General features: G+C 63.1%; 81 protein-coding genes, 4 tRNA genes and 1 riboswitch (1 of these 86 running past the window's edge). Of the genes, 26 read left to right on the top strand and 59 right to left on the bottom strand.

Features of this window, described 5'->3' with window-relative positions; genetic code table 11:
• Positions 1-128: 128 nt before the first annotated feature.
• From H7E91_RS03800 to rpoB, 15 genes are all read right to left on the bottom strand, one after another.
• Positions 129-1,370, bottom strand: a complete 1,242-nt coding sequence (locus tag H7E91_RS03800; protein ID WP_182353776.1) for an NAD(P)/FAD-dependent oxidoreductase — start codon at positions 1,368-1,370, stop codon at positions 129-131.
• A gap of 1 nt (position 1,371) precedes the next feature.
• On the bottom strand, positions 1,372-2,751 hold the full coding sequence (locus tag H7E91_RS03795; RefSeq protein ID WP_182353775.1) for an NAD(P)/FAD-dependent oxidoreductase: 1,380 nt from the start codon (positions 2,749-2,751) through the stop codon (positions 1,372-1,374).
• A gap of 16 nt (positions 2,752-2,767) precedes the next feature.
• The gene (locus H7E91_RS03790) at positions 2,768-4,183 is read right to left on the bottom strand and encodes an FGGY family carbohydrate kinase (RefSeq protein WP_182353774.1); all 1,416 of its coding nucleotides are present in this window, start codon (positions 4,181-4,183) and stop codon (positions 2,768-2,770) included.
• 36 nt (positions 4,184-4,219) lie between these two features.
• Positions 4,220-4,978: a DeoR family transcriptional regulator gene (locus H7E91_RS03785; RefSeq protein WP_182353773.1), complete on the bottom strand. Its 759-nt coding sequence runs from the start codon at positions 4,976-4,978 to the stop codon at positions 4,220-4,222.
• A gap of 179 nt (positions 4,979-5,157) precedes the next feature.
• The gene (locus H7E91_RS03780) at positions 5,158-5,988 is read right to left on the bottom strand and encodes a MetQ/NlpA family ABC transporter substrate-binding protein (protein ID WP_182353772.1); all 831 of its coding nucleotides are present in this window, start codon (positions 5,986-5,988) and stop codon (positions 5,158-5,160) included.
• Positions 5,989-6,053: 65 nt separating this feature from the next.
• Positions 6,054-6,731, bottom strand: coding sequence for a methionine ABC transporter permease (locus H7E91_RS03775; protein ID WP_182353771.1), 678 nt, complete (start codon positions 6,729-6,731; stop codon positions 6,054-6,056).
• Positions 6,728-7,702 (bottom strand): methionine ABC transporter ATP-binding protein, encoded by a 975-nt coding sequence (locus H7E91_RS03770; protein WP_182353770.1) that lies wholly within the window; start codon positions 7,700-7,702, stop codon positions 6,728-6,730. The genes H7E91_RS03775 and H7E91_RS03770 overlap by 4 nt, the downstream gene beginning before the upstream one ends.
• 6 nt (positions 7,703-7,708) lie before the next feature.
• Positions 7,709-7,795: riboswitch (SAM riboswitch) on the bottom strand.
• Between the two features lie 280 nt (positions 7,796-8,075).
• Positions 8,076-8,885: an aldo/keto reductase gene (locus H7E91_RS03765; RefSeq protein WP_206680340.1), complete on the bottom strand. Its 810-nt coding sequence runs from the start codon at positions 8,883-8,885 to the stop codon at positions 8,076-8,078.
• A 70-nt stretch (positions 8,886-8,955) separates the two neighbouring features.
• Positions 8,956-9,636 (bottom strand): hypothetical protein, encoded by a 681-nt coding sequence (locus H7E91_RS03760; protein WP_182353768.1) that lies wholly within the window; start codon positions 9,634-9,636, stop codon positions 8,956-8,958.
• 478 nt (positions 9,637-10,114) lie between these two features.
• Positions 10,115-11,308: an elongation factor Tu gene (gene tuf, locus H7E91_RS03755; protein ID WP_182353767.1), complete on the bottom strand. Its 1,194-nt coding sequence runs from the start codon at positions 11,306-11,308 to the stop codon at positions 10,115-10,117.
• Positions 11,309-11,417: 109 nt separating this feature from the next.
• Positions 11,418-13,538 carry an elongation factor G gene (gene fusA, locus H7E91_RS03750; RefSeq protein ID WP_182353766.1) on the bottom strand — a complete coding sequence of 707 codons (2,121 nt, stop codon included), beginning with the start codon at positions 13,536-13,538 and terminating at the stop codon, positions 11,418-11,420.
• 39 nt (positions 13,539-13,577) lie between these two features.
• Positions 13,578-14,048: a 30S ribosomal protein S7 gene (rpsG, locus tag H7E91_RS03745; protein WP_182353765.1), complete on the bottom strand. Its 471-nt coding sequence runs from the start codon at positions 14,046-14,048 to the stop codon at positions 13,578-13,580.
• The gene (gene rpsL, locus H7E91_RS03740) at positions 14,048-14,422 is read right to left on the bottom strand and encodes a 30S ribosomal protein S12 (protein WP_126042100.1); all 375 of its coding nucleotides are present in this window, start codon (positions 14,420-14,422) and stop codon (positions 14,048-14,050) included. The genes rpsG and rpsL overlap by 1 nt, the downstream gene beginning before the upstream one ends.
• Before the next feature lie 254 nt (positions 14,423-14,676).
• Entirely contained in the window at positions 14,677-18,567 is a 3,891-nt protein-coding gene (locus H7E91_RS03735) for a DNA-directed RNA polymerase subunit beta' (RefSeq protein WP_182353785.1), read from the bottom strand.
• A 75-nt stretch (positions 18,568-18,642) separates the two neighbouring features.
• Positions 18,643-22,092, bottom strand: coding sequence for a DNA-directed RNA polymerase subunit beta (gene rpoB, locus H7E91_RS03730; protein ID WP_182353764.1), 3,450 nt, complete (start codon positions 22,090-22,092; stop codon positions 18,643-18,645).
• A gap of 494 nt (positions 22,093-22,586) precedes the next feature.
• On the opposite strand from rpoB, the gene H7E91_RS03725 reads away from it, so the two are divergent.
• The 3 genes from H7E91_RS03725 to H7E91_RS03715 are packed head-to-tail and all read left to right on the top strand — an operon-like array spanning position 22,587 to position 26,388.
• Complete coding sequence (locus H7E91_RS03725) at positions 22,587-24,023, top strand: SLC13 family permease (RefSeq protein ID WP_182353763.1); 1,437 nt, start codon at positions 22,587-22,589, stop codon at positions 24,021-24,023.
• A complete protein-coding gene (locus H7E91_RS03720; protein ID WP_182353762.1) occupies positions 24,020-25,903 on the top strand; it encodes an ATP-binding protein in 1,884 nt (627 codons plus the stop codon). Before H7E91_RS03725 ends, H7E91_RS03720 begins: the two co-directional genes overlap by 4 nt.
• On the top strand, positions 25,900-26,388 hold the full coding sequence (locus H7E91_RS03715) for a response regulator (RefSeq protein ID WP_182353761.1): 489 nt from the start codon (positions 25,900-25,902) through the stop codon (positions 26,386-26,388). Before H7E91_RS03720 ends, H7E91_RS03715 begins: the two co-directional genes overlap by 4 nt.
• Positions 26,389-26,948: 560 nt before the next feature.
• Here the strand turns inward: H7E91_RS03715 and rplL are convergent.
• Complete coding sequence (rplL, locus tag H7E91_RS03710; protein ID WP_182353760.1) at positions 26,949-27,338, bottom strand: 50S ribosomal protein L7/L12; 390 nt, start codon at positions 27,336-27,338, stop codon at positions 26,949-26,951.
• 51 nt (positions 27,339-27,389) lie between these two features.
• Entirely contained in the window at positions 27,390-27,911 is a 522-nt protein-coding gene (gene rplJ / locus H7E91_RS03705; RefSeq protein WP_182353759.1) for a 50S ribosomal protein L10, read from the bottom strand.
• 365 nt (positions 27,912-28,276) lie between these two features.
• On the opposite strand from rplJ, the gene H7E91_RS03700 reads away from it, so the two are divergent.
• The 5 genes from H7E91_RS03700 to H7E91_RS03680 are packed head-to-tail and all read left to right on the top strand — an operon-like array spanning position 28,277 to position 31,309.
• Positions 28,277-28,606, top strand: a complete 330-nt coding sequence (locus H7E91_RS03700) for a PadR family transcriptional regulator (RefSeq protein WP_182353758.1) — start codon at positions 28,277-28,279, stop codon at positions 28,604-28,606.
• On the top strand, positions 28,603-29,370 hold the full coding sequence (locus H7E91_RS03695) for a DUF5808 domain-containing protein (protein ID WP_182353757.1): 768 nt from the start codon (positions 28,603-28,605) through the stop codon (positions 29,368-29,370). The genes H7E91_RS03700 and H7E91_RS03695 overlap by 4 nt, the downstream gene beginning before the upstream one ends.
• Entirely contained in the window at positions 29,363-29,656 is a 294-nt protein-coding gene (locus H7E91_RS03690; protein WP_182353756.1) for a hypothetical protein, read from the top strand. The genes H7E91_RS03695 and H7E91_RS03690 overlap by 8 nt, the downstream gene beginning before the upstream one ends.
• Complete coding sequence (locus H7E91_RS03685; protein ID WP_182353755.1) at positions 29,649-30,560, top strand: ABC transporter ATP-binding protein; 912 nt, start codon at positions 29,649-29,651, stop codon at positions 30,558-30,560. The genes H7E91_RS03690 and H7E91_RS03685 overlap by 8 nt, the downstream gene beginning before the upstream one ends.
• Positions 30,560-31,309 (top strand): ABC transporter permease, encoded by a 750-nt coding sequence (locus H7E91_RS03680; RefSeq protein ID WP_182353754.1) that lies wholly within the window; start codon positions 30,560-30,562, stop codon positions 31,307-31,309. Before H7E91_RS03685 ends, H7E91_RS03680 begins: the two co-directional genes overlap by 1 nt.
• 51 nt (positions 31,310-31,360) lie before the next feature.
• Here the strand turns inward: H7E91_RS03680 and H7E91_RS03675 are convergent, their stop codons facing one another.
• From H7E91_RS03675 to H7E91_RS03650, 6 genes are all read right to left on the bottom strand, one after another.
• Positions 31,361-32,674: a glycosyltransferase family 39 protein gene (locus tag H7E91_RS03675; protein ID WP_182353753.1), complete on the bottom strand. Its 1,314-nt coding sequence runs from the start codon at positions 32,672-32,674 to the stop codon at positions 31,361-31,363.
• Positions 32,675-32,727: 53 nt separating this feature from the next.
• A complete protein-coding gene (gene rplA / locus H7E91_RS03670) occupies positions 32,728-33,435 on the bottom strand; it encodes a 50S ribosomal protein L1 (protein WP_182353752.1) in 708 nt (235 codons plus the stop codon).
• A 91-nt stretch (positions 33,436-33,526) separates the two neighbouring features.
• Positions 33,527-33,955, bottom strand: a complete 429-nt coding sequence (gene rplK / locus H7E91_RS03665) for a 50S ribosomal protein L11 (RefSeq protein WP_182353751.1) — start codon at positions 33,953-33,955, stop codon at positions 33,527-33,529.
• 65 nt (positions 33,956-34,020) lie between these two features.
• Entirely contained in the window at positions 34,021-34,776 is a 756-nt protein-coding gene (gene nusG, locus H7E91_RS03660; protein ID WP_338401719.1) for a transcription termination/antitermination protein NusG, read from the bottom strand.
• 13 nt (positions 34,777-34,789) lie between these two features.
• On the bottom strand, positions 34,790-35,041 hold the full coding sequence (secE, locus tag H7E91_RS03655) for a preprotein translocase subunit SecE (RefSeq protein ID WP_182353750.1): 252 nt from the start codon (positions 35,039-35,041) through the stop codon (positions 34,790-34,792).
• Positions 35,042-35,094: 53 nt separating this feature from the next.
• Positions 35,095-35,170, bottom strand: a tRNA-Trp gene (locus H7E91_RS03650).
• 202 nt (positions 35,171-35,372) lie between these two features.
• Here H7E91_RS03650 and H7E91_RS03645 point away from each other — a divergent pair.
• Complete coding sequence (locus H7E91_RS03645) at positions 35,373-36,593, top strand: pyridoxal phosphate-dependent aminotransferase (protein WP_182353749.1); 1,221 nt, start codon at positions 35,373-35,375, stop codon at positions 36,591-36,593.
• Between the two features lie 158 nt (positions 36,594-36,751).
• Positions 36,752-38,869: an SGNH hydrolase domain-containing protein gene (locus H7E91_RS03640; RefSeq protein ID WP_182353748.1), complete on the top strand. Its 2,118-nt coding sequence runs from the start codon at positions 36,752-36,754 to the stop codon at positions 38,867-38,869.
• Here the strand turns inward: H7E91_RS03640 and H7E91_RS03635 are convergent.
• Complete coding sequence (locus tag H7E91_RS03635) at positions 38,866-40,116, bottom strand: phosphotransferase family protein (RefSeq protein ID WP_182353747.1); 1,251 nt, start codon at positions 40,114-40,116, stop codon at positions 38,866-38,868. The genes H7E91_RS03640 and H7E91_RS03635 overlap by 4 nt on opposite strands.
• Before the next feature lie 68 nt (positions 40,117-40,184).
• Between H7E91_RS03635 and H7E91_RS03630 the strand changes: the two genes are divergently transcribed.
• Complete coding sequence (locus H7E91_RS03630; protein ID WP_182353746.1) at positions 40,185-41,198, top strand: adenosine deaminase; 1,014 nt, start codon at positions 40,185-40,187, stop codon at positions 41,196-41,198.
• 134 nt (positions 41,199-41,332) lie between these two features.
• Here the strand turns inward: H7E91_RS03630 and H7E91_RS03625 are convergent, their stop codons facing one another.
• Complete coding sequence (locus H7E91_RS03625) at positions 41,333-42,451, bottom strand: UDP-N-acetylmuramate dehydrogenase (RefSeq protein WP_182353745.1); 1,119 nt, start codon at positions 42,449-42,451, stop codon at positions 41,333-41,335.
• 100 nt (positions 42,452-42,551) lie between these two features.
• A complete protein-coding gene (locus H7E91_RS03620; RefSeq protein ID WP_182353744.1) occupies positions 42,552-43,016 on the bottom strand; it encodes a SixA phosphatase family protein in 465 nt (154 codons plus the stop codon).
• Between the two features lie 97 nt (positions 43,017-43,113).
• Between H7E91_RS03620 and H7E91_RS03615 the strand changes: the two genes are divergently transcribed.
• Positions 43,114-43,857: an META domain-containing protein gene (locus tag H7E91_RS03615; protein ID WP_182353743.1), complete on the top strand. Its 744-nt coding sequence runs from the start codon at positions 43,114-43,116 to the stop codon at positions 43,855-43,857.
• Here H7E91_RS03615 and H7E91_RS03610 read toward each other — a convergent pair.
• The 7 genes from H7E91_RS03610 to H7E91_RS03580 all read right to left on the bottom strand — a co-directional run bounded on the left by H7E91_RS03610 (position 43,854) and on the right by H7E91_RS03580 (position 46,997).
• The gene (locus tag H7E91_RS03610; RefSeq protein ID WP_182353742.1) at positions 43,854-44,873 is read right to left on the bottom strand and encodes a hypothetical protein; all 1,020 of its coding nucleotides are present in this window, start codon (positions 44,871-44,873) and stop codon (positions 43,854-43,856) included. The two genes, H7E91_RS03615 and H7E91_RS03610, sit on opposite strands and share 4 nt — an antisense overlap.
• Positions 44,874-45,041: 168 nt before the next feature.
• A complete protein-coding gene (locus tag H7E91_RS03605) occupies positions 45,042-45,248 on the bottom strand; it encodes a cold-shock protein (protein WP_182353741.1) in 207 nt (68 codons plus the stop codon).
• Positions 45,249-45,478: 230 nt separating this feature from the next.
• Positions 45,479-46,324, bottom strand: coding sequence for a phosphotransferase family protein (locus H7E91_RS03600; RefSeq protein WP_182353740.1), 846 nt, complete (start codon positions 46,322-46,324; stop codon positions 45,479-45,481).
• A gap of 89 nt (positions 46,325-46,413) precedes the next feature.
• Positions 46,414-46,584 (bottom strand): 50S ribosomal protein L33, encoded by a 171-nt coding sequence (rpmG, locus tag H7E91_RS03595; protein ID WP_054953237.1) that lies wholly within the window; start codon positions 46,582-46,584, stop codon positions 46,414-46,416.
• 54 nt (positions 46,585-46,638) lie between these two features.
• Positions 46,639-46,712: transfer RNA gene (locus H7E91_RS03590), tRNA-Met, on the bottom strand.
• Positions 46,713-46,741: 29 nt separating this feature from the next.
• Positions 46,742-46,817, bottom strand: a tRNA-Thr gene (locus H7E91_RS03585).
• A 99-nt stretch (positions 46,818-46,916) separates the two neighbouring features.
• Positions 46,917-46,997: transfer RNA gene (locus H7E91_RS03580), tRNA-Tyr, on the bottom strand.
• 138 nt (positions 46,998-47,135) lie between these two features.
• Here H7E91_RS03580 and H7E91_RS03575 point away from each other — a divergent pair.
• A complete protein-coding gene (locus H7E91_RS03575) occupies positions 47,136-47,630 on the top strand; it encodes a YajQ family cyclic di-GMP-binding protein (protein ID WP_182353739.1) in 495 nt (164 codons plus the stop codon).
• 47 nt (positions 47,631-47,677) lie between these two features.
• On the opposite strand, the gene htpX is transcribed toward H7E91_RS03575, so the two are convergent.
• From htpX to mtrA, 8 genes are all read right to left on the bottom strand, one after another.
• On the bottom strand, positions 47,678-48,550 hold the full coding sequence (htpX, locus tag H7E91_RS03570; RefSeq protein ID WP_182353738.1) for a zinc metalloprotease HtpX: 873 nt from the start codon (positions 48,548-48,550) through the stop codon (positions 47,678-47,680).
• 48 nt (positions 48,551-48,598) lie between these two features.
• Complete coding sequence (locus H7E91_RS03565) at positions 48,599-49,648, bottom strand: lipoate-protein ligase LplAB (protein ID WP_182353737.1); 1,050 nt, start codon at positions 49,646-49,648, stop codon at positions 48,599-48,601.
• A complete protein-coding gene (locus H7E91_RS03560) occupies positions 49,648-51,033 on the bottom strand; it encodes an FAD-dependent oxidoreductase (RefSeq protein ID WP_182353736.1) in 1,386 nt (461 codons plus the stop codon). The genes H7E91_RS03565 and H7E91_RS03560 overlap by 1 nt, the downstream gene beginning before the upstream one ends.
• Before the next feature lie 100 nt (positions 51,034-51,133).
• Positions 51,134-51,775: a ribosome hibernation-promoting factor, HPF/YfiA family gene (hpf, locus tag H7E91_RS03555; RefSeq protein WP_182353735.1), complete on the bottom strand. Its 642-nt coding sequence runs from the start codon at positions 51,773-51,775 to the stop codon at positions 51,134-51,136.
• Between the two features lie 118 nt (positions 51,776-51,893).
• Positions 51,894-52,616 carry a ComF family protein gene (locus tag H7E91_RS03550; protein ID WP_182353734.1) on the bottom strand — a complete coding sequence of 241 codons (723 nt, stop codon included), beginning with the start codon at positions 52,614-52,616 and terminating at the stop codon, positions 51,894-51,896.
• Between the two features lie 54 nt (positions 52,617-52,670).
• Positions 52,671-54,329, bottom strand: coding sequence for an LpqB family beta-propeller domain-containing protein (locus tag H7E91_RS03545; protein WP_182353733.1), 1,659 nt, complete (start codon positions 54,327-54,329; stop codon positions 52,671-52,673).
• A complete protein-coding gene (mtrB, locus tag H7E91_RS03540; protein ID WP_182353732.1) occupies positions 54,326-55,957 on the bottom strand; it encodes an MtrAB system histidine kinase MtrB in 1,632 nt (543 codons plus the stop codon). Before mtrB ends, H7E91_RS03545 begins: the two co-directional genes overlap by 4 nt.
• Positions 55,954-56,634 carry an MtrAB system response regulator MtrA gene (gene mtrA / locus H7E91_RS03535; protein WP_182353731.1) on the bottom strand — a complete coding sequence of 227 codons (681 nt, stop codon included), beginning with the start codon at positions 56,632-56,634 and terminating at the stop codon, positions 55,954-55,956. The genes mtrB and mtrA overlap by 4 nt, the downstream gene beginning before the upstream one ends.
• Positions 56,635-56,874: 240 nt before the next feature.
• On the opposite strand from mtrA, the gene H7E91_RS03530 reads away from it, so the two are divergent.
• Genes H7E91_RS03530 through H7E91_RS03510 form a run of 5 tightly spaced genes read left to right on the top strand, consistent with a single transcriptional unit; the run spans position 56,875 to position 61,978 of the window.
• Positions 56,875-58,005: a glycerophosphoryl diester phosphodiesterase membrane domain-containing protein gene (locus H7E91_RS03530; RefSeq protein WP_182353730.1), complete on the top strand. Its 1,131-nt coding sequence runs from the start codon at positions 56,875-56,877 to the stop codon at positions 58,003-58,005.
• The gene (locus H7E91_RS03525) at positions 58,002-58,616 is read left to right on the top strand and encodes a DUF4129 domain-containing protein (protein ID WP_182353729.1); all 615 of its coding nucleotides are present in this window, start codon (positions 58,002-58,004) and stop codon (positions 58,614-58,616) included. Before H7E91_RS03530 ends, H7E91_RS03525 begins: the two co-directional genes overlap by 4 nt.
• Positions 58,613-59,710 (top strand): DUF4350 domain-containing protein, encoded by a 1,098-nt coding sequence (locus H7E91_RS03520; protein WP_182353728.1) that lies wholly within the window; start codon positions 58,613-58,615, stop codon positions 59,708-59,710. The genes H7E91_RS03525 and H7E91_RS03520 overlap by 4 nt, the downstream gene beginning before the upstream one ends.
• The gene (locus tag H7E91_RS03515; protein WP_182353727.1) at positions 59,703-60,695 is read left to right on the top strand and encodes an AAA family ATPase; all 993 of its coding nucleotides are present in this window, start codon (positions 59,703-59,705) and stop codon (positions 60,693-60,695) included. The genes H7E91_RS03520 and H7E91_RS03515 overlap by 8 nt, the downstream gene beginning before the upstream one ends.
• Positions 60,695-61,978, top strand: a complete 1,284-nt coding sequence (locus tag H7E91_RS03510) for a DUF58 domain-containing protein (protein WP_182353726.1) — start codon at positions 60,695-60,697, stop codon at positions 61,976-61,978. Before H7E91_RS03515 ends, H7E91_RS03510 begins: the two co-directional genes overlap by 1 nt.
• 45 nt (positions 61,979-62,023) lie before the next feature.
• On the opposite strand, the gene H7E91_RS03505 is transcribed toward H7E91_RS03510, so the two are convergent.
• Positions 62,024-63,016, bottom strand: coding sequence for a stage II sporulation protein M (locus tag H7E91_RS03505; RefSeq protein WP_182353725.1), 993 nt, complete (start codon positions 63,014-63,016; stop codon positions 62,024-62,026).
• A 57-nt stretch (positions 63,017-63,073) separates the two neighbouring features.
• Between H7E91_RS03505 and H7E91_RS03500 the strand changes: the two genes are divergently transcribed.
• The gene (locus tag H7E91_RS03500; protein WP_182353724.1) at positions 63,074-63,985 is read left to right on the top strand and encodes an RDD family protein; all 912 of its coding nucleotides are present in this window, start codon (positions 63,074-63,076) and stop codon (positions 63,983-63,985) included.
• A gap of 111 nt (positions 63,986-64,096) precedes the next feature.
• Here H7E91_RS03500 and H7E91_RS03495 read toward each other — a convergent pair whose 3' ends face one another.
• Together H7E91_RS03495 and H7E91_RS03490 are read right to left on the bottom strand one after the other, a co-directional pair.
• Positions 64,097-64,261, bottom strand: a complete 165-nt coding sequence (locus tag H7E91_RS03495; protein ID WP_182353723.1) for a Trm112 family protein — start codon at positions 64,259-64,261, stop codon at positions 64,097-64,099.
• Complete coding sequence (locus H7E91_RS03490) at positions 64,254-64,631, bottom strand: DUF3499 domain-containing protein (RefSeq protein WP_338401718.1); 378 nt, start codon at positions 64,629-64,631, stop codon at positions 64,254-64,256. Before H7E91_RS03490 ends, H7E91_RS03495 begins: the two co-directional genes overlap by 8 nt.
• A gap of 39 nt (positions 64,632-64,670) precedes the next feature.
• Here H7E91_RS03490 and H7E91_RS12080 point away from each other — a divergent pair, with 39 nt between their 5' ends.
• Positions 64,671-65,120 carry a metallopeptidase family protein gene (locus H7E91_RS12080; RefSeq protein ID WP_338401717.1) on the top strand — a complete coding sequence of 150 codons (450 nt, stop codon included), beginning with the start codon at positions 64,671-64,673 and terminating at the stop codon, positions 65,118-65,120.
• Positions 65,121-65,173: 53 nt separating this feature from the next.
• Here the strand turns inward: H7E91_RS12080 and H7E91_RS03480 are convergent, their stop codons facing one another.
• Genes H7E91_RS03480 through H7E91_RS03470 form a run of 3 tightly spaced genes read right to left on the bottom strand, consistent with a single transcriptional unit; the run spans position 65,174 to position 69,810 of the window.
• Positions 65,174-66,553 carry a DUF5719 family protein gene (locus tag H7E91_RS03480; RefSeq protein ID WP_182353722.1) on the bottom strand — a complete coding sequence of 460 codons (1,380 nt, stop codon included), beginning with the start codon at positions 66,551-66,553 and terminating at the stop codon, positions 65,174-65,176.
• Entirely contained in the window at positions 66,550-69,435 is a 2,886-nt protein-coding gene (locus H7E91_RS03475; RefSeq protein ID WP_182353721.1) for a glycosyltransferase, read from the bottom strand. The genes H7E91_RS03480 and H7E91_RS03475 overlap by 4 nt, the downstream gene beginning before the upstream one ends.
• 9 nt (positions 69,436-69,444) lie before the next feature.
• Positions 69,445-69,810, bottom strand: a complete 366-nt coding sequence (locus H7E91_RS03470; RefSeq protein WP_182353720.1) for a WhiB family transcriptional regulator — start codon at positions 69,808-69,810, stop codon at positions 69,445-69,447.
• 197 nt (positions 69,811-70,007) lie between these two features.
• On the opposite strand from H7E91_RS03470, the gene H7E91_RS03465 reads away from it, so the two are divergent.
• The 3 genes from H7E91_RS03465 (at position 70,008) to rfbA (ending at position 72,445) form a co-directional block, all read left to right on the top strand.
• Entirely contained in the window at positions 70,008-70,844 is an 837-nt protein-coding gene (locus tag H7E91_RS03465; protein ID WP_182353719.1) for an inositol monophosphatase family protein, read from the top strand.
• Positions 70,841-71,464, top strand: coding sequence for a TIGR03089 family protein (locus H7E91_RS03460; protein ID WP_182353718.1), 624 nt, complete (start codon positions 70,841-70,843; stop codon positions 71,462-71,464). Before H7E91_RS03465 ends, H7E91_RS03460 begins: the two co-directional genes overlap by 4 nt.
• Positions 71,465-71,575: 111 nt before the next feature.
• On the top strand, positions 71,576-72,445 hold the full coding sequence (gene rfbA / locus H7E91_RS03455) for a glucose-1-phosphate thymidylyltransferase RfbA (protein WP_182353717.1): 870 nt from the start codon (positions 71,576-71,578) through the stop codon (positions 72,443-72,445).
• A gap of 84 nt (positions 72,446-72,529) precedes the next feature.
• Here rfbA and rfbD read toward each other — a convergent pair whose 3' ends face one another.
• Entirely contained in the window at positions 72,530-73,381 is an 852-nt protein-coding gene (rfbD, locus tag H7E91_RS03450; RefSeq protein WP_182353716.1) for a dTDP-4-dehydrorhamnose reductase, read from the bottom strand.
• A 112-nt stretch (positions 73,382-73,493) separates the two neighbouring features.
• Here rfbD and H7E91_RS03445 point away from each other — a divergent pair, with 112 nt between their 5' ends.
• A complete protein-coding gene (locus H7E91_RS03445; RefSeq protein ID WP_182353715.1) occupies positions 73,494-74,108 on the top strand; it encodes a dTDP-4-dehydrorhamnose 3,5-epimerase family protein in 615 nt (204 codons plus the stop codon).
• 182 nt (positions 74,109-74,290) lie between these two features.
• On the opposite strand, the gene H7E91_RS03440 is transcribed toward H7E91_RS03445, so the two are convergent.
• From H7E91_RS03440 to H7E91_RS03390, 11 genes are all read right to left on the bottom strand, one after another.
• Complete coding sequence (locus tag H7E91_RS03440; RefSeq protein ID WP_182353714.1) at positions 74,291-75,928, bottom strand: DUF2142 domain-containing protein; 1,638 nt, start codon at positions 75,926-75,928, stop codon at positions 74,291-74,293.
• Between the two features lie 10 nt (positions 75,929-75,938).
• A complete protein-coding gene (locus tag H7E91_RS03435; protein ID WP_182353713.1) occupies positions 75,939-76,805 on the bottom strand; it encodes a rhamnosyltransferase in 867 nt (288 codons plus the stop codon).
• Positions 76,802-78,448 carry a DUF2142 domain-containing protein gene (locus H7E91_RS03430; protein ID WP_182353712.1) on the bottom strand — a complete coding sequence of 549 codons (1,647 nt, stop codon included), beginning with the start codon at positions 78,446-78,448 and terminating at the stop codon, positions 76,802-76,804. Before H7E91_RS03430 ends, H7E91_RS03435 begins: the two co-directional genes overlap by 4 nt.
• Entirely contained in the window at positions 78,445-79,374 is a 930-nt protein-coding gene (locus H7E91_RS03425; protein WP_182353711.1) for a lysylphosphatidylglycerol synthase domain-containing protein, read from the bottom strand. Before H7E91_RS03425 ends, H7E91_RS03430 begins: the two co-directional genes overlap by 4 nt.
• Positions 79,371-80,474, bottom strand: a complete 1,104-nt coding sequence (locus H7E91_RS03420; protein WP_182353710.1) for a glycosyltransferase — start codon at positions 80,472-80,474, stop codon at positions 79,371-79,373. Before H7E91_RS03420 ends, H7E91_RS03425 begins: the two co-directional genes overlap by 4 nt.
• Positions 80,450-81,301: an NAD-dependent epimerase/dehydratase family protein gene (locus tag H7E91_RS03415; protein WP_182353709.1), complete on the bottom strand. Its 852-nt coding sequence runs from the start codon at positions 81,299-81,301 to the stop codon at positions 80,450-80,452. Before H7E91_RS03415 ends, H7E91_RS03420 begins: the two co-directional genes overlap by 25 nt.
• Entirely contained in the window at positions 81,298-82,464 is a 1,167-nt protein-coding gene (locus tag H7E91_RS03410) for a glycosyltransferase (RefSeq protein WP_182353708.1), read from the bottom strand. The genes H7E91_RS03415 and H7E91_RS03410 overlap by 4 nt, the downstream gene beginning before the upstream one ends.
• Positions 82,461-83,534 (bottom strand): glycosyltransferase family 2 protein, encoded by a 1,074-nt coding sequence (locus H7E91_RS03405; protein WP_182353707.1) that lies wholly within the window; start codon positions 83,532-83,534, stop codon positions 82,461-82,463. The genes H7E91_RS03410 and H7E91_RS03405 overlap by 4 nt, the downstream gene beginning before the upstream one ends.
• A gap of 196 nt (positions 83,535-83,730) precedes the next feature.
• A complete protein-coding gene (locus H7E91_RS03400; RefSeq protein WP_182353706.1) occupies positions 83,731-85,362 on the bottom strand; it encodes a DUF2142 domain-containing protein in 1,632 nt (543 codons plus the stop codon).
• 40 nt (positions 85,363-85,402) lie between these two features.
• Entirely contained in the window at positions 85,403-87,388 is a 1,986-nt protein-coding gene (locus tag H7E91_RS03395; protein ID WP_182353705.1) for an alpha/beta hydrolase family protein, read from the bottom strand.
• Complete coding sequence (locus H7E91_RS03390; protein ID WP_182353704.1) at positions 87,385-87,549, bottom strand: hypothetical protein; 165 nt, start codon at positions 87,547-87,549, stop codon at positions 87,385-87,387. Before H7E91_RS03390 ends, H7E91_RS03395 begins: the two co-directional genes overlap by 4 nt.
• Here H7E91_RS03390 and H7E91_RS03385 point away from each other — a divergent pair, their 5' ends adjacent.
• Positions 87,550-88,866: a glycosyltransferase family protein gene (locus H7E91_RS03385; RefSeq protein ID WP_182353703.1), complete on the top strand. Its 1,317-nt coding sequence runs from the start codon at positions 87,550-87,552 to the stop codon at positions 88,864-88,866.
• Positions 88,863-89,382, top strand: the beginning of a protein-coding gene (locus tag H7E91_RS03380; RefSeq protein WP_182353702.1) for a hypothetical protein. Its footprint extends 830 nt past the window's final position; only the first 520 of its 1,350 coding nucleotides appear in the window; the start codon lies at positions 88,863-88,865; its stop codon lies off the right edge, out of view. The genes H7E91_RS03385 and H7E91_RS03380 overlap by 4 nt, the downstream gene beginning before the upstream one ends.

The raw sequence follows: 89,382 nt of genomic DNA, 5'->3' as shown, positions 1-89,382 counted from the left end.
TAGCGTGGACCATGAAGGCCTCCTGGTATGTGAAGCGGTTTCTTAGACAGCTCCACTTCACAACAGGAGGCCTTCGCCCTTCAACAGATCACACAGGATTCCCATAACAACGTCCCTGGACATCACACCTAGGCGTTCCGGATTGAGATAGTCACGGGTCCTGCGGAGTAGTCGACGCGATTGAGGATGCTCGCCGGCACTCGGAACACGCGCCCCGGGGCGGCTGGCCAGATCATCCTTATCGACCCGATGAGGCGTCCCGCCTGACGGACCTCGACGACGGGCAGGGGCACATACTTATCGGTCCAGAACAGGAGCTTGCCCCGCGCGGGGCGAACATCGCGCGGTCGGATAATGTTCGGGCTCACCCAGCGCAGCGGCGCATCGACGGTGAGGCCGACTCCGGCGGGGTGCTCGGTGATCCCGCCGAGGTAGGCGAGCACCTGGTCGACAACGTGCTCGCCGTCAAGTGCCGCGACGTCGGCGGTGTCGACCGGGTGAAGCAGGTTACCGATCGCAAAGACTCCGGGTTTCGAGGTGCGCAGACCGCTGTCGACCATTGGGGATTTTGCCACCGGATCCATGTCCAACCCCGCCATCCGTGCGAGCTCATGGTCGGGAACCCAGTCACCGGTGAAGACAACGATGTCAGCGTCGATCACGCTCCGCTCCCCCGTCCTGCTGTTCTCGATTTCGACGCCCGAGACAGTCCGCTTGCCGATAACGCGAGTGACAGCCGAGTTCGTCACGACTCGAGTGCCGAAGAGGAACCGGCCGGGACCGCGGAAGATTCGATACGACTCGCTCTTGGGGTAGTGGGAAATGAGTGCGACCGGTTTCGCACCAGCCTCCCTCAGTGTCAGGGCTGCCGACCAGGAGACAAGCTCACCGCCGACGATGACGGCACGGCCGTGCAGCTTCTCCCCGTGGAGGTGAACCATGTTCTGGAGTTGCCCTGTTGTGAGGACTCCGGAGGGGCGGTCTCCGGGAATGCGGCGCGCCATCCGTGGGCGTTCGCGAGCGCCTGTTGCGAGGATCGTGACCGAGGGCGCGATCGCGAACCGGCCCTGCGGGCTCGTCACAACAAGCGTTCCGTCTGCTTGGAATTCTGTCACCTGGGTGTGAGTCATGATCTCGGCGCCAGCCTGCTTCGCTTTCTCAAGGAGAATCGCGGCGTAAGCAGGCCCGGACATGAACCGCGTCATATCTCTCATCCCGTAACCGAGATGCTTGGAGTGGCGCGGGATACCACCGGCTTCTGATTCTCGTTCGACGACGAGGACATCGACCGTCCTGGCGAGGCCCGCGGCGGCCGCGAGGCCAGCGGGTCCGGCCCCGACGATGAGAACAGTAGGAGTCAGAGTTTTCATATCACATTCCTCGTTCCTTGAACTGCGCGGTGATCTCTGCGCCGCAGAAAAAGCCCTGGCACCGCCCGTTCATCGCTCTCGTCCGTCGTCGCAGACCGTTGATCGTTGTCGGTGGAATCGTCGAGTTCATGGCGTCTCTGATCTCGCCTCGCGTCACCCGTTCGCAGAAGCAGATGATCTCCCCGTAAGCGGGATCAGAGTCGATAAGTTCCTCGTTCGCGAACGGTCGTACCTGATGTTCGCCCAGCGGCGGCATGGTCGGCGGATCCGGAAGCCCCTCGCGTTCGCTCAGTTCCAATCCTTGGCCGGCGAGCATGTTCATGACGTATCTGCTGACCGCCATCGCGGATGTCAGTCCGGTCGAGCGGATCCCGGCAGCAATGAGGTACCGCTGAGCCGCATCCACCTCGATGAGATAGTCGGCGAGATCGTGGGCCGCCCTCAACCCCGCGTACGAGCTTGTCACCTCTTCCTCGAGTAACTGAGGAAAGATGTGGGCACCCTTCTGCATAAGAAAGTCAAAACCGTCCTCTGTCGTCGACGTGTCGAGCCGGTCCGTCCCATCGTCAGCGGTGGGGCCGAGCATGACGTTGCCGTAGACGGTCGGGCTGACGAGGACGCCCTTGCCTTTCGTTGACGGGACGGCGAGAACGATCTTGTCGACAAGCTCAGCGGACAGCTTGTCGTAGACGAAGAGCTCGCCCTTGCGTGGATGGATATGGATCCTGTCGTACCCGAACCGCTGATCGAGAATGTCGCCGCCGAGTCCAGCGGCGTTGATGACCCACCGAGCCTCAATATCGCCCCGGTTCGTCCCGAGAATCGTTGTGTCCTCGCGAACTGTCACGGCAGTGACCTCGTGCTCGAGGAGGAGGTCTGCTCCCCTTGTCACCGCCTCGGTCGCGAACGCGAGCGGCAACGACCACGCATCGATGATTGACTCATCCGGCACGGTCAAGCCGCCACGGACCCCCACGCCCAGGTGCGGGAGCATGTCATAAACCTGCTCGGCGTCGATAATTTCCGACGCCACATATCCGTTCTTGACAGCCTTCTCCTGAAGAGAGGCGAGTGTCGCCTCTTCTTCCTCATCCCAGGCGACAAGCACGGCGCCACAACGCTTCACAGCAACGCCCGTCTGCTCACAGTAGTCCTGCGTCAGAAAAAAACCTTCGCGGACGAGGTCGGCCTCGAGGGTGCCCGGTGAGGCGTCGAAACCGGTGTGCAGAATCGCCGTGTTTGCCTTCGACGTCCCCTCACACACATCCTCTCGAACGTCGAGAAGAGCGACGGTCCCTGTCGCCGCGAGGTCGCGGGCGACCGCGGAGCCGATGACTCCGGCTCCGACTACCGCAAAGTCATAAATCTTCTTCGCTTTCATCGCGGACTCCTTCGTCTTAAAGGTCAAGGTTCGCTTCGACTGCCGCCACCCAGCGCCTGCGGAACTCGAGGGCGTCCTCGGCGGAGATTGACGGCTCGTACGTCGCTTCTGGCTCCCACGCGTACGGTGCTTCCTCGACCGTCATATCCGGGTTGAGTGCGAGTCTCATCGCTGCCGCTACACCGAGTGCAGTCGCATGAGCCGAAGGGTAGGTGTCGATCGGCACCTGGAGCAGGTCGGATTGGATTTGCATGAGCACCTTCGACTTCGTCAGCCCGCCGTCCACCTTGAGTCTGGCGATGGGGGCGCTACCCTCATCAGCGATAAGAGCGGCAAGTTCGGCCACCTGTGCGCTGATACCCTCGAGGACAGCGCGAGTGACTTCGGCGCGGCCGGTCGACAGTCTCATTCCCGTGAGAAAAGCACCGGCGTCAGAGCGCCACCACGGCGCTGCGAGCCCCGCGAAGGACGGCCCGCACAGAACGCCGCCCGAATTGTCTGCCGCGATCTCGTCGAGCTCCTTCGCGTCGGAGATGATGCCCATGTCCTTCATCCATCGCACCGCGGTCGCCGCCGTGTACACCTGTCCGTCGACGCAATACGACGTCTGGCCACGCAGTGTCCATGCAACTGATGTCGTTAGGCCGGTGTCGAACCGGTGGGCGTCACTGCCGGTGTTGACGAAGAGGAACGCGCCGGACCCGTACGTGCATTTGCTGTCTCCTCGCTCCAGGCAACTCTCGGCGAGTAGCGCAGCCTGCTGATCGACCATGAGTCCGCCGACGGGAATCTCCCCGCCAAACACATTCGTCATCCCAACAATTGCATCTGACCCGACGAGGCGCGGCATCGGCTCATCCTGCAGCCCAAATATCTCGCGAAGCTCATCGCTCCATTCGACCGTGTCGATATCGAGGAGAAGCGAACGGGACGCTGTCGACGTGTCGGAGACGAACTCGCCCGTGAGCCGGTAGGCCAGCCACGCGTCCGTCATCGTCACGACGCCCTCTCGTGTGAGATTTTCTCGGACCCATGCGAGCTTTGGTGCCGCAAAATAGGTGTCGAGAACAAGCGCTGTCAGCTCGTGAATGCGGTCCTTCTTGTCGGCAAGCCGATCGACAATCCCCTGAGAACGCTTGTCCATCCAGTTGATGCAAGGGGTGAGAGGCTCACCGGTCTCCGGGTCCCACGCGAGAACGGTCTCGCCGACGTTCGCCAGAGCAACACCCTCAATTGGCTTCCCCGCTTGGGCCATGGCTTCCCGTCCCGCGTCGACGACCGAGCGGTAGAGTTCTTCCGGATCCTGTTCGACAGCATCTGGCGACGGGTGCGTGAGTGTCACCGGCTTTTCAACAATCGCGTGAATGCCATCGTCATCGACGACGATGGCTTTCGAGCCGGACGTTCCCTGGTCGAGTGCGAGGATGGCCATGGTTTTCTCTCTTTCGGTCGTCATTGACCCGTTGGCTCAGGCGAGGAGCAGGTGTGCTCCGCTCTCCTGAAGTGTCGTCATGTGGTCGGCAGGTAGACCTGCGTTGGTGGCGATATAGGACGGCGCTTCGACGCCGCACAGTCGGTAGGGTGCGATGCGGCCGATCTTCGATGAGTCGGCAACGATGATCGACATCGTTGAGTTGGCCAGAACAGCTTTTTTCACGTGCATCTCATCGAAATCGAAGTCAGTAACACCCGCGCGGGCGTCGATTGCACCGGTGGAGATAATGGCGATCTCGGGATAGAGGGAATCGAGGAACGATGTCGCCATGCTGCCCGACAGCGAAAGCTCTGACTTTCGTAGCTTTCCACCTGAAACAATGATGTCGGCGTGAGGCAGATGGGCGAGGGTCGCGACTGCCCTCAGAGATGCGGTGATGATCGTTCCGGAAAATGTTCGCGGAATGGCTCTGGCAAGAGCCTCGACCGTCGTGCCGAGATCGAGGAATACGGTCGAATCGTCCGGTATGAGGGTGACGACTCTGTCAGCTATTCGGAGCTTCTCTGATGCGGCGACATTCTCGCGTTCGGAATGCGGAGGCTCCGTCGAGGCCGAAACTCTCACTGCTCCCCCGTACACCCGTTTGAGGAGAGAACGCTTTTCAAGTTCGAGGAGATCTCGACGTACGGTCTCGACAGACACCCCGTACCTCTTCGCGATCTCGTCCGTCTCAATCCCGCCCCACACGCGCAGATCCTCGAGTATGAGACCTCTGCGTTCTTGGGCAAGCACAATTCCTCCTCGAATGTGTCTCTTGAACCATAACCTGATCCACAGAATCGGGCAACAATCCACAGCAAGGTGGCATGAACGTCGTCCCGGCCCGGTTGGATGTCCTCCCTCACGACCTGTTCTAGCCCGGCAACGCAAAGGGGCGGCCAGCATAGCCGACCGCCCCTCACTCTTCCCGTCTAGAAGGCGGGGATGACCTCGCCGTTGGGGTAGGTCTCGGTGATGAAGTCAGCGACTTCCTGCGAGTGCAGCAGTTCCTCGAGAGTGGCGATCGCGTCAGCCTTCTCAGAATTAACGCGCCACGCGAGGACGTTGGCGTAGGGGTTGTCCTCGCCCGACTCGATGGCGATTGCATCCTCGGAGGGGATAAGGCCACCCTCGAGCGCAAAGTTGCCGTTGATGATGGAAATCGCGACCTGGTCGAGGGTACGGGGCAGGTTCGGTGCCTCAACTTCGACGAACTCAAGGTTCTTCGGGTTGTCGGTGACGTCATAGATGGTCGGGTTCTCGACCGAGGAGTCGACCGTGACGATGCCGTTGTCCTCGAGGAGCCAGAGGGCGCGGGCCTGGTTCGACGGATCGTTAACGAGCGACACCTTTGCGCCATCCGTCAGCTCGTCAAGGGACTCGAGCGACTCGGAGTACACACCGTAGGGCTCGATGTGAACGCCCTTGCCGTGCTCGAAATCGAAGCCATTCTCTTCGACCTGAACGTCGAAGTAGGGCACGTGCTGGAAGAAGTTCGCGTCGAGATCGCCCGCGTCAAGATTGCGGTTGGGCAGGACGTAATCGGAGTATTCAACGATCTCAATAGCGATGCCCGCCTCTTCGGCGAGATTCTCGTTGATAAAGGCGAGGATGTCGGCATGCGGCACCGGAGAGGCACCCACGGTCAAGGTTACGAGCTCGCCATCGGCAGCGGTGGTCTCCTCGGGGGTCTCCTCATCAGAGGAGCAGGCGGTCAGGGTGAGTGCAGCAACGGCTGCGAGCGCGATGAATGTGCGGCGCATAGTTTCGGTTCCTTTGTTATGTGATGACGGGATGTGCGAGTTCATGCGTCCCGGTACGCGGAGACTCAGCGGTGGTCCACGTACCGGCTGAGCATGTCGCCAAGCGTCTGGACGATCTGAACGATAACGATGATGACGACGATCGTGATGACAAGAACGTCGAGGAAGTAGCGTTGGTAGCCGTAGTTGTATGCCAGCGCACCGAGGCCGCCGCCGCCGACCGTGCCGCCCATCGCCGAGAATCCGATGATCATGATGATGAGAACCGTGATCGACTGGATGATGCCGGGCAGGGCCTCGCGCAGGATGACGTCAGCCATGATCCGTGTCCGCGTCGCGCCCATCATCTGGGCAGCCTCGATCTTGCCGGAATCAACGGCGAGAAGATTCGTCTCGACAAGCCGTGCGAAGAACGGGATCGATCCGATCGCAAGCGGAAACACCATTCCCCGCCACCCGATGTTCGTCTGCATAACCCAGTCCGTGACCGGAAGCAGAATGATGAGAAGAATGATGAACGGGATCGACCTGCCAATGTTGACGATCGCTGACAAGATGAGATTGAGAATTGGCGCTGGCCTGATGCCATTCTTCGCGCTCGTCACAAGCAGGATGCCGAGCGGTAGCCCGAACACGACGGTTGCGAGGGTCGACCATCCGACCATGAGGAGGGTCTCCGCCGTCGCGTCCCATAGCGAGTTCTGGATAACGGGCTGGTCGAACCACAGCATCTCTGTCCTCATGCTGCACGCTCCTCCGCGTCGATCCCCTGCGCGAGCAGAGTCGCCACGGTCTGGGCCGATGTCTCGGGATCGGTCGCAATGACAAGGCGGGCAATCTGGTTCTCGCCGTGCGTCTCAAACGTTCCTGCCGTCACATCCCCGCCCAGCTCTGCGATGACACCGAGCACATGCGAGCTCGAGGGCTCTCCTGGCCGAGACGTGAAAGCGACGTCGATGAGAACCTTCCCCTCTGGCGGGTCGTCGACCCGCGGCGGCGGCACAATGGCACGCCCGAGGCGCGAGGACGTATCAGCGACAATCTCGCCGACATCTCCGGACTGGACGACGCGGCCTTCTTCGAGAAGGGTGACACTGTCACACGTATCCCGAACGACTGACATCTCGTGCGTGATGATGACGACGGTGACGCCGGTCTGGTCTCGGACATCCTTGATCAGCGTGAGGATCTGCTCCGTTGTCTGGGTGTCGAGCGCCGATGTGGGCTCGTCGCACAGCAAGACCGCGGGACGTGCCGCTAGTGCGCGCGCGATGGCGATGCGTTGACGCTGCCCGCCAGACAGCTGCGACGGGTAAGAGTTACCTCGATCTCCGAGACCGACGAGGTCGAGAAGCTCCTGGACGCGCTCACGCTTATGGCCGCGGTCGAGGCCAGCGACCTTCAGCGGATAGGCAATGTTCTGGCCCGCTGTGCGAGCATCGAGCAGATTTCCGCCCTGAAACACCATTCCGATGGAGCGGCGTGCGATCCGGAGCTCTTTCGGGCTCAGCGCAGACAGGTCCTGTCCATCGACCCAAATGTGGCCCTCGGTTGGCTTCTCGAGAGCTGTGAGACAGCGGATCAGCGTGGACTTGCCGGCGCCCGATTGTCCGACGATGCCGTGGATCTCTCCCGGAGGGATCGTGAGATCGATACCGTCAAGGGCAACAACGGGCCCGGGGTAGAGCTTCCGCACTCCATCCAACGTGATCATGTATCTCCTCCATCGGTCCTGGCGGTAGCACCGAACAGTCTTCGGTTGCTGCAGCGTCGTCGAGCCAGGTCTCTCGGCTGCTCTTGATGGTCACCCCATTAGACACACACCCCGGTAGGGCACGTGCGGACGTCTCACATGACGAAACGGCCGGTGCGCCATATCGAGGCTACCCCGTCTTCGATGGGCCCAGATTCCGTGCCACCGCAGGGCTCAGGGCTGTGAGGTGAGACGGCAGGCGCCACTCTGCGTGGATGAGGGCACTCCGTTGGTACCCGCCTCCCGCGCTCCGACGCTCAGGGAAGGTGCTCCGCTCGCCTGATCGGACGCAAATCGGCCCGTGTGGGAGGCCGACCGAGTGGTGGCGCGGAGTTTATCTCTCGTCGCGAGTGGCGGGGTCCCAGTCCCCGAGGGGGCGCTGGGGTAGCGCGAGGATCGCACTCACCTCGGCGTCAGTCAATTCCACCTGGACTGCCTCGAGGTTGAGTCGTCTGCGTTTCTCGCTTGTCGAGCGGACGATGGGGATCGTGCCAATGGTGCGATGCCAGGCGAGGATTGCCTGGGCTGGTGTGATCCCGTGCGCGTGCGCGGCTGCGACGATCGGTTTCTTTTCGAGGAGGTCCGCGCCCTTCGACAGCGGCGACCAGGCCTGGATGGCGATACCGCGCCGTTCGAGCTCGTGCCTCAACTCGGCTTGATGGATGCCGGGGTCGACGTGGATTTGGTTCACTGCGGGAACGAGACCGGTTTCCTTCCTTATCGTGTCGAGGTGCTCCGGAAGGAAGTTAGAGACGCCGATTGTGCGCACGAGGCCGGCGTCCTGTGCCTTCGCCATCTCCTCGAACGCACTCGCGTACAGGCCGAGCATTGGGAGCGGCCAGTGGATCATCCACACGTCAATGTAGTCAACGCCGAGCTCAGACAGGCTTTCCTCGAGTGCCTCCCGCACCCTGCCATGATCGTTGCCCCGTAGCTTCGTTTGGATGATGACATCCTCGCGGGCGATGCCGCTGGCCCTGATGCCCTCGCCGACGGCACGCTCGTTCTCGTACCTCGTCGCGGTGTCAATGAGGATGTACCCGGCTTCAATGGAAGCAGCGACAGCGCTTGCCGCCTCACGACCTTTGAGCGGTGACGTCCCAAAACCAATATCGATGGACTCGAAATCAACCTGTGTGTTCACGGTCACAGGCTATCAATGGCTCAGGGCGCAGGCGAGAGGTCACAGCGTGCTGCCCGAGTTGGCACACATCCTACGTTCGAGAGAGCACATCGTCGCTGAGAAGAATGACAAACTCGTGATCCTCGGTGAGAACGTTGAGATATCCTGCATCGACGCTGAGGACGTATCCGGTGACCGTGCCGTCGGTGGTCTCGATCTCTTCCTTCGGAACCCAGGGTGTCTGGACGAACGCTGCGATGAGGAGCGCCGCCAGCCCTGCGGTTAATCCCGCCCGGGCGAGGGCCGTCGAGACCGAACGGCGTAGCCGGTTGGTCGAAGGCAGTCGGTGGATAAGGAATAGTGTTGCGAGCACGGCGGCCACTGCCGCCGGAAGCCACCATAGGTTGTAGCTCGTCGTGAGCGCGATGAGGACGAGCAGATTGAGGATGGCGAGCAGGATCATGCCTTGCCGGTGCTTGCCGGTCCCCCACAACGAGCCAGCAATGAATGGTGGCAGGACGCATACTAAAAGGATGGCCGTCGCCACGTAGCTTGCCATGAGCGATCCGAAGACGAGAGCTAGCCCATCGTCGAATCCGAGGGTGGTGCTGACCAAGAACGCGGTGTTCCAGTCGTAGTCAGAAACGGCGAAGACTCGTAGTAACAAAAAGGCGAACGCCCACGCGGTCACCTGGGCGACCCCAGAACCCTCCCGATCGCCCGCAACGGACTTCGGTGCCTCCACGTTCTGCTCATTGGAGCTGGCTGTCATGTGCAGACGTTACCACCTACGGGGAAAATTCAAAGCCCCTGAGGCAAGGTAAACCGGGCGGATGCTTGCAAAATAATGTTTCGGAGCGAGGCCTGTGGTCTCGTTGTTTCCCGATTGACGGGGCACGGTTGCCGAGCAGAATCGCCGTTGCACGGAGTTTTCAACGGTCTCGTCAGCGTCGGCGATGTGGAGGGCGAGCCATGTTGCCGACCAGCACATCACGCGGGCTTCCGCAGCTACTGCAGAGGCTTCGGCCTCGTCTAATCGAACGGATCAACAGCCGACTGTGGGGCGTCGTGTCAATTGCTCGCCCCGGTGATCACCTTGGTAGCGCCCTCCTGCGGATTGGCGCACAAGCAACACACCTGTGTCGGTGGCGCCCTTTCCGTCGCAAACTCGGTCGAGTACGGACGCCGGAAATCTCGACATACACGTATGCCCCGGCCTGGGCCGGGGCATACGAATGAGATCTCAGCGATCAGGCGAGGATCTTCGTGACCTTGCCTGAGCCAACGGTGTGGCCACCCTCGCGGATGGCGAAACCGAGGCCCTCTTCCATCGCGATGGGCTGGATGAGCTCAACGGTCATCTCAGTGTTGTCGCCGGGCATAACCATCTCGGTGCCCTCGGGCAGCGTGATGACGCCGGTGACGTCCGTCGTACGGAAGTAGAACTGCGGGCGGTAGTTGGAGAAGAACGGGTTGTGACGGCCGCCCTCTTCCTTCTTCAGCACGTAGGTCTGCGCCTCGAACTTGGTGTGCGGGGTGATGGTGCCCGGCTTGCAGACGACCTGGCCGCGCTCGACCTCTTCGCGCTTGATACCGCGGATGAGGAGACCACAGTTCTCGCCAGCGTCCGCGTGATCCATCTGCTTGTGGAACATCTCGATACCGGTGACGGTGGTCGTCATCGGCTTCTCCTTGATGCCGAGAATCTCGACATCGGAGTTGATCTGGAGCTGACCGCGCTCGACACGGCCGGTGACGACGGTGCCGCGACCGGTGATCGTGAAGACGTCCTCAATCGGCATGAGGAAGGGCTTGTCGAGCTCGCGGACGGGATCCACGAAGTAGGTGTCGACCTGCTCCATGAGATCCTCAATGGACTTGACCCACTTCTCATCGCCCTCGAGGGCCTTGAGAGCCGAGATCTGCATGACGGGCGCGTCATCGCCGTCGAAGCCCTGCGAGGAGAGAAGGTCGCGGACCTCCATCTCGACGAGCTCGAGGATCTCTTCATCGTCGACCATGTCCGACTTGTTCAGCGCAACAATAAGCTGCGGAACGCCAACCTGGCGGGCGAGGAGAACGTGCTCACGCGTCTGCGCCATGGGGCCGTCCGTGGCAGCGACAACGAGGATCGCGCCGTCCATCTGAGCCGCGCCGGTAATCATGTTCTTGATGTAGTCGGCGTGACCGGGGGCGTCAACGTGTGCATAGTGACGCTTCTCGGTCTGGTACTCGACGTGCGAGACGTTAATCGTGATGCCGCGCTGACGCTCCTCGGGAGCGTTGTCGACCTGGTCGAACGGGGTGAACTCGTTCAGGTCCGGGAACTTGTCCGCAAGAACCTTCGAGATGGCAGCGGTGGTCGTCGTCTTGCCGTGGTCGACGTGACCGATTGTGCCGATGTTCATATGCGGCTTGGACTTATCGTACTTGGCCTTGGCCACTGGTCCTCCTGGGGGACTCGGGTAGTTTCACTGCGTTTCAAAGGATACAGGAGCATCCTCGGGGCGAAGCGATCTACTGTCGGTTAATTTCCTTACAAACGACCTAGGCTCACTCGCCCCGGGTCTTCTTGATGATTTCCTCGGAGACGTTCCTCGGAACCTCCGCGTACGTCGCGAACTGCATGGAGTACACCGCGCGTCCCTGCGTCTTCGAGCGCAGGTCACCGACGTAGCCGAACATTTCAGACAGCGGAACTTGGGCGCGCACAATCTTGATGCCGGTCGCGTCCTCCATGGACTGGATCATGCCGCGGCGGGAGTTCAAATCGCCAATGACATCGCCCATGTACTCTTCGGGAGTGCGAACCTCAACATCCATGATCGGCTCGAGCAGGACCGGGTCGGCCTGCTTGATGCCCTCGCGGAACACACCCTGGCCGGCGATCTTGAACGCCATTTCAGAGGAGTCGACGTCGTGGTACGCGCCGTCAAGGAGCGTCGCCTTCACACCCACCATCGGGTAGCCGGCGAGGATACCGTTCTCCATCGCAGCCTGGATGCCCTGATCGACCGACGGGATGTACTCGCGAGGAACGCGGCCGCCTGTGACAGCGTCGACGAACTCGTACATCGGGCCGTCTTCAATCTGCGGCAGCGGCTCGAACGCCACCTGGACCTTCGCGAACTGGCCGGAGCCGCCCGTCTGCTTCTTGTGCGTGTAGTCGATCTTGTCGACCTTGCGGCGGATCGTCTCTCGGTACGCAACCTGGGGTGCGCCGACGTTCGCGTCGACCTTGAACTCGCGCTTCATGCGGGTCACAAGAATGTCGAGATGGAGCTCGCCCATACCGCCAATGACGGTCTGGCCGGTTTCTTCGTCCAGGCGCACCGAGAAGGTTGGATCTTCTTCGGCGAGACGCTGAATCGCGGTGCCGAGCTTCTCCTGGTCGCCCTTCGACTTCGGCTCAATGGCAACGTGGATGACGGGCTCGGGGAACGTCATCGACTCGAGGATGACCTGCTTCTGCGGGTCGCAGAGGGTGTCGCCCGTCGTCGTGTTCTTGAGCCCGATAACAGCGTAAATGTGGCCCGCGTGAGCGACATCTACCGGGTTCTCCTTGTTTGAGTGCATCTGGAAGATGCGGGAGATCCGCTCCTTCTGGCTCTTCGTCGAGTTCTGGATCTGTGAACCGGCCTCGAGCCTGCCCGAGTACACGCGGATGTACGTGAGCTTGCCGAAGAACGGGTGGACAGCAACCTTGAACGCGAGGGCCGCGAACGGCTCGTCTTCGGAGGCCTTCCGGACGATGACCTCATCCTCGTTGTTGACGGCGTAGCCCTCGATGGCAGGCACGTCGAGCGGGGACGGCAGGTAGTCGATGACTCCGTCGAGCATCGGCTGGACGCCGATGTTCTTGTAGGCGGAGCCGCAGAACACCGGGTATGCGTCACCGGCGATCGTCAGCTTGCGGATGGCGCCCTTGATCTCATCGATCGTGAGCTCTTCACCGCCGAGGTACTTGTCGAGCAGATCCTCGTCGGTCTCGGCGACCGACTCAAGGAGTTCCGCGCGAGCAGCTTCGACCGCGTCGAGCATGTCGGACGGGATCTCCTCTTCGACGACGACCGTGCCGTACGTCTTCTCGCCATTCTCGTCCTCGGTCGGGAAGCGGTACGCAACCTGACGGATGACGTCGACGACACCCGAGAGCTCGTTCTCGGCGCCGATGGGGAGCGTGACGACGAGCGGAGTCGCCTTGAGGCGATCGCGGATCGTGCCGACCGTGAACTCGAAGCTGGCGCCCAGCTTGTCCATCTTGTTGACGAAGCAGATGCGGGGCACGTTGTACTTGTCCGCCTGACGCCACACGGTCTCCGACTGAGGTTCGACGCCCTCCTTGCCATCGAAGACGGCGACGGCGCCATCGAGGACGCGCAGCGAGCGCTCGACCTCGACCGTGAAGTCGACGTGACCGGGGGTATCGATGACGTTGATCTGGTTGTTCTTCCAGAACGCGGTCACCGCAGCCGACGTGATCGTGATGCCGCGGTTCTTTTCGTCTTCCATCCAGTCGGTGGTCGACGCGCCATCATGGGTCTCGCCCATCTTGTAGTTGATGCCGGTGTAGAAAAGAATACGCTCGGTCGTTGTCGTCTTGCCGGCATCGATGTGGGCCATGATGCCGATATTGCGGACCTTCGTAAGGTCGGAAAGCACTTCCTGTGCCACTGTTCAGCTCTCTTCGGTTCGAGTTGGTCGGACGGCCGCTTACCAGCGGTAGTGGGCGAAGGCCTTGTTAGCCTCGGCCATGCGGTGGGTGTCTTCGCGGCGCTTAACTGCGGCGCCAAGACCATTCGAGGCGTCGAGAATCTCGTTCATGAGGCGATCGGTCATCGAGTTCTCGCGACGCTGCCTGGAGTAATCGACAAGCCAGCGGAGAGCCAGCGTGGTGGAGCGCCCGGGCTTGACCTCGACAGGCACCTGATAGGTGGCGCCGCCGACGCGGCGGGAGCGGACCTCGAGAGATGGCTTGATGTTGTCCATCGCGCGCTTGAGAACCTCGACGGGATCCTGTCCCGACTTCTCGCCGACGCCCGAAAGGGCACCGTACACGATGGCCTGGGCGACAGACTTCTTGCCGTCCCGCAGCACGCGGTTGACGAGCTGGGTGACGACTTCCTGGCCGTAAACGGGATCGACGACGATCGGGCGCTTCGGAGCGGGGCCTTTACGGGGCATTACTTCTTCTCCTTCTTGGCGCCGTAGCGGGAGCGTGCCTGCTGGCGGCTCTTGACACCCTGGGTGTCGAGGGAGCCGCGAACGATCTTGTAGCGGACACCGGGGAGGTCCTTCACACGACCGCCGCGGACGAGCACGATCGAGTGCTCCTGAAGGTTGTGACCTTCGCCGGGGATGTACGCGGTGACCTCAATGCCGGTCGACAGACGAACGCGGGCGACCTTGCGAAGAGCCGAGTTCGGCTTCTTGGGGGTAGTTGTGTAAACGCGGGTGCACACCCCACGACGCTGCGGGCTACCCTGGAGGGCCGGCGTCTTGGAGGCGCCTGGCTTCGTTGACCGGCCCTTGCGGACCAGCTGCTGAATAGTGGGCACTCTATCTCCTGCTCAGTAAACATGGTGGATGAAGGACTGACCTGTCCCATGACGATCCGGTCTATCGCAGCAACGCCGAGCCGTCTCCTTGCTTACGGGTGCAACTCCCGCGCGCGAGGAACGTTCGTCAAAACGAACGCCGTATATCAGATTAGCCGGATGTCTTAGCCAAGGTCAAAGGAATGGCCTGCATCGAGCGGTGGTGCTCGACACAGGCCAAACCCTTAGGTGGTTAGCGCACGGCGCTGCCGGAGTCAGTTGCCGGTGAACGCCGGGCCGTAACCCGAGTACCCGGTGCCGTACAGACCGGAACCGAAGTCGAGACCGTCGTAGGGGTCGAGATCCTGACGGATGAAGCCCGTCATCTTCTCAAACTCTAGACGTGCCTCGGTCGTCGGCTCCGCGGTGACGGTGCGCAGCTTCTCCAGACCGGTGCCGGCCGGGATGAGCTTACCGAGGATGACGTTCTCCTTGAGTCCGTTGAGCGGATCACGCTTCGCGCTGAGCGCGGCCTCGGTGAGAACCTTCGTCGTCTCCTGGAACGATGCAGCCGACAGCCACGAATCGGTCGCGAGCGACGCCTTCGTGATGCCCATGAGCTCGGGACGCGCCGTCGCAGGCTTGCCGCCGCGGGCTACAGCCTCGCGGTTTGCGGACTCATAATCCTTGACGTCGGCCAGCTCGCCTGGCAGCAGGTTCGTGTCGCCGGACTCGATGACCGTGACGCGGCGAAGCATCTGCCGGACGATGACCTCGATGTGCTTGTCGTGGATCTCCACGCCCTGCGAGCGGTAGACGGCCTGGACCTGGTCGACCAAGTAGAGCTGTGCCCTGCGACGAGTCGAGATGCGGAGCACCTTCTTCGGGTCGACTGAACCCTCGGTGAGCTGCTCGCCCACGGCGACATGCTGGCCATCCTCGACGAGGAGCTTGACCGAGCGAGAGACCTGATAGGACAGATCATCGCCGCCATCGTCACGCGTGATGACGATCTGACGAGACCGCTCGCCGTCCTCAATCGCGACGGTACCAGCCGCCTCCGTGATCGGCGCCTCACCCTTCGGGGTGCGGGCCTCGAACAGCTCCTGAACGCGGGGCAGGCCCTGCGTGATGTCGTCAGCCGAGGCGACGCCACCCGTGTGGAACGTCCGCATTGTCAGCTGCGTGCCGGGCTCACCGATCGACTGTGCCGAAACGATACCGATCGCTTCGCCAATGTCGACAAGAAGGCCCGTCGCGAGCGAGCGGCCGTAGCACATGGCGCAGGCGCCGGTGCGGGAGTTACACGTGAGGACCGAGCGGACCATGACCTCGTCAAGACCCGCGCAGAACAGGCGCTCGATCTCAACGTCGCCGAGATCGGTGCCTGCCGCGACGATGACATTGCCATCGGCGTCCGTCACGTCCTGGGCAAGCGTACGAGCATAAACCGACGTCGGGACGGTCGAGTCGAGGCGGCGAACGCCCGTCTCGTCCACGTGGGCGATCCGGTTCGTCAGACCCCTCGTGACACCGCAGTCGTGCTCCCGGATGATGACATCCTGAGCGACGTCAACAAGGCGACGGGTGAGGTAGCCCGAGTCGGCCGTGCGCAGAGCAGTATCGGCGGTTCCCTTGCGGGCGCCGTGTGTTGCCGAGAAGTACTCGAGAACCGACAGTCCTTCGAAGTAGTTCGACTTGATCGGGCGGGAGATAATCTCGCCCTTCGGGTTGGCGACGAGACCTCGCATGCCAGCAAGCTGACGGACCTGGGTCCAGTTGCCGCGCGCACCGGACGTCACCATCCGGTTAACCGAGTTGTCCTTCGAGAAGTTGTTCCTCATTTCCTGAGCAACGTTCTCCGTCACCTCCGACCACAGGTCTGACAGGTCGCGACGGCGATCCGCATCCTCGATCATGCCGTTCTCGAACAGCTCTTCGATCTTCGCGGCCTGCTCCTCAGCCTCTTCGAGGATGCCAGCCTTGGACTCGGGAACTTCGATATCGGCAAGCGAGATCGACACGCCGGAACGTCCTGCCCAGTAGAATCCAGTCGACTTCAGCGCATCGAGCGAGGCGCCGACATCGACCTTGTGGTAGCGCTCGGCGAGCTCGTTGACGATCGCTCCGAGACGCTTCTTGTCCACCGTCTCGTTGACGTACGGGAACTGGACCGGAAGGGCGTCGTTGAAGAGCGCACGGCCGAGCGTCGTCTCGAGAAGGATCGGATCTTCATCCGACCAGCCCTCGGGAGCAACCCAGCCGCGGGGCGGCACAAGCTTCGGGAAACGAATGAGGACGGTGTCGTTGAGACCGACCTCGCCGTTGTCGAACGCCATGATGGCTTCGCCGACCGAAGAGAACCTGCGGCGGTCATCGCCCGTCACTTCGGTCTCACTCGTCAGGTGGAACAGTCCGATGATCATGTCCTGAGAAGGCATGGTGACCGGCCGGCCATCCGACGGCTTGAGGATGTTGTTGGCCGACAGCATGAGGATGCGGGCCTCAGCCTGCGCCTCTGCCGACAGCGGCAGGTGGACCGCCATCTGGTCACCGTCAAAGTCCGCATTGAAGGCCGCACAGACGAGCGGGTGTAGCTGGATGGCCTTACCCTCAACAAGCTGCGGCTCGAATGCCTGGATGCCGAGACGGTGAAGCGTCGGTGCGCGGTTGAGGAGAACCGGGTGGTCGGTGATGACCTCTTCGAGGATGTCCCACACCTCGGAGCGCTGACGCTCAATGAGGCGCTTCGCAGCCTTGATGTTCTTCGCGACCTGCTGGTCGACGAGACGCTTCTGCACGAACGGCTTGAACAGCTCGAGCGCCATGGCCTTCGGCAAACCACACTGGTGAAGCTTGAGTGTGGGGCCAACGACGATGACCGAACGGCCCGAGTAGTCGACACGCTTACCGAGAAGGTTCTGGCGGAACCGGCCCTGCTTGCCCTTGAGCATGTCCGACAGCGACTTGAGCGGACGGTTGCCGGCGCCCTGGACGGGGCGACCGCGGCGGCCATTGTCGAACAGTGCGTCAACGGCCTCCTGAAGCATCCGCTTCTCGTTGTTGACCATGATCTCTGGCGCATCAAGGTCGATCATGCGCTTGAGACGGTTGTTGCGGTTGATGACGCGACGGTACAGATCGTTGAGATCCGATGTCGCGAACCGGCCGCCGTCGAGCTGGACCATGGGACGCAAGTCCGGCGGAATGACCGGGAGCACGTCGAGGACCATCGACTCCGGCTTCGTGCCGGTCGTGCGGAACGCATTGACGACCTTGAGCCGCTTGAGCGCGCGAGTCTTTCGCTGCGCCGTGCCGGTCTTGATCGTCTCCTGGAGGATCTCAGCCTCAGCTTCGAGATCGAAGGTACGCAGGCGGGCCTGGATGGCCTCGGCGCCACGGGACGCCTCGAAGTACATGCCCCAACGGCCGTACATTTCGCGGTAAATGTCCTCATCGCCCTCAAGGTCGCCGACCTTGAGCTTCATGAAGCGGTCCCACACCTCTTCGAGGTGATCACGCTCCGCCTCGGCGGCCTTCCGGAGCTGACCCTGCTCCTTCTCGCCCGCCTCCTGGATCGACTTGCGCTCCTTGGCTGTCGCGTCGGAGGCTTCGGCCTCTTCAAGTTCCTGCTCCATCCGCTGCGCAACATTCTCGATGTCGACGTTCATCTGGTTCTCAATTTCCTTGAGTTCCAGGTCGACTTCGCCGCGCAACTCTGGCATCGACTCCGAGCGGCCCTCCTCATCGACGTCCGTCACCATGTAGGCGGCAAAGTAGATGACCTTCTCGAGGTCCTTCGGAGCGATGTCGAGCAGGTACCCGAGACGGGAGGGGACACCCTTGAAGTACCAGATATGGGTGACGGGCGCTGCGAGCTCAATGTGGCCCATGCGTTCGCGACGGACCTTCGCGCGGGTGACTTCCACACCGCAACGCTCGCATTCGATTCCCTTGTAGCGGGGACGCTTGTACTTACCGCACGCACACTCCCAGTCCCTCGTGGGACCGAAAATGCGCTCGCAGAACAGGCCGTCCTTCTCGGCCTTCAGCGTGCGGTAGTTGATTGTTTCAGGCTTCTTCACCTCGCCGTGCGACCACGAATGCACGTCCTGTGCGGTCGCAAGCGAAATATGGAGTTCATCAAAAAGGTTGACGTCGAGCAAGATTCCTACTTCTTCCTTCTGCACCCTGCCGCGGAGAGGGCTGGGTGGGCGCACAGCCCAGCCCTTGCTCCGAGATCAGAATTCCATTGCACCGAAGTCTTCGAGGCCGGTGGAGAGCCTGGGCGTCTCGCGGGGCCTGAAGTCGTCTTCGGTATCCTGCAGGTTAATGGTGTTGCCGCTGGCGTCGAGCGCCTCGACGTTCAGGCACAGAGAGCGCATCTCTTGGATGAGAACGCGGAACGACTCTGGGATCCCCGGCTCGGGGATGTTATCGCCCTTGACGATCGCCTCGTAGACCTTCACGCGGCCGACCGTGTCATCCGACTTGATGGTGAGCATCTCCTGGAGGGTGTGCGCGGCCCCATAGGCCTCGAGCGCCCACACCTCCATCTCGCCCAGTCGCTGGCCGCCGAACTGGGCCTTACCGCCGAGCGGCTGCTGGGTCACCATCGAGTACGGACCAGTTGAACGTGCATGAATCTTGTCATCGACAAGGTGGTGCAGCTTGAGCATGTACATGTAGCCGACCGAGATCTCCTCGGGGAACGGCTCGCCGGAGCGACCATCGAACAGCTTCGCCTTGCCGTCACTACCGACCATATGCATGCCATCGCGGTTGGGTAGTGTCGCGCCGAGTAGACCCTCAATCTCATCCGGCTCGACACCGTCGAAAACGGGAGTCGCCACGGTCTGTCCGGGGGCGCCGGTGATCGCAGCTTCGGGTAGGCGTAGTGCCCACTCCTCGCCGTCCTCACGCGCCTGCGTCGCATCCCAGCCGTTCGCGGCAATCCACCCGAGGTGAAGTTCGAAGACCTGACCGAGGTTCATACGGCCCGGAACACCGAGGGGGTTGAGGATGATGTCGACCGGGGTACCGTCCGGCATGAACGGCATGTCCTCGACGGGGAGGATGCGGGAGATAACGCCCTTGTTGCCGTGACGTCCAGCCATCTTGTCGCCGATCGTGATCTTGCGACGGGTCGCAACGTAGACGCGGACGGTCTGACGGACATCAGCCGCCAGCTCATCATCGTTCTCAGCCGAGAACTCGCGGACGCCGATGACGATGCCGGACTCGCCGTGCGGAACTCGCAGCGACGTGTCGCGAACCTCTTTGGCCTTCTCGCCGAAGATGGCGCGCAGGAGGCGCTCTTCGCTCGTCAGCTCGGTCTCACCCTTCGGGGTGATCTTGCCGACGAGGATGTCGCCTGCGTTAACCTCTGCGCCGATGCGGATGATGCCGCGCTCGTCAAGGTTGCCGAGAACCTCCTCAGAGACGTTCGGGATGTCCCGCGTGATCTCTTCGGGACCGAGCTTCGTGTCACGAGCATCAACTTCGTGTTCCTCGATATGAATCGAGGTCAGCGAGTCATCGGTCACGACCCGCTGGGACAGGATAATCGCGTCCTCGAAGTTAAAGCCTTCCCACGCCATGAAGGCGACAAGGAGGTTACGGCCGAGCGCGAGCTCTCCGTTCTCGGTCGCCGGACCGTCGGCAAGGATCGTGCCAACCTCGACACGATCACCTTCCGAGACGACAACCTTCTGGTTGTAACAGTTGCCCTGGTTAGAGCGCTCAAACTTCGTGATCCGGTAGGAGCGGTAGTCGCCGTCGTCAGTCGCGATGCGGACAAGGTCTGCCGACGCTTCGACGACCGAGCCGGCAACGTCTGACACGAGAACCTCTCCTGCGTCAGCGGCGGCGCGTGCCTCCATGCCGGTTCCCACGAGCGGGGCGTCGGTGCGGAGGAGCGGAACAGCCTGGCGCTGCATGTTTGCACCCATGAGGGCGCGGTGAGCATCGTCGTGCTCAAGGAACGGAATCATGGCCGTACCAACTGACACCATCTGGCGTGCCGAGACGTCCATGTAGTCGATGTCGTCGATCGCGAGGAGAGCGGGCTCGCCGCCAGCCTCACGACAGAGCGCTTCCTCGTCCATGAACGTGCCGTCATCGTTGAGACGGTCGGTTGCCTGGGCGATGCGGGCGCGGTCCTCATCGTCGGCAGTAAGGTACACAATCTCGTCTGTCACAACACCACCGACGACCTTGCGGTACGGGGTCTCGAGGAAACCGAACGAGTTGACACGGGCGAATGTTGCGAGCGATCCGATGAGGCCGATGTTCGGGCCCTCCGGTGTCTCGATCGGACACATGCGTCCGTAGTGGGACGAGTGAACGTCACGGACTTCCATGCCCGCACGGTCACGGGCGAGACCGCCCGGGCCGAGCGCTGACAAGCGACGCTTGTGCGTGAGCCCGGACAGCGGGTTGTTCTGGTCCATGAACTGCGACAGCTGAGAGGTTCCGAAGAACTCCTTGATCGCGGCCACGATTGGACGGATGTTGATAAGCGAGGACGGCGTGATCGCCGCGGCCTCCTGCGTCGTCATCCGTTCGCGGACCATACGGTCGAGTCGCGACAGGCCGGTGCGGACCTGGTTCTGGATAAGCTCTCCGACGGCCCGAATACGACGGTTGCCGAAGTGGTCGATATCGTCGAACTCGATTGCAACATCGTGCGGACCACCGCAGTTCGCCTCCGCGCGGTCGGCGTGCAGAGCAAGGATGTAGTGGATCGCACCGACGATGTCCTCGAGCGTGAGCTGACGGCTCTTGTTCTCGTGGTCGAGGCCGAGCTTCTTGTTGATCTTGTAGCGACCAACCTTCGCAAGGTCGTAGCGCTTGTCCGACAGGTAAAGGTTGGTCAGGAGGTTTTCACCGGCGCGTGCGGTCGGCGGCTCGCCCGGACGCAGCTTGCGGTACACATCCGTCAGCGCCTCTTCCTTCGTCTGGACCGTGTCCTTCTCGAGGGTGTCGATGAGGATCGGGTAGTCGGCGAACTCCTCGCGGATCTCCTCGTCGGTCATTCCCCAGGCCTTGAGGAAGTGGGTGACGGACTGCTTGCGCTTGCGGTCGACGCGGACACCGACGGCATCGCGCTTGTCAATCTCGAACTCGAGCCAGGCACCGCGGGAGGGGATGAACTTTGCTGTGTAGATGAGCTTGTCCGACGTCTTGTCGCGCTCGTTCTCGAAGTACACGCCAGGGGAACGAACAAGCTGCGAGACAACGACACGCTCGGTGCCGTTGATGATGAAGGTGCCGCCCGGGGTCATGAGCGGGAAGTCGCCGAGGAACGTGGTCTGGGACTTGATTTCGCCCGTCTCACGGAAGTAGAAATCCGCCTTGACGTACAGCGGGGCGGAGTAGGTAAGGTCCTTCTCCTTGCACATCTCTACCGTGTACTTCGGAGGTTCGAGCTCAGGCTCGTAGAATGACAGAGTCATCGTGTTTGCCGAGTTGACAATCGGAGAGACCTCTTCGAAGACCTCTTCCAGACCGGACTTCTCGGATGGATCAGCATTCGCTCGCCATTCTGGTGAGCCGATAAGCCAGTTGAAGCTGTCGGTTTGCAGACCGAGCAGATCAGGCGCCTGCATAGGCTCCTTGATCTTGGCGAAAGAAACGCGAGCCTTCCGGCTACGCGAAGCGGATGCTGTCGAATTAGGCGAAGCAGCCAAGTGGGATCCCTTCCCTGGAGATGGTAAGGCGTGACTCACGCGTGCAGGGCTGGATCGGCGTCGCTTTCGCTCGGATCTCCCGAAGATATACGTCACCCCACACAAGTGAGCGCAAATAATAAATGTACACCGTCAACGCAGGACGGTCCAGCCCCTGCGCCTGTGCAAGGGGTCACGGGTGAGCAGGATACCGGGCCTGCTCTCGTTATGCCAATGCGTGCTGCTCGATCTTGTCCGTGTGGGCGGAGCCGTCGTGCCACTATCTGGAAGGTACACGGAATTCTCCGCTTTTTCCAGCGTACCCCGCCGCGAGAGACAAGCAGTTGAGATAGGACACCGGTCGGTCGCACGTTGCTCCCGCGCAGCCCCCTGTCGCTAGCCGATTATTCCTCCTCTGGCGCGTGATCGCGCCACTTTGGAACACCATCCGCGAGCGCCGTCCGCAGTCCTAGGTCCCACGATGGCGCGAGGGCCACATCTACGATGGGGTCATTATGAGCAAGCCAGTCAATGAAGCCCCGGCTCGAACGCGGCGCAGGAAAGAAAGCTCCCTCTCCCGGACCCAACTCGTTGGACTGGTCACGGGACTTATTGCCTTCACGTTCCCCCTCGTTATCGACATCCCCGGCCTTGAGGAACCCGGCGAGCGAATGCTCGCCATCTTCTTCCTCGCGATCGTCTTTTGGATCACCGAAGCGATCCCCCTGGTCGCAACGGCGGTCCTCGTCATCTTCCTCCAGGTCCTCATGGTGTCAAGCGGCGCCATCATCGACCCTGGCGGGACCGTCGACGCGTTACCAGCCTCCGATTATTTCGCCGCGCTAGCAAACCCGGTCATCATCCTGTTCCTTGGCGGGTTCATGATTGCCGAGGGCGCGGAGAAGTACCGTCTCGATCGCAACATCGCCGCCGTCCTTCTCAAACCCTTCGCCGGTTCCATCAGGATCACGATCCTCGGGCTCATGATCATCACGGCTCTGCTGTCGATGTTCATGTCGAACACGGCGACGACGGCGACGATGTTCGCAGTCATCATGCCGATCATCGCGAGCCTGAAGGACGCCAAATCGAAGGCCGGTCTCGCGCTGTCGATCCCGCTCGCGGCGAATGTTGGCGGCATCGGCACGCCGGTCGGCACTCCCCCGAACGCGATCGCGCTCGGCGCTCTTGAGGAGCGCGGCATCCACGTCTCCTTCGTCGAGTGGATGATCATGGCGCTCCCGCTTGTGCTTGTCGTCCTCTTCGCGTCGTGGTTCCTGCTCAGCGCACTCTTCCTGCCGAAGGAGGGGAAGATCGAGGTCGAGCTCGGAAAGAACTGGGAAACGTCCCGCAATGCGAAGCTGTTTTACGTCATTACGGGCCTCACAATCTTCCTGTGGATGACAGAGCCGTTCCACGGTGTCTCGTCGAATACCGTCGGCTTCTTCCCCGTTGTCGCACTGCTGTCTCTGCGAGTCATGGAAGGCGCGGACGTCAAAAAACTCGACTGGCCCGTCCTCTGGCTCGTCTCGGGTGGCATCGCCCTCGGCACCGGCGTTGGAGCGACCGGCCTCGACGTGTGGATGGTCGACTCGATCCCATGGGAGACCTTCTCCCCCACCCTCCTTCTCTTTGTTTTCGGAATGATCGGTCTCGGCCTCGCCAATGTCATTTCCCACTCGGCGGCCGCCAACCTCCTCGTCCCCCTCGCGGTGACGCTCGCGGTCTCGCTCGACAGTATCGGGGTCATCGTCGTCGCTGTCGTCGTCGCGGTTGCGACATCCTTCGGCATGTCCTTGCCGATCTCAACACCACCGAATGCGATCGCCTACTCGACGGGCCAAGTGTCGGTCAAGAACATGGCGATCGTCGGCGTCATCGTCGGCCTCGCAGCAACTCTTCTCCTCATTTTCGCCATGCCGCCACTATGGGAGCTCATGGGGCTCGTATGACGTCGTGGGGTCTCATCATTGGGAGCAGCCAGAACGCCCATCGTGCGGTGTCCCGGCTCCTCTCCCACCCCTGCAGGTGCACTGTCGTCCATCTGCCGACCGCAGCCGCCGCCGAGGAGTGGCTCGACGGGCTTGCCCCCGATGATCTCCTTGTCTACGTGTGCGCAAGTTTTCCGTCCTCAGAGGGCAATCCAGACGCGGTGCTCGTCCCCATTGTCGATCGCTTTCCGACCGTCCGTGTCGTCCTTCTGTCAAGCTCACCGAGCGTCGATGGTGTTGCACGACTCGCCGACCGAGGGAAGCTCGACCTCATCGTTCATACAGACAACCTCGACTCTGAGCTCTTTCTCCAGGACATGGCCGATCAGGTGCGACGCTTCGCGGAGAGTAGCAGCCTCGACACCGTCCGCCATGCGCCGACGAAAGAGACGTTCATTTTCTCCACTCCCCTGTCGGACGATGAGGTCATGGCGCAGATCGTCGCCGGCATCGACGATTGCCTTGGCTATCAGCCGCGAGTGACCGTCCCTCCCGGGGTCCGGCTCACCATCGAGGGCACAGCCGTCGAGGAGGCCATGCTCAGCTTGGCGGGCGAAGTTGCGCTCGAACGGGAATCTCACGACGGCAACCTCCTCATGCACCACGCCAGCACAGGCCGAATCATCGGACTGCTCTCCCTCACCGATCGGCGCGAGGCGTTCTTCACGTCGAGAACGACAACCGAGGTTACCGGGGTCAGACTCACGTTCGAACAGCTCAACAGGGTCATCAGAACCCGGCCGGAAACGGCGCTCCTTATCGCCGTCCTCCTCATCCGCTCCCTTGACAGGCGGCTTCGCCGAGCAGAAGACATCCAGGTCGAGAAGGTCGAGCTCATGGCTCAGCTCAGACGCGAACAGGAGGAGCTGCAAGAGACCTACAAACACCTCGAAGACGCTCGCGCCGAGCTCATGGGCCAGGCGCGGTTTGCGACGCTTGGTGAGTTGGCTTCGGGCGTCGCTCACGAGTTGAACAACCCGATCGCGGCGATTATGAGAAGCGTCGATCACCTCGTCGAGGACGTCACACTCGCTGTCGAGAGGGGAGAGTCCGAGGACCTTCAAGCGGCCAGTACTGCGCTTCACGCGTCCCTTCACTCCACGCCTCTCTCGACGAGAGAGGTACGCGAGGAGCGTCGGCAATTGACCGATCTAACAGGCGATGCTCTACTCGCACAGCGGCTCAGCCTCGCCGGAGTAACCGCGGCAATGTTGGAGAGCGTCATGCCGACGAGGATGCCAGCCGGCCGCCGCTCCCAACTCATCGAAGAGGTCGAGCGTGCGTCGTCGATCGGCACAGGACTGCGCAACCTTAGGTCAGCGTCGACAAGGATCAATTCTCTCGTCGATTCGTTGCGCTCGTACGCGCGCCCCGATGGTGATTCTCTGACCGAAATCAAGGTTCGAGAGACAATCGAGGATACGATCAGGCTCCTCTCCCACAGGCTTCGCGGGATCGACGTGGAGCGGGAGTATGCGGACCTTCCGCCCATTTTCTGCCACCCCGCCCAGCTGTCACAGGTGTGGACCAATCTCATCGTTAACGCGGCCGATGCGCTCGCGGATGCCGACAATCCCCTCCTCACGGTCACGACGAGCTCGCCGCGGCCAGGCTGGGTGAGAGTCCGGGTCACGGACAACGGCCCCGGCATCGACCCCGCTACTCTGGAACATATCTTCGAACCGCGATTCACAACGAAAGCCGGGCGCGTTCAGTACGGCATGGGGCTCGGCCTGACGATCAGCAGATCAATCGTCGAACGACACGGCGGCACGATTACTCTCGATTCTCATCCGGGCGGCACTGTCGCCACGGTCGATTTACCTCTGGAGGGACCATGACACTCGCACTACTTATCCTCGACGACGAGCCGGAAGTTCGCGACGCGCTCGAACGCGACCTCATCGACCTGACTGGTGTCATCCGCATCGAGGTCGCCGAGGATGTCGAGGACGCCTGGGGCGTTATCGATGACATCGACCGTGATGGCGATGAGCTCGCCGTCGCCCTCTGCGACCACCGCATGCCAGGGACGACCGGCGTCGAGTTCCTTATCGAGATGATGGGCGACGAGAGGACAGTCCGCACCCGAAAAGTCCTTGTTACCGGCCAAGCCGACCTCGCGGACACGATCAAGGCGGTCAACGACGCTCATCTCGACTACTATCTCGCCAAGCCGTGGACCGCCGAGGAGCTGCGAGAGGTCGTATCCCACTGCATGACGGACTATGTCGAGGACACAGGCATCGATCCCCTCCCGTATATGTCAATCCTCGACCGGGTGCGGGCCATGATGATCATTCGTGACCGCGGTGACCTGTCCTGATCATCCCCAGATACAGGTCTGAGCCCGCGGGCGACGGCCGCGGCGCAAGGCAAGGACGACGAAGCGTGAGTCCGTCAACCGAGTCACCGGACAACTGACTTCACGATTGAGTCGTCAGGATTCCGCGGTATCTCGACTAGCCGCAAAGAGCGCAACCTCGCCTAAGGTCACCGTGCCGACTTTCGTCGTGCACGTAATCCGAGCCGCGTGAAGTTTCGTCAGCACGGACACAGAGGCGCCGAGTGTCTCGAAAAACGGCTACGGAGCTGTGGTGGCACGCATCCCTCGAGCGGGTCACGCCCCGATCCACATGGCGACCAAGCGCGTGACCAATGAGCATACGTCCCTGCCTGTGGGGCCCAACAGTTTTGCCCCGATCTGCTGGGCTCAATTGAGCGGGCGGGGGTGGACACCCCGAAGGTGGATGAGAGAACAGTGCCGCAGTGCCGAGTCGAATCCATCGGCATCCCGATCGGTACGGACTGACTTGCAGAGCACAAAAAAGGGGATGGACTCCGGAAAACCCGGAATCCATCCCCTCAATCAGCTCGTTAGAGCTGTTACTTGAGCTCGACGGTGGCGCCGGCGCCCTCGAGGGCCTCCTTGGCCTTGTCGGCGGTCTCCTTGTCGACACCCTCAAGGACAGCCTTGGGAGCGGAGTCGACGAGGTCCTTGGCTTCCTTCAGTCCGAGCGACGTGAGGGCGCGGACCTCCTTGATGACCTGGACCTTCTTGTCACCGATCGCGGCGAGGACGACGTCGAACTCCGACTTCTCCTCCTCAGCGGCGGCCTCACCGGCGGCGGGGGCGCCAGCAGCTGCAACAGCGGCAACCGGAGCGGCAGCGGTGACTTCGAATTCCTCTTCAAACTTCTTGACGAAGTCGTTGAGCTCGACGAGGGTGAGCTCCTTGAAAGCTTCGATGAGCTCTTCGGGGGTGAGCTTAGCCATGGTTGGCATCCTTCCTTACTGCTACGCGAGCAGAATTTACTAGTGCCGCCCTCAGGCAGCGTTTTCCTGCTTCTCGCGCAGGGCATCGACGGTGCGCACGGTCTTGGTGACCGGCGCCTGGAGAACGTAAGCAGCCTTGAACAGGGATGCCTTGAGGGCACCCGCCGCCTTGGCGAGCAGAACTTCGCGCGACTCGAGATCCGCAAGCTTCGCGACATCTTCGGCGGGCATGAGAGCCCCTTCGAGGACACCGGACTTGATGATCAGCTTGTCATTGCCCTTGGCGAAGTCGCGGAGCGACTTTGCCACGGTGGCAACATCGCCCTTGACGAAAGCGATAGCGGTGGGGCCGACGAGTTCATCGTCAAGTCCTTCAACGCCGGCTTCCTTCGCGGCAATCTTCGCAAGAGTGTTCTTCGCAACCTTGTACTCGGCGTTGTCACCCATTGCGCGGCGAAGATCCTTCAGCTGCTCAACGGTGAGACCGCGGTACTCGGTCAGAAGAGCGCCGCTCGACTCGCGGAACAGGTCCACAAGTTCAGCGATTGCTTCGCTCTTATTCGGCCTTGCCATAGGGCCTCCTTCCACTTATTGCCGCCTAGCCACGAAACGACAAAACCCCGTGCAGGCGGCACGGGGCTTGAAAGCTCTATACTCACCTGCGCTGGCTTCTCTCGAATTTCACCCCGTCTGGCTCACGGGTGACCGGCGGTCTTCGGCATCCTCCAGACTACGAGATCGCTAGCGCGCTGCCAAGCAGAGGATGAGAAGTGTGCGGGACAACTCACGAAGTCACGCGAGGCGCCGGACGCTCGACACCGAACAACTTTATGCGCCCCCACATCGATCGACTTCCTCGAAAGGTCGCGCCTCCTCTGGACAGACTATTCTCCACCTACTACTATGCATAACAAGGTACTAGGTGAAGGAGAGGACTCATGGCGAAGAAGGTCTCTCAGCTCCGACGCGGGGTGCTCGAGCTCGCAATCCTCGCGCTGCTCGGACACGGCGAGAAATATGGCGGCGAAGTCGTCGATGATCTGGCGCGTCGCGACGGGCTTGAGGCAGGCCCGGGAACGGTCTATCCGCTTCTCACCAGGCTTGGCACGGCCGGTTACGTCGATACGTTTTGGGAGGAGTCGCCCAGCGGACCTCCCCGCAAGTACTACCGGCTAACACGTGCTGGCACAGCACAACTCTCGGACCAGCGCGACACGTGGCGAAGCCTCGTGTCGTCCATGGATGAATTGATGGAGGGAACAGCATGACATCCGACAACTTCTACAGTGCAGTGCGCGAACATCTGCGCGGTCGCAATCCTCAAGCTCTCGCCGACCTGCTCGATCTTCTCGACAGCGGTGTCGACCCCGAGGATCTGGGAGACCCTGCCGAATATGCGGAGATGGTGTTGGACAGCGACTCTGCCCAGCCGGTCTCGTACGGGCGTGTGTGGGATCCGGCGAACCCAAGCATCTTCGTCCGGCGGGTTATTGGCTGGGGGTGGGACGTCAATCTTGCCGCGGTCGCCGTCAAGCTCGGCTGGATGAGGCCGGATGATCTCGACGGCGACGTTCTCAGCGCCGTGCCCGAGCGAGCCATGGAGGTGACGCGGGCGCTTCCTCTCGCGGGGGCGGCCCTCACCATCGCCGTGAGCACCGCCGCAGCGGTGCGCTCCGATGGCCGCCTGCCGAGCGGCTGGGATATCGCCTTCCGACCGAACCGCTTCTCGGGCCGCTTCGGTGCGCTCGCGCCGGGGATCGTCATCTCGGCCGGAGCCGCCGCATGGGCGGCACGTGCGAGAGATCGCGGAGACCAGCTCGCCCGGGGCGTCCACGCCTCCTCGCTCGCCTTCCTCGGCGCCGGAGTCTCGGTCCTCGCCCTTCGGTCGACGAGTCTCGGCAATCGTCCACAACCACTTGCCGGCATCGCTTCCCTCATCGTCGGTCCCGCCGCGGCGGGCCTGGCCGCTGGCCTCATCCCCGTCCGCGCGGGTCTGCGGGCCGCCTGGAAGGAGGCCGGTCTCCATGGCTGAGCTCGCTGACCTGTCCACTCCCGCTCTTATCGCGCTCGGCATCCTCGCTGCGGTGTCGCTCAGCCTCATGGTCGCGGGTATCATCGCCGTCTCTCGCACGGACCGCGAGCATCTGCCCGGCGGACTCCCCCGCGTCGTGTGGTTCCTCGTCTGTCTCGTCCAGTTCGTTGGCCCGCTCACTTTCTTCATTCTCCGCCGACGGGAGCGGAGGATGGCGGAGGAGTCTCCTCAGCGCCAGTCTTCGACGCCCGGCGATGACGGCATCATCGACACGCTCTATGGCTGAGCGCGCGCTGGCCGTGGCCGGGCTGACAAAGCTCTACGGCGACAAGAGGGCACTCGACGATCTGACTGTCGCGCTGGAGGATGGGGTTGCCTGCGCCCTCGTCGGTCCGAACGGGGCAGGCAAAACCACCCTTATCAGCATTCTCCTCGGCCTCATCGGGGCCGACGCGGGAACTGCCGATATCTATGGTGACCCGGCGGGTAGCATCGCCGCCCGCCGCCACATCGGCTACCTGCCCGACGTGCCGTCGTTCCCGGGGTGGATGAGAGCCGATGAGGTGCTCGAGCTCGCATTGAGCCTCTCGAGGATCGACAGCACGTCGGTCATTGAGCCGCTCCTGCGAGCCGTGGGACTCGAAGACAACAGGCGGCCGGTGCGCATGTTCTCCCGAGGCATGAAGCAGCGTCTCGGGCTCGCGCAGTCCCTCGTCGGCTCGCCCCGCCTCCTCATCCTCGATGAGCCGACCTCGGCCCTCGATCCGGCGGGGCAGCGACTCTTCCACGACCTCGTCCGCTCCCTGCGCGGCCGAGCAACCGTGCTCTACTCGACCCACTCCCTCGACGAGGCGGAGCGAGTCTGCGATTCCGCGATCATCATCAACGAGGGCCGGCTCGTGCGCCAGTCGTCGATGGACGACCTTGTCCGTGAGGGGCAAGGGCTGTCCCTCGATGTCTCGGGCCCCATCGACCGGCTCGTCGATGACCTGCGAGCATTGCCGTGGGTTCGCAGCATCAACCGGGCGGGGAACGGTCCTCGCGAGACGCTCGGTATGAGGGTCACCGACCTCGAGACTGCCCAGCGGGAGTTACCGGGGATCATCGCGGCGACCGGGGCGGCCCTCCACTCGCTCAATCCCCGCGGTCTTGCCGATATCTTCCTCGACCTAACAGGAGGCGCCCGATAATGTTCCGGATTCTCATCCGCCACGAACTGCGCGGCATGCTCCGCACCTGGCGCGCCCCGGTCCTCGCGGGTGTCGTCATCTTCCTCGCCCTCATCGGCCCGGTCATCACGAAGCTCATGCCGCAGATCATCTCTCTTGTGGGGGGCGGCCTCGAGATCCTCGGGGGCGATCCGACGTCGGTGAACGCGTATGCCCAGTGGGCAAGCGACCTCTCCCAGGTCATCCCCCTGCTCACCGTCATGGTCGCCGCCTACTCGATCGCCCAGCCGCTGTCGAGCGGTAGCGCCGCCCTCCTCCTCGCCCGTCCGGTGCCGAGAAGCGCCCTGCTTCTCGCCCCGGCGGTCGCGAATGCTCTCATCACCGCAGTGGCGGTCATCATCGGCGCCCTTGGCAACAGCGTCATGACAGCGATCCTGTTCGGTGAGGGCGAGCTCGGCACGCCGATGGCGATGGCGCTGCGCTGGCTCGTTCTCATGGCGGTCCTCATCGCCGCCGCTGCCCTGGGGGCGGCGTTGCGGGGATCGATGGCTGGGGCCGCGGGAGTCGGGCTCGGCGTCTATTTCGCCCTCGCACTGCTCTCTGCAGTTCCCGGTGTCCGCGACTACTCGCCAGCCGGCCTCTTTTCTCTCGAGGGCGGGGAAACCTGGGGGTGGGCGGCACTGACTGCGGTGCCTCTCATTGCCCTCATGGGAGTGGCGGCTACTCGGGCTTTCGACCGGCTCCCTCTCGCGAGCAGTCCCCACAGCTGACGGCACGAGGGCTTCCCTGCCCGCGCGCGGATGGTGCGCGGCCAGAGGAGTTCAGACGAAGGGGGACAGCAGGAGTGCAGAGAATCCCGCTGTGCCGACGCCGAGCAGTAGCCAGCTACGGAGCGTCTCACCGTGGCGCTCGAACAGGACCCCAAGGAAGGCCGCGTACAGCGGAACTGCGGTGATGGAGTACCTGCCGGAGATCGCCCGGAAGTGCGCGTCATTGGACAGGATTTCGCGAGCCTGGACGATAAGGGCGGTGAAGGCAGGTAGGACGAGAACGAGGATGGCGAGGTGCCGGATGGGGCTTTGGCTCGTCATCGCGATGTAGAAGGCGACGGGAAGCAGGATGAGGAAGACCGCGTAGAGGACCCAGCTCCAGACCGTCAGCAGTCCAGAGTCCAGATCGGGGTGGAGATACCAGTCCCCCGCCGGCGAAGTCAGCCCCCAGGGCGCCCCACCCCCGATGATCGAGTTGAGCACGGTCGGCACTGACCCGGCATCGAACGGCTCGGTCGACAGTCCGGTGATCGCGGGGACGTAGTCCTCCGGCCGACGAGAGTTCTGAAACGCTGTCCACAGCACGTACGGCACCATGGTGCCGGCAGCGATGGCGAGCGAAGGCTTGACCCGCCTCCAGCGCTCGTCTCCTCGAAGCGCAATGGCAAAGGCGAGGACGCCAACCGCGAGGATCGCGACGACCGACATCGTTCTCGTCGACGAGATGAGGGCTGTGATGATGAGCGGCAATAACCATCCGAACCTGCCGTCCTTAAATATCCTCGTAGCGATCCAGACAGCGGCTGCTCCTGCAAGCATGCTGATCGCGTCATTGTGGACGATCGCGGCTGATTGAGCGAGCGCTGGGGCGCTCATCGCGACGAGCGTCGCCCCGGCCGAGTTCCGCCGCCCCACTCCCCACTGGCGCACAGCGAGGTACAGTGCGGCGGCGCCCGCCGTTGCGAGGATGGCGGACGCGGTGCGAGCTCCATCGGTGAAGTCGGCGCCCGCGTCGTCGAAGGCCTGCCCGATCAGTCCCGCAAAAGCGAAGTAGAGGGGCGGGTGGAAGGCGTTGTAGTTCTCGCCCTCAAACGGCCAGTCCTCCGCGGGCCGGTCGCCCGCCTCGTTACACGGGGGTGGGATGACGCCCCGGATGTCCCCCTCCATGCCCCGGCAACTCCACGCCTGCCTCGCAAACTCCGCGAGCTCGTCGCCCTGGGTAGGGATCTCGCCTTGGGAAATGCGAAACGCATAATCGATGTACGTCCACTCGTCGTAGCGAGAAAGGCCCGGCGACGAGGAGATGGCGATGGCCGACCAGACGAGCGAGGCGAGCGCCAGGATGAGCGCAACTGCCCAGTCCAAACGGGCGCCCCCGACCGGATGGTCGGGGGCGGGAGCCGTTGGGCTGTACAGGGTCAGTCCTCGAGCAGGTCGCGAGTCTTCGAGGCGTCGAGCGGGATGCCCGGGCCCATCGTTGTCGAGACCGTGGCCTTCGTGATGTAGCGGCCCTTCGAGGCGGACGGCTTGAGGCGGAGGATCTCCTCCTGCGCCGCGGCGTAGTTCTCGACGAGTTGCTCGACCGAGAACGAGGTCTTGCCGACGATGAAACCGAGGTTGCCGTGCTTGTCAACGCGGAACTCGATGCGGCCACCCTTGATGTCGGAGACGGCCTTCGCGACGTCCATCGTCACCGTACCGGTCTTCGGGTTGGGCATGAGACCACGGGGGCCGAGGACACGGCCAAGCCGGCCGACCTTGCCCATGAGGTCCGGGGTTGCGACAGCCGCATCGAAGTCGGTCCAGCCGCCAGCGACCTTCTCGATGAGCTCGTCGCCGCCGACCTCGTCAGCGCCAGCGTCGATCGCCTGCTGAGCGCGGTCACCGGTCGCGAAGACGATGACGCGAGCAGTCTTGCCGGTGCCGTGGGGCAGGTTGACCGTGCCGCGGACCATCTGGTCGGCCTTGCGGGGATCAACACCGAGACGGAACATGACCTCAACGGTCGCGTCGAACTTGACGGTCGACGTCTCCTTCGCCAGCTCCATCGCCTTCCGAGGGGCGTAGACTTCGCCAGCGTGGATCTTCTCCGCCGACTTCCTGTAGTTCTTTGAGCGCTTTGCCATTTCTGCTTTTCTCCTTAGCAGTTGTGGTTGACGGACCTGCGCAGGCCCTTCCACATGCCGCCGGGGCGGCGTTTACAGTGAGGTGCCGAGATTACTCGACAGTGATGCCCATCGAACGGGCGGTGCCAGCGATGATGGCCTCGGCGGCCTCGATGTCGTTGGCGTTGAGGTCAGGCATCTTGGTCTGGGCGATTTCGCGAACCTGGTCCTTGCTGAGCTTGCCGACCTTGACGGTGTGCGGGGTAGCAGACGCCTTCTTCACACCGGCGGCCTTCTTGATGAGCTCGGCTGCGGGCGGGGTCTTCGTGATGAACGTGAACGAGCGATCCTCGTACACGGTGATCTCAACGGGGATGACATTCCCACGCTGGGACTCTGTCGCGGCGTTGTAGGCCTTGCAGAACTCCATGATGTTGACGCCGTGCTGACCGAGGGCCGGGCCAATGGGCGGGGCCGGGGTCGCAGCGCCAGCCTGAATCTGGAGCTTGATCAGGCCAGCAACCTTCTTCTTGGGAGGCATGATGATCCTTATTTTTCTTGAAGTTGGCGACATCCAATGGCAGAGGGTGCCGCCCTGGTGTCCTTCTAGTCGGCCTTCTTGACCTGGCTGAAGGAAAGGTCGACCGGGGTCTCCTGGCCGACAAGTGTCATGAGCACCGTGAGGCGCTGGTTGGCCGCGTCGACAGCGTCGATGGTGGCCGGCATGCCGACCCACGGCTCAAGCGTGAGAATAACGTTCTCGCCGACCTCGAACTCGGCAGTGACAACAGCGGGCTCGATACCGGGGCGGGACTTGCCCTGTGCACGGAGCTCCTTGGCGACCTCGAGCTCGACCACGGGGGTCAGCATCTTGATGACTTCGGGCTCGGTGAGCGGAACCGGGTCGCGACCGTTACCGACGAAGCCGGTCACGCCCTGGGTCTCCTGGACCGTCCGCCACGCCTCGTCCTCCATGTCCATGCGCACAAGCGCATATCCGGGCATGCGGACACGGTTGACGAGCTTGCGTTCGCCACGCTTGACCTCGAAGACCTCTTCCATGGGGACTTCCACCTGGAAGATGTAGTCCTCCATGTTCATCGACTTCATGCGGATTTCGAGGTTCTGCTTGACGCGCTTCTCATATCCGGCGTACGTGTGGAGCACGTACCAGCGGCCGGGAAGGCCCTTGAGACGCTTCCTGATGGCCTCGGGCGAGGTCGGATCCTCCGCAGGTCGCGGAGTTGCGGCCTCAACGTCCTCGTCGGCCGCCACGTCCTCGACGACGTCCGGGGTCTCCTCGGTCGGCGTCTGCTCGATCTCGGCACCCTCGTTCATCTGAGTGGACTCGTCTTGCGACACGATTTCCTACTTTCTAGCCGAAGATCAAGAAGGCCAGCTCACCGAACATGACGTCCAGCAGAGCGACAATGGCCATGATGATCGCAACGAAGACGAGGACCGTAACGAACAGGTTCCACAGCTCCTTGCGGGTGGGGCGAACGACTTTACGGAGCTCGCCGATGATCTGGCGGAAGAACAGCTTGATACGCGCCCACAGGCTCTTGTTGGTCTGAGCCTTGGGCGTGCGCGAGCCGTCTCCGGCTGTGGTTGGTGCGTCGCTCACGCGCGTGTCCTTCCTGATAGATAAAGAAAGCGGTTCCGAAGAACCGCCCTCTCTGGCAGGGCAGGCGGGACTCGAACCCACAACCGTCGGTTTTGGAGACCGATGCGCTACCAATTGCGCCACTGCCCTACGACTGAGAAAGCCTTGTCTATTATGCCCATCTAAGGACTAATTAGCCAGTGAACGTTCTCACGCCTCGACTAACATTAATACCGATCGTCCCCTAAGTCGAACTAGCGGGTCGCACCGTGGCGGGAGTCACCTACCCCGCACCCGGTCAACCTGACCACTATAGGAAACAGATCCCGAAAGATCGCACCAACGTGGAAAGATGAACATCGTGAGCACTACAACACCCGCACGCCGCGTCTCGAAACGACTTGGCGCACTCCAGGAATCAGCAACCCTCGCCGTCGATGCGAAAGCCAAGGCCCTCAAGGCGGAGGGACGCCCCGTCATCGGCTTCGGCGCTGGCGAGCCAGACTTCCCCACACCCGACCATATCGTCGAGGCCGCCATCGTGGCCGCCCGCGATCCGAAGAACCACCGCTACTCCCCCGCGAAGGGCCAGCCCGCACTCCGTGCCGCCATCGCTAAGAAGACGAAGGAGGATTCGGGCGTCGAGGTCGACCCGAACAATATCCTCGTCACCAACGGCGGCAAGCAGGCCGTCTACCAGGCGTTCGCCGCCCTGCTCGATGACGGCGACGAAGTTCTCCTGCCCGCCCCGTACTGGACGACGTACCCGGAGGCGATCCGCCTATCTGGCGGCGTGCCCGTTGAGGTCTTCGCCGGCGCCGATCAGGGTTACACGGTGACGGTCGAGCAGCTCGAAGCGGCGCGCACAGATCGCACGAAGGTCTTCCTGTTCTGCTCTCCCTCAAACCCGACAGGTGCCGTCTACTCGCAGGAGCAGACTCGGGCGATCGGGGAATGGGCTCTCGAGCACGGCATCTGGATCATTACCGACGAGATTTACGAACACCTCACGTACGACGGTGTCCCGAACTCCTACATTCTCGCCGAGGTTCCCGAACTTGCCGATCAGACGATCGTCCTTAACGGTGTCGCGAAGACGTATGCGATGACGGGTTGGCGGGTCGGCTGGATGTACGGTCCCGCTGACATCATCAAGGCCGCAACAAACATGCAGTCACACCTCACCTCGAATGTGGCCAACGTGTGTCAGGCCGCTGCCCTCGAGGCGTTGACCGGCGACCAGTCATCGGTTGCCGAGTTCCGCGAGGCATTCGATCGACGCCGGAAGCTCATCGTCGCTGAGCTACGGAAGATCAACGGCTTCGAGGTCCCCACCCCGGAGGGCGCGTTCTACGTTTACCCGTCGGTCGAGGGCGTCCTTGGCCGTAGCATTAACGGTCGCGTCGCGAACACGTCTAGCGAGCTCGCCGCGATCATCCTCGATGAAGCCGAGGTCGCAGTCGTTCCCGGTGAAGCATTCGGCCCGTCGGGCTACCTGCGACTGTCGTACGCGATGTCGGAAGATGACATTGTTGAGGGCGTCGGCAGAATTCAGAAGCTCCTGAACGGCTAGTTCGGGTTCACTGCGAGGAGGCGGGCGGCATCAGCTGCCCGTCTCCTCAATCTTTGCAACGAGCCTCGAGCGGCCGGCACACTCGTGGCTACCTGCTAGAACGCACCGGCGGTGAGTGAACTGCCTAGCCAGACCGGGTGTCTGGCTATAGTAGGAGCGTGCCACACCTGCTCCCTCCGCCGCTGCGACCGCTGCGCGACGGACGTCGCTTCCGCCCCGAACTACACGGAGTTCGGGGCCTCGCCATCCTCCTCGTCGTCACCTTCCACATCTTCGCTGGCGGTCGGGTATCGGGAGGTATCGATGTCTTCCTCGCGATCACCGGCTTCCTTGCACTACCGAGTCTCCTGGGCCGGACGCGGGGCCAGTGGCGCATCGATCTCGTCGCCCGCTTTTCGGACCTTATTCGCCGGCTTGTCATCCCACTCCTGCCCGTTCTCGTTGCAGTTGCGATTGCGGGAGCGATTCTCGTCCCTCTTTCTGAGCAACCGCAGGTGTTCTCCGAGATGAAGGCATCAATCTTCTTCTACGAGAACTGGCAACTCATCGCCTCACAGCTGAGCTATGACGCAGCGGGACCCGGCACGTCGCCGCTCCAACACATATGGTCGACGTCGATCCAGGGTCAATTCCATGTCATCATGACGTTCTTTGTCATGGCGGTTGCCTGGGCGGCGGGGATAGTGCGGGCCGAAAAGCGCAACGTTCTTCTCGTCGCACTCGGGGTTGTCACGGCCGCCTCGCTCTGGTGGGCGGTGGAGGCGACGGCGACGTATCAGGAGGCCGCCTACTTCTCGACATTCACGCGCGCATGGGAGCTCACCCTGCCCGGAATGCTTGGCCTTGTCGTAGCCGGGATCAGACTCAGCCCCGTCGCCCGCGGCCTCCTGTCGTGGATCGGGATCAGCCTCATTGTTTCCTGTGGTTTCGTCCTTGACGGGGCGGCTCTCTTCCCCGGGCCTGCGGCGCTATGGCCGGTGGTGGGCGTGTGCCTCGTGCTCGCGGCTGGCAACACTCACACCCGCTGGGGTGCGGACCGGATTCTCGTCGCTCGCCCCTTCCAGAGGCTGGGCGACATCTCCTATTCCCTCTACCTGTGGCACTGGCCGATCCTCATCTTCGCCCTCATCATGACTGGTCAGGAGCAGGCAGATCCGGCGACAGCCGCGATCGTCCTCGCCGTCTCCCTCGTCGCGGGTACGGCGGGAAAAATCCTCTTCGAGGACCGTGCGGCGAATTGGAGACCCGCGTTCCTCAATCCCGCGCGTGCCCTAGCGACGGGCGCGACGACGACGGTTCTTGCTTTCATCGCCGCTTCCGGGGCGCTCGCCTATTCGGCTGATCGGTTTGAAGCGGAGACCGCGGCGTTTGAGGCGATGGTGGTCGAGACGGATTATCCAGGCGCCGGCGCTATGGTCGCGCCCGAGTCGATCACGATCGCCGCGCTCGACCCTCTGCCGTCACGCGATATTCTGCGGGCCGACGCGGGCTGGTATGCGGCACTCAACAAGTCCGAGCCCTGCATCCAGCGGCACCTCGGTAGCGAAACGACGTCATGCCAGCATCCGGAGGCCGACACGGGCCCGCTCGTCCTCATGGTCGGTAGCTCCCACACGGGTCAGTGGTCGGAACCACTGGCAGCGATGGCACTCGATTACGGCTGGGACCTCGAGGTGTATGAGAAGGCTGGTTGCCTGTTGACAACGGACGGTGAGCGCAACACGTCAGGTCTACCGCTCGATGCCTCGTGCGTCGCGTGGAATGAGAACATGCAGGACGTCATCGCCGAGCGCCAACCGGAGCTTGTCGTCACAACCGGCACAACACGGCTTGCGAGCGAGCCTGAGACCGCCACGCCTGGCATGGTCGATGCGGTTCGACGGATAACCGACGCTGGGATCCCGGTGTTTCTCTTCCGTGAAAACCCACATCGGACCGAGGAATGGCTCGAGTGCCTCGCCGCCGATTCGGACTCTCACACCCGGTGCGAAGCTCCACGCGAGGCCTTCTACAGCGCTGAGATCGATAGGACGGGATTGCCGCAAGTATCCGGCTCCGCCCGAGCCTTCGACACGTCTCGATATCTGTGCGACGAGGAGTCGTGCTACGGACAGGTCGGCAATGTCCGCGTGCTACGGGACGACAACCATGTGACCGCAACATTCGCGTCCTCGGCCCGCGCCTTCATCGAGTCCGACATCCGCGCTCTCGTTCCGCACGTGTTTGAAACCCCGACGACGGCGCTGTCCGCCGAGTCAGGAGACGTCGGTCGTTAAGACCTCGCCGCCCGCGTTCGGCGTGCCAAGTGGCTGTAGCCACGGGCCAGCCACAGCTCGGCAGCTGCGAGTCGGCCCTCAGCATCGCTCAGCCACTCCCCGGAACCTTCGCGGCGGGCGCCAGCGATGAGGGACAGGGTGACCCCTGCGCAACGGGCCATGAGGGCGACCGAGTCGACCGTCGCCTCGAGCCGCTTCGTCCAGGCATCGAGCTCATCGGGCACGTACGGGTAGGAGTTCGGGGCGAGGTGAGGCAAGACGGAAATGTGTCCGAGCAGGCACCCAAGGTCGTCGACACGATAACCGGGGCCAAGGGAGTCGACGTCGATGAGTGCCGACACCTCGGTTGTGCCGGGGTTCATGAGAATATTTGCCTCATAAAAGTCACCGTGAGTGGGCACGAGCGGACCGGGATCAGAATTCGCCATGAGGTGCCTGACACCGTGAGCGAGTAGCTCGAGTCGGGCCCGGTGTTGCGGAAGGACAGTCGTCGCCGCATTAGCGTAGTGGTCGGCCCGGTCGGACCAGGAGGGTCGCCTCGTCAGGTCGAGGGCCCCGTCAGGGAGCACATCGAGCAGCGACGTTAAGCTGTCGAGCACATCGTGAGCGCGATCGCCCATCCCTCTTGACAGCATGTTGGCGAGCGGCTCGCCTTCGCCAGCGCTGATGAGAACGAGCCCATCCTCGGTGTGCTTGAGAACGCGGGGGGCAGGCACCCCGGCTTCGACAAGCATCCTGTGCCTCCTGACGAGAGGCTGGGCGTGACCCGGCCGCACGACCTTAGCGAATGCCTTCGAGCCGTCCCGGTGGCTGACGCGCAGGACTCCCCGCCGGGTCGGCCGGTAGGAAAGGAGCTCAAGTTTCACGCGCCGACCGACGAGTCTGCTCATCGCTCCCGAATCGCAGGCGGTCTTGAGAGCAGGCAGTTCCGGATCATGGGGGTGTAGCCACACGTGGACGGCACGCCCATCGGGGCGGTCGATGCGAGTGAGTGTGTCAGAGGGTTCTTGGGATAGGCGCCCGGTCGTCGCGCACACGTAGTGATCGGCAGCGCCACCGGGCCCGTCAATGCGCACGCTGTAGCCGACTGTGACGCCAGCCCCGGGGCGATGGTGGATGGAATGGACCTTCCACGTCCGCACAGTGCCCGTGGGGGCGAGCGCGGCGCTGAGCATGTCACCTGCATCGGAGCCGGTCAGTAGCTCGACCTCACGCGTCTCACGTTGCGCCTGATCCGTCATGCTCATACGGCTCTCGTCCCCTCCGTCCACGGCTTCTGTTTGCGCGGCATGCAAACATTTGGCAGATTGACAGTGTGCGCGACCTGGATAATCTACCGAAAGTGCACCTGCACCTCCACTTTACCGGCTCGATGAGAGTTTCAACGTTGCGGGAGCTGGGCCAGGAGCAGGGCATTCGACTGCCCCACAATCTTGTCGACAACGTTGCCCTTTCTGTGCCGGCGAACGAGCGCGGCTGGTTCCGATTTCAACGTTCCTACGATGCGGCTAGGAAGGTTGTGTCACACGAGGGGGCGATGCGCCGGATCATCCGCGAAGCGGCGGAGGATGACGCTCGGGAGGGCTCTCGCAGGCTCGAGATCCAGGTCGACCCGACATCCTATGCCCCCCATGTCGGTGGTCTCACCCCGGCGCTCGAGATCATCGTCGATGAGGCTCGTGAAGCGTCAAAGGCGACCGGAGTCGAGGTCGGCGTCATCGTCGCCGCCTCCCGCATGAAGCATCCTTTCGACGCACGGACGCTCGCCAGGCTCGCGGTGTCAATGGCGGGTGACGAACCCGGCGACGTCATCGGGTTCGGCCTGTCGAATGATGAGCGGCGGGGAACGACATCGGAATGGGCGGCCGCTTTCAACATTGCCCGGCGCGGCGGTTTGGCGGCCGTGCCGCATGGCGGCGAGTTGCTTGGACCCGACCATCTTCGCGAGGTTGTCGCCCACCTCAAGCCGACGAGGATCGGCCACGGCGTCCGCTCAACGGAGGACCCAGACCTGCTGAAAATGATCGTCGATGCTGGCATCGCCCTCGAAGTGTGTCCCGCGTCGAACGTCGCCCTCGGCGTCTATCCCGACGAATCTGCAGTACCTCTCCAGCAGCTTTTCGACTCCGGTGCTCAGATTGCGCTGTCCGCCGACGATCCTCTCCTCTTCCTGTCGAGGCTGACCGACCAATACGACATCGCCCGCGACCTCGGGGCAACAGATCGGCAACTCGCGCAAATGGCGATCTCGTCAATCGACGCTTCCCTCGCCTCTGAGGCGAAGAAGCGGCACTGGCGCCGCGAGGTCGATGACTGGCTCGCAACCTGACGTAGCCGCCAGCCCCTGCGTCTCGTGGCTGGCACTGTCACGACCTTCGGGCTCAGGCCCGCCGACAGTACCTGGAGTTTGGCAGAAGCCCACGGGGCACGACCCCTGTGGCTCGTGCCCTAAGAGACGTCGCGCTAGAGTGTCTCGCCGAGCAGGAACGGCTCGTTGACGAGCGTGATCCCGAATGTCTCCGCCACGGCCGCGCGCACGCGGCGGGCGACTGTGAGCACGTCCGCCGTCGTCGCCTCCCGCCTGTTGGTGATGGCGAGGGTGTGCTTCGTCGAGAGGGAAGCCCGGCCGTCGGTCAGATCAGCGCCGAAACCCTTTCTGCACCCTGCATTGTCAATGAGCCATGCCGCCGAGGTCTTCATCATGTCCCCGTACGGATATCGGGGGGCGCCTTCAGGAAGTTCAGATTCCGAGACAATCGGGTTCGTGAAGAAGGAACCAAGCGAGTACGTATCCCGGTCAGCATCGTCGAGGACCATCCCCTTGGAGCGGCGCAGGTCGAGAACAGCCTCGCGCAGGCGGACAGACGGCACGCGGGCACCCACATCGACACCGAGGGCGGCTGCGAGCTGACCGTAGGCGATCGGCGTCGAGTGAGTGGCAAGCCCGAGCTGGTATGTGACGGACAGGACGACCCAGCGGCCCGTCGCACCCCACTCCCGCGTCGACTCCTTGAGCTTCGAACTGCGGTACGACAGTCCGAGCTCAGCGGGGGCGAGGTCTGTTCGCTTCTTCGTTTGCCTGTCATAGACGCGGACCGAGTAAAGCGTGTCAGCGATTTCCTGACCATAGGCGCCGACGTTCTGCACGGGAGAAGCGCCGAGCGAGCCCGGTATTCCGGACAGAGCCTCAATGCCGTTCCAGCCGTGAGAGATCGCGACGTTGACGAACTCGTCCCACGGTGTGCCAGCGGTGCCACGAAGGATCGCTCCCCCGCACCCAGAGATGTGGATCTGGTCGATGCTGTTCCTCGTGTCAACGACAACCCTGCCCGGGAAACCCTCGTCTGATACGAGGAGGTTCGAGCCGCCACCGAGCACGAGAACGGCGATGCCGTTCTCGTCAGCGTCCCGCACAGCGTCGACGATCTCCTCTTCACGTGTGGCACGCACGAACTCGCCGACCCGGCCGCCGGTCGCGATCGTCGTGAGCTCAGCGAACGTGTCGTTGCCGGTTCGGCGTGTTGAGGGGACAGGTGGACCGACCTCGACGTGATCGTTCGGCTCGATGATGGAACAACTCATGAATCCAGCTTAGACCCGCCGTCGGACTCGCACAGGACCGCGACAAGCCCCGACCAGTGACGAGGACAACGGTCCATGCGGACTCACGCGCCGCGCCCCGTCAGTCCCGTCCCGGCGCGACGAACCGTATCAGCGTGCCACTTGCGCGACCCACGTTGGCCCAGGGAACTGTCATATCGAGCGCCGCGATCCCACTTGTCACAAAATCGAGTTCGCCGCTTCTCGGGTCGAGTAGCCCCACGAGCATCGGGACCGCAGAATAGTGGCCAAGCAGCAGCACGGCCTGCTCGTCGCTCAGTCCGCAAAGGAGGTGCAGAGCATCCTCCGGTGCCGACTCGTACAGCTCACGATGAAATGTGACTGTGCCGATATTGACGCCGACAGCCTGGACGCGCTCCAACGTCTCGCGTGTCCGAGTCGATGTCGAGCAGAGCACCCTGTCGATCCTCGGGTAGTGCTCGCTGAGCCACCGGCCAGCCGCCAGCCCCTGGCGTCGCCCGCGGCCGTTAAGCGGCCGCTCATGGTCGAGGTGGCCGGTGCTCCACGACGATTTGGCGTGCCTCATGACAAGGAGTGTGGGCATGCCCCAGGGTAACAGCCGGGTGCAATCGGGCACACGATTGAGGTGCCCGTGTACTCTCGTTTCATCAAGGAGGTGCGCAATGAGGCGCGTGGTTATCAGTGCGGTCCTCGTCGCTTTCGCGGCGGGTTGTAGCAGTTCGGGGGATGTCATGCTCGACGGAACGGTGTGGACCGCTAGCGAGGTCAACGGTCGCGTCGTTGACGGGGCCGAGGTTACTGCAATTTTTGACGACGGTCGGATGAGTGGAACGTCCGGATGCAATCGCTACGGCGCAGACTATGAAACCTCGGGTTCTGACTTCGCGCTCACGGGACCGATCATGTCTACCCTCATGGCGTGCGAGGAGCCGGTCATGGACCTGGAGCAGCGCTACCTTCGTGCGCTCGAGTCCGTTTCACGACTTGCTCAGGACAATTCGACGCTCAACCTCATGGACGAGGATAGCGAGACTCTCGTCAGCTTCACCGCAGTTAGCCAAGAACTGGCACACACCTCGTGGGAGATCATGAGTTACGCAGATACTAGCGGGAGCGTGTCAACCCTCCCAGGCACGGAAACGTCTGTGTCTTTTGATGCTCAGGCTCTGACGGCGAACGCAGGGTGTAACACGATGAGCGCGGAATATGAGGCAGCTGAAGGCGAGCTCACCGTCAGCGACGTCGCGGCGACCGAGATGTTTTGCGACGAACCTCCGGGCGTCATGGACCAGGAGCAGGGCGTCGCCGATGCTCTTCGGGCGGCGCAGAAATACCGGATCGAGGGCCGGACGCTAACGATATGGGATGAGGACGGTCGTCTCGTTCTTGACCTCGCTCGTAACTAGTCTCGCTCCTCCATGCGTAGCGCCTCTCGTCTGCCGTGGGTGAGCTGCTTGATGTCGTCATCGCTGTCGAAGTTCGAGCCAAGAGCGCCAGCGACCGTGCCCATCGACGCGGCCAGCCAGGCGATATCGAGATAGTGGCGGAAGGTCGCTTTCTCGCCGAGCACATCCGAGAGATAGCCGGCTTCGATGATGATGAGGCCTGCCAGGAGTACGCCGATGAAGAGCGCGAGGTAGAGAAGCACAACCGACATGAGGATCGTCACGACAACAGCGGCGTTGTACATCGCGCCCTCGGCGATGCTTCCGTAGCGCCGTCCACGATTCCACAGGCGGTTTGAGCTGATGAGCCAGCCCGCCATGAGAACGATGACGGTGAGGGCGATCGCTGCGAGCCGAGCGGTTGGAAGAGCATCCGCCATTTGCCAGATCGAGCCATAAAAAATGCCGAACGCGCTTGTCGCCGCTGCGGCCGCGAGTGCGCTCGTCAGCTTCGGCAGAGTCTTGATCGGCTCGTTCATCTTCACCATGCCGAGAACAAGGAGGAATCTGCCCGGAACGACCCGGGGTGCGTGGACGAAGATCCGTGTTTCGCTCTTCGACCTGCCATAGCCGACCCGGTAGGGCCACAGAGCTGACTTGTGTTCGCCTGTCAGCTGGCCGCGTCGGTAGATGCTGATCGTCGTGGCGATGACCTTCTCAAGCTTGTGTTGGACGTTGACAACGCCGAGGGCGGGGAGGGAAATGATAGCGAGTCCCTCGTCAACGTAGATACCGGCGATCTTCGGGCGCGGTCCGGTGCGGCGCGGCGTCTCGGTGACGACGATGAGCAAATCTGCTCGATCTTCCGCCGCCCACTGCATGACGCCATCCAAGTCAAGTTCCCCGTTGGGTCTGAGGGGAAGCTGCCTGTGCACCTGCCGCACTCCCTCAAAATCGGATTCTTTGAGGATTTTGGAGACCGTCCGCTCGGGCGGCCCGTAATCCGCCACGACATCGACTTTCAACCTGCCGCTCACTATCCGTTCCCTCGTCTGTTCTCTGTGTCCAACCGTTCCACCATCGACCGACTCTAGTCGGCGCTCCTTCGCGGCCCAATCGCTGGCGGCTACCCCGCCCCCGGGTTTCGCGTCGAGCATACGAAAGAGCCGCTGTCCGAAGACAGCGGCTCTTTCTCAATCGGAGTATCAGCCGATCACTGTGAGATTCGAGGCCTGCGGACCCTTGGGGCCCTGCTCCACGTCGTACTCGACCTTCGCGCCCTCATCGAGAGTGCGGAAGCCCTTGGACTGGATGGCGGAGTAGTGAACGAAGACGTCAGCGGACTGATCGTCAGCCTCGATGAAGCCGAAGCCCTTGTCTCCTTTGAACCATTTGACAATACCTGTAGCCATGACACATTTCCCTTCTGGCTGGGAGAGAGCGACTGTCGATCTCTCCGGTGGTGCTAGTTCGTCACTCAGTGCAGAAGGAACAATGTTCCGAGGATCTGTCGTGAATACCGTACAACACCTTCTGTGCGGTCGAGTCCGACTGTACGCGGATGCCTCGTACTGCGCCAGTCCTGACCCGGCGATGATGCTCACAGTGAAACACCCCCACATGCCGCTGGCTCGATGACATGTCATTCGAGCTCCGCGAGTGCGACATCGATAAAGCGCAGGCCCTGCTCTTCAAACGCGCGATCCCCGACCTTGTGCGCCCAGCCCGTTGTCGCCACGGCCTCGCGCAAGACGTCGACCCACCAGCGGTAGCCTTCTGCTTCTCCGGCTTCGCCGTAGCCGTCAAAAAACCACTCTCTCTCGGCTGGATGGTCGTGCCAGCGGCGGACGTACAGGCGCAGGAAGTCCTGCCGCGCGGGACGATAACCGAATCTGCCAAAGTCGATGACGACAAGCTTGTCCGAACGGATCCAATTCCGGCCGCTGTAATCCCCGTGGCTCGGAACAACGGTCGCGGGGCCTGCCTCGTACGCCTCAAGCACGCTCCGTGCTATCGCAGCTGTCCGCGGCAGTATCCGATTCGGCTTGTCGAGCCAGCGCAGGGCTGCACGAACGAGGCCGTTCTCAATCGTGTCATCGACCGTCTTCGCCATACCATGCAGGGTTGACAGGATGTCACCGGCCTGGCGCACAGTGTCGCGATCACTTTCGAGCGGGCCCTCATCGATGAGGGCGCCGGGAATATGGGGGAGAACGAGAATGCGGGCCGACCGGTCGCCGTGGAGCATCCTCGGTGCATGTCCGCGGGCGGCGAGTGCGGGCACGACGGTCTCATACGCAGTTATTTCGCGGGAGATATGGCTGTTGTGCGGGCCTCCCGCTTTAAGGATGAACTCCTCGCCGCGAGATGCCACGTGAAGCACGGTCGAGTCCGTGAGGCCCCACGACAGATTTGCCATGAGGGCCGCGTCCGGTAGCCAGGTCGCGGCGAGCATGGCCTGGCGGTCGTCCAGTCCAGGGAGAGTCATGCACCCACTGTAGGCGGCTGCTCGTCACACGCGAACATACAGAAACCCGCCTGGCATGCCAGGCGGGTTTTCGCTGTCTCGCAGTGAAACTAGCGGGTCTCGCGGTGCGTCGTCGATGCGTTGCAACGCGCGCAGTACTTCTTCATTTCAAGACGGTCGGGGTTATTGCGACGGTTCTTCTTCGTGATGTAGTTGCGCTCCTTGCACACCTCGCAGGCGAGGGTGATCTTGGGGCGTACGTCGGCAGACTTCGATGCCACGGTGTCCTCACTTCGTTCTGCGAGATCGGGCGGTTCCGCAATCTCTCTGATTAGTAGCGGGGGCGGGGCTTGAACCCGCGACCTCACGATTATGAGTCGTGCGCTCTGACCAGCTGAGCTACCCCGCCGCAACATCCTACGGATTTGCTCCGCAAAATGGAGCCCCGACAGGGAATTGAACCCTGGACCTTCTCCTTACCATGGAGACGCTCTGCCGTCTGAGCTATCGGGGCGACGCGTAAGAGTTTATCAGCGCCCCGAGCGCTCAACCAACAGGCTGGGGGCTGGGAGGCGGTGAGCATACTCACGCGCTTGCACGACGAATCATGCTGTGGCGGGTGAGGGATTCGAACCCCCGTAGCTTTCGCGTCTGATTTACAGTCAGATACCATTGGCCGCTCGGTCAACCCGCCTCGCACTCCCGAAGGGTGCAATGGGAGATTACCAAGTGACCGCCGGGTCGTGTCAAACTGGTTGGGGTACCAGTGCTCGACGTCTCATTCGGGGCACTCTCACGCCCCGGACGGGGCATTCTCGTGAAAGGAAAGGCCATGGCAGATTCGTCATTCGATGTCGTGTCCACATACGACCGGCAGGAGGTCGACAACGCGGTCAACCAGACCGTCAAGGAGATCAACCAGCGCTACGACTTTAAGGGCGTTGATGCGTCCATTGAGCTCAAGGGCGAGACGATCATCATGAAGGCCAACTCCGAGGAGCGCTGCCTGGCCGTCTATGACGTCCTTCAGACAAAGCTCGTCCGACGCGGAGTTTCGCTCAAGTCAGTCGACGTCGGTGAGGGCGTCCCCGTCCAGTCCGGTAAGGAGTACCGCCTCGTCGGCACCCTCAAGGAGGGCATCTCCCAGGAGAACGCCAAGAAGATCACGAAGCTCATCAGGGATGAAGGACCGAAGTCGGCCAAGACCCAAATCCAGGGCGACGAGGTCCGTGTCACCTCGAAGTCGCGCGATGATCTTCAAGCAGTGATCGCGCTCCTCAAGGGCGCCAATTTCGACTTCGCGGTCTCGTTCCAGAACTACCGCTGACACGTGCATGAGGGTGGGCGGACTGAACAGTCCGCCCACCACCGCGTTTACCTGTAGCCCGCCATCTCCTCGAGGCGGCGGATTCGGTCCTCCATGGGCGGGTGGGTTGAGAACAGCGCTTTCCCCTTGCCCGCAAAGGGATTCGCAATCATCATGTGTGACACGCTGTCCATCGCAGGGGTTTCCCGCATCGGGGTCCGAGCGGTGCCGCCCGAGATCTTATTGAGGGCGGATGCGAGCGCGAGCGGGTCCCCCGTCAGCTCAGCCCCATCATGATCCGCATCGTATTCACGGGTGCGTGAGACGGCCAGCTGGATTAGGGCTGCCGCCAACGGCGCGAGGAGCGCGGTCACGAGAACGCCAACAAGGGCAAGCGGATTGTTGTCGCTCCTGCCCCTCATTCCGAAGAAGAGGAAAAACTGGGAGATCGAGGAGATGATGCCGGCCAGGCCAGCAGCGATCGAGGATGTGAGGATGTCCCTGTTGTACACGTGCATGAGCTCGTGACCGAGCACGGCGCGGAGCTCGCGCTTGTCGAGCAGGTCAAGAATCCCGTCCGTCACACACACGGCCGCGTTATCGGGGTTGCGCCCCGTCGCGAACGCGTTCGGAGAGGGTGATGGCGCGACATAGAGGCGTGGCATAGGCTGGCCGGCCCTGTTCGCCAGCTCACGGACGGTCTCGTAGTACCAGGGGAACTGCGCCTCACTCACGGCCTGGGCGTTCATCGCCCGGATGGCGAGCTTGTCCGAGTTCCAATACGAATAGGCGGTACTGGCGACGCCGATGAAGGCGAAGATGATGATGAAGCTCGAGCTACCAGACCCATAGGCGAGCATCCCGCCGATGCCGAGGAGGATCGCCCAGAGCACGCCAATGAGAGCGGCTGTCTTGACCCCGTTGAGTGTCGGGCGGTTCATCTTATCCTTTCGGTATCTGTTCGCGGGCGCCAGGCGTCCACCGATGTTCTACGGGAGGCGGAACGTCCACTCCTCGGTGTCAAACTTCGTTTCACACCGCTCGTTAGCCGTGTCGATGTCGGACTCGGTGATCTCACCCTTGCTCGCACCATACTTCGTCGCGAAGTGGTCGAGGAAGACCTCAATAATGTCCTCGCGCGCCATTCCGGTCTGCGACTTCATCGGGTCGACCCTCTTGACCGACGAGCGCAAACCCTTGTCGCGAACCTTTTCTTTGCCGATGCGGATGCAGTCGAGCATTTTCTGTGCGTCGATGTCGTACGACATTGTCACGTGGTGGACCATGACGCCGCTCGCGAAGTGCTTCTGGGCTGCACCGCCGATCTTGCCTTTGTCCGACGTGATGTCGTTGAGCGGAACATAGTGGGCTTTGACACCGACCTTGTCGAGCGCCTCCATGACCCACTCGTCAAGAAAAGGATAGGAGTCCTTAAAACTCATACCGTCGACAAGGGCCGTGGGAACAACAAGGGAGTAGGTGATGCAGTTGCCAGCCTCCATGAACATCGCGCCGCCGCCCGTTACCCGTCGGCAGAGGGTGACACCGTGCTTGTTCATTCCGTCCCAATCGATCTCGTTCGACACTGATTGGAACGATCCGATGACGACGCAGGGCGAGTCCCATTCCCAGATCCTCATGAAGGGCTTGCGCCGGCCCGCCGCGACATCCTCGACGAGCGTCTCGTCCATGGCGACGTTCATCATCGGGGATACGACCGGGCCGCGGATAACCTCGAAGTCGATGTCGCCCCAGTCGATCGAATGTCCGAGTGCCCGGCGCACAGCGGTCGCAACACCCCGGGGACTAATCCCGAACAACTCATCAGTCGGCTTCAGCACCTCGGTGATGGCCTGGGCGACGTCGGCTGCATGGGAGTCTGCTGGCAGGCCCTCGATCGCCTCCGTCATACGAGTCAGGGCGCTATCCGGCTCCAGAAAGAAGTCGCCCGCGATCTGCACATCGAACAGCTGGCCGTCCTTCACCTCGAGGTCAACGACGACAAGCTTATGGCCCGGCTCTTTGTACTCTCCGTGCATCAGTACAGCTTCCCTTCGTGGGTTTCCCCGCGCGAGATCGCGGTCATCGTTTCCCGTTCGACGACCTTGACGCGTTCGCGACCGTGGGGCTCGCCGAGCGCCATCTCGTACTGCTCGAGAACTTCCCAGCCCTGCCACGTCGTGTACCTGATGCCGCGTTCCTCAAGCATCGCCATCATCGCGTCCCCGCCCGTCGCGAAGTCATCGGAGCGATGAAGCTTATTGGCTTTCGCGTCCTCGACGAGATGCGTGATCGTCTCCCGAGCATCCGACTTGGTCGAGCCAATAAGCCCGATGGGGCCGCGCTTGATCCAGCCAGTGGCATAAACGCCAGGAAGATGGTCGCCCCCGGGCAAGATAACCCGGCCCTCGATGTTGGGAACAACACCGCGGATGTTATCGAAGGGCAGGCCGAGCACCGGGGACGAGAAGTAGCCGACGGCGCGATAGACAGCCTGGACTGGATAGTCGATGAACTGACCGGTGCCCGTGACGGAGCCGTCGCCGGTCAGCTCCGTGCGCTCCATGCGCACACCCTCGACCCTGTCGGTGCCGAGAATCTCGACCGGTGACTGCATCATGTGCAGGTGGATTCGGCGGGAGGCGGTGAACTCCTCTTCCCTCATCACCCAGTCTGTCAGGGTTGTCACGACCTGCTTCGTCTGGTTGGAGCTGTTGATCGCCTCTTGGGAGGCGTCATCGAAGTCGAAGTCTTCCTCGTAGACGATGACGTCGACATCGGGGACCTTGCCGAGCTCGCGTAGCTCAAGGGGGGTGAATTTCACCTGCGCCGGACCGCGACGACCGAAGACGTGGACATCGGTCACCTGGTTCTCTCGGAGGCCTTTCTCGACATTCTCGGGAATCTCCGTGACCATGAGATCGTCCGGGTGCTTGGCGAGCATGCGGGCCACGTCAAGGGCGACGTTACCGGCGCCGATGACGGCGACCTCCTTCGCGTCAAGCGGCCACTCACGCGGATAGTCCGGGTGCCCGTCGTACCAGGACACGAAGTCTGCAGCACCGTAGCACCCCTCGAGATCGACTCCAGGGATGTCGAGAGGGGCATCGCGGTCAGCGCCAGTCGCGACAATGATCGCGTCGTAATGCTCCTGCATCTCCTCGATCGTGATGTCGTCGCCGACGGTGACGTTGCCGATAAGACGGATGTCGCCGCGTTGAAGAATCTTGTACAGGGCAACAATGATTTGCTTGATCCGCGGATGGTCGGGGGCGACCCCGTAGCGGACGAGCCCGAAGGGGGCTGGAAGCCGTTCATAGAGGTCGATCGACGTATGAATGTCGGACTTCGACAGGATGTCGGCGGCATAGATGCCCGCAGGTCCGGCGCCGATGACAGCAACTGACAGTGGACGATCGCTCACGTGCACCTCGATATTGGAAGCTGATTAACCTCTGCTATCTTACCGTCGGCCAGGCAAAGCGAAAACCCGCGAGAATCTCGCGGGTTTTCGGTTCTTCAGGTCAGTCAGCGACCTGGGTATCAAGCCTGATGACGCCGTACGTCCATCCGTGACGATGGTAGACGACGCATGGTTGCTTCGTGGCTTCATCGATGAACAGGAAGAAGGGGTGCCCGACGAGCTCCATCTCATACAGAGCCTGGTCCACGCTCATCGGCTCCGCCTGATGTAGCTTCTGCCGGACAATAACCGGAGAATCTCCAAGTTGCTGCTCGACGGCTTGCCCGGGAGCACTTGGCACGCTTTCCTCGACTTTCGCCTCGGTCTTTAGCTCGGCGTTGAGCGCGTCGAGGTCGATATCGAGCTCCGATGGGGTCCGCTCGCTGGGGGCCCTGCGCCGGCGGTCCTTCTTGCGGTCGTGAACGCGCCGCAGCCTCTCGATGAGCTTGGTTGTCGCAAGGTCAAGGGCAGCGCCGCGATCAGATGCGGACGCCTCCGCCCTGATGACAGGGCCCTTGTCGACGACGGTAATCTCAACCTTCTCCATCACATCTGGCTGAGCCAGATGTGCCTCGTGGGTGACCTCAACTTCCACGCGCTGGGCGCGCGGAGCGAATTGCTCCACCTTCGAGAGCTTGTCGGAAACGTGGTCCTTAAACCGATCCGAAATCTCTGCATTACGTCCTTGTACGATGATTTCCACGATTGTCTCCTCATGAAAGATCTGGGACTAATCCCATAGAAATAGCAGACTCGCCGAAGTGGCGACTGTTCGAAACCACCTCCTTCGAGTTCGCGATTCCGCGTGGATATCGCTTACCTCACTTTACGTCACGCTCACCGCTCCCGGACGCATGCCGGTGGAATTCAGCCGGTGGAATAACAGCCGCAACGCACACGGCCCCGAGGATGATGTGCGACCCCTCAACCGCTCGCCAGCATGCGTCGAGCGTCGCTCCCGTCGTCGCCACATCGTCGACAAGAACGATGGCACGCGGATCGATATCGGCAATGAGGCGGATAGGCGCCCTCATTCGACGTCCGCGTCTCGTACGCCCGCGCTGACGGCCGACTCGCGGAGCGAACAGCGTCCTCGACGTGACAGCGCACGACCAATCGATCGCTGATGCGAACCCCCGGGCAACACTGTCGGCCAACGTCCCCGCAACATACGTGTCGTCCCGGTACCTGCTCGGGCGGGACGGAGCTGGAACGAAGTCGATCTCCCGTGGCCGCCATCGAAGGAGCTCGGGAAGGAACTCCGCAGCACGCTCGGCACGGTATCCGATGGCGCGATCCAGGTCAGTCGACGGTCTCGCTTTCCACGCCTGAAGTAGCCGCCCGGTTTCCTCATACGAGGACATGGCCCACACCGGAAAGAGCGGAGCATCGCCGCCATCTGAGCCCACCCTTGACAGTTGCGGGAGATCGCGAGAGACATCGACCAATCCCGCGATCTGTTCTAGGCAGGCGTCGCAGGCAGGCGTATCCCAGTGCCCACATCCCGGGCACTGGACGGGAAAAACAAGGTCAAAAAGACTCATGCCGCCATTGTCATGGCTCTTGCCCAACCGGAGGGGCGGGCTGTGGATGGGGACTCACCCCGGTAGAGCGGGTGAGCTCCCATCGGTCAACAGTAAACGCCACCCGCCGCCGGAGCGCTCGAGCACCTGGCCGTTTTCAGTCGCGAGGATGAGGGACCTCTCCCCCGCCCCCGCTGTAATCGAGACTGCGCCATTGACTTCCGTGATCGCAGAGATTGGTCCCCCAATCGGCACGGAATAGATACCTGCGCTCGTGCCACCAGGCAATGTCGCGAGGGCGGCGACCGTCGTCTCGTCAATCCACGCCACATCGAGAATCTGTTCGAGACCGGCACCGATGTCGATCAGCTCGCCGATGTCGACTGGCGCGCCGTCACCACCGCGATTGATCGCGGCTACCGACATGTGGGTCGTGGCATCTGAGCGCCACACGAAGACTGCTCGAGCGCCCTCGCGTGAGATGTGGATGGACTCGATGATGCCTCCCTTTGGCAGGGACACAGACAGATCAACCCTCTGCTCATTAGCCAGAGCGGTGACGGTGCCGGCACGGTCTGCAGATGCCGTCCACACCCAGTCATAGATGTCGACCGACGGTGCGGCGAGGTCGGTCCCTTCAAGAAGCGTGACCGGTGAACCGCCCCTGTTCGTCAGCCCGACCAGGGAGTTCCCTGAAATCCCGACTGCCGGAGCGTTCTCTCCGTAGCCGACCGCGAGTGCGTCGAGATCGGTCGGCACCTCGCTCATCCGCAACGACACCGCCGATCCGTCCCGGTAAAAGGAAGGCCGACCCGCAACATTGACAATGAGCTCCGGGTCGACGAGCGGGTAAGGGGACAGCGCCGCTGTCTGACCCACCGACCACGGAGTACCTTCAACGAGTAGCTCGACGGTCTGAACGTTGGGGAGGACGGCGAGTGTCTCCTCCACCTGTGCGCTGAAGAGAGCCCGTTGATAGCCGGTCACAGACAGCACCTCGTCGTTGAGGGAGACCGTCGCACTGCCACCGCTGATCGTGATGCCGCGGTTGCCGAGAGCTGTGCCTGGTGGGATCGCGGTACGCACAGCGTCGGCCAGCCAGGTCACGGGGCCGTCAAAGAGCTGGGTTGTCGCGAGAGTCGCGTACGTGTTCTGTGGGAACCAGCGCAGGTCGGGAACAAGATACTGCGAGTCGGCCGTCAGGAAGTGGAGGACCGCCCGCGAATACCGAGATGTGAAGAGCGTGGAGGAGATGAGCAGACCGTTGTCGAGGTCGATGATGCGCCATTCACCCTCAGCATTGCGTGCAAGCGAGAACTCTGTTGTGATGACGGCATCAGGACTAGAGGGCTCGAACCGGCCATCTTGCTGGAGCGACCCTTCCGAGCCGAGGTTGAGCCGAACTGCCTCGGTGTCCGTGCGGGTCGTGACTGGCGGCCGCGAATCCGAATAGATGCGCACGACTTCAAGCGGCCGCCACAGCTCTGATGCCGTCGACGACAGATATTGGCGTGCAACTTCGAAATCGTCGGACAAGCCGGCGGCGGATGCGGTGAGGAAACCTTGGACGATCTCCTCGGGAGTCGACCCCTCACGGGGTTCGGCAGCATGGAAACCGACCGCCTGGTCGGTCCCGGTCGGTGCACGCGTCGCGTTGACGGGGCCCTCGGTAGGAAGAGATGTGCACGCCGCGAGGAGTGTCAGCAGTGCGAGGAGAGCGAGTAACCTTCTCACGACATCTCCTCCTCGAGCGTGAGCTCCTCAAAGTCCACCTCGACGTCGAGCGGTGCCGTGTAGGGCGCGCCGGGTTCTCTCGGCAGGATGAGAAGGAAACTCGAGCCTTCCCCGAGAACACCCCAGACGCGGATCTCCCCGCCGTGCAGGATGGCGTCTTCGCGGGCGATTGTCAGCCCGAGGCCTGTTCCGCCCGCCTTGCGTACGCGCGCCGCGTCGGCGCGCCAGAACCGGTCGAAGACATGGTCAGCCTGCTCTTGGCTCATACCGATGCCGTTGTCGACGACGCGCACACCGACGGCGGTCTCGTTACCGACAACGTCGACGCGGACCGCGCGGTCGCCCGCATGCTCGATGGCGTTGACGACGAGGTTGCGCACAATACGCTCGATGCGCCGTTGCTCGACAACGGCGTAGGTGTCGCCGATTGCGTCGATTGTCACCCGGACCTCGTATTCGCGGGCGAGGGGGGCAGCCATGTCAACCACGCTTTCCACCACCTCTGCGAGGTCAACGTTCTGGGCGTTGAGAGCCATCGCGCCAGCGTCGAATCGCGAGATCTCGAGCAGGTCGGCGAGCATCGCGTCGAGGTTGACGAGCTGACGTTGCATGAGTTCGGCAGAGCGCTGAAGTGAGGGCGGTAGGTCGGCGCGCTTGTCGTAAATGAGCTGGCCCGCCATCCGGATCGTCGTCACCGGGGAACGTAGCTCGTGCGACACCGCGGAAACGAAATCCTGCTGCACTTTCGACAGCTTCTGTAGCCGCGTGAATTGTTCGTCGAGGGAAGACGCCATCTGGTTGAACGACTGCGCGAGATGCGCCAGCTCGTCATCGCCGCGCACGTCCATCCGCACCTCGAATGCGCCGTCCGCAATCTTTCGGGCGTTGCGAGATGCTTCTCGGATGGGAACGAGGACCATGCGCACAAGGACAACGGAGAGTGCGACGAGCAGGGCAAGAAGAAGGACCGCAGCGGACACCTGGACGGTCGTGACGAGGCTGAGGAGCCGCTGCTCGTTTTCAAGTGAATAGAAGGAATAGAGCTCGTAGTCCCCCGCTCCAGGAACCGTGACAGAGATGCCGAACACAACTCCTGGAACATGCCCGCCGGTGCCGTTCGGAATGGCGACAGGCTGCCAGTGAAGTGCTTCAGAGTTCGCTGTCTGCGCCCTCATCTCGTCCGTGATGCTCTCGCGGAGCACCGTCGGGCCATTGCTCGGCTCAAGGATCTGAATGCTGCTGGCGGGCTGGTCCGCGCTCCTCATGAGCATGACGCCGACAACGGAGGAGGACGGGTCGTACATCGAGTTAACGATCGTCTTGACCGTCTCTTGGACATTGCCCGGGTTGGTGCCGATAGTTGCAGCAAAACGCTGGTCAGCCGCCCGCGCGTCAGCGCCAAACTCTTCAACGATCGCGTCAATCCGGTCCTCGTATACCTGGTCCTTGATTCGCCACAGGGCGATACCGAAGGTGAGGGCGACCGAGACGGCCACGATTGTGATGAGGATGCCGGTGACGCGGACTTCGAGCCGTTGGCTGATGTAGCGCCAGAGCTCGCCAAGCCGGTCGGCGAGGAGCCGGCCCCTGCTGGGTTCGGTTCGCTCCTCTATCGCCTGATCGGTCACTCGCGCGCCGCACCCGCCCGATAGCCGACTCCGCGGACGGTTAGGACAACTTCCGGATTATCCGGATCCTTCTCGACCTTGGCGCGTAGCCGCTGGACATGAACATTGACGAGTCGCGTATCCGCACTGTGGCGGTAGCCCCAGACAAGCTCCAGAAGCTCTTCACGTGAGAACACCTGGCGGGGCTTGCGGGCGAGGGCCACGAGGAGGTCGAACTCCAGGGGCGTGAGCGCGAGCGTTTCGTCGCCACGCGTGACGGAGTGCCCGGTGATGTCGATCGTCAGGTCGGCGACCTTGAGGATTTCGGGCTCAAGCTCCTGTCTGCGCATGCGAGCCTTGATGCGGGCCATGAGGACGGAGTTCTCGAATGGCTTCGTCACATAGTCGTCCGCCCCCGCCTCGAGCCCTGCAATGACATCCACCGAGTCTGTCAGCGCGCTCATCATAATAATCGGCACGTCCGACTCTTCGCGTAGCGCAGTGCAGACCTGAACGCCGTTGAGGCCTGGGAGCATAACGTCCAGGAGGACGAGGTCGGGCCTCTCGGCGCGGTACAGCGGTAGCACGGACAGACCGTCGGCGCAGACGGTCACCTCGTAGCCCTCCGACTCGAGGAGGATGGCAACCATCTCCGAAATCGACGGATCGTCATCGACGACAAGAATGCGGGAGTTCATGCCACCAGTTTCACATGAACGGCAGGAAATTTTCGACACACTGGCCGCCTGTATCGATATGACCTGCCGAACAGCACGCGCTGCCCGATCCGACTCCTATCGTCCCAGCAGGTGAAACGGTCAACCTGCCATGGGTGAAGAACCTCGGGTCTGCGCCGCGCCGCGGAGAAACCGCGACGCCCGTAGGCGTATAGGTCACCCTGTGTAAAGATGGTCCTGTAGCAGACGAAGGAGAAAAATATGTCGAATGATGACCAGCGCTGGCATCCGCACAACGACGACGACCGAAGCCCTCAGCCGCATGATGGCTGGGACCAGCAGTCGGACGGTCAAGGCTGGAAAGGCGAGGCACCGAACCAGAACGGTCAGAGCCCCGAGAACAATCCGCAGACGTTCGGCTATTTCAATCGCCCAACGGATCAGCCATCGTACGGCGAGTACTCCTCATATGGGCAGTTCGGACAGGGTTCGAACGACTATCAGCCCGCCCCCTACGGCGGGCTCAACGGCGCACCCTTCCCCCTTCATCCGCTCACGCCCCTCGAACAGATCGATGCAGCGATCCGTCTCGTGCGCTACAACCCGAAGGTCCTCGTTCTTCTGCCCCTCATCGTTTATCTCGTCGCAGGGTTGCTGTCGACAGTCCTTCTCCTCACCACCGGTGAGACCTCGCTGACGACTATCGATCCATTAGAGATTGACAATCTCGCGCTGACGACCGGATTCGCCGTCGTCAGCATCCTCTCAACCCTTATCTCGTTTATCGCCGCCCTCTTCATCTACACAACCGCAGTCAATGCGGCGATGAGCGCGGTGTATGGCCGGAAGATCTCGATCGGCCAGGCGCTGTCAATGTCCACCCGAGATTCGGGCAGGCTTGCTCTCGCCTACTTCCTCTACACTTTCCTCGCGATCGTCGCCCTTACACTTGTCGCCCTCCTCTTGTTTCCGCTGGCCGACGCGGGCGATGGCGCCATCGTCATCTTCTTCCTCGTCCTCATGGTCGCCATGTTCTACTTTGGGGTGCGGCTCTCCTGCGCGGTGCCCGTGCTCGTCGCCGAGCAGCGTGGGCCGATCGATGCGATCGTCCGCTCCTTCCAGCTGACACGTGGGCGGTTCTGGTCGGTCTTCGCCACGCTCGCCGCCGCGTTCGTCCTCATGATCGTCATTTCGATCGTCTTGTCGATCATCGTCGCTCTCTTCTCCTTCCTCGGGTTTGGCACAACAACCGGTGCCGTCATCTACTCGACGATCACAGGTGCCCTTATTTCGGCGGTCGTCATCGCGGTCACGCAGGCGGTCGCAAACGTCATTTACATCAACCTTCGGATGGTCCGGGAGAACTTCCACTACGACGTCCGCAGGCAATGATCCTCCACCCCGCCCTGGGGGCCGACCTCAGCCCCGAAGGGGATGAGGCTCGGCGATGGGCTGAGGACGAGCTGCGGCAGGCGAAGTATTCTGAGCCCGGCATGTCCCTCATCGAGCGGCTAGGTCTCTGGGTCCTCGACATCCTTGAGAAGCTCAATGTGTCGTTCGGCGCGGACGCGGCCTGGACTGGCTCGATCACCCTCATCATCCTTGTCGTCATCATCGCCGCGTCCACCATCATCTACGGCAGGCTCCGCTCCCGTACCAGCGCGAACGCAGACCGTGACATCGTCCTCGACGACGATCGCAGCGCAGAGCGCCTCCTACGCGACGCAAAGAGGGCGCATAGCGCGGGTGACTACAGCAGTGCGAGCGTCGACTACTACCGAGCCTGCATCCGCATCCTCGACCGCCGCGGCCTCATCGTCGCCACCCCCGGCGTAACTGCGCGTGAGTCGGCAGTCCAGGGCACGGCCGCGACCGGACTCCCCCTCGCTCCGGGCGCACACATCTTCGATGCCGTGCTTTACGGCGGGGAAAAGGCGGATGCGGAGGATGCGGACATGTTGGCCGGGCTTGTCGACCAGTGCAGGGCAGGGGCACCGGTATGAGCACCGACGCCCGCTTCGCCGTCCTGCCGCGCACACGCCCGCTATGGTTGCGGTTTCTCCTCGGTTTTCTCGCCGCATTCATCATCGCCACTCTCGCGATCGCGATATCGTCGCTGTCGGGCCGCAACAACCAGCAGACGATGCACCCGGACTCCGTCTCACCGGACGGGGCGGGAGCGCTGGGTGCCATCCTGTCCGACCGTGGGATCGCGACAACAGTCGTCCACACAGCGTCAGACGCTCTCGATGCTGGCGGTACCATCCTCGTCTGGGACCCGCATCTGCTCCTGTCGGACACCGATCGGGAGCAGCTGCTCACTGAACGGCTCATCATTGTCTCCGAGAGCGGCCAGGACACGCAGGAGTGGCTCGGCAAGAGCCTGGGGACCTTCGCCGGATCGCCAGATGACATTGTCCCGCCCTCGTGTGGGCAGGGGTGGTTGAACGGAATCGACGGTGCGCAGGGGATGACGGTCGGTGTGGGCGCCGCCGGCTGCTTCCCGATCGACGGCGGCCGTCACATCCTCATTCGCGACCGTGTCATGTACGTCGCCTCACCTGAACTCTTCATCAACGCAAACCTCGCCCAAGCCGACAACGCGGCGATCGCACTGCGGGCGCTCGGGCAGTCGGATTCAGTCGCGTGGCTCATGCCCGCAACAGAGCGAGTCGACCAACCAAGCACCGTTCCGCCTGCCCTGACGGGTGCCCTCATCGGTTTCGTCCTCGTCGCCCTCTGGTACGGCATCCTCGTGCGCCGCCCGTTCGGCCCACTGATCTCCGAACAGTTGCCCGTAGTCGTTCCCTCGGCAGAAGCGGCGCGGGGCAGGGCGCGACTGTACGAGCGCGGTCGGGCCACCTCCCATGCCGGTGCCGCGCTACGTGCGGGGACCATCGCCCGTCACACTGGCCGCCTCGGACTGCCTCCCGACTCCACCCCTGACATGGTGGTCGAGCGGGTGTCGGACCTCAGCGGCCGCTCTCCACACGACGTCCGCCATCTTCTTTACGGACCAGACCCCGCCACCGACTCGGAGCTAGCCGCGCTGGCCAACGCCCTCACCGACCTCTCAAAGGAGCTCACCGATGAATGACCGGTCATACCGCCCCCGCCTCGCCGTTCCAGAGCCAGAGGACAGTGCGACCTCGACCCAGCGTGCCTTCGGGGCTCTCGCGGGCGAAACCCGCAAGGCCGTCATTGGCCAGGAGGAAGCCCTCGCGGGCCTTGTCGTCGGGCTACTGTCGGGCGGTCATGTCCTCCTCGAGGGCGTGCCGGGTACCGCGAAAACCCTGCTCGTCCGAGCACTCGCGGCAGGCCTCGACCTGCAAGAGAAGAGGGTGCAATTCACTCCCGATCTCATGCCTGGCGATCTCACGGGCTCACTCATCTTCCGAGATGGGACATTCGATTTCCGTCCGGGGCCAGTGTTCACACAGCTACTCCTGGCCGATGAGATCAACCGGACCCCGCCAAAAACGCAGGCGGCACTGCTTGAAGCGATGGCGGAGCACCGGGTAACGGTCGATGGCGAGCCGCGGGATCTACCGGACCCGTTCATGGTCATCGCTACCCAGAACCCGATCGAATACGAGGGAACATATCCTCTTCCGGAGGCACAGCTCGACCGGTTCCTTCTCAAAATCACTGTCCCGCTACCGGAGCGCGATGCGGAGCTTGAGGTTGTTCGACGCCACGCCGCAGGCTTCGACCCGAACAATCTTGCCCTCATCAGTCCCGCCGCCGGCGAGGCCGAGATCCTCGCGGCACGTCAGGAAATCGCGGGTATCCACGTTCATCCAGCCATCCAGGCCTACATCGTCGACCTCGTCCGGTCGACGCGAAGCGCCCCCGCGGTCGAGATCGGGGTCTCCCCCCGAGGCGCGACCGCACTGCTACGGACGTCACAGGCGTGGGCGTGGCTGTCAGGCCGCACGTATGCGACCCCGGACGATGTCAAGGCAATGACGCTGACGGCGCTCACGCATCGGGTCAGGCTACGGCCCGAGGCTGAGCTCGACGGCATGTCGACCGAGCGCGTCATCGATCACGTCCTCGCACAGGTCCCGGTGCCACGCTGATGCATGTCACGACCAGGTCGGCGGTCCTCTCCAGCCTCGCGGTACCAGCTGGGCTTGTGAGTGGCGACTGGCTGTGGCCCGTCATTGTCATCGTAGCCGTTGCGGCCCTCAGCGGTCTCGACTGGCTCCTTGCGGGACGCCCCAACGACATCTCCAGTGACCGGCCCGACGTCACGACGAGACTCGGGACCGCCGCAGAGTCGACAGTTACGCTGACGAATGGGGGGCGACGGCCGCTCGTGGGCGCGGCGCGAAACGGGTGGCCACCCTCGGTGGGTGTTTCTCCCGCAACCGTCGACTTCGGCCTCGAACCGGGCGCCTCAATCACCCTGACGTCCCGGCTTGTGCCCTCCCGCCGAGGCAAGATCTCAGCTGGTCCCCTCGTTATCCGTACCCGCGGCCCCCTCGGTCTCGCCGGCCGCCAGCTCAGCAAACCCGACGAGTCGACCCTCACTGTCCTCCCCCAGTTCCGCGCGCGACGATTCCTGCCGAGCAGGATCGCTCGGCTACGGGAAATGGAGGGGCGGAGCCTTCTCCTCGTCTCTGGCGAGGGCACCGAGTTCGACTCCCTGCGAGAGTACGTCCGTGGAGACGATGTTCGCGCCATCGACTGGCGCTCAAGCGCGCGCCGCGGCGAGACACTTGTGAGGACGTGGCGGCCCGAACGGGACCGCCGCATCATCTCACTCCTCGATTGTGGCAGGTCAGCCTCGATCCGGATCGGTGACGAGCCGAGGCTCGATTCCGGCATCGATACGACGCTTCTTCTCGCGGCTCTCGCGGAACGATCCGGGGACCGGCTACACGTGCTTGCCCACGATGATCGGCTGCGGGTGCGTGTCGATCCCGGGCGGCGGGAGACCATCCACGCCCTCGCTACTGCTCTTGCCGACGTCCATCCGAGCCTTGCTCAAACAGACTGGGTCGGCGCCGCTGGCGCCGTGACGAAAACCGTGTCCAACCGCGCTCTTGTTGTCATCACAACCGCACTCGACTCTGGTGTTGTCCCGGGCGGCCTCCTCGAGGCGATTCCACTCCTGCGCCGACACACCGTGCTCATTGCTGTCGCCGAAGACCCCGCGCTTGCGCACATGACAGAGATCGACGGCACCGCCGCCTCAGCTTATGAGGCAGCGGCAGCGCACCGGGCACTCCTCGAAGAGAGAGCCCTTGCCGACCATCTCACTCGCCTCGGAGCACACGTCGTCTTCGCCCCACCGGCCCACCTGCCAGCCACGGTCGCCGACACCTATCTCGACCTCAAAGAAGCAGGGAAACTCTGACGGGCGAGGCTTATCCAGCAGTGAGCCGTCCTCCGGCTTAAAACGTCATGCGACCGGGACGGAGTAACCCGCATCTTCCTCGCTGAGGTCCGCGGACCCACCATGTGCGAGCGCCCACCTGCCGCCCCAGATCGTGTAGACCCAGTAGGCCGCGAGCGCGATTGTGCCGATGAGGATCTTAACGACCCACGGCAGGTCTGAGGGTGTGACAAATCCTTCGATCGCGCCGGAAACGGCGAGGATGAGGACAAGACCGACGGCGACGATGACGGTGGTTCGTCCTTCCTGTGCGAGAGCCTGTGCCCGTGTGCGCGAGCCCGGCGAAACCATCGCCCAGAACAGGGACAACCCGGCACCGGCGGCGATGAAGATCGCGGTGAGCTCCAGTTGCCCGTGCGGGAGGATGAGCTGGAAGAACACGCCGAGGCCGTCCTGATCGTGCATGATCGCGGCCGAAGCGCCGATGGCGGCCGCGTTCTCGTAGAGAACGAAGGCGGGGACGACTCCGGTGATGCCACCGGCGATGGCCTGGACGGCAATGCGGGCGTTGTTCGTCCACACCTGCCCTGCGAAGTCTGCCGACGGGAATTCGGAATAGTAGGCGGCAAACGCCTCGTTCGCGTACTGACTCAATTCCTGCTCACCGCCGAGCATCCCGAGGACCTGCGGGATTGTCGCCGTATATATCGCGGTCGTTGTCGCGATGAGGAGGAACGCAACCATGACCCCGACCGTCCACCACCTCACCCGGTAGAACGCGAGCGGAAGGGTCATACGGAAAAACGTGGCGACTGCGCTACGAGTGAGGACGCGCTCACCGCTGAGTTCGGCACGTGCCGCGGATAGGAGCTGTGAGAGCCTCAAGACAAGGTTTGGATCCGGACTACTCGTCCTGATCGTCGCGAGATGGGTTGCCGTGCGCTGGTAGAGACGGATGAATTCGTCAGTTTCGGGGCCGCTGAGAGACCGCCGCTTCGTCAGGTGGCGGAGCCTGTCCCATTCATGCTGGTGTGCGAGGGCGAAGGCATTGGCATCCATTGCCCCAGTCTCGCATGTACGCGGCCTCCCGGGCGCGGGAGTCGCTACTGTGGTGTCATGACGAAAGAGACAGCCGATGTTCGCTACCGCGAAGCGGGCAGCACATCGGCGCCGGTCGATGAGCGGACGGACATCATCACGGGCGAGGGTGTCGGCCTTGTCCTGCCGACCGTCGCGCTCGGCACGAGAATCATGTCCGCCCTCGTCGACTACACGGTCTACCTCGTCATCGGCGGAATCGTGTGGTACGTGGCACAGCGCGTGTGGGAGCCGGAGAATGTGGCGCAGGCGCTGACGTGGATTACGACAATCCTCATGGTGTGGGCAGTCGGCTTGCCGTTCCTCGCCCAATGGCTGACGCACGGCTCGTCGCTTGGCCGGCTCCTGACGAGCACACGCACGGTCCGGTATGACGGCGGCACGATCACGATGAGGCATGCACTCACGCGTGCCGTTGCGGGACTCTTCGACATTTATCTCACCCTCGGCGCGCTCGGATCCTTCGCCATCGCCTCCACGGCCCGGTCTCAGCGCACCGGCGACCTGCTCGCTGGCACCATCGTTGTGACGTGGCCGCGCCGCTATCGCGGTCCCCAACCGCTCCGCGTCCATCCTGACCTTGATCGGTGGGCACGGGTGGCGATTGTCAGCCCCCTGCCCGGTCAGCTGTCGATAGCCGCACGTGATTACCTGCGCAATGCGAAGGCGATGACGCCGGAGCGTCGGCAGGAGCGCGGGCGTGATCTCGCCGCCGCCCTCGAACCGTTCACGGCGCCAGCACCGCCTATCGGAACCGACCCGAACGCCTTCATCACCACCACCCTCGCGCTACGAGAGGCAGCAGATTTCCAGGCGGCAGCGGAGACGATGCGGAGGCAGATGAGAACGGAGGAGCGGCTCACCGTTCTCCCGTTCTCGGTTGGTCAGCAAAGACAGGTGACCGACCAACGCGGTATGGAACAGGGGTAGTACATCATGAGCCTTACGTGCCGCACGGTCCGTCGGTACTCTGGCTTATCGGGCTCGCGCTGGTAGCTCCATGAGCCGGGTGAACGACAACGGTCACCGGCTGTGTCGCTCTCAGGCGGGAACTTCTTCTGCCTCTGTCGGCAGGAGGATGGGAACCTCGTTCTCGATCCTGTACCGCCATGCGGGAGTGGAGGATGAAATGTACCAGTCACCTTCGCGTCGCAATTCAGTGCCGGTCTTCGGGCAGCGCAACGCGCTGCGGATCCAGTCAGTCATCGCTCTCTCCTGGGTTTGGAACCGCTCGTAGGGCGGGTGTTGTCGGGCCTGGAACATCGGATCTGCGGCGTACCTGGCGTTCGGCTGGCTTCGGCTCCGGGGCGCGGCGGCGACTCGCCTCTTTGATCGCGTTCGCAAGCGCCATGAGGTCATTGTCTGAGGGCGGTGCCGGCTCATATTCCGTGACGAGCCTGACCATCGTCCATCCCCTCGGCACGGTGACGGACTGCGCATGGTTCTCACACAGGTCGAGAGCGCCCTTTTGGGCAACGGGTGACAGCGGTCCGACAACAGCGGTCGCTTCGCCATAGTTGTACGTCATCGTCACGACGGCGCGTTCCGCGCATTGTGTCCTCGAGCATTGCCTCACCACAGCTCCCAACCGTAGCACGCGCGGTACCCTGGTCGGGTGAGCGCCTACCCGTACGACAAGTTTCCGAAGCCCGCCCAATCGCTACGTCGAGACCGGCACGGGCGGGGCCTGCGCGGCCCAATCATGCCGCCCACCGTCCCCGCCTGGCGGACGCGATCGGAACGCTTCGACGACATCGTGTCGATGGAAGTCGCGATGTACCGCAAGCATCTTGGTGACGTCGTCGACCGACTCGACTACACGGTGCTCGACGTGCCCGAATCGGACCCGACCCCGTGGGAGGACGGCATTCCCCAGGCCCGTTTCTTCCCCATGGATCGCAACACGGGCCTCGAAGGCCGCATTGTTCTCTACCGGCGCCCCATGGAGCAGATGGCGCCGACGGAGGGCACGTTGTCCGTCCTTGTCCATATGGTTATCACCCAGCAGCTCGCATCGTTTCTCGGCCGCTCGCCCGAAGAGATCGACTACCACAACCACCATTGAGGCTGCGCAGTAGGCGTTCAGCAGTTCGCCCGGCGGTCGTCGTCTGGGCGAGCTCAGCTCACGATGTCAATGAGGAGTTCGCCTGACGTGGACGGAGGCGGGGTCGCGACAAGGCCGGAGATTCCGGTAATCGAGCCGATCTCCCGCACCGACAGGATGCCGACATGGACGGGAGAGTCGGCATCGATGACAACGTGTGAGGCGCGGTCGGGGCTCGTGATCGAGGCAAGGCGGTCGACCGTCACCTCCACCGTGTCAAGCTCGCCACCCTCGTGATCGAAGAACGTCACTGCCGCCTCCGTCGGCTCATCCGCATAGAGCGTGACCTGGGAGGTCGAGTCGGGGATCACTGCCGCGCTCCGATGGCCGGCCTCGCTTGAAGCGAGCCATGCATAATCATCGTCAAGGTCGATCCGGACGCCGGCGAGAACCGGCACATCGGATTCGACAACGAGGGCGGACCAGTCTCCCCGCAACCCGTCCATCGACAAATCGAGGACCGTGCCTGGCGACAGTGCGACCTCCTGGGCTCCCGGGACCTCCTCGATGCCGTCCGCGGTGATCGAGGAGACGGACATGGTGGCACGCTCCTCCCCCGGATTCACCACTCGCAGAGCGACCGTCCCATGCTCGCCCGTGAGGTCCGCACCGGGGATGACGACGGTCGTCCCCGGCTCCGCGCCTGCCGTGACAGATCCGATGCCGGCCCCGGAAATGCCGTCGACCTCATGGAGAAGCAGGTGGGCTGCCACCTGCCCACCGGTCGACGTTATTTCGAACGCGAGGCGCGGATCGCGCACTCCTGCCTCGACGAGAATCGTCTGGGACGACTGTGCATCGACTGTTGTCGATGAGATGACAGACGGCCCCGCCGTGCCGGTTGACGTGTATGCGGTAACCGCGACCGTGGCCGGACTACCGGAGACATTGGTGAGAACAAGTTGGGCTGACGCGGACGCGGCCGTCGAACCGCCGACAAGGTACTGGGTCGTCGCGGGAGCGACACAGGGGGCGAGTGCCATTCCCGCAAGTTCTCCCAGCTCCTGGTAGCGCTGGGTTGTCGCTGCCGCGAGGACGGGTTCTTCGCCCTGCTCGACTGTGAGCTCGCCGGGGAAGGCACCCGACTCGTAGAAGGTGCGCACACCACCGGAGCCGAGATCGGACGAGCCGAGGGCGGCGTCGCCGCCGCCGACAACGATCGAGCGGGAACGTACCAGAGTGTCGGAATCCTCTCCGCCGATTCCTGCCGTCATCGCGCCCATCGTCTTCTCGAAATCAGGCGGGCAGGCGAGCGAGACAGCGCGGGCTGCGCCCTCAACGCGGACGGGGTCGACGCCCGCGGGCTCTGCCACTGGAACGGTGATGGCAACGGCAATGCCACCCGCACCAATGGCGAGGGCGGCGAGGCTGGATGCGATGCGGGGTCTTCTCATCGGGCCCTCCACGGCAGGCTGACAGTGATATTTCCGGCAATGAGAAGGATGCGGATCAGGGTGACCCACCATTGGGCAAAACCGCCGTCGTGGCTGATGTGAACCGTGCCGGGCTTCTCAACCTGCCATGCAGCACGCCACGGATCATCGGCCCGTTCGAGCTCGACTCCGTCCTGAACGGCTGTCCACCCCGGGTCGTCCCGCTCTGCCAGTGTCAGGACGCCCGGCTCGGCCGTCACGGTCGCATCGACGACATGAGACTCGAGAACGTTCTCGCCCTGCATGACCCGCCCCGAGGGCACATCGACACGCCAGAACGTGCCGATCTCGGACTTCGTGATCCTCGTGATCGAATCAGATGCGTCAAGAAGCGTGCCGAGCTCGTCAGCGTCCGAGCCCGGGACGAGGACGACGGTGACAGCGTGACGGGCCACAAGCTCCGCAAAGTCGTCTTCACCGAGCCGTGCGAGAGCGCCCGCGAGGACGTCACCACCGACCTGACCACGGGCCGTGAGTTGCGGACCATCCCCTCGCCACAGCTCAGCGCGGTACCCCCCTTCGGTCTCACTGAGAACGAGAGTACGGCCCCGTGCGGGGTCGGTTGCGCTTTTGGCAGCGACCGCGGGGATCATCGTCGCAGGAGCGTCGCCGACGAGGGTGGTTCCGTCCCCATGAACGGCGATGAGCCAGGCCGCGCTACCGGCAACCGGAATTCCCACGACACCAAGCGTGCACGCTCCGACGAGCAGGTGGCGGACAGACAGACCGGACGCGGATAGGTCTGCCCGCAGGCCGTGGGCGCCGCCGGCGACAGCGACGACGAGACCGAGCCACATGAGGCTAAGGCCGGGCCCGGGCCACGCCGGTGCCTCGGCGAGGGTTGACTGGTCGACGCCGTCAGTTTGTGTGAGGGCGAAGCCCGTGAGCACCCCACCGGCACCGACGAGAAGCCAGCCGATGCGGACCGCGCGGGCTCTGCGGACACGAACGAGGGAGAGGATCGCGGTGACGACGACAAGTGCGGCCGCAGCGAGGAGGACAGGTTGAGCTGTCTCCACCCCCATCGGCCATCCCGCGAGGACCTCCCACCGCTCGGCTAGCGTCCACTCGAACGGCGCACCCGGTAGTCGAACGAGCGACTCGGGCAGGGATTTTGTCATCGACCACAGGGCGGGGCCCGCAAGCGCCGTGCCTGGGATCGGGACCCATAGCCACGTGAATCGTCGCTGACTGAGCGCGGCGATGATCGCGAATATCGCGACACCGACAATCGCTGCCGGATAGGCAGCACCGGCGACGAGTGTCCACCACGCGGCTGAGCCGAGGTGGGACGATGCTCGTGTTGTCACTGCTCGGACGAAGCTCATCGCCAGCAGCGGCAGGACGATGTGGAAGAGCACGGCACCGGCGGACCCGGCAGACAGGGAGGAGAGGAACGGTGGGGCTGCGGCCCAGACCGCGCCGAGAATGAACCGCAGCGTCGGCGAGGTGGCAACGCTGCCCGATGCGCGGAATGCGGACAGGCCCGCGAGCATGGGGGCGGCGATGAAGAAGAGATAGATCGCCTCGGTCAGGGTGCCTCCGGCGTAGCCCGCCAGCCATGTGAACGGGATCGCGAGAATCCACAGTGGCTCGAGATGTCCGGCGTGCCCATCCCCCGCGGGAACCCACGTTCTTGTCGCGGCCTGAAGGAGGTCGCCCGCGCTCGAATCATCCGGCAGGAGGCCGCCGCCGCTCAGCCCGAAAGCTGACAGGTTGGGCGCGAAACCGGCGATCCCCAGAGCGAGAGTGATGACCGCGAGCGCTGACGCGCTCGCCCTCGTTCGGGCACGCCGCTCCGCTACCTCACGCCGCACGTGGGCCGGTGGCAAATTCCGTAGCTTCTCCGCTTCCCGCCGTGCCTTGCGAATATCGGACCGGCCCTCGATAACGTCCCGATGGGTCGCTTCGAGGCTGCGGTACGCACGGGTGACGGTCGCCCGAGAGAGCCGTCTCCGAGCTGCGTGGAGGGCAGACGCACGCCGGAGTAGCTCGACAGCCGCCCAGAGCTCCCCCCGGGCACGGACCGTGTCTTTGAGCGCAATCCGCGCGAGCGCCCGAACTGGGCTGAGGACCATGTAGAGGAGGAAGAGAACCGGTGCAACGAGGAGCGGTGCGCGTTGCAGAGCCGTGTACATCTGGGCCCCTCGGCGGCGACCGAACGAGTGCGGGGTATCCGCAAAGGATTCTCTCGCGTGCCGAATAGCGGCGCTTGGGACGACAACAACACGGTGGCCCGCGGCTCGAAGGCGGCGGGAGAGCTCAAGCCCATCTCCAAATGGGCCGAGAGCGGGGTCAAAACCGCCTGCGGCATCGAGCGCTGCCGTGCGTAACAGCATCCCCGCTGTTCCGACGGCAAGGACGTCGTCACGGGTGTCGAACTGTCCCTGATCCTTCTCCCCCGGATCGAGCTCGGGTACGCGGCGTCCGGATCGGGTGGCTCTGATGCCGACCTCGAGTAGCTCGGTTGGGTCATCCCAGCCGACCTGCTTGGGACCGGCTGCCGCGATCATCTTTGACGATTCGCAGACGCGGTGGAGCTCGGCGAGGCAGGTGGGAGCCGGGGCGGAATCGGCGTGCAGTAGCCACGTCCATTCGCTTTCGTCAACGCCAGCCGCATACGCCTCACCGGAGGTCTGAGCGTCCGACCGGATGATGGTGACGGCAATCCCACGCGTCTCAAGAGCACTCGTGTCGACGTCGCCTCCATCAAGGAGGACGAGGCTAAGCCGATCGGGTGCGCGGGTCCCATCGGCGACGGCACGGAGTGTGACCGGTAGATGCTCGGACGTGGACGAGCCGACGACAACCGCGTGGATGCCGTCGGCAGGGGGGTTCGTCATCACTCAGTGTCAGCGCTCTCCAGCGGCTCGCCTGCGCTGACGGGACGCACGCCGCCGATCGTTGTCGGACATGCCGCCCCAAATGCCGTGCCGGATGTCATTCTCGAGAGCGTACTCAAGGCAGTCCATGCGGACGTCGCAGTTCTGGCACACGCTTGTGGCCGGGGCGGTGGAACCGCCCTTTTCGGGGAAGAAGATATCGGGGTCCGTTTCAGCACAGAGGGCACGATCGAGCCATCCCAGGCCACCCTCGTCATAGCCCAGCCCCCACAGTGAATGAAACAGTGTCGGTCGGCTGGTGGGGAGGGATGTCACGGTCGCTCCCCGATCCTCAGGACGCCTGCTTGGCGCCTGGTCGCCGGTCAGATTCCACATCTGATCGAACCCCCTTCTCAATCGGTCACTTGGTAAATTACAACCATGTAAGCCCCGAAAGGTCAAGGTGAAAAGGTCAAATTATCTCCCCACGTGCCGAGAAAGTGCGCGAGACACGCCGATATATCCCTATTCGGGGTAGATTCGCCTCACATGCGGGATTGGCGTGTTGCGAATCGGCGTGTCAGCATTGACACGTGTCTGAAACCAATTCTGCTGAGATTCGTTCGTTCCTCCTCGACCTTGTCGCGAAGCTGGGCCCTGGCGTGCTCGCCGCGAGCCGCGAGCGCGGTGATTTGACCTCGAAGACGAGTTTCCACGACGTTGTCACCGTCCACGACGAGGCGACGGAGGTGGCGATCCGCGAGGCGATCTTCACCCGGTTCCCGGATTCTCATGTGCTCGGGGAGGAGAGCGGCTGGTCGACAGCGAGTGGTCCGTCAGACGGCCCCGGTGACGATGATCTGTATTGGCTCGTCGATCCGATCGATGGGACATCGAACTTCGCTGCGGGCTGGGACTACTGGTGCATCTCCATTGCAGCTGTCCGTTCTGGCGAATTGCGCGCCTCCGCCGTCCACCAGCCACGCACGAGCCGCACATGGTCAGCTGACGATGATGGTGCCTACCTCGACGAGCCTGGCCAGCCCACTCGCGTTCTTCAGGTTGACCCGACCGTTGAACCGCAGGACGGACTCTGCATGACCGAGTACCCCTCGATCCGCGTCGCGCGGGACGACAGCTCTCTCCTGCGTTGGCGCGAGGCTGCCGCGCAGTTCCGGTCGATGAGGCGGACGGGGTCGACCGCTCTCGATCTCTGCTTTGTCGCCGACGGCTCCGGCATCGCCTCGTTCTCAACTGGCACGAACTCGTGGGACGTCGCTGCCGGGATCCACATTTTGCAACGGGCTGGCGCCATCTACGAGTCGTATACCGACGCTGTCCCGACCCACCCGGTGTGGGACGGGCCGGAGTACATTGCCGCCGCATCCCACGCCTGCCTCCAGGTGGGGCGGGAGACGATGGGGCTGTGACTGCACTCACCATCTACCGCAAGCTCGTTGAGCGGGGCGCTTCTCCCGTTCTCACGCTCTACGGGAGCGCAGCAGGGGCGCCTCGCCTTGAGCTGTCGGGCAGAGTCGTCGCGAACCACGCAGCGAAGGCCGCGAATCTGCTTGCTGGGGATCTCATGATCGAACCGGGCGCGCCGCTTCGGCTCGACCTGCCAACGCATTGGCGGCTCCTCACGTGGGGGCTCGGCGGATTACTGGCTGGTGCCGAGCTGTCGTCAGAGGGCGACACCGTCGTCACGACCGACCCCGAGGCGGATGGCGATGATGTCATCGTCGTCGCACTCGGCGCTCTTGACATGTCGTGGCCGGGAGAGCTTCCCGCCGGTGTCATCGATGGCAACGCTGAGGTGCTCGGCCAGGCCGACATTCTCCTCGACGAATCCCTCGCGGCGCCCGTGTTGCCGCGCCCTATCGACGGGGCACCGGGCCGCCTGCTCGTGGTCGACCCGAACCCGATGGAGCTTCTTGACGCGTTCGTCGCCGCAGTCGCTACCGGTAGCACGCTCGTCGTGTCGGATGCCGCCAGTGCAGCGAAGGCTATGCAGGCAGAGTCGGCGCGACCGCTCGTCTTCGCGGGCTGAAAGTGGTGTGCCGCTGGCTCGCAGGATCGGTACGTCACGGCCGGGGTGAGTGCGGGGTGTCGTGATCCGGGGAATAATGGCGGAAAGACGTCCCCTCACGGAAGGTTAGCGATGCGCGGCATTATTCTGGCCGGCGGTTCAGGCACGAGGCTCCACCCGATCACTCTCGGCATCTCCAAGCAGCTTGTCCCTGTCTACGACAAGCCGATGATCTACTACCCGATGACAACCCTCATGCTCGCCGGCATCCAGGACATCCTCATCATCACGACCCCGCACGACGCTGAGTCCTTCCACCGCCTGCTCGGCGACGGCTCCCAGCTGGGAGTCAACCTCTCCTACACCGTTCAGGAGGTTCCGAACGGTCTCGCGCAGGCCTTCGTCCTCGGCGAGCAGTTCATTGGTTCCGACGCCGCCGCCCTCGTCCTTGGTGACAACATCTTCTACGGCCAGGGCATGGGCACAAAGCTACGCAGGCACATCAACCTTGACGGCGGCGCCGTGTTTGCGTACCACGTCAATGACCCGGAGCGCTATGGCGTCGTCGAGTTTGACGAGAACAATAAGGCGATCTCGATTGAGGAGAAGCCGACGAAGCCGAAATCGAACTACGCCGTGCCAGGCCTGTACTTCTATGACAATGACGTTGTTGCGATCGCAAAGGACCTCGAGCCTTCGCCACGCGGCGAGTATGAGATCACGGACGTCAACGCCCACTACCTCCGCGAGGGCAAGCTCTCCGTCGAGGTGCTTCCCCGCGGTACCGCCTGGCTCGACACGGGAACATTCGATTCACTCGCCGACGCGACGAGCTTTGTTCGCACGGTCGAGGCGCGCCAGGGCCTGAAGGTTGGTGCTCCCGAGGAGGTTGCGTGGCGCATGGGCTTCCTCAGCGACGACGAGCTCGCCGAGCGCGCCCAGCCCCTCATGAAGTCCGGTTATGGAGAATATCTCCTGTCTCTCATCGAGCGTGGCCGGTAGCGCGTCGACCCAATTGTCGCCTGCCCGTCAATTCGGGCAGGCGACAATGATGGGAACGCGGCCGACAACGCCAGGCCGCGCTGCTCAGTAATCCGCAAGCACCGTCTCAGCAGCAGCGTTCCAGCGCTCCAGCCAGTTGCCGATCGGCTTCACGCCAGCGGCGACGAGTTGATTATGGCCGAGCACCGAGAACGAGGGCCTGGGAGCGGGACGGTTGAAGGCTGCCGCGGTCGTCTCTTTGACAATCGCTGGGTCCTTGCCAAGGGATGTCATGATCGCCTGTGTGAAGGAGTACCAGTTTGTCCGGCCCGAGGACGTTCCATGGTAGATCCCGGACGGCACCTCGGCCTCGACAAGGCGGACGATGAGGTCCGCAAGATCTGCAGTCCACGTCGGTTGGCCGACTTCGTCGGTGACGACAGAAAGTGTGCCGTTCTTCTCTGACAGCGCCGCCATCGTCTTCGGGAAACACGAGCCATGAGCGCCGTAGAGCCATGCTGTGCGGACGATGACGTAGTCGTCCGTGTTCGCCCTGACAGCCCACTCCCCGGCAGCCTTCGTGCGGCCATAGGCGCCTGCGGGGGATGCGGCGCCGTTCTCCTGATAGGGCGATGAGCTCGACCCGTTGAAGACGTAGTCGGTAGAAATGTGGACGAGGCGGGCGCCGATTTTCCGGCACCGGCGGGCCAAATGCTGAGGTCCGACAGCGTTGACGAGAAAGGCCGCGGCCTCCTCCTCTTCTGCCCGATCGACCGCCGTGTACGCCGCAACGTTGACGACGACGTCAACGCCGCCGACAGTGTGGTTGACCGAACCCTCGTTCGTGATGTCGAGTTCATCCTTGTCCACGGCGAGCACATCGTGCCCGGCCTCGACGAGCTTCGACACGAGGTCAGTGCCCAGCATGCCCTTCGCGCCCACAACCATCCACCGCATCGGCAGTCCTTTCGTCCGCATCATAATGGTCCAAGACTAGCGTGCCGGTCCGCGCGACCATGCTAGGTGCTAACCTTGACGCAGTATGTGGAACCGGCGTCTGGAGGCTCAGTTGGATATCACGCCCCTTGCAATAAGCGGTGCTTGGCGGATCACCCCCCGCCAGTTCCCGGACAGCCGGGGCACGTTCCTCGAAGCGTTCAAGCAGCCCGCCTTCAAGGAGGCGATCGGCAGGTCTCTCCGCGTCGAACAGGTCAACACCTCCGTCTCCGGTGCGGGCGTTATCCGCGGCATCCACTTCGCTGACGTGCCGCCGTCGCAGGCGAAGTACGTGTTCTGCCCTAAAGGGGCGATCCTCGACTTCGTCATCGACATCCGCATCGATTCGCCGACGTTTGGGCAGTATGATTCGGTCCTCCTTGATGACAAGGAGCGCAACGCGATCTTCATTTCCGAGGGCCTCGGCCATGCCTTCATGTCGCTCGAGGATGATTCGGTCGCCACGTATCTCTGTTCGACAACGTACTCCCCCACGCGCGAGCACGGCATCAACCCGCTGTGTCAGACGATCGGCATCGACTGGCCCACTGAAGACCGCCACGGCAACCCAATCGCGCCCATCCTCTCCGACAAGGATAGGGACGCGCCCGGGCTCTTGAAGGCCGCGGAGATGGGACTGCTACCTACTCTCGCCCTCGCGCACGGTTTCGTCAGCCGGCAAAAGTAGAGTGATGTCAGTCCGCCGGGTTGCACATGCGGTCCGGCGGCTTCCTCTTCCACGCCCGTCTGTCAGTCGTGCCGGGAGCCCGATGGGGAGTGTTCCCTGCTAGCCGCCGCGTGGGCAAGACCGCTCCCCTTCGAAGCGCCGATGCCGGTGCATCTCAACCGCTACGGTCCGCCAGCGTGTTTTCACCCATGCCCTGCCCCGCTCGGCCGAGTCGGCTCGACGGCGTGGACAATGGCGAGGTCGGTAGCAGACAACGTGAGCCGGGATTCTCGAATGCCGGTCAGGCCGGCGAGAGCGAAGGCACCGATGAAGGCGGCGACAAGAATTTCGAGGATGATGGTCAGGGCAACGTGGCTGATTCCGACAACGTGGGCGTATCTCGGGAAGTCAATCCACGGATATCCGGGGTAGGCGCTATTGAGGAAGAAGACGAAGCCATAGGCGCCAATGGCGAGGCAGGTCGAGGCGAAGATGACGATTGTCTTGCCCCGTAGGTGCCTCAAACCGAGCACGGTCCCGCCGAGGACGGCAAGTAGAGGATAGAAATAGCGTCCCTGGACACCCGCGATCGTGCCGTACGTCGTGTAGGCACTCCACGATTCGGCGAGGAGCAGCGGTAACGTGCCGAGAGCTGGCGCGAGCAAGGCGATAAAGGTGGCGCGGTGCGGCCCTGCAGCGACGACCGACCACACGATGAGGGCGGTGAGTGACAGCGTGAGGAGGGTCGTGAAGGTCGGATGGAAGTCGGCGTCGAGCCAACCGAAGGCGGAGAAGAACGAGGTCGTGATTGAGTCCCAGGCGAAGCTGAAAAACTCCGACACGTCCGCCATCGACTCATCCCAGGAATCCGGCACGTAGCGAACAAAACCCGACGGCTGGATAACGCCGTAGCGGATGATGTTGTGGATCCACCACCAGCCTATGAGGAGAGAACCCGCGCCGGATGCGGCGATAGCGGTCAACCTGGCCCGCCACGTCTCCTGACGCTTGAGGGCGAAGACGAGGATCAGAGCGAGCCCGAACGCGAGCAGAAGGCCTTTCGTCCACAGGGCCGCGCCGAGAGACACCGCGACAAGGGTGACAGTGAGCGGCCGGATACGTTCAACACCAGCCTTCGCAAGAGCGGCAACGACGACCGCACCTGCGCCGATAGCGAGGGTATCGTTCGTTACTCCTGCGGTAATCGCGAAGTATTGCGGGATGCCAAAGGGAAGGAATCCGGCCGCGACGGCCCACGTGCGACGTGCTCCGAGCTTCCTCGCCGTGTACACGATGGCGGGGATGAGGGGAAGGGTGAGGAGGATTCCGTACACCCTCAGACCAAGTAGCATTCGATCCCACGGCAGCTCGTCGAGGCTGAAAGCTCTCGTGACAAGCGCCCCACCGGCGTAGTAGACGGGCGGGTGCTGGGTCATCTGATCGACTTCGACGCTGGCCGGATCGGCCTGCGCAACGGTGCCAATGACGGAGCGTTTCTCGTGAGGGACGACCTCTCGGTCACGGAAGTACGTTGGGAACGGTGGCTCCGTGCGTGGCTCAACTCGGTCGTTGTTGAGCTTTGTTCGATTGAGCCCGACGAACCCCTGGGCGCCGGATGTGAGTGTGCCCGATTCGCGTGCGGCGCCGATGACGGAACTGTCGACACGCGCCTCGCCCGGCGGCGGCCATCCCCCACCCGAGGCTAGCCGGAGAATGGAGTTGACGTGATGCGGCTCGTCCGGTCCCCGGAAACCGGGGAGCGTCACGGCCCACACGACCTGAATGATGAGGACGAGAAGTGTCAACACCGCCGCTGACGTGACAAATGCACGCTTCCCCATGTCGGTCACACTACCTGCCGTACCTGCCCATGCGGCCCGTCACCCCGTCGATAAAGCCACGGACGACGTATCGGGCACGCTCCCTCCGGTCGGCGTTGATGAGGACGTTGAAGATCGAAAAACGCGTGATCCAGTAGACGTAGCGAACGCGCCACTGCCGCGGCAGCAGATCGGTCTTGATAAGGGCGAGCGTGTTGCGGATGAGGTAGTAGTTTCGGATCGGGCTGTGAATGTGAACGACCTGATCCCGGCCCGGAACCTTGACGACGCTGTCACCGAGGCTGTGCTCGAGAACGGCTGTCGGGATGGCGATGAGTCGGTACCCGGCCCGCCGCGCCCTCATTCCCCACTCCAGATCGACGTGATCGATGAAGAGCGCCGCATTCATCAACCCGACGTCCTCGAGGACCGTCCTCTCAATGAGACACCCGGAGGCAAGAAGGAAGGACACCTCAATCTCCTGGGCCCCGGCAGGGAGCGGGGCACGCTTCGGGCCCCAGCGGTGGTCCGTATACACGAGCTCGTCCGTGCCTTCGACCGGAACAGGACCAACCGCTCCAACGCCGCGATCAAGATGAGAGACAAGCGTCTCGACCATCCCAGCGGGGATGATCGAATCCTGATCGGACAGGAGAACAGCATCTGCCCCATTCTCAAGCGCGGCACTTATGCCGATGTTGTGAGCTGCGGCAATTCCCATATTGTCGCCGAGCTCGACGAGCTCGGCGCCGGCCCCCGTGCAGACGGCCGCGAGTTCCTCGTCACCGCCGGGAGTGTTGTCGACGACTGTCACGTGGGCACACTGGGCGGCAAGAGCGCGGATGAGGGGCCCGACCGGTCCCGGACGGTATGTGACAACGACGGCGTGGACCTTCACTGGCGCGCCTCCTCACCCGCTGGGACGTGGGTGTGATCCGCTGCCGAGCCGGGCGGCGGGCCCTGCCATCTCCGTCGAGCAATACCGGACTGCGGCCCGGCGAGAACATCCGGGTCGGATGCCTTCCTCAGGATGACGACGAGGATGGTCACGTTGACGAGGAGATAGAGGGTGAGGATGATGACGACGATGGGTGCGGGGACGCCCGCGACGTGAGCGAATCGGTCGATATCGAACCACCGTTGGCCGGGGTAGGCGTTGCGAAGCAACCAGGCATAGCCGAAGGCGCCGACACCGACTGTCAAGAGGGCGAAGAGCCTGTATCCCCACCGGCCCCATATCGCGATGCCGAGGACAAGACAGCCGAAGGCCGCGAGGGTGGGATAGAGGTAGCGGCCCTGAACACCGGCGACAACCGAGGTCGCGACATAGTTGAACCAGCCCTGCACATACAGCAGAACGATGAGACCCGCGAACGGAGACAGCAGGATGAGGACCACCTTCCGCGACCTGCCGGCAACGGCGATGGAGAGCGCTGTACCGCCGAGGAGGAGGCCAAGAAGAATCCACGTCAACCAGGTGGGGAAGTCCGCTTCCAACCATCCGTAGGAGGAGAAGAAGGACTTCGTAAACGTCCGGAACGCGATCGTGACGAAATGGCTGACTTCTGCCGTGGCAGGATCCCAGTCTGCTGGCACTGGTCGTGAATAGCCGGCGGGCTGAAGTACCCCGTACCGGACGATATTGAGGAGCCACCACCAGCCGATGAGCAGCGCCATCGACCCTGAGACAAGCGCGGCGATCAACCGCGTCCGCCACCGCTCACCGTCGGCAAGAAGGAAGACGAGGATGAGGGGCAGGCCGAAGGCAAGGAGAAGTCCCTTACTCCACAGGGCGAAGCCGAGCGAGCCACCGACGAGCGCGACGGTCTTCGGGCTGATCCGCTCCGTGCCGGCCTTGGCTAGCGCGGCGACAACGAGTGCTCCAGCGCCGATCGCAAGCGTGTCGTTCGTGACGACCGCGGTAATGCCGAACACCTGAGGGATGGCGAGCGGGATGAGGCCCGCGGCAAGCGACCAGTGCCGGTTCGCTCCAAGCCTGCGGGCGGTGTAGATCGTTGCTGGCACGAGCGGGATCGTGAGCGCAATGCCGTAGACGCGCAACACGTGAACGAGCCGGTCCCACGGCGCATCCTCCAGCCCGAAGGCCTTGACGACGAGCGCGCCTCCCGCATAGTAGAGCGGCGGATGCTGCGTCATCTGGTCGACTTCGATAGAGGACGGATGGTGGGCTTCAACCGGGTAGACCGTGTCCCGCAGGCGGTGCGGAGTGACGGGGGTGTCTGCGAACGGGCCGCCGAAGCTCGAGCCGTGAAGGAGCCGGGTGCGGTATTCGCCCGTGAAGGGAACCTCGTGTGATTGGATGAGGCCCGCCTGCCTGCCCGCCTCTGAGATGACGGGGTCAATCATTGCGCCACCGGGCTCCGGCCATCCCCCGCCGCTCGCCAGCCTCATGATCGAATTGACGTGGTGCGGTTCGTCAGGACCGCGAAACGCTGGCATCGTCAGCGCCCACACGACTTGAATGATGACGGTGAGGAGGGTCAAGAGAACGCTGGCTCGTACGAAGGTCGTGAGGCTCACTGCACGCTCCTCGCGGCTCTCCGAATCGCCAGGGACGAGAGGACACCAAGAACAAGATCGGCGATGGTGAAAAGGATTCGGCTGAGCAGGACGACGACAACGACATCGCCGGCGGGAACGAGGCCCGCGAGGGAAGCTCCGAGAACGACTTCGCGGACCCCGACGCCAGCCGGGACGAAGAAGACAAGGAAACCAACCGCCCACGCGAGCGCATAGCCGCCCATCGTGAGGAGATACGTCTGTGGCGACGGATCGTTGCCGAGCCCCGTGAGGATGATCCACACCTGAAGACCGGCCAGCATCCAGCTCGCGGCCCCAAGCGCCGCAGCGACAGCGATCGCTCTTCCCGAGAACGGCTTTTCGATGCCGTCCCGTTTGAGAAGGGTGAGTCCTCTGTTCACGAAGACGTTGAGGACGGGCGGGTAGAGAATGACGAGAAGCACGGGGATCACGAGAAGGACCCACCAGTACGTGTCGATGAGATCTGAGGGTCCGAACAAGAACGCGATCGATGCGAGGCCGAGACCTGTGAGAACGGAGACAAGCATCGACATGAGGAGAACGGTGACGGAGCGGCGGCGGGAGATGTTGTAGTCCGCCCCCATCTCCGCTGCCGCAACGAAGTTCCAAACTCCGCCGGGGAGGTACTTCGCTACCTGGGAGACGAAGAAAATCCGCCGTGCAGGCACGGCCTTCACCGTTCCCCCAGCGTCGTTGAGGATCGTGCGCCACGCCAGCATCGTCACCCAGACGAACACAAAAGACACGACGAGCGCGGCGAGAACGACCCACCACGACAGCCGCCCCAACGCGTCCGACACCTCGTCCCAGTTCCCCGCGACGGCCCAGATGGCGGCCGCGGCGGCCGCGATCATGAAGAACGATCGGAAGGCGGACGAGCGGAGCGCCGCGAAAATCGTTCTCACGTCAGCCGCTCCTCAAGGGGAGCGATGACGGCGCGGTGGGTGAAGGCGCGTGAGGCGAGATCGAACGCTCGGTCCCGCATCTCCTGCCTGTGAGCACGATCCCGCACGAGGGTACGGATTGCGTCGGCGAGAGCGGCCGGGTCACCGGGTGGCACATACGTTGCAGCGTCTCCCAACATGGCGCGCTGCGGCTCGGTGCCGGACGTGATCGTCGCACATCCCGCCGCCATCGACTGATACACCTTGTTGGGGACAACACGTTGGGCCTTATCCGTTGTCCCGAAAATACCAAGCCCAATCGAATGGGAAGCGACGATGGCGGGGAGCGCTTGGGATTCGGCCCAATCGACCCACGTGATGTCCGCATCGCCCGCGATCTCGCGCACCTCCTCATAATCTTGGCCCGTTCCGATCATCGTTGCCTTCGGTAGGTCACCACTGTCGGCAAGGAGCCGCAGAGCGCGTGCGATCGTCGTGGTGCCCTGAAGCGGAGTGTAGAGACCGTAGAAGACAACCCCGGTGTCCGGATCGTCCTGCCGCGCCTCGAACCACGCATCGGGTGCGCCAACGGGAACGACGACACCCTTGTGTGCGAGAGCGTCCGGTGCGAGGTTCGCGTGCGCATTCGTATCGTAGATGACGATGTCGGCCGTTCCGAGAGCCAGCCTGTCGAGACCAGCGAGGATGCGTCGCAGGACCGTGCCCGTCGCTCCCCGATCGGCGGCCGTGTCAGCGGCGTAGATGAGATGGTCGAGGATGATTGTCGTCCTTGGGTAGAGCGCCCTGGCGAGTAGGACGTCGAAATGGCCGAGGTAGCCGACGAGGATTGCATCGGGTGCACTGCCACCGCGGTAGCGTCTCGTCCCAGCAATAAGGCGGCCCCAGTTCTTCGCGAGCCTGCCAAAGAACGCGAGGGCGGCCGTCGGTGAGGACAGCGCGGCGACTCGGCCCTCCGTGCTCACGCGCAACGGCTCGTTGAGCTCGACGACCGTGTGACCACGGTCGCGCAGACCCTCGAGCAGAATTCCGACACGGGGGTGTGCGGCGATGTTGTAGGTTCCGAAACCGAGGATCCTCATCGCCCGACCTTCCAGTCCCACATCGCCTTGACTCCCTCAACAAGAGGTGTCGTGGGCCGCCAGTCGAGAATGGTGTCCGCGCGCTCGATGCGGAGCCAGGTCGACGAGTTATCGAACGGGCGTCCCGGCTCGACACGAGGGTCAACCGCGAGGCCCGTCACGTCCTGGACGATGCTGAGGAGTTCGCTCAGCGTGGTCGGCTCGCCCGAGCCGATGTTGATCGTTTCGCCGATGGCGGCATCCCTCTCGAGTGCGGCGATGATGGCGTCCGCGCAGTCGCGGATAAAGACGTAGTCCCGTGCGATCGTCGGCTCGCCGAAAATGACGGGCGGGCGTCCGTTCGCCACCGCATCGAGCCAGTGACCGAGGACTCCCTGGCCGCCCTTGGCGAGCTGGCCGGGACCGTAGACGTTGGACAGTCGCAGGATGGTCGTGTCCGGCCGGTGCTCGCGCGCCACCCGCTCCATGGTTGCCTTCAGTCGGCCGTAAGAGTTCGCAGGCGCGAGCTCATCGTCTTCGGACGACGGGGCGGGGGCCCTGCCGTAGACCGTGCCGCCGGAGGATACGAGGACGAAGCGCCCGATCTCAAGATCCGCCATGGCATGCAGTGAATCGCGGAACAGGGTGAGCTCGGCCTCTGCGGTCTCCGGATTCTGACCGACAATCGCCGGGGTGCTCGTCGAGGCCACCCACACTGCGCCGTCCATCCCGTAACCCGCCGCACGGCCCTCGGGGCTCGTGATAGGCCGATCCTGCGTGAAGGCCACCGGCTCGTGCCCTGACTGTTCGAGTGCAGTCGTCAGGTTTGACCCGATGAATCCGCGTGCGCCAATGACTCCCACTCTCATGACCGGCTCGCAATCGACTGAAGGAGAGCAGCGTAGCGTTTGCCGACCGCTTCGACACTGTGGTGCGCGGCCCGTTCCTCGCCTGCCGCGGACAGTTTCTCCCGCAGGCTCCTGTCGTGGCACAGGCGTGTGATCGCGTGCGCGAGGTCCCGTTCGTCCCCTGGCTCGACGAGCAGGCCCGTCTCGCCGTCGTCGATGACGGTATTGATACCGGGCAGGTCCGAGGCAATCGCGGGGAGCCCGGAGGCGAGTGCCTCAAGGAGAACGACGGGCAGGCCGTCCTGATCACCTGAGACGGCGCGGACGGAGGGCAGAACGATCATGTCCGCATCCGCGTAGTGCTCCCGCAGTTCGTGCTTGGACCTGGCTCCGACAAAGTCGATCGGGAGGCCTGCCGCCTGTGCCTTGAGTCCGGCCTCGAGTGGGCCGTCGCCAATGACGGTGAGGTGCCAGTCGGAGTCGACGTACGCGAGCGCGGAGATGAGATGGGCGAGACCCTTCTTCTCGACAAGCCGGCCAACGAAGAGGAGTCGAGCGGTGTCAATGTCACGCACCGTGTGGGGCATGATGCCCTTGAGGTCGGCACCCATGGGTTCGACGCTGACGTTCGACACCCCAAGCTGCTCGAGCTGTGCCTTCATTTGCTCATTCATGACCGTCGTGTGCTCTGCCCGGCCGACGATTCTCTTCACGACTGCACGGATCGGAGTGTCGATAAGGGCGTAGAGGTCGCCGCCGAGCGTTGTGAGGAGGACGGGGATCTTCCGGTTCGCGACATAGGCGGATAGTCCCTGCGGGATGATCCAAAAGGCGTGGATGACATCGGGGCGGAAAGACCGGATCGCGCGGGCGATGCAGACGATCTCGGAGACAAAGAACGGGACGATTTGAAGTGCCCGCAGCCTCTTGCCGCGGATGTTCTCGAGGATTGCACCCTCGGCAAGGTCTTCCCACTTGCGGGGGAAGAATCGGAACCGGTGAATTTCAACCCCGCGGTGCACGGAGCGGAGAGGAGCCCCCGGCACGGCTGGCACGAGGACTCTCACGTGCATTGTCTTCGCCAGCTCGACAGCAAGGTCACTGACGAACTCCGGCGTACCATCCCCCGGCTTCGCCGGGAATGTCGACGCAAGCAGCAGCACCCGCTGCCTGCGCTTCGTCACGAATGTCCTTCGGTCTGCCGCTTGTCGGCCATAGGCGCGACTTGCGGGATGTCCCGGCGCGCCTCGAGGGCGCGCTGCTGTTCCATGAGCCCGTCGGGTGTGCGGGCCTGTGGGTCATCTGTCATCGGATCGAGCCCGAACTGAATTTCCTTGATCCGTTCGAGCTGATCTTCGATAAGCACCCGGTTCGTTCGTAAGAGATCGGCGATGACAAGAAGAGCTAGGCTGAGTAGTCCGCCGACGAGCATCGCCGAACCGAAGATGAGGGACTGGATGTTGCCAGCGCCCTCGCCCTGGAGCCAGAAGATGAAGAAGCGGATAAACGGTATGAGGCCAGCGAGCATCATGATCCCGCCAAGCCAGCCAAGAATGACGTAGGGCTTGAACATGAGGAACGACCGGGTGATGGCAAGCCCCGACTTGAACATGTGTTGCCAGATGTTCTTGAACAGACGTGACTCACGGGTCTTCGGGTTGGTCGTTACAGGAATTGACTCAATCCGCAGACGCTTGTTGCCGGCCTGGATAATCGTCTCCATGCAGTACGAGAACTGGGTAACGATGTTGAGCCGGTACAGCGCGGCCTTCGAGTAGGCGCGGAACCCTGACGCCGCGTCGGGCAGTTTCGTCTCAGCCGCGGCGTTGACGACCCTAGATCCCACGTTCTGCATGAGCTTCTTAAACCGCGAGAAGTGGGCAATCTTCGACGTCTGTCGGTCCGCGATGACGATGTCGGCGCGTCCTTCGACAATGGGGGTGACAAGGTCACCGATCCGCTCCTGCGGATACTGGTTGTCACCGTCGGTGTTGACGACAATGTCGGCGCCATGCGAGAGCGCGTAGTCAACACCGTCCCGGAAGGATCGGGCCAGGCCCATATTGCGCGAGTGGAGGACGAAGTGCTTGACCCCGTGTTCCTTGGCCACCTCGACCGTTCGGTCGGTCGACCCGTCATCGATGATAAGGATCTCGACCTCATCAACACCCGGGATTTCGCGGGGGATGGTCTCGAGAACTAGAGGCAGGGTCGCCTCCTCGTTCAGGCATGGGACCTGCACAAATACTTTCATCAATCTTCCTATCCGGGCCGCATGCTGTTCGGATTCTAGGTACCGCTCCAACGGATCGGCACCGGGCGCCTCGGTTTGTCAGCGCGTGAACAGCGGCCGTGCCAACCTTCAGGGTACCCCCGTGTCGCGCTAGCCGCTCCGCGTCGCTGGTCACGTTGGCCAGCGCACACTCCGCCGCCACGAGCCTCTGTCCCGGTCACGTCAACTCGTTCCGACCAGAGCCCTGCATCCCAAGCCCGCTCTTGGCCCTGTCCGACGAGCCGAAATCGAAGACGGCGACGAGGATACCGCCGATTGCGACCGCTGCACTTCCAAGCACGGACAGTCCGAACCAGATCTTGAGGGTCGACCCTGTCGCGATTGACCACGAATCCCACCGGACCCAGGAGAAACCGAGTAACGACTCACCGGGATAGGAGGATCCCAGCATGAGCCACAGTCCGTAGAACCCGACGGCTGGCGCAACAACGGACAGGAGAGCGCCGCCGGAGCGGGCGGCCCACGGCCCAAATCGGAGTAGCCACACGATCCCGAAGGCGACGAGGACAGCGAGGGCGGACACAGCCGGGAACAGGTAGCGCCCCTGCATGCCCGCCACATTCCCCGTGTGAAGGTAGTTCATCCATGCCTGGATGAGAAGGACGAGGATTGTCACAGGTACGAACAGAGTGAGGACAATCAGAGCGGGGCGCCGCCCCTTCGCCGCTCTGAGCCCGGCGATCGCCATGATTGCCGCGATGACGGTGAGACCCGCGACTAGGGCTGGTGGCATCGGCAGTTCAAGCCAGCCGAACCTGCCCCAGAAGGATCCGACGAGGTTTTCGAGGGCGGTCGTGAGGAAGTCGACAGGGTCAGGATCCTCACCTGCCCAGTCGGTTGCCTCGTTCGGGTAACCCGCTGGCTGGATCGTTCCGTAGAGGACGAGGTTCCGCACCCACCAGTAGCCGCCGATAAGGAGGCCTACAATACCCGCCGCGCCGGCATAGACGGCTTTGCGGGTCCGTGGCATCGCACCATGTGAGAAGAGAAAGGAGAACCCGACGACGAGTCCGAAGGGAATGAAGGTTGCTTTCGTCCACAGGCCAAGCCCGAGAAGGGCACCGACAAGGAGAACGTCGCGCGCGGCCGGGGTGCGTGTCAGCACCTTCGCGCACGCCATCGTGAGAAGCGCTCCCGAGAGGATAAAGAGGGAATCATTGGTGACAGCCGAACCGGTGTGAGCCAGCTGTGGAACCGCAAAGACTGCGGCTCCCGCGGCGAGCGACACCCGCCGCCCCAGACCAAGCGTGCGGGCCGTCGCGATCGCCGACGGGACGACCCACATGACCATGAGCGCGGACAGGATGCGCAGAGCGAGTAGCTGACCATCCCACTGCCAGCTGTCCGCGCCGAGAAGGGTGAGATAACCGGCGGCAAGTCCGTAATAGAGGGGCGGATGCTGGGTCATTTGGTCGACGCCCACTGACCCGCCCCCACCGAACTGAGGAACCGACCGTTCGACCTCATGGAGCGGATCGACGCTCGCGAAGGTCGAGCCGTTTCCCTCGATGATGCCGCCCTCGAGCCGGTAGAAGTGGGCGATGCTGAGGTCAGGCGCACCCGGCGGGACAAGCCCACCCTCGACTGCGATCGTGAGGACGGTCGGGTCGAGGGTCGCTTCCCCCGGCGCCGGCCATCCGCCCCCACCGACGAGCCGCATGACCGAGTTGTAGTGTGCGGGAGCGTCGGGGGTGCGGAAGGTTGGCGTCGCGTATGCCCAGGTGATGAGGAAGATGAGATAGATCGCTGTCAGCAGTGCACTGGCACTGACAAACAGTCTGCGCTCCATCCGTGACCTCCCCTCGACGACGAAAGAGTACCAGGAGGTTTTAGCCGAGCAGCTCCGGGCGCTTCCAGTCCGCTCCGCGCACGTGGGTGTCGAGGAAGGCGAGGACGGTCTCATACCAAACCGCCGAGTTCGACGGCTTAAGGATCCAGTGATTCTCATCCGGGTAGTAGAGGAACCTGTGGCCGTCTGCCTTCGAGTATCGCAGGAGGGAGTGCCACAGGGCGTGGCTCTGCGACACGGGCACGCGGTAATCCTTGTCGCCGTGGATGACGAGCATGGGAACCTCGATCTGCTCCGCAAAAGCGTGCGGCGAGTATGTCCCGGCCTGGGTGGGTGACATCCATTCGTGCCATTCGCCGTTGTCGGTTGTCCTCCCCATCATGTCGACGTTCCACAGCGAGGCGTGGGTGACGATGCAGGAGAACCGGTCTCCAGTATGGCCGGCCATCCAGTTCGCCATGTAGCCGCCGTATGATCCGCCGAGCAATGCCGTCTTCTCACCGCTGATATCGTCGCGAGCCTCGGCCGCATCAACCAAAGCGAGAATGTCGGTGCAGGGCACTCCACCGAGTTCATCATTGCCGCGGTCGATCATGGCCTGGCCGTAGCCAGTCGAAATCGCCGGATCGGGAAGAAGGACAGCATAGCCCCGAGCGACAAACGGACCCGGGTTCCAGCGCCACGTCCAGTCGTTCCACGACCCCCACGGGCCACCGTGGACGAACACGGCGAGCGGGGCAGGCTCATCCGACTCCGGAAGTGCGAGCCACGCCCGCACCTGCGTGCCATCCTCGCCGGTGGCCGTCACCTCGGTCAGCCGCCCGACCTTTGCGATCTCCGGGGTCAGACGTGGTAGCGCCGTCACGTCGCCGCTGACGGGATCGACAGTGACGGGGGTCGACGGCTGGTCGATGGCGGACTGGAGACAGAAGATCACGCCATCGCACACGCCGATGTCGTGGTAGGCGTCATCGTCCTCCGTCAGGAGGGTGTGCTCGCCGCTCCCGACATCAACCCGGTACAGGGAGGCACGACCGCGCCGGTCGGCGGTCATGATAAGGGTCGATTGATCGAGCCACACAGCCTCGGACGGCCAATCGTCAAACGAGGTGCTGAGCGGATGCCGTTGCGCGGTTGCGACATCGGCGATCTCGATCGTGTTCCGCAACGGATGACCATCCCGATTGGCGGTCGAGACGTGGATGATGGCGCGGTCGCCGGAGGGCGAGAAAGCACCGGCACGATAGCTTGCGAGCCTGTCGCCCTCCTCACCCGAGATCGCAGGAGCAAGAGCAAACGGGATCGTCTTGCCATCTCGGATGAGATAGACGGACCGCCACTGGACGGTGCCGTCGGTCGTCTCCTCCATCGTCACGAGAAGAGCCGAACCATCGTCCGACACCTCGACGCTCTCCAACCTGCCGGCGGGAACCTCGACCGGCGTCAGCTCGATATCGTCATCACCATCGAGGGACGGAAGCGTGGCCTCGTAAAGCCGGGAGTACGCGGGGCCGTGGTCGTGGTCCCAGTAGCGGACAGGGAAGCTCTCATGGAGGATCGCGCTCACCCCGCGCTCCTTGCGCTTCTTGCTCACCTCCGCATGCTCGTCTTCATTCGTCGCGGTTTCGAGCGACGAGGCAACAATGAACAGCCGGCCGCCGGCCGCGATGACGCCGTCGACGCCGCCGGGACGGCGCAACACAACACGAGCCTCACCGTGAGGCGGCAACATCCAGAGCGCCTCAGTGCCCTCGTCCTCAGACCGATCATCGTCACGTTTCGAGGTGAAGTAGATTTCGCCGCGCTCGCCAATGGCGGCGAGCGATTCGCCCTTCTTCGCCCGCGTCAGCGGGACCGGCTCCTGCCCAACCTCAACGAGGCGCGTCGAGTAAGAATCAAGCTTGTCGGAAATTGTCGCGACGGATGCGATGGAGCGGCCGTGCCGTGTCTCCATTCCGGTGACCCGAGGGGTCGAGACGAAGTCGTCGAGAGAGGAGTAAATCTGCTGCGGTGTGGTTGAACTCATGTCGCCATCGTATCCGCCTCGGGGCTGTACGTTGAGGTCACGAGGCCACGAACGGCGATGTCGTGTGCGAGAGCGGGAGCCGGAACAGGCGAGTCCTCGACTATATTGGCAATGTGCCAGCGCAGACAGCTCTCCCGCTCCGGCAGCGGCTTCAACCCCACGTGCCAGACATCGTGGTTGCTCTCGTCATTGTCGCTGTCACCGCGATCATCTGTCTGCCCGGCATCTCCCGCTTCACCGGGGTGTCCCTCTACGACGAGATGACGCATGTCGACTATGCGTACAAGATCGCTTATGAGGGTCGCGTCCCTCGTGCGATCGAGCCGCTCTCCGACGCTGTTCTGGCCGAGTGGGCGTGCCGTCCCACGCTCTGGAACCCTACCGACGAGCTGTGCACGCTCGCAGAATCTGGGCAGGCTACCCCCGGGGAATTCCCGGCAGATGGGGTGAACTACAACGGTTTCCATCCGCCGCTCTACTACGCCCTCACCGGGCTCGGCGCCCGCGCTCTCATCGCCATGACGAGCCCTGTGTCAGACCTGTCGCTCGTCGTCGCCATGAGAGTCATGTCGGTCCTGTGGCTGTCAGCCGGGCTCCTTGCGTTCTACGGGACGATGCGGATGTGGCTGGGGCGCCGCTCTCTCAGCCTCGCCGTCACTCTCGCACTCGCGACGACACCCGCCATCGCGTCATTCGGGGTCCAGGTCAATCCGGATGCGGCAGCGATCCTTGCTGGGACTGCCGCGGTTTATCTTGCTCACCGAATCTTCCGTGGCCGGCCCTCCTTCCGAGCGACGGCGATTCTCACGTTCCTCGTCGCATCGACAAAACTCCTTGCAGTCGTTGGCATCTTCGCCGTCGTCACGGTTGCACTGCTACGAGGGCTCAGGAAGGACGACCGGCAGCTGACGTGGATCGCACCCTTTGGCGGGGCCGTGCTTGGCACCGCCCTGTCTCATCTCATCTCCGAGCTCCTCACCCTGCTCGCGGGCCCGCCAACGCAGGGCAATCCCATCATCGGCTTGTCAACCGAACACCTGGTCGGTCCGTTCACGAGGCCTCTCGTTGACACTCTCGGGATCAACGCGGACCTCGTCAGCATGTACTGGCTACCGAGTGAGCTGGACTCAACACTGTGGGCGATGATCGCGCGGGTGACGGGGCTTCTCCTTATCGCCGCCGTTGGTATCCTCCTCGTCGCCCACCCTGGTAGCGATCCCCGATTCAACCTCGCCCTCTCCACGCTCGCAGGGGCCCTCTCGGTGCCGATCCTCATTCAGATCCGCCAGCTCATTGCCAATGGGCAGTATTTCGACGGTGTGGCCGCACGCTACGCCATCACGATCGTTCCCCTCGCCTTCGCCTGCGCGGGGATCGTCCTCGCTCAGCGCCGCTGGGGCCCGGCTGCCGCATGGGTGTTCAGTGGTCTGACCGCCGCTATCGCCCTCGGGTCGACCACGGGAGTGCTGACACTGTGACACTCTCGCCCCGAGTCCGTGATGGCGCTGCGATCGCCATCATCTTCTTCTACACGCTCCTGCTCTGCATCCCTGCTGTCTTCCGTTTCGATGGCGTCTCGCTCTATGACGAGATCACGCACTTCGACTACGCCTATAAGCTCACGGTCGAGCATTCGATCCCGAAGTCGGTCGAGCCGCTGTCGGAGGAGTCGCTCGAAGCCTGGGCGTGCCGCGACAGCGACTGGATCGATGACTCGACGGACCTGTGTGAACGCGCCGGTACGGGCAAGGCGACACGGTACGAATTCCCGGTCGACGGGGTCAACTACAACGGCTTCCACCCTCTCGTGTACTACGCGGTCACGGGCTGGGGCGCTCAGGCGCTGACTGCGGCCGCGAGCCCGGTCGCTGACCTCGACCTGTTTGACGCGATGAGAATCATGTCCAGCCTCTGGCTCGCTACCGGCATTTCCGCGTTCTACGTCGTTCTGAGCAGGTGGATTGACAGGAGGCCTCTCGCACTCGGAGCGGCGC

The organism is Flaviflexus huanghaiensis (assembly GCF_014118685.1).
In the GTDB taxonomy this organism is placed as follows: domain Bacteria; phylum Actinomycetota; class Actinomycetes; order Actinomycetales; family Actinomycetaceae; genus Flaviflexus; species Flaviflexus huanghaiensis.
This window is presented reverse-complemented; position numbering and strand designations above follow the sequence as displayed.

Excerpts from the sequence above, each read along its gene's own strand:
- H7E91_RS03790 (WP_182353774.1), bottom strand. The coding sequence starts at position 4,183 with ATGGCCATCCTCGCACTCGACCAGGGAACGTCCGGCTCGAAAGCCATC.
- H7E91_RS03780 (WP_182353772.1), bottom strand. The coding sequence starts at position 5,988 with ATGCGCCGCACATTCATCGCGCTCGCAGCCGTTGCTGCACTCACCCTG.
- H7E91_RS03440 (WP_182353714.1), bottom strand. The coding sequence starts at position 75,928 with ATGGGGAAGCGTGCATTTGTCACGTCAGCGGCGGTGTTGACACTTCTC.
- H7E91_RS03415 (WP_182353709.1), bottom strand. The coding sequence starts at position 81,301 with ATGAGAGTGGGAGTCATTGGCGCACGCGGATTCATCGGGTCAAACCTG.
- H7E91_RS03715 (WP_182353761.1), top strand. The coding sequence starts at position 25,900 with ATGACACTCGCACTACTTATCCTCGACGACGAGCCGGAAGTTCGCGAC.
- H7E91_RS03770 (WP_182353770.1), bottom strand. The coding sequence starts at position 7,702 with ATGATCACGTTGGATGGAGTGCGGAAGCTCTACCCCGGGCCCGTTGTT.
- H7E91_RS03775 (WP_182353771.1), bottom strand. The coding sequence starts at position 6,731 with ATGAGGACAGAGATGCTGTGGTTCGACCAGCCCGTTATCCAGAACTCG.
- H7E91_RS03500 (WP_182353724.1), top strand. The coding sequence starts at position 63,074 with ATGACGAAAGAGACAGCCGATGTTCGCTACCGCGAAGCGGGCAGCACA.
- rplK (WP_182353751.1), bottom strand. The coding sequence starts at position 33,955 with ATGCCTCCCAAGAAGAAGGTTGCTGGCCTGATCAAGCTCCAGATTCAG.
- H7E91_RS03680 (WP_182353754.1), top strand. The coding sequence starts at position 30,560 with ATGTTCCGGATTCTCATCCGCCACGAACTGCGCGGCATGCTCCGCACC.
- H7E91_RS03510 (WP_182353726.1), top strand. The coding sequence starts at position 60,695 with ATGCATGTCACGACCAGGTCGGCGGTCCTCTCCAGCCTCGCGGTACCA.
- H7E91_RS03520 (WP_182353728.1), top strand. The coding sequence starts at position 58,613 with ATGAGCACCGACGCCCGCTTCGCCGTCCTGCCGCGCACACGCCCGCTA.
- H7E91_RS03395 (WP_182353705.1), bottom strand. The coding sequence starts at position 87,388 with ATGAGTTCAACCACACCGCAGCAGATTTACTCCTCTCTCGACGACTTC.
- H7E91_RS03470 (WP_182353720.1), bottom strand. The coding sequence starts at position 69,810 with ATGTGGAATCTGACCGGCGACCAGGCGCCAAGCAGGCGTCCTGAGGAT.
- H7E91_RS03720 (WP_182353762.1), top strand. The coding sequence starts at position 24,020 with ATGACGTCGTGGGGTCTCATCATTGGGAGCAGCCAGAACGCCCATCGT.
- H7E91_RS03525 (WP_182353729.1), top strand. The coding sequence starts at position 58,002 with ATGATCCTCCACCCCGCCCTGGGGGCCGACCTCAGCCCCGAAGGGGAT.
- H7E91_RS03795 (WP_182353775.1), bottom strand. The coding sequence starts at position 2,751 with ATGAAAGCGAAGAAGATTTATGACTTTGCGGTAGTCGGAGCCGGAGTC.
- H7E91_RS03575 (WP_182353739.1), top strand. The coding sequence starts at position 47,136 with ATGGCAGATTCGTCATTCGATGTCGTGTCCACATACGACCGGCAGGAG.
- rfbA (WP_182353717.1), top strand. The coding sequence starts at position 71,576 with ATGCGCGGCATTATTCTGGCCGGCGGTTCAGGCACGAGGCTCCACCCG.
- mtrA (WP_182353731.1), bottom strand. The coding sequence starts at position 56,634 with ATGAACTCCCGCATTCTTGTCGTCGATGACGATCCGTCGATTTCGGAG.
- H7E91_RS03620 (WP_182353744.1), bottom strand. The coding sequence starts at position 43,016 with ATGAGGCACGCCAAATCGTCGTGGAGCACCGGCCACCTCGACCATGAG.
- H7E91_RS03530 (WP_182353730.1), top strand. The coding sequence starts at position 56,875 with ATGTCGAATGATGACCAGCGCTGGCATCCGCACAACGACGACGACCGA.
- H7E91_RS03645 (WP_182353749.1), top strand. The coding sequence starts at position 35,373 with ATGAACATCGTGAGCACTACAACACCCGCACGCCGCGTCTCGAAACGA.
- H7E91_RS03405 (WP_182353707.1), bottom strand. The coding sequence starts at position 83,534 with ATGAAAGTATTTGTGCAGGTCCCATGCCTGAACGAGGAGGCGACCCTG.
- H7E91_RS03515 (WP_182353727.1), top strand. The coding sequence starts at position 59,703 with ATGAATGACCGGTCATACCGCCCCCGCCTCGCCGTTCCAGAGCCAGAG.
- H7E91_RS03615 (WP_182353743.1), top strand. The coding sequence starts at position 43,114 with ATGAGGCGCGTGGTTATCAGTGCGGTCCTCGTCGCTTTCGCGGCGGGT.
- H7E91_RS03635 (WP_182353747.1), bottom strand. The coding sequence starts at position 40,116 with ATGAGCATGACGGATCAGGCGCAACGTGAGACGCGTGAGGTCGAGCTA.
- H7E91_RS03685 (WP_182353755.1), top strand. The coding sequence starts at position 29,649 with ATGGCTGAGCGCGCGCTGGCCGTGGCCGGGCTGACAAAGCTCTACGGC.
- H7E91_RS03605 (WP_182353741.1), bottom strand. The coding sequence starts at position 45,248 with ATGGCTACAGGTATTGTCAAATGGTTCAAAGGAGACAAGGGCTTCGGC.
- H7E91_RS03760 (WP_182353768.1), bottom strand. The coding sequence starts at position 9,636 with ATGACAGCCAGCTCCAATGAGCAGAACGTGGAGGCACCGAAGTCCGTT.
- htpX (WP_182353738.1), bottom strand. The coding sequence starts at position 48,550 with ATGAACCGCCCGACACTCAACGGGGTCAAGACAGCCGCTCTCATTGGC.
- H7E91_RS03565 (WP_182353737.1), bottom strand. The coding sequence starts at position 49,648 with ATGCACGGAGAGTACAAAGAGCCGGGCCATAAGCTTGTCGTCGTTGAC.
- H7E91_RS03550 (WP_182353734.1), bottom strand. The coding sequence starts at position 52,616 with ATGAGTCTTTTTGACCTTGTTTTTCCCGTCCAGTGCCCGGGATGTGGG.
- rplA (WP_182353752.1), bottom strand. The coding sequence starts at position 33,435 with ATGGCAAAGCGCTCAAAGAACTACAGGAAGTCGGCGGAGAAGATCCAC.
- rpsG (WP_182353765.1), bottom strand. The coding sequence starts at position 14,048 with ATGCCCCGTAAAGGCCCCGCTCCGAAGCGCCCGATCGTCGTCGATCCC.
- H7E91_RS03495 (WP_182353723.1), bottom strand. The coding sequence starts at position 64,261 with ATGACTGACTGGATCCGCAGCGCGTTGCGCTGCCCGAAGACCGGCACT.
- H7E91_RS03600 (WP_182353740.1), bottom strand. The coding sequence starts at position 46,324 with ATGACTCTCCCTGGACTGGACGACCGCCAGGCCATGCTCGCCGCGACC.
- rfbD (WP_182353716.1), bottom strand. The coding sequence starts at position 73,381 with ATGCGGTGGATGGTTGTGGGCGCGAAGGGCATGCTGGGCACTGACCTC.
- H7E91_RS03480 (WP_182353722.1), bottom strand. The coding sequence starts at position 66,553 with ATGAGAAGACCCCGCATCGCATCCAGCCTCGCCGCCCTCGCCATTGGT.
- rplJ (WP_182353759.1), bottom strand. The coding sequence starts at position 27,911 with ATGGCAAGGCCGAATAAGAGCGAAGCAATCGCTGAACTTGTGGACCTG.
- H7E91_RS03475 (WP_182353721.1), bottom strand. The coding sequence starts at position 69,435 with ATGACGAACCCCCCTGCCGACGGCATCCACGCGGTTGTCGTCGGCTCG.
- H7E91_RS03695 (WP_182353757.1), top strand. The coding sequence starts at position 28,603 with ATGACATCCGACAACTTCTACAGTGCAGTGCGCGAACATCTGCGCGGT.
- H7E91_RS03725 (WP_182353763.1), top strand. The coding sequence starts at position 22,587 with ATGAGCAAGCCAGTCAATGAAGCCCCGGCTCGAACGCGGCGCAGGAAA.
- H7E91_RS03700 (WP_182353758.1), top strand. The coding sequence starts at position 28,277 with ATGGCGAAGAAGGTCTCTCAGCTCCGACGCGGGGTGCTCGAGCTCGCA.
- H7E91_RS03625 (WP_182353745.1), bottom strand. The coding sequence starts at position 42,451 with ATGAGTTGTTCCATCATCGAGCCGAACGATCACGTCGAGGTCGGTCCA.
- rplL (WP_182353760.1), bottom strand. The coding sequence starts at position 27,338 with ATGGCTAAGCTCACCCCCGAAGAGCTCATCGAAGCTTTCAAGGAGCTC.
- H7E91_RS03400 (WP_182353706.1), bottom strand. The coding sequence starts at position 85,362 with ATGGAGCGCAGACTGTTTGTCAGTGCCAGTGCACTGCTGACAGCGATC.
- H7E91_RS03800 (WP_182353776.1), bottom strand. The coding sequence starts at position 1,370 with ATGAAAACTCTGACTCCTACTGTTCTCATCGTCGGGGCCGGACCCGCT.
- H7E91_RS03505 (WP_182353725.1), bottom strand. The coding sequence starts at position 63,016 with ATGGATGCCAATGCCTTCGCCCTCGCACACCAGCATGAATGGGACAGG.
- H7E91_RS03690 (WP_182353756.1), top strand. The coding sequence starts at position 29,363 with ATGGCTGAGCTCGCTGACCTGTCCACTCCCGCTCTTATCGCGCTCGGC.